Origin of the sequence: Stenotrophomonas sp. FR010 (assembly GCF_047520755.2) — a bacterium.
Taxonomy (GTDB): Bacteria; Pseudomonadota; Gammaproteobacteria; order Xanthomonadales; family Xanthomonadaceae; genus Stenotrophomonas; species Stenotrophomonas sepilia.
Genome location: NZ_JAXBQT020000001.1, coordinates 85567 through 197787, shown reverse-complemented (window position 1 = coordinate 197787; position 112221 = coordinate 85567). Strand labels below are relative to the sequence as shown.

The window sequence follows — 112221 nt, the reverse complement described above, 5'->3', positions numbered from 1 at the left end:
CGAACGTAGCGCTCTACCAGACTGAGCTACACCCCGAAGGAGCCGCCTAAGATACCGTGTGAAGGCCAGGGCGGCAAGGTTTTTTTACAGCTCAGCGACGATTTTCTTTCTCGATGCGGTTCTGCTCGCGGGCTTCGAACCACATGCCGTTGAGGATGGCCACCGTCGAGGCGAGGCCGGCACCGAGAATCCAGGCGAAGTACCACATGGTCAATCTCCTTTGTTCAAGAGTGTGCCGACCGTCGGCCGGCACACCGGCAATCAGTAGGCGTTCGGGTTGTTGCCCATCTCTTCGGTGGTGGTCTTGCCCTTCAGCACGCGGTACACCCAGGTGGTGTAGGCGAGGATGATCGGCAGGAACACCGCCGTGGCCAGCAGCATGATCCACAGGGTCAGGTGGCTGGACGAGGCATCCCACACGGTCAGGCTGGAGGTGGGCTGGCTCGAGGACGGCAGCAGGAACGGGAAGATGGCGAAGCCGACGGTCAGGATGATGCCGGCGATGGCCGCACCGGAGGCGATGAAGGCCAGGCCACCACGACGGGCACGCAGCAGCACCGCACTGGCCAGCAGACCCGCCAGGCCGAGCAGCGGGGCCAGGATCGTGGCCGGCATCGCGCTGTAGTTGCGCATCCAGCCACCGGCGGCGCCGAGTTCGGCGGTCTTCAGCAGCGGATTGGTGGCGCCATCGGTAACCACCTGCGAGGTGATCTGGTAACCCGGCAGGCCGAAGGCCACCCAGGCGCCACCCACTGCGAACAGCACGAAGGCGATGATTGCCGCGATGCTGCCGAAGCGGGCCGCACGCTCGGCCACCGGGCCGTCGGTCTTGATCACCAGCATGGCCGCACCGTGGGCGACCAGCATCGAGACGCTGAGCAGGCCGGCCAGCAGCGCGAAGGGCATCAGCAGGCCGAAGAACGAGCCGGTGTAGAAGATGCGCATGCTGTCATCGAAATGGAACGGAACGCCCAACAGCACGTTGCCCACGGCCACGCCCATGATCAGTGCAGGAATGAAGCCACCGATGAACAGCGCCCAGTCCCAGGTGTTGCGCCAGCGTTCGCTGGGCATCTTGCTGCGGAACTTGAAGCCGACCGGACGCAGGATCAGGGCGAACAGGATCACGAACATCGCCAGGTAGAACCCGGAGAAGCTGACCGCATACAGCGGCGGCCAGGCGGCGAAGATCGCGCCGCCACCCAGGATCAGCCACACCTGGTTGCCTTCCCAGACCGGGCCGATGGTGTTGATCACCCGGCGGCGCTCGGCATCAGTGCGGGCGACGAAGGGCAGCAGGGTGCCCACGCCCAGGTCGAAACCATCCATCACGGCGAAGCCGATCAGCAGGATGCCGAGCAGCAGCCACCAGATCACGCGCAGCGTGGTGTAGTCCAGAAGAATGAAATCCATCTTGGTTCTCCTGCCTCAGGCCTGGCCGGCGGCCGGCGCCGCGGCATTGTGGGAAGCATGCGGCTTGGGCGACTGCAGCGACGGCAGCAGTTCGTCCGGCCCCTTGCGGATCGCCTTGAGCATCAGCTTGATCTCGACCACGATCAGCGCGGTGTAGATCGCGGTGAAGCCGGCCAGGGTCAGCACGATTTCATGCAGGGCCAGGCCCGACGCTGCATAGAAGGTCGGCAGCACGCCATCGACCGCCCACGGCTGGCGACCATACTCGGCCACGAACCAGCCGCACTCGATCGCGATCCACGGTGCCGGCAGCGTCCACAGGGCCAGCTTGAGGAACCAGCGCTTGTCCTGGAAGTTGTTGCGGCACGAGTAGTAGAAGGCCAGCGCGAAGAAGGCGATCAGGTAGAAGCCCAGGCCGGCCATCACGCGGAAGGTCCAGAACAGCGGCATCACGCGCGGCACCGTGTCCATCGCCGCCTGCGAGATTTCCTGCGGGGTGGCGTTGAGGATGTCATCGCGATAGCGCTTGAGCAGCAGGCCGTGTCCCAGGTCCTGCCAGTGGCGGTCGAACATCTCGCGCGCTTCCACGTCGTTCTTGTTCGCACGCAGGCGTTCCAGCGCGCCGTAGGCGAGCTGGCCACCGCGCACGCGGTGTTCGGCGCGCTCGACCAGTTCCAGGATGCCCGGAATCGGCTGGTTCAACGAACGGGTGGCGATCAGGCCCATCAGGTACGGGATCTTCACCGCGTAGTCGTTCTGGTGGGTGTCCTGGTTCGGGATGCCGAAGGCGGTGAAGTCGGCCGGCGCACGCTCGGTCTCCCACATCGCTTCGATCGCGGCCAGCTTCATCTTCTGGTGTTCACTGGCGGCGTAACCGCTCTCGTCACCCAGCACCACCACCGACAGCGAGGACAGCAGGCCGAACGCTGCGGCCACCGCGAACGAACGACGGGCCAGGTCCTTGTGCTTGTTGCGCAGCAGGAACAGGGCGCTGATCGCCATCACGAACACCGCACCGGTCACATAACCGGCGCTGACGGTGTGCACGAACTTGGCCTGCGCCACCGGGTTGAACACCACCGCCATGAAGTCGACCACTTCCATGCGCATGGTTTCCGGGTTGAACACCGCACCGGTCGGGTTCTGCATCCAGCCGTTGGCGACCAGGATCCAGATCGCCGACAGGTTGGTACCCAGCGCCATCAGCCAGGTCACCATCAGGTGCTTGACCTTGGTCAGGCGGTTCCAGCCGAAGAAGAACAGGCCGACGAAGGTGGCTTCCAGGAAGAAGGCCATCAGGCCTTCGATGGCCAGCGGCGCACCGAAGATGTCACCGACGTAGTGGCTGTAGTAGGACCAGTTCATGCCGAACTGGAATTCCATGACGATGCCGGTGGCGACGCCCATGGCGAAGTTGATGCCGAACAGGACGCCCCAGAACAGGGTCATCCTGCGCCAGATCTCCTTGCCGGTCATCACGTACACGCTCTCCATGATGGCCACCATGAAGGACAGGCCGAGGGTGAGCGGTACGAATAGGAAGTGGTACATCGCGGTCAGCGCGAATTGCAGCCGCGACAGTTCTACGACTGTCTGATCAATCATGGCCTGGCTACCTCGTTGGATAGTGCCGTTGCAGGTGGCGGGAAGGGTGGTCTACGACGTGAATGATGTGACCGACTACTTCAAACAGCCTTGATCCAGATCAATGTATGAACAGGTGCCCCGGTTGATCGTATGCCAACCTGATGAAGACTGCGACTGCTGGCCGCAGAGGCCGGCCATTGCCTGCGCCTACAATGCCGTGTCTCCCCCGTTGCCCGTGAAGACCCCTTGAGCGCTGCCGAAACCTCCTCCGTCGCCCTGTCCCAGGACGCCGAAACGACCCGCCAGCGGCGCGCCCGCAGCGCGTGGCTGGCCGATCTGGCGCGGCCTGCTCGAGGCCGCCAGCAGCTGGCGGCACTGTGCATCAGCCTGTCCGGTGCCCTGTTGATCGGCCAGGCGGCCGCCATCGCCTGGCTGGTGCAGCAGGTGCTGGTGGAGCGCGCGCCGCTGGCCTCGGGGTTGCCGGTGCTGGGCGGTCTGGCGGCGATCCTGGTGGCGCGCACGCTGCTGGGCAGCGCCACCCAGGCCGCCGCCGGTGATGTGGCCGATGCCGCGCGGTTGGCCCTGCGTGAACGCGTGTTCGGACGCCTGCTTGGCCATGGGCCGCTGTGGCTGCGCCAGCGCCGCACCGGCGAACTGGGCGAACTGATGCTGCATCACGCTGATGCGATCGAGAGCTATTACAGCGGTTTCCTGCCGGTACGCACCGAAGTAGTGGTGGTGCCGCTGCTGATCCTGGCCGCCGTAGCCTGGGTCGACTGGGTGGTGGCGCTGATCCTGCTGTTCACTGCACCGTTGGTACCGTTCTTCATGATGCTGGTGGGCTGGGGGGCCGAAGCGGCCGGCCGCGCGCAGCTGGGTGAGCTGGCGCGGATGAGCGGCCATTTCGCCGACCGCATCAAGGGCCTGGGCCTGCTGCGCCTGTATGGCCGCGGTGAGGCTGAGCTGGAGGGGATCGAGGCGGCTGCCGAAGGCGTGCGCGTGCGCACCCTGAAGGTTCTGCGCATCGCTTTCCTGTCGTCCACGGTGCTGGAGTTCTTCGCCTCGGTCAGCGTGGCGATGGTCGCCCTGTACCTCGGGCTGAGCTATCTGGGCATGATGTCGCTGCATGCAACGGTACCGACGCTGGGGGCGGGCCTGTTCTGCCTGCTGCTGGCGCCGGAATTCTATGCGCCGCTGCGACGGCTGGCCGCGCACTACCACGACCGTGCCAATGCGCTGGCTGCCGCTGCCGAGGTGGAGCGCCTGCTGCAGTCGCTGCCCGATGAGCAGCTCCTGATCGAGAACGAAGCTGCGCCGCTGGCGGTGGAGCCGGCCGAGGCCGCGCTGCCGCCGCTGCGGGCACAGGGTCTGGTGCTGCGTCCGCTGGGCGCGCCGCACGATGTGCTGCAGGATCTGGACGTGCTGCTGGAACCGGGCCAGCGCCTGGCCCTGGTCGGTCCCAGCGGGTCCGGCAAGAGTACGTTGCTGGAGGCGCTGGCCGGTTGGCTGCCGCCGCGTGCCGGCAAGCTGCAGGTGCGTCCCGGCGTGCAGGTGGCCTATGCCAGCCAGCGTCCGTACCTGTTCCACGGCAGCATCGCCGACAACCTGCGCCTGGCCGATCCCGGCGCCAGCGATGCGCGCCTGCGCGCGGTGGCCGAGGCTTCGCAGGTACTGCAGTTTGCGCAGCGCCTGCCGCAGGGGCTGGATACGGTGATCGGCGAACGTGGCTTCGGCCTGTCCGGTGGTGAGGCGCGTCGCATCGGCCTGGCCCGCCTCCTGCTGCGTGATCCGCAGGTGCTGCTGCTGGACGAACCCACCGCGTTCCTGGATGCCGATACCGAAGCGGCATTGCTGCGCAGCCTGGCCGCATATGCACGTGGCCGCAGCGTGGTGGTCGCCACCCACAGCCCGGCGGTGATCGCCTGGGCCGATCGTTGCCTGCTGCTGCCGGAAGGCCGCCTGGTGGAACCGGCACAGGCGGTGCGCGCATGAGCCCTTCGCCTGATTCGCTGCGCGCGGTGTTCCTGCGTCATCGTCCGCGCTTGTTGCTGACGATCCTGTTGTTGTGGACCACGATGCTGGCCGGCACTGCATTGCTGGGCCTGTCCGGTGGTTTCCTCACCGCGGCCGCGCTGGCCGGTGCCGCAGGCCTGGGGCAGGGATTCAATTTCTTCTCGCCGTCTGCGGGTATCCGTGGCTTGACCATGGCGCGCATCGTGTCGCGCTACTTCGAAAAGCTGGTGGGCCACGATGCCACCCTGCGCATCGCCCGCGATCTGCGCGTCTGGTTCTTCCGCCGCGCGCTGCCACTGGCGCCGGCACGGCTGGGGGCTACGCGTACCGGCGAGTTGCTGGCGCGACTGCTGGGCGACATCGGCGAAGTGGATGGCCTGCTGGTACGGGCGATCGGGCCGCTGGTGGCGCTGGGTGCGCTGTCGGTGGTGGCGGTTGCATCGGCGGCGCTGATCCTGCCGTCGGCGGCAGTCCTGCTGGCGGTGCTGGCGCTGCTGATCGCCTTCGGTGTGCCGTGGCTGGGCGTGCGTGGCCACGATGATGAAGAAGCCGACCGCGCCGCACATCGCGCCGCATTGCGCACCGCGGCCTTTGAGGGGTTGGAGGGGGCGGGAGATCTGGCCGCGCTGCATGCCGATGCCGCGTGGCAGCTGAAGGTGCGCGTGGCAGCCAAGCAGTTGGCCTCGCGTGACCGCCGCCGTCGCTGGCGCCTGATCGCGGCCTCGACCCTGCACGGCCTGGTGGCCGGGCTGGGCCTGGTGGCGATGCTGGCGTTGGCCCTGCACGCCGCCGAACAGCAGCGCATCGCGCCGGAGATGGCGGCGGGCCTCGTGTTCCTGACCGTGGCGTTGATCGAACTGTGGGCCGGCATGGGCCTGGCCTGGCAGTCGCTGCAGTCCGGGCGCATTGCCGCAGATCGCCTGCAGGCGATCGTCGAGCAACCGCCGACGGTGGACGATCCGCAAGTGCCACAGCCGGTGCCGCAAGCCGCGCGCGTGCATTGGGACGATGTGCATTTCCAGTGGCCGGGCGCGGCGCGGCCGGTGCTGTCCGGCCTCCAGCTGACCCTGGCGCCAGGCGAACGCATCGCCATCCGCGGCGACAGCGGCAGTGGCAAGACCACGCTGTCCAGCCTGCTGCTGCGGCTGTGGGATCCGCAGCAGGGGCGAATCACCTATGGTGGCCGCGATCTGCGCGACGTCGCCCAGGCTGAGTGGCACCAGCAACTGGCGTGGCTGCCACAGAACGCACCGGTGTTTGCCGGCAGCGTGGCAGAAAACCTGCGGCTGGGCGATCCCGATGCCAGCGACGCCGCCTTGTGGGCGGTCCTCCGTCGCGTGCGCCTGGGCGACTGGGCCGAGCGCAACGGTGGCCTGCAGGCCTGGGTGGGCGAGAACGGCGCGACGATGTCGGCCGGCCAGGCGCGACGGCTGGCGCTGGCGCGGGCGCTGCTGCGCAACGCGCCGATCCTGCTGCTGGACGAACCAACCGAAGGGTTGGACGTGGATACCGCACGTGCGCTGCTGCAGGATCTCTCCGGGTTGCTGGACGGGCGCAGCCTGTTGATGATCACCCACGACGACCTGCCCGAAGGCGTGGTCGATGCGCAGTACCGGTTGCGTGATGGGGTGTTGATCCGCGAATCGTGACGATGGTCCGGTAGTGCCGGCCGCTGGCCGGCAATTGAAGCGTCTGGCGTGGCTGCCACAGAACGCACCGGTGTTTGCCGGCAGCGTGGCAGAAAACCTGCGGCTGGGCGATCCCGATGCCAGCGACGCCGCCTTGTGGGCGGTCCTCCGTCGCGTGCGCCTGGGCGACTGGGCCGAGCGCAACGGTGGCCTGCAGGCCTGGGTGGGCGAGAACGGCGCGACGATGTCGGCCGGCCAGGCGCGACGGCTGGCGCTGGCGCGGGCGCTGCTGCGCAACGCGCCGATCCTGCTGCTGGACGAACCAACCGAAGGGTTGGACGTGGATACCGCACGTGCGCTGCTGCAGGATCTCTCCGGGTTGCTGGACGGGCGCAGCCTGTTGATGATCACCCACGACGACCTGCCCGAAGGCGTGGTCGATGCGCAGTACCGGTTGCGTGATGGGGTGTTGATCCGCGAATCGTGACGATGGTCCGGTAGTGCCGGCCGCTGGCCGGCAATTGAAGCGTCTGAGGTTGCCGGCCAGCGGCCGGCACTACCGATGGCGAGGGTTATCGCGAAAATTCGCGCAGCAGTACCGCGATCGAGGCCACGTTGGCCAGCACGCACAGCCAGAACACCCATTGGAACGCGGCCTTGCGGTGCTTGTGGCGGAACATCGCCTGGCCCAGCAGCGCGCCGGGCCAACCACCGGCAAAGGCCAGCAGCTGCAGGGTGCGCTCGGGAATCCGCCACTGCTTTCGCTGCGCCGCGCGCTTGTCATGGCCATAGAGGCCGAACGACACCGCGCTGGCCAGCACGCACCAGCCGCCCAGCCACAGCGGCAGCACACTGCTGATCATCAATGCAGCCAACGCGCCGAAGGCAGCCAGCGCGAGATTACGCCGCCACGCCACTTACAGCGCGTCGAGGAAGCCGCGCACGGCCGGGCCGAAACGCTCGAAATCGACGAGGAAGGCGTCGTGGCCCTGCGGCGATTCCAGGCCGATGAAGTGCGCATCGGCACCGCCGGCTCGCAGGCCATCGGCAACCTGTTGCTGCTGCTGCACGGGGAACAGGATATCGGTGTTGGCGCCGATCGCCAGCGCCTTCTCCACGCGGATCTTCGCGAGCCCGGCCAGCACGTCGCCGTCGGCATACTCGGCCAGGTCGAACCAGTCCATCGAGCGGCTCAGGTACAGGTAGCAGTTGGGATCGAAGAAACGCACGAAGCGCCGTGCGTGGCCTTCCAGGTAACTTTCCACCTGGAATTCGAGGCCGAACGGATCGTCGTCGGTCTGGTCCGAATCCAGCCGCACGCGGCCAAAGCGGCCATCCCATTCCAGTGCCGAACGGTAGGTGATCACGCCCAGCTTGCGGGCCATGCGCATGCCGGACTCGGGGTACTCGGCATCGTCGTAGTGGCCGCCATTCCAGCGCGGGTCAAGGCGGATCGCCTCGCGCTGCAGCGAGCGGATCGCAATCGAGAACGGCAGTGCCTGCGCGCTGCCGGAGATGTTGATGTGACTGCGTGCGATGCCCGGGTGCAGCATCAGTACGGCCAGCGCGGTCATGCCGCCCATCGAATTGCCAATCACGCAGGCCAGCTGGGTGATGCCCAGCGCATGCACGACCTCGACCGCAGCACGGGCACCGTCTTCGATTGACAGTTCGGGGAAATCAAGGCGGTAGGGCTCACCGTTGGCCGGGTTGAGCGAAGCGGGGCCGGTCGAGCCCTTGCAGCTGCCCAGCGAATTCACGCATACCACGAACCAGCGGTTGGTATCGATCGGCTTGCCGGGGCCAACCATCGCTTCCCACCAGCCCGGTGCCGGGTTGGCCTCGTTGGCCGCTGCATGCGCGTCTGGGGACAGGCCGGTCACGATCAGGATCGCATTGCTGGCATCGGCCGCCAGTGTGCCCCAGGTCTCGTAGGCCACCCGTGCACCATGCAGGGCGCCACCGCGCTTGAACGGGAACGGCGAAGGCAGGGCGTGGAAGCGGGTGCCGGGCGGGATGAATTCGGTCATGCACGCATTCTAGCGGGGCGGCATGTGGAGCTGGCGACACGCTGGATTCCAGCAGCGGGTGGACGCGGACCGGACCGCCGTATCCACGCATGGCGTGGATCTGCTGTAGAGCCGAGCCGATGCTCGGCTGGCGGGCGCCGGCAACCCAATCGCAGCCGAGCGTGGGCTCGGCTCTACAAGTCAGGGAAACCGCAGCTCAACCACGCCGTCATGCGGCAGCGTCACCCGCACCACGTCGCTTTGCAGGTCGCCCTCGCTGCGATTGGCGCTGCCGGTGCGTGAGATGCGTGCCAGCACTTCCACTTCGCGATGGGCTGACAGCGGTGCGGTTGGCATCGGACTGTCACCGTCGCCCAGCCCGACCGTGTCCGGGAATCCGCTCAGCGGCAGCTTGCGAGCGGCCACCGGCATCGGCGGTCCATCCACGGCGCGCGCCAGTACGAACACCTGGGTGCTGGCTGGCCAGTCGGCGTTCTTCAGTGCCGGCAGCTGCACGCGCACCTGCAGCAGCGCCGCTGGCGCCGCAGCGCCAGCATCGGGCGCCTGGCCAGCGGCCTCGCGGGCAATCGCGATCTGCGCCTGCAGCGCCCGCGCGGCGCCCGGTTCCAGTCGCGGCAGCAGGCCGCTCCACACGTCCGCAGCCTCGGCGTTCTTTCCACGCTGCCGCAGGGCGATGCCCAGCAGCCAGCTGGCGCGCTCGGCGTCGGGGGCCCGAGTACGTGCCTGCTGCAACCAGGCCATCGCAGTGTCATCGAACTGCTTGCCGGCATCAGCCTGCGCGCGCGCCTGCGCGGCTTCCACCAGCACGCCCGGATCATCCGGTGCCAATTCGGCGGCCTTCGCGAAGGCGTCTGCCGCAGCTGAGGCATTGCCCAGTTCGGCCTGCGAACGCCCGAGCAATGCCCAGCCATCGGCACGCTGAGGGTCGCGCTTCAGTGCATCCTGCAGGGCCTGCACGCCATCGCGCAGGGTGGCTACCGACGGCGTCGGCTGCACCTGTGCTGCACGCGGATCACCGACCAGCAGGTACAGGCAGGCACCGGCCACGCCCAGTGCGAACACGCCGACCACGAAACCGCGACGACCTTGGTGGCGCAACGGCCACAGCACCAGTGCTGCCATCAGCGCAGCAACCAGGCCGGCCAGCACCGGCAGCCAATGGTTCACCATTCGTCTCCTTCATCGGCCTTGCCGGCCGGTGCCGCGCCGACGGTGCGTCCACGTCGGCGGACGATGCCCAGCACCACCAGTGCACCGGCGCCGAGCACCAGCAGGGGGCCACCCCACAGCAGCCAGGTGCCCGGCTGCAACGGTGGTTGATAGAGCACGAACTCACCGTAGCGGGCGACCAGGAACTGCTTGATCTGTGCGTCGTCGTGGCCCTGCTGCATCAGCTGCAGCACCTCGCGGCGCAGGTCCTGCGCGATCTGCGCATTGGAATCGGCCAGCGACTGGTTCTGGCACTGCACGCAGCGCAGCTGCGCGGCCAGGTCATGGAAGCGGCGTTCCTCGGCATCATCGCGGAACTGCAGCGGCTGCGGATCGTGCAGCGGCTGCTGGGCCAGCGCGGCCAGCGGCACCATCAGGAGCAGCAGCGCCAGCAGCCAGCGCATCGGCTCAGGGCGCCGTATGCAGGGTGTTGCCGGCACTGCCCTGGGCCTTCTCGATCTTCTCCAGTGCCGGGATCAGCTTCTCGTCGACCACGCGCTGGGTCATCGCGCCACTGTACTTCCAGCGCACGATGCCACTGCCATCGACCAGGAACGTCTCCGGTGCGGCGGTTACGCCCCAGTCGATCGCGGTGCGGCCCTCGACGTCACTGAGCACCACCATGAACGGGTTGCCCAGCTGTTCCAGCCAGTGCAGCGCGTCGGTCGGATCATCCTTCCAGTTGTAGCCGATCACGCGCACGCGCTTGCTCTCGGCAAAGCGGGTCAGCACCGGATGTTCTTCGCGGCAGGCCGCGCACCAGCTGCCCCAGACGTTCAGCAGATAGGGCGCACCGCGCAGCTCGTCGCTGTGTACGATCATTTCCGGGTCATGCAATACCGGCAGCGCGAACGCCGGCGCCGGCTTGTCGATCAGGGCCGACGGCAGCACGTCGCGCTGCGGGTCGCCCGATTTCATCACCCCGTAGATCATCAGCCCGAGCAGGCCGAAGAAGAACAGCACGCCGATCACGATGGCTACCGGCGGCAGCGGGCGGGAGGGGCGCGGGGCGGGGGACTCGGACATGGGAACTCCTACGGACGACGGAAACGGCGGTCGGCGGCGGTGATGAATCCGCCCAGGGCCATCAGCAGCGCGCCCAGCCAGATCCAGCGCACGAACGGCTTGATGTGCACCCGGACCGCCCATGCATTGTTGCCCAGCGGCTCGCCCAATGCCACGTAGACATCACCGTCGAAGCGTGCATCGATGCCGGCCTCGGTCATCACCTGGCCGCCACTGGCGTACTGGCGCTTCTCCGGATGCAGCAGGGCCAGCTCGCGGCCGTCGAGGAACACCCGCAGGTGGCCCCGATCAGCGATGAAATTCGGCCCTTCGCGATGGTCCACGCCTTCGAAGCGGACTTCGTAGCGACCGACCACCAGCTGCTGCCCCGGTGCCAGCGCCACTTCGCGTTGCACGTTCAGCGCTTCCACCAGCAGCGCGCCCGCCAGGAACACGGCGATGCCGGCGTGGGCGACGATCATGCCGAGCATTTCGGCGGTGAAGCGGCCATTGCCACGCAGGCGCTGCCAGACGAAGCGCCCGGTGCCGAGTGCGACCCAGGCCGCAGCGGCGACGCCGATGCCGGCCTTCCAGCCATTCTGCGGTGCCTGCCACCAGGCCAGCGCGCCCAGCAGCAGCGACAGGCCCAGCCAGGGTGCCAGCAGCGCGAAGGCGCGCGAGGGCTGGTCACGCTGCCATTTCACCAGCGGGCCGAACGGCAGCAACAGGATCATCGGTGCCATCAGCAGCAGGAACAGGCTGCCGAAGTAGGGCGGGCCGACCGAGATCTTGCCCAGCGACAGGGCATCGGCCAGCAGCGGGTACAGCGTGCCCAGCAGCACCATTGCGCAGGCGGTGGCCAGCAGCAGGTTGTTGGCCAGCAGCAGGGTCTCGCGCGAGGCCGCGGTGAAGCCACGGCGTGGATCATCGGCATCCACGCTCAGCTGGCTGGCCCGCAGCGCATACAGCAGCAGGCTGCCGCCGACCAGCACCGACAGGAACACCAGGATGAACAGGCCGCGCGAAGGATCGGCAGCGAACGAATGCACGCTGGTCAGCACGCCCGAGCGCACCAGGAAGGTGCCCAGCAGCGACAGCGCGAACGCAGCGATCGCCAGCAGCAGGGTCCAGCTGCCGAAGGTGCCCCGTTTTTCGGTGACGGCCTGTGAATGGATCAGTGCCGCACCGACCAGCCACGGCATGAAGCTGGCATTTTCCACCGGGTCCCAGAACCACCAGCCGCCCCAACCCAGCTCGTAGTAGGCCCACCAGCTGCCCAGTGCGATGCCCAGGGTCAAAAAGCCCCAGGCGACGTTGGTCCACGGCCGCGTCCAGCGCAGCCAGCGCGCATCCACGCGACCTTCCAGCAGCGCGGCCACTGCGAATGCGAAGGGCACCGCGAAGCCTACGTAGCCCAGGTACAGCATCGGCGGATGGATGATCAGCCCTGGGTCCTGCAGCAGCGGGTTGAGGTCGCGGCCTTCCAGCGGCGCCGGGTTCAGGCGCAGGAACGGATTGGAGGTGAAGATCAGGAAGGCGAGAAAGCCGACGCTGACCACGCCCATCACTGCCAGCACGCGCGCCTGCACCGGTGCCGGCAGGTGCCGCGAGAACAGCGCCACCGCGCCGGTCCACAATGCCAGCACCAGCGCCCACATCAGCAGCGAGCCCTCATGCGCGCCCCACACCGCCGAATAGCGGTAGATCAGCGGCAGCAGCGAATTGGAGTTCTCGGCCACGTAGCGCACCGAGAAATCCTGCTGCACGAACGCGGCGGTCAGCACCGCGAAGGCGCCGGCCAACAGCAGCAGCTGCGCGAAGGCGGCAGGCCGCGCCACTGCCATCCATGCCGCATTGTTGCGATGCGCACCGACCAGCGGCAGGCCGGCCTGCAGCAGCGAGGCCAGCAACGCACACAACAGCAGGATCTGACCCAGTTCGGGCAGCACTCAGCGCACCTCGGGGGCCGTCACCGGCACGTCGTGCTTGCGATGGGCATCGCCCATCTTGTCGGCCACTTCCTTCGGCACGTACTTCTCATCGTGCTTGGCCAGCACTTCGTCGGCGACGAAGACACCGTCCTGCAGGCGGCCACTGGCGACCACCGCGGTGCCTTCGGCGAACATGTCCGGCAGGATCCGCGAGGTGGTCACCGCCAGCTGTGCATCGCCGTCGGTCACCTCGAAGCGCGCCTCAAGCGAGCCCACCGGGCGGTTGAAGGAGCCCTTCACCACCATGCCGCCCAAGCGGAAACGCGACTGTGCATCGACATCGCCGCGCAGCACTTCCGAAGGGGTGTACAGGTAGGCGATGTTGCGCTCCAGCGCCATCGCCACCAGCGCGGTGGCCAGGCCGGAGGCGAGCAGGGCCAGCAGCACCCACATCAGGCGGCGACGCTGCACCGGGGTCATCGTTCCAGCTCCGTCGACAGCGTCGTCGCCGCGTCCTGCCTGCCAGCGCGGGTCTGCTGCCGCTGCTGGCGGGCCAGTGCCAGCCGGCGCGCCACGCGCAGGCGCAGCCACGAACCGAGGGCATCGGCGCTGAGTACCAGCACGAATACGGCGTAGGCGCCGATCACATAGGGCAGGTGGGTCATGGCTGGGCCTCCCGTGAGGCGCGCGCGGCATCGACACGGCCGCCGACCCAGGCCTTGCCGGCCTCGCGGTCGAGATTGTCGGCGCGGGCCTTGGCCAGCACCGAACCGGTGAACCAGAACTTGGTGCCGATCACCATCCACCACAGCGGCGCGATCATCGCGCTGCTGATCGCCGATTCACCGAACACGCTGATCGACTGGCGCTGGTGCAGGCCACCCCACCAGTCCACCGAATAGCGGATCACCGGCAGCAGGCTGACACCTACAATGGCCAGCAGGCCAGCGGCGCGCGCGGCGCTGCGGCGGTCTTCGATGGCGTGGTACAGGCCGATCACGCCCAGGTACAGGAACAGCAGTACCAGTTCGCTGGTCATGCGCGGGTCCCAGTCCCACCAGGTGCCCCAGGTGCCCTTGCCCCAGATGCTGCCGGTCAGCAGGGTGATGAGGGTGAAGCCGGCGCCCATCGGCGCGCAGGCCATGGCCAGGATCTCGCAGACCTTGATCCGCCAGATCAGCGCGATCGCGGCGTACAGCGCCATCAGCGCGAACACGAACAGGCTCATCCAGGCACTGGGCACGTGGATGTAGAGGATGCGGAAGCTGTCCAGCTGCTTGGCTTCCGGCGGCACCACCAGCAGCGCCTGCCACATGCCGACCAGCAGCACCGGCACTGCGGCGAGGTAGAACACCCGCGACCAGCGGGCAGCGAAACGGTCGAACGTGGGAGGCGAACCGAGTTGGTGGAACCAGCGGACAATCGGATTCATGCGTGGCGGCTATCCAGCAGGGGTGGATTGGCTCTCAGCTCGGTCAACTCAGAGAAATACGTATTGCAGCGGCGGTGGCCAGCGGCGCCAGCACCAGCGCGACCAGCAGGCCGGCGCCCAGCATCAGCAGCGCACCGACCGGATCCTGCCCGCGCCCGGCTGCCGCCAGGCTGCCTGCGCCGAACACCAGCACCGGCACGTACAGCGGCAACGACAGCAGCGCCACGAGAATACCAGAGCGCCGGATGCCAACGGTCAGTGCGGCGACCACGCCACCGATCAGGCTCAGCAAGGGCGTGCCCAGCAGCAACGATGCCAGCAACATCGGCAGCTGGTCATGCGGCAGATGCAGCATTTCGGCCAGCAGCGGGCTGACCACGATCAGCGGCAGTGCCGTGGTGGCCCAGTGCAGCAGCACGCGCACCAGTACCAGCCAGGCCAGCGGCACCGGCGCCAGCAGCCATTGTTCCAGCGAGCCGTCCTCGGCGTCGGAACGGAACAGCGAATCCAGCGACAGCTGTCCCGCCAGCAGCACGGCCAGCCACAGCACTGCACCGGCGGTGGCGGCCAGCAGCTGTGGTTCGCGGCCCTGGGCCAGCGCGAACAGCACCACCACCAGCACCGCGAACAGCAGCGGTTGCAGCGCGTCGCCGCGGCGGCGCCAGAGCAGGCGCAGGTCGCGCTTGAGCAGGGCGCCTGCGGTCTGCCACAGGCCTGGTTCGGTACCCGGCGCGATCATGCGGCACCGCCGAGGTCGAGCTGGCGGGTACGTACCGGCGGTGCGGCATAGGCGCCATGGGTGGTGACCAGCGCAGCGCCGCCGGCGCGCAGGTGCGCCGAAATCATCCGGTTGACCAGGGTGATGCCCTCCAGGTCGAGGTTGGCGTAGGGTTCGTCGAGCAGCCACAGTGGCGCCGGCGACAGCCAGATGCGCGCCAGTGCCAGCCGCCGCTTCTGCCCGGCCGACAGGTGGCGTACCAGAGTGTCCTCGTAACCGGCCAGGCCGACGATGGCCAGCGCGTTGCCGGGCATCTGCCGCGCACGGCGGCCGTGCAGGCCGCACAGGAAGTGCAGGTTTTCCAGCGTGCCGAGGTCCGGCTTCAGGGCCGGCAGATGGCTGAGATAGGCGACATAGCGCGCACGCTCTGCGTTGCTGGAGGGCTTGCCGTCGATCCGCACCTGGCCGGCGCCGGGCCGGGCCAGGCCGGCCAGAACGCGCAGCAGGGTGGTCTTGCCGGCGCCGTTGCCACCCTGCACCAGCAGGGCTTCGCCGGCGTCCACATGGAAGTCCAGCGGGCCGAACACCGGCTCGTCATTGCGGGAGAAGCTCAGGCCGCTGGCGGCCAGCAATGCAGGGGTGTTCAAGGGGCAAAGGTCTTCATGCCGGAGTGCGGCGGCAATTGTAGCGGTGAATGCTGTCCCGGTAGCGCCGGGCCATGCCCGGCGGCCGCAAGGCATATGCAAAGAGCCGCCGGGCATGACCCGGCGCTACCGGCTGAACCCACAGTCGCAGCGTGGATTTCGTACACTTCTGGGCCTCGTTCCCCCAGACTCCAGGCCGATGCAACCCACCACCAAGCTGCCCAAGGTCGGTACCACGATCTTCACCGTGATGTCCCAGCTCGCCGCCGAACACGGCGCGGTCAACCTGGGCCAGGGTTTCCCGGACTTTTCCGCGCCGCAGCGCCTGATCGATGAGACTGCCAAGGCGATGGCCGCCGGGCTGAACCAGTACCCGCCGATGACCGGCGTGGCCCCGCTGCGCCAGGCCATCGCCCAGAAGGCGCTGGACTGCTACGGCGCGCAGGTGGATGCGGACAGCGAGATCACCGTCACCAGCGGCGGCACCGAGGCGATCTTCAACGCCATCCACGCCGTGGTGCGTGCGGGCGAGGAAGTGATCGTGCTCGACCCGGCCTACGATTGCTACGAGCCGGCGATCGACCTGGCCGGCGCCAAGGCGGTGCATGTGTCGCTCGATCCGCAGACCTTCGCCGTCGATTGGGATCGCGTGCGTGCAGCGATCTCCCCGCGCACCCGCATGTTGATCGTCAACACCCCGCACAATCCGTCCGGCGCGATGCTGTCGGCGCAGGACATGCAGGCGCTGGCCGAACTGCTGCGCGGCACGCAGATCTACCTGATTTCCGATGAAGTGTATGAGCACATCATCTACGACGGCCGTCGCCATGAGTCGGCGCTGCGCTACCCGGAGCTGCGCGAGCGCGCATTCGTGATCTCCAGCTTCGGCAAGACCTACCACTGCACCGGCTGGAAGATCGGCTATGCGATCGCGCCGCCAGCGCTGACCGCCGAGTTCCGCAAGGTGCACCAGTACAACACCTTCACCAGCTTCGGCCCGGCGCAGTACGGTTTCGCCGCGATGATCCGCGATGAGCCGGAACACCACCTGGAACTGGGCGCGTTCTACCAGGCCAAGCGCGACCGCTTCCGCGAGCAGCTGGCCAGCACCCGCCTGAAGGCGCTGCCGGTACCGGGCGGCTACTTCCAGCTGGTCGACTACTCGGCCATCAGCGACCTGCCGGATCATGAGTTCGTGAAGTGGCTGACCATCGAGAAGGGCGTGACCGCCATCCCGCTGTCGCCGTTCTACGAGACTCCTCCGGCCGGCCAGCGCCTGGTGCGCCTGTGCTTCGCCAAGAACGAAGCGACCATGGACGCGGCGATCGAACGCCTGCGCCTGCTGTGAGCGGAGCCGTAGACATGCAGGACCTGCGCATTTCCCTCGTCCAGGGCGACACCCGCTGGCACGACCCGGCCGGCAACCGTGCCTACTATGCCGCGCTGCTGGCGCCGCTGGCCGGCACCACCGACCTGGTGATCCTGCCGGAGACCTTCACCAGTGGTTTCTCCAACGAGGCCATTGCCCAGGCCGAAGGCATGGACGGCCCGACCGTGGCCTGGGTACGCGAGCAGGCCAAGGCCTTGAATGCCGCGGTGATCGGCAGCGTGCAGCTGCGCGACGGCGAGGGCGTCTACAACCGCCTGCTGTTCGCCATGCCCGATGGCGACCTGCAGTACTACGACAAGCGCCACCTGTTCCGCTACGGCGGCGAGCACGAGCGTTATGCCGCCGGCCGTGAGCGCCTGAGCGTGGAATGGAAGGGCTGGCGGATCAATCCGCAGGTCTGCTACGACCTGCGCTTCCCGGTGTTCTGCCGCAACCGCTACAACGTCGAGCGTCCGCAGCAGCTGGACTTCGATCTGCAGATCTTCGTGGCCAACTGGCCGTCGGCGCGCGCCTATGCATGGAAGACCTTGCTGCGCGCGCGCGCGATCGAGAACCTGTGCTTCGTGGCGGCGGTAAACCGCGTCGGCGTGGACGGCAACCAGCTGCACTACGCCGGCGACAGCGCGGTGATCGACTTCCTCGGCCAGCCGCAGGTGGAGATCCGCGAACGCGAACAGGTGGTGACCACCACCATCTCGGCCGATGCCTTGGCCGCGCATCGCGCGCGTTTCCCGGCGATGCTCGATGCCGATGCCTTCCACCTGGACGAACAGGCCTGAGCCGCGGCCTGAACAGCGCCGCACCAGCGCGCGCGCCTGCATCCAACGTGCACGCGCGCGCTGCTAGATTCGCCGGCAGTCCGACCGAACTGGAAGTCCTGCCATGAACAAGCCCTTCGCCCTGCTGCTGGCCCTGTCTACTGCGACGCTGGCCCCGGCCGCGCACGCCGCCGGCAATCTCGATTGCCAGCTGCGCTACAACCTGTCCGGCTGGTCGCTGATCTACAAGACCGCCTCCGGCAACGGCACCGTCGCCTGCAGCAATGGCGCCAGCATGCCGGTACGTATCGAAGTGAAGGGCGGCGGCCTGACCGTGGGCAAGTCGAAGATCACCAATGGCCGTGGCAGCTTCACTGGCGCCGTCAGCGTCAACGAACTGCTGGGCACCTACGCCTCGGTGGGTGCGCATGCGGGTGCCGTGAAGTCCAGCAACGCGCAGGTGATGACCAAGGGTGACATCTCGCTGGCCCTGTCCGGTACCGGCAAGGGCTGGGATCTGGGCGTGGACGGCGCCGCCTTCACCATCAGCCGGCGCTGATCCCAAAAAAAGGGGACGGAGGGGATTAAGTCGCTTTCGCCCCTTTGAGGCAAAAACGACTTAATCCCCTCCGTCCCCTTTTTGTATCAGATGCCGTCGGTGTTGGTGCGCACGATCAGCTTCCAGCGGATGTCGCCCTCGTGGGGCGCGTGCTGGTGATGGGATTGGGGCGGGAATGGATCGTTCTTGTTGCACGTCACTTCGCGCTTGCAGCCCTTGCACCGATAGATGCCTGACGCCTGGACCTTCTCGGCCGGGCCATGCGTGTCAGTCCATACCTGTGTGACCTTCTCTGCCTGCAGGTGCGCCGCTTCGGTGTACCACGCCATCGTCAATGCCTCATGTTGCGGGTGAGGGTTCACGATAGGCGTTCATCGCGTTGCTCGCGTCGACCTATGGCACTAATTGCACGTTTTCAAAGAATTCCTAGCTCACGCTTTTCATCCGCGCATGGCGTGGATCTGCCAACGGATCGACCCACCAGACAAAGAAAAACCCCGGCCTGCGCCGGGGTTTTTCATTTCAACGTGGCTGCCGATCAGCCGCCGCGCGGGCCGCTACGGCGCGGGCCGCCGGGACCGCGGTTGCCACCGGGGCCACGGTTGCCCCCCGGACCGCCGGGACCACGGTTACCGCCCGGGCCACGGTTGCCACCACCACCCGGACCACGACCGCCCGGACGGGCGCCCTGTGCCGGCTTCGGGCTGCCATACGGGTTGAAACCCGGGGTTGCATGGTCGGACGGGAAGCTCGGGGCGTTGCCCGGATGACCGTACGGGTGCTTGTTGCCCTGGCCCTGCGAGCGGTTGCCGGCACCGGCCGGACGACCCTGGCCGCCTGCGCCGCCACGGCCTTCACCACCGAAACCGCCACGGCCCTGGCCGCCGGCGGCGCCCGGGCCCTTCGGCTTGCCGTACGGACGGCCCTGGCCGCCCGCGCCCGGTCCACGGGCACCCGGGCCACGTGCGCCCGGGCCGGCATTGCGGTGCCCGCTCGGGCCAGTGCTCACGCCATCGGGCACGTACCAGGTGCGGAACGCGGCCGGATTGCCTTCCGGCAGCGAACGGTCATTCTTCGGCGCGCGCTGCTTGAACGGCTTCTGCGACTGCTTGGCCGCTGCTTCACCGCTGACCGTCAGGCCGCCCTTGAAGCCGCCACCCTTGCCGCCGCGACCACGGCCGCGGTCTTCGCGGACGTTGTCGAAACGGCGCAGCTCGCGACCTTCGTCAGCGGTGTTGTGGCCATTGACATAGGCATTGCCGCGGCCACCTTCGCGCACGCGCACAGTGGTCTTTGCGGCGCGGCGCTGGCCGATCACCGGCTGCAGCGTCAATGCCGACGGAGCGCCTTCTTCCAGCTTCAGCTGCGCGCGCAGCGCTTCCACCTGAGCGGTGCCCAGTTCCACCGAATGGCCACGGGCCAGTTCGCGCGGCAGGCTCACCTTGCCATAGCGGGTGCGCTTCAGGCGGCTGACCTGGCAGCCCTGCGATTCCCACAGGCGGCGCACTTCGCGGTTGCGGCCTTCCTTCACCACGACGCGGAACCAGTCGTGAGAATCGGTGCCGCCGATGCGTTCGATCTCATCGAACTTGGCCGGACCGTCTTCCAGTGCGACGCCACGGCTGAGGCGGTCGACGATGGCGTCGGAGACCTTTTCCTCGCCTTCCGGTGCACGCACGCGCACCACGTACTCGCGCTCGACCTCGAACGACGGGTGCATCATGGCGTTGGCCAGCTCACCGTCGGTGGTGGCCAGCAGCAGGCCGGTGGTGTTGATGTCCAGGCGGCCGATGGCGATCCAGCGCGCGCCCTTCAGCGGCGGCAGCGACTCGAACACGGTCGGGCGGCCTTCGGGATCTTCGCGGGTGGTCACCTGGCCTTCCGGCTTGTTGTAGACCAGCACGCGCGACGGCTCGGCCAGGGCAGTGGCGACGAAGCCACGGCCATCCAGTTCGATCCTGTCGCCGCTCTTGACCGACATGCCGGTCTGCGCGACTTCACCGTTGACCTTGACCAGGCCTTCGGCGATGCGCTGTTCCAGCGCGCGGCGCGAGCCGAGGCCGGCCTGGGCCAGCACCTTGTGCAGGCGCTCTTCCAGCTTGAACTGTTCGGAGGTGGCTTCGCGCTTCAGCGAGAGCTTGTTACGGGGGGTGTCACTCATCAGTTTTGCTCCGGCCGACGGTTTCGAGGTCGGCCTCTGGTTCGGAATCGGCTTGGTCAACAGCCACGGTCGTCATCGCGACGGCGTTGTCTTCGCGTTCGTTCACTGGCACCGCGCGCTCGCCCGGCGCGGAATCGGGGTGCCCATCATCGAGGGGCGAAGGTGCTTGCTCATCGGAGGCCGATGCAGGGGCTGCATTGGCGGAATCGGGGGTGTCACTGCCGGCCAGGCCGGCGTCATCGTTCGCGGCAACGCCATCGGCGCTGGCCGAGATGTCCGGACCCTCGGCACCGGCCACGGCCGGTGCATCACGGTCCAGGGCCAGCTGCGGTTCCAGCTCGCCCAGGTCCTTCAGTTCCGACAGCGGCGGCAGTTCGTCCAGTCGCTTCAGCCCGAAGTAGTCCAGGAAGCCCTTGGTGGTGCCGAACAGCGCCGGCTTGCCGGGCACGTCGCGGTGGCCGACCACGCGGATCCATTCGCGTTCTTCCAGCGCCTGGATGATGTTGCTGCTGACCGCCACGCCGCGCACCTGCTCGATCTCGCCGCGGGTGATCGGCTGCCGGTAGGCGATCAGCGCCAGGGTTTCCAGGGTGGCGCGGGTGTAGCGGGTCTTGCGTTCGGTCCACAGCCGGCTGATCCAGCCATGTACTTCGCTGGTGACTTGGTAGCGGAAGCCGGAGGCGACCTCGACCAGTTCCACGCCACGACCTTCGCAGGCCTCGCGCAGGCGCTCCAGCGCACGTTCGATGCTGCCCGGCGGTGCCGGTTCCTCTTCCGGAAACAGGTCCTTCAGCTGGGCCAGGGTGAGTGGCTGGCTGGAGGCCAGCAGGGCACCCTCGACAATGCGGTCGATCAGCGATTGATCCATCGGCAGTCAGCGCTCACTCGTTGGCATTGGCGGCGTCGTTGTCGTCAAACTCGCTGCTGAACTGCAGCGGCGCGTTGGTGTTTCCAGCGGCCAGCGACTTCACGTAGATCGGCGCCAGCGGTTCTTCCTGAACGATGTCCAGCAACTGTTCCTTGGCCAGTTCCAGCACCGCCAGGAACGTGACCAGCACGCCCAGCTTGCCTTCTTCGGCGGTGAACAGCCCTTCAAAACGATAGAACTTGCCGTCTTCCAGGCGTCCCAGTACTTCGCCCATGCGTTGCCGCACGCTCAGTGCTTCGCGCTTGATGGCGTGGCCGCTGAACAGCTCGGCGCGCTTGAGCACGTCGTGCAGGGCCAGCAGCATTTCCTTCAGGTCCACCGGCGGCGGCAGCTTCACCGTGGCGCGCTCGGGCATGAAGGCATGCGCCACCGTGGTGTCGCGGTCCTGGCGGGGCAGGGCGTCGATGTCCTCGGCGGCCTGCTTGAAACGTTCGTACTCCTGCAGCCGGCGCACCAGCTCGGCGCGCGGGTCGGCCTCATCGCCTTCCTCGCTGACCGGGCGCGGCAGCAGCATCCGCGACTTCACCTCGGCCAGGATCGCGGCCATCACCAGGTACTCGGCCGCCAGCTCGAAGCGCAGCTCGCGCATCACGGTGATGTATTCCACGTACTGCCGGGTGATTTCGGCCACGGGAATGTCCAGCACATCCAGGTTCTGGCGGCGGATCAGGTACAGCAGCAGGTCCAGCGGGCCTTCGAAAGCGTCCAGGATGACTTCCAGCGCGTCCGGCGGGATGTACAGGTCCTGCGGGATCTGCAGGACCGGTTGCCCATGCACCACGGCCAGCGGCATTTCCTGCTGCTGGGGGGCGGGCGGCCGGGTTGGCGGGTTCGCGTCGAGCGCGAGTTCGGAAGTCATCTAATGGACATCAGGATTGCAACGGACCAGTCGCGGCACCGGGTTCGCCGGGCCAACGCCACGGAGCCCCAGGGCACCAGACACGCCGGGATCGGCGCGATTCCACACATATCAAACAGCAGGACGCGCCGCAGTAAACGGCAGCGACAGAACTACGGGGAGGTCGTCTACGTGGCCCGGCCAGGTGGTCCGGTTTGAAGCAGCGGATCTGTCGTCGGGGGCTGCGTGGCCGCAGAATCCGACGGGCTGCTGCATCCAGCCACGTGCAATGGAGTCTAGGGTAAGCCTTTGCTGCGCCAGTGTCCAGCCGGACCGGGGCAGGGGCTGCATTGGCTAGAATCGGCGGACCCGACAACGCGAGCGAGGAAATGCCGGTGTGGTATGTGATCGAAGGGTATGACGGCCAGGATGTGCTGGCGCAGCGGCTGCAGGCGCGGCCGGAGCATCTGGCGCGGCTGCATGCGCTGCGCGACGCGGGACGCCTGCTGCTGGCCGGGCCGTGCCCGGCGGTGGACAGTGAAGACCCGGGCCCGGCCGGTTTCAGCGGTTCGGTGGTGATCGCGCAGTTCGAGTCGCTGCCGCAGGCCCAGGCCTGGGCCGATGCCGACCCGTACGTGGCTGCAGGCGTCTACACCCGCGTGCAGGTCCGCCCGTTCCGCAAGGTGCTGCCGTGAACGCGGAACGGATCGAGCGGATCCGTGATGCGCTGCAGCAGGCGCTGGCGCCGAGCGTGCTGGTGATCGAGGACGACAGCCATCGTCACGCCGGCCATGCCGGTGCGCGCGACGGGCGCGGCCATTTCAACGTGCATGTGGTCAGTGAGCGCTTCGCCGGGCTGGGGCCGCTTGCCCGGCACCGCGCGGTCTATGCCGCGCTGGGGTCGATGATGGAGACCGATATCCACGCGTTGTCCATCCGCGCGCAGACCCCGTCAGAACAGGGCTGAGCCCTTGTCCCACGCTGTCCTGGCGGGTCCTTCATGGCCTCGCCACGGACAGGTTTTCATGTCCATTTCGGGACATTCGCCTAACGGACTGTTTACAAGCCTGGATGGAAACGCTTACATTCCGCGCCAATGCTGGTAGGTCCAAGCCGTGGAGGGCGGCTTCGTGAACAAGGCAGCTATCACAATCAAAGACGTCGCACGCGAAGCCCGGGTCTCCGTGGCCACGGTTTCCCGCGCGCTCAACGGGCATGAAAATGTCGCCGAACCGGTCCGCCAGCTTGTGCTGGAGGTGGCCGCACGGCTGCGTTACACCCCGCACGCCGCCGCCCGCAGCCTGAGCAGCCGCCGCACCAATACGGTGGGCGTGGTGCTGCCTGACCTGTACGGCGAATTCTTCTCCGAGCTGATGCGCGGCATTGACGGCGTGGCCCGCAACCGCCGCCAGCACCTGCTGGTGTCCAGCTACCACGGTGACCAGGAACAGCAGGGCGCCGCCCTGCGTGCCATGCGCGGCCGCGTCGACGGCCTGCTGGTGCTTTCGCCCTATGCCGAGAGCCCGGGCTTCCTGACCGACAACCTGCCGCAGTCGTTGCCGACGGTGTTGATCAACACCTATCTGCCCGGCCAGGACCACCCGGTGCTGAGCATCGACGACCACGCCGGCGCAATGGCGATGACCCGCCACCTGCTGGATGCCGGCCACCGCCGCATTGCCTTCATTTCTGGTCCGGACCTCAACTTCGACGCGCGCGAGCGCCTGCGCGGCTTCCGTGACGCGCTGGCGGCTTCTGGCGGTGGCGCCGAAGGCATCGAGTTGCCCGGTGATTTCGACGAAGCTTCCGGCCATCGTGCCGGTCAGGAGTTGCTGGCAGCCGGAGCGCTGCCCGATGCCGTATTCGCCGCCAACGACATGATGGCCCTGGGCTGCCTGTATGCGTTCACGCAGGCAGGGGTCCGTGTGCCGGCCGATGTGGCCCTGGCGGGTTTCGATGACATTCCACTGGCGCGTTTCGTCCACCCGTCGCTGACCACCATGCAGGTCAGCATCGCCGAGCTCGGCGACCGGGCCATGACGCGTCTGATGCAGTTGATGGACGGCACCTCCACGGATGGGGCAGGGGACAAGCAGACCCTGGTTCCCCGCTTGATTGTTCGCGATTCCACCACTCCGCCATCCGGCCGTTGAAGCCAGAGGCGTTTCTTCTTTTTTTTGACTGATCGCAGGGACCGCGCAAGCGGTTACCGCCACCCGGAGATTGAGTTGATGATGCATACCACCTTCCGCATGCCGGCGCGCCGGCTGCTGAGCACCGCTCTGGTCAGCTGCCTGATGCTGGCTGCCGCCCCGAACGTCATGGCGCAGTCGGCCAACGCCAGCCTGCGCGGCCAGGTTGCCGGTGCCCAGGCCGGCACCGAAGTGACCGCCACCAACGTGGCCACCGGTACCGTCCGCCGTGGCACCATCCGCGCCGACGGCAGCTACTCGCTGATGGGCCTGGATCCGGGCACGTACAACGTGGTCGCCAACGGCCAGACCCAGAAGGTCACCGTCACCGTGGCTTCGACCGCGACGCTGAACTTCGCTGGCGCAGCCAGCAGCACCCCGGGCTCGACCGCGGCCACCAACCTGGACACCGTCAACGTTGTTGCGCCGACCCTGCTGCAGGAAGTGCGCACCTCCGAAGTTGGCAAGACCGTCAGCCTGCAGCAGATCCAGACCACCCCGCAGGTGTCGCGCAACTTCCTGGAGTTCGCCGACGCGGTGCCGGGCCTGATCTTCACCCGCGATGCCAAGGGCAACACCTCGCTGCGCGGCGGCGCAACCAATGCAGATGGCACCAACGTCTACATCGACGGCGTCGGCCAGAAGAGCTACGTCAAGGGCGGCGGCGTGGCCGGCCAGTCCGGCAGCGCCGGTAACCCGTTCCCGCAGCTGGCCATCGGCGAATACAAGGTCATCAGCGGCAACTACAAGGCCGAGTATGGCCAGGTGTCGAGCGCCGCCGTGACGGCTGCGACCAAGTCCGGCACCAATGAGTTCAAGGGTGAGGCGTTCTACCGCTACACCGATGAAGACATGCGTGCCAAGACCCCGGCCGAGCGCCAGGGTGGCAAGGAGAAGATGGTCTCGGCCGAGAAGGAATACGGCTTCGCCCTGGGCGGCCCGATCATCCAGGACAAGGCGCACTTCTTCGTGACCTACGAAGCCAAGCGCTTCGACCTGCCGGTCACCATCGCGCCGGATGGCGCGGTCACCGGCGCTGCCGGCCTGCTGCCGCCGGCCGGCGCCGCCGGCCTTGGCCCGGCCAGCCAGCCGTTCCAGCAGGACCTGATCTTCGGCAAGATCGACTTCGAGCCGACCGACAACGATCGCATCGAGCTGACCTTCCAGGACCGCGACGAAACCCAGTCGCAGTTCAGTGGCCAGACCTCGCCGGAAGCCGGCCGTGAAGTGGTCAACACCGACCGTCGTTACGCCCTGCGCTGGAACCACAGCGGTGAGCGCTACTACAACGAGTTGATGGTCACCCACGAGGATTCGTTCAACAACCCGACGCCGCTGACGCTGGCCAACGGCATCACCTACACCGCACCGGACGGCCCCGAAGACCGCACCATCGTGAAGATCGGTGGCGCCTCGGCACTGGATTCGCAGGTGAAGGGCCAGAAGGGCTGGTCGATCGAAGACAACCTGACCCTGGATGGCATCCAGTGGGCCGGTGACCACACCATCAAGATGGGCGTGAAGTACAAGCAGATCGACCTGTACGCATCCGATGCGGCGCAGATCAATCCGACCTTCACCTACTCGCTGGGCGATCCGGACTTCCCCGATTCCATTCCGTACAAGGCGCAGTTCGTCAAGCCGGTGACCGGCGTGACCGGCGTGTCCGGCGAAGTGCGTTCGAAGTCCAAGCAGTACGGCGTGTTCATCCAGGACGACTGGCAGGTCAACGATCACCTGCAGCTGAACATCGGCCTGCGCTGGGACTACGAAAAGACCCCGTCCTACCTGGACTTCGTGACCCCGCAGCAGGTGGTCGACGCCATCTATTCGCAGGATCCGCGCGCTCCCGCCGGCCAGACCTATGCCGATTCGCTGGCACTGGGCGGCCTGGACATCAGCGACTACATCAGCAACGGTCACAACCGCAAGGCATTCAAGGATGCCTGGCAGCCGCGCCTGGGCTTCTCGTATGACATCAATGCCGACGAGCAGCACGTGATCCATGGTGGTGCTGGTCGTTCCTACGACCGCGACCTGTTCGACAACCTGCAGCTGGAAACCACCAAGCTGGCCCTGCCGCAGCCGACCATCTACTTCCGCAACCCGGCCACCGGCGCCTGCATCAACGGCCAGGCTGCCTGCTATGACTGGAACCCGAACCTGCTCAACGGCATCGGCAACCTGCAGGCACTGGTCGGCGCGACCAGCAATGCCGGCCTGGAAGTGGACCTGCTGAACAACAAGCTGAAGGCGCCGTACTCGGACCAGTTCAGCCTGGGCATGAGCAACCAGATCGGCGACTGGCTGACCGACGCCACCATCGCACGTACCCTGAGCTACGACGGCTTCGCCTTCACCTTGGGCAACCGTTATCCGACCGGCCAGTTCTTCGATGATCCGCGCCTGTGCGGTGGCACCTCCCCGGGCCTGAGCCAGGCCTGGAGCTGCAACGTACCGGGCTTCGGCAGCCTGATCATCGGCCAGCAGGGCATCAAGACCCGTGCCACCCAGGTCCTGCTGTCGGCGCAGAAGCCGTTCACCAAGGAAAGCGGCTGGGGCACCTCGATCGCCTATACCTGGACCACCGCGCGCCACAACCGCGACATCAACGAGAAGTACGCCTTTGATCGCGGTCTGATCGGTGACTACCCGACCATCCGCTCCAACGGCGCACCGCGCCACCGCCTGGTGGTGACCGGTTCGTACGCGGGCTTCTGGGGCATCACCTTCGGCGGCAAGATCACCCTGGCCACCCCGACCGCCGTCAACGACTGGTACCCGGTGATGCAGGCCAGCGGCTACACCCTGCCGACCCCGCAGGCGGCCGTGCCCAACGCAACCGGCAAGTTCCTGGTGGGTGGCAAGATCTTCGGCTACCGTTCGGTCGACCTGCAGGCGACGAAGACGTTCAAGCTGGCGGGCAACACCGAGCTGTACGCCCGCCTGGACATCATCAACGTGTTCAACTTCGACAACTTCTCCACCTACAACTACGTCAAGACCAACGGCAAGCTGCAGGCCAGCTACAACGAGACCGGCGACATCATCGGCACTCCGCGCCAGGTCAAGGCCGAAGTGGGCTTCCGCTTCTAAGCGGCGCCGCCTGTTGCTGTATCCGATGCCGCCGGTCCGCCGGCGGCATCGATTGTGTGAGAACGGCAATGGCCGGCCCCGTGCCGGTCCATTGCCCACGCCGCTGCCGGGCAGGGGGCAGCGGCGTGGGCAATGATCGCGGTGTCAAACCACGTTTTTCGTGGTTTTTTAAGAGCGCATCTTGTAAACGATTTCAGATCATTGGACGGTATGCTTTCCCATCGATCAGACCACCGGAGGAACCGCGCCATGCAGGCACGCCATCTGTTGTCCGCGGCAGCGTTGAGCCTGGCCGTCGCCGCCTGCCAGCCGGCCCAGCAGGAGCCTGCCAAGCCGCGTCCGCCGGTGATCCTGATCGAGGCCGATGCACCGCCGCGGCCGATGAAGCCGGAGCTGCCGCCGCTGTTCGATGACATCGAGCGCCGCACCTTCCAGTTCTTCTGGGACACCACCAACGAGATCAATGGCCTGACCCCGGACCGTTATCCGTCGCGGCCGTTCGCCAGCATCGCGTCGGTGGGTTTCGCGCTGACCGCCTATCCCATCGGTATCGAGAACGGCTGGGTCAGCCGCAACCAGGCGATCGACCGGACCCTGACCACCCTGAAATTCTTCCGCGACGTGCCGATGGGCCCGCAGCGCACCGGCAAGGCGGGCTACAAGGGTTTCTACTATCACTTCCTGGACATGCAGGAAGGCCGTCGCTACGACAGCTGGGTCGAACTGTCCTCGGTGGATACCGCACTGCTGATGATGGGCGTGCTGTTCGCGCAGTCGTACTACGACGGTGACGATCCGCGCGAGAAGGAAATCCGCCAGATTGCCGATACCTTGTACAAGAAGGTCGACTGGCCGTGGCTGCAGCAGCGTGCACCGCTGATCTCGATGGGCTGGTTCCCCGAGAGCGGCTTCATCGACCACGACTGGATGGGCTACAACGAGGCGATGATGGTCTACATCCTCGCCCTGGGCTCGCCCACGCACCCGGTCAGCCCGGACGCGTGGACGGTGTGGACGCGCACCTATGACAACGACTGGGGTGTCTACCAGGGCCAGGAATACCTGTCCTTCGGCCCGCTGTTCGGCCACCAGTACAGCCACGTCTGGATCGATTTCCGCGATATCCAGGACGCGTACATGCGCGAGCGCGGCAGCACCTATTTCCTCAACAGCCGCTCGGCCGCGCTGGCCCAGCGCGAGTACGCCATCGCCAACCCGATGCAGTGGAAGGACTATGGCGAGAACGTGTGGGGCCTGACCGCCAGCGATGGCCCGCAGAACACCACGCAGGAGTACCGCGGCGAACAGCGCCAGTTCCGCCACTACTCCTCGCGCGGCGCCGGCCTGCGCGAGAACTTCGATGACGGCACCATTGCCCCGACTGCGGCAATCGCCTCGGTGGTGTTCGCGCCCGAGCAGGTGATCCCGGCCACGCTGGAAATGCACAAGCGTTACGGGGACTACATCTATTCCAGCTACGGCTTCCTGGATTCGTTCAATCCCAGCTTCAACTATGACATCCCGATCAAGACCGGTCGCCTGGTCCCGGATCGCGGCTGGGTCGCCAGCGACTACATCGCCATCGACCAGGGGCCGATCCTGACCATGATCGCCAACTACCGCAACGACTTCGTCTGGGAAGTGATGAAGAAGAATCCGTACATCCGCAAGGGCCTGGAGCGGGCCGGATTCAGCGGCGGCTGGCTGGCGCCGGAAGGGTCGTTCCAGCCGCTGGAACTGCAGAAGGACGAAAAGGCCGCGGCAGCACGCGCGGTGGGTATCGCCGAATCACGCGCGGCTGCCGCGCAGGAACAGAAGAACAATGCCAACCGCACCACAGGCCAGGGCAAGTAACCCGATGCCGAACTGGATCGACCGCCTGCGCCGCTGGGCGCTGCCTGCCCTGGCCGCCCTGGCCGTGGCCGGCTGCGCCCGCACCGAACCGGGCACCACCACCGTGCGCTTCTGGGCGATGGGCCGCGAAGCCGAGGTGGTCAGCGAGCTGATCCACGAGTTCGAGGCCGAAAATCCCGGCATCAGGGTGGATGTGCAGAACATCCCGTGGACCGCCGCGCACGAAAAGCTGCTGACCGCGTTCGCCGCCGATGGCCTGCCGGACGTGTGCCAGCTCGGCAACACTTGGGTGCCGGAGTTCGCCGAACTCGATGCATTGACCCCGCTGCAGCCGTTCGTGCAGCGCTCCACTGTGGTCGATCCGAAAGATTACTTCCAGGGCATCTGGGATACCAACGTGATCCACGGCGAGCTGGTCGGCGTGCCGTGGTACGTCGATACGCGCCTGATCTACTACCGCAAGGACCTGCTGGCCAAGGCCGGCTACGACCACCCGCCGCGTACCTGGGCCGAGTGGGACGAGCAGATGGCGGCGATCAAGCGCATGCAGGGCCCGAACCGCTACGCGGTGCTGATGCCGATCAATGAGTTCGAGCAGCAGCTGTCGCTGGCCCTGCAGCAGCCCGATCCGCTGCTGCGCGACGACGATACCCGCGGCAATTTCGCCAGCCCGGGGTTCCGCCGCACGCTGTCCTTCTACGCCAACATGTTCGAGCAGGGCTGGGCGCCGAAGATGTCCGAGACACAGATCTCTAACGTCTGGGATGAATTCTTCCGCGGCTTCAACGTGTTCTACATCTCCGGTCCCTGGAACATCCGCGAGTTCAAGAAACTGCAGCCGAAGGAACTGGAAGGACAGTGGGGCACCGCTGCGCTGCCGGGGCCGGACGGTCCGGGCGCGGGCATCGCCGGTGGCACCAGCCTGGTGATCTTCCGCAAATCGCAGCAGAAGGAGGCGTCCTGGAAGCTGATCGAATTCCTGTCGCGCCCGGAAATCCAGGCACGCTTCCATTCGATCATCGGCGATCTGCCGCCGCGCCGCAGTGCCTGGAACGCGCCGTCGCTGGCCAGCGATCCACTGGCCGCCGCGTTCCGTGATCAGCTGGAGCGGGTCAAGCCGACGCCGAAGGTGCTCGAATGGGAGCGCATCGTGCAGGAAATGCGCATTGTCACCGAGAAGGTCGTGCGCGGTGGCCTGCCGCAGGACAAGGCCGTGGCCGAACTGGACCAGCGCGTGGACAAGGTGCTGGCCAAGCGCCGCTGGATGCATGAACAACAACGCCTGCAGCAGCGCGCGCCGTCGCCGCGCTCGAGCAGCGCAGTGGCCGCCGGGAGCGCGCAATGAAACGTACTTCGCTGGCCGGCTGGATCTTCGCCGGCCCCTCGCTGATCGTGCTGGGCGTGTTCTTCGGCCTGCCGGTCGCCTCGGCGCTGGCGCTGAGCGTGACTGACTTCGACCTCTATGCACTGGCCGACAGCAGTAACCTGCGCTTCGTCGGCCTGGGGAACTACATCGACCTGCTGCAGACGCCGATGTTCTGGAAGTCGCTGTGGAACACCACCTACTTCGTGTTGATCGGCGTACCGTTGTCGATCGGCGTGTCGCTGGGCGCGGCCATGCTGCTCAACGCACCGGCCGCGCGCTTCAAGGCGCTGTTCCGTACGGCACTGTTCGCGCCGGTGGTGACCACGCTGGTGGCGGTGGCGGTGATCTGGCGCTACCTGTTCCATACCAGCTATGGCCTGGTGAACTACGGGCTGGGCCACCTGGGCATCAGTCCGATCGACTGGCTGGGTGATCCCAACTGGGCCATGCCGACCATCATGCTGTTCGCGGTGTGGAAGAACTTCGGTTACAACATGGTGATCTTCCTCGCCGGCCTGCAGGCGATCCCGCATGACCTGTACGAAGCCGCGCGCATCGACGGTGCTTCGCGCTGGAAGCAGTTCCTGCACATCACCCTGCCGATGCTCGGCCCGGTACTGCTGGTGGTCGGGGTGATCACCGTGTCCGGCTACTTCCAGCTGTTCGCCGAGCCGTACGTCATGACCCGCGGCGATCCACTGCAGAGCACCGTCAGCGTGCTGTATTTCATGTTCGAGGAAGGCTTCAAGTGGTGGAACCTGGGACGCGCATCGGCTGTAGCGTTCCTGCTGTTCCTGATCATCCTGGCGGTGACCACCGTGATGCTGCGTTTCGGCCGCAAGAGGCAGTTGGTATGAGTCGTGAAATCGGCCAGTCGCGCTGGTATCCGTGGATGATCAATGGTGCGCTGCTGGTGCTGGCCCTGGTCAGCCTTGCACCGCTGCTGTGGATGCTCTCGGTCTCGTTCATGCCGCAGGGTGAGGCCAGTCATTTCCCGCCGCCACTGCTGCCTTCGAGCATCACCACGCACAACTACCACGAGCTGTTCGCGCGCACCGGCATGGGCGGCAACTTCGCCAACAGCCTGCTGGTGTCGCTGGCTATCACGCTGGGTTCGCTGCTGCTCAACACCATGGCCGGCTACGCCTTCGCCAAGCTCAACTTCGTTGGCCGCGAACGCCTGTTCCAGGTGCTGATGGCAGCACTGGTGATTCCGGCGCAGGTGGCGATGCTGCCGCTGTTCCTGCTGATGAAGCAGCTGGGCCTGGTCAACAGCTTTGGCGGGGTGATCGTGCCGGCGCTGGCCAGCGTGTTCGGCATCTTCCTGGTGCGCCAGTACGCGCGTTCGATCCCGGACGAGCTGCTTGAAGCGGCGCGCATCGACGGCGCGGGGGAGTTGCGCATCTTCTTCCAGATCGTGCTGCCGATGCTCAAGCCGGTACTGGTGACCCTGGCGATCTTCACCTTCATGGGTGCATGGAACGATTTCATGTGGCCGCTGATCGTGTTGACCGACCAGGAGCACTACACTTTGCCGGTGGCGCTGGCCACCCTCTCGCGCGAGCACATCATGGACGTGGAAATGATGATGGCTGGCGCGGTCGTCACCGTGGTTCCGGTGCTGGCACTGTTCCTGGTGCTGCAGCGTTACTACATCCAAGGTCTGTTGCTGGGGAGCGTCAAGGGATGAAGCGAGCGATCGCCGTTGGACTGGGCCTGTTGTGGACTTCCCTGGCGATCGCCGCACCACCGGCACTGCCGGCGCCGAAGGTACTGGACGATTTCGACGACATCGGCGCCTGGAAGCTGGTGCTGTCCGACCAGGTCAGCGGTTCGCTGCGGCCGGTGAGCGGTGCCGGTGGCGGCCGCGCGCTGTGCCTGGACTACGATTTCCACAAGGTGTCGGGCTACGTCGGCATCCGCCGCGCGCTGGGCATCGAGTACCCGGCCAACTACCGCTTCGGCTTCCAGCTGCGGGGAGATTCGCCGGGCAACGACCTGCAGTTCAAGCTGATCGATGCCAGCGGCGATAATGTCTGGTGGGTCAATCACCCGGGCTACAGCTTCCCCAAGGCGTGGACGCCGGTCGAATACCGCCGTCGCCAGATCGACAAGGCGTGGGGGCCGTCGCCGGAGAAGGAGATGGCGCGCAGCGCTGCGGTCGAGTTCACGATCTACAGCAAGGTCGGCGGCCGCGGCACGGTGTGCTTCGACAAGCTGACCCTGCAGGGCCTGCCGCCGCAGGATGATTCGGCGCTGGTGCCATCGGTGATCGCCGACACCGCCACCGCGCTGCAGGACCGGATGATTGACGGAAAGAGTGATACGTTCTGGATCAGTGGCGGGGTCAAGCAGCAGACCATCAGCCTGGACCTGCACAAGAGCCGCGAGATCGGCGGTGCGGTGATTGACTGGCTGCCGAACCTGGAAGCCAATCGCTACACCGTGCGTACGTCCGAGGATGGCCGGGACTGGCGCACCGTGCGCGAGGTGGCCGGCGGTGCGGGCGGCCGCGACTGGCTGGCGCTGCCGGATACCGACGCGCGCTACGTGCGCTTCGATCTGCACGATGGCCCGAACTGGCGCTATGGCATCCGTGACATCACGCTCAAGCCGCTGGCGTTCGCGGCCACGCCGAACGCATTCCTGTCCTCGGTGGCGGCCGACCTGCCGCGCGGCTCGCTGCCGCGCGCATATGTGGGCGAACAGCCGTACTGGACCCTGCTCGGCCTCGATGGCGGCCAGGAGCAGGCACTGATCAGCGAGGACGGTGCGCTGGAACCGGCCAAGGGCAGTTTCAGCATCGAGCCGTTCATCCGCGTGGACGGCAAGTTGCTGGACTGGTCTAAGGTGGCCATCACCCAGTCGCTGCAGGATCGCTACCTGCCCATCGCCAATGTCGACTGGGTGCACGAGAAGGCCGGCTTGGCGGTAACCAGCTTCGTGCAGGGCACGCCGGAGCGCGCGCAGCTGATCGGTCGCTACCGGTTGAGCAATCCGGACAAGGTGGCGCACGAGTACACCCTGGCGCTCGCGATCCGGCCGTGGCAGGTGAACCCGCCGACCCAGTTCCTCAACACCGTCGGCGGCTTCAGCCGCATCGATGCGCTGGATGTGGGCGAACAGCTGGTGCGCATCAACGGTGAGCCGCGCATCTATCCGTTGCAGGTGCCGGATGCGCGCTTCGCCAGCACGTTCGATGGCAAGCTCGACGCGATGCATCTGGCCTCCGGGAAATACCCGGCCAGCACGGCGGTGAAGGACAGCACCGGCATGGCGTCCGGTGCGCTGCTGTATACGATCAGGCTGGAGCCTGGCCAGAGCCGAGAAGTGGCGGTGGTGTTGCCACAGACCGGAGGCTGGGCGCCGCAGGCGCTGGATGTGGCCAAGGCGCAGGCGCAGGTCGCAGAGCAGTGGCGGCAGAAGCTGGGGGTGGTCTCGTTGCAGGTACCGGCTGCGGGCCAGGCACTGGTCGATACCCTGCGCACCGCCGTGGCGCACATGCTGATCTCGCGGGTCGGCCCGCGACTGCAGCCGGGCACGCGCTCGTACGCGCGCAGTTGGATCCGCGATGGCGCGATGATTTCCGAGGGCCTTCTGCGCATGGGGCGCAGTGATGCGGTGCGTGATTACATCAACTGGTATGCGCCCTATCAGTTCGAGAATGGCAAGGTGCCGTGCTGTGTCGATGCACGTGGCAGCGATCCGGTGCCGGAGAACGACAGCCATGGCGAGCTGATCTACAGCATTGCCGAATATGGGCGCTATACCGGTGACAGCACCTTCGCCGAACTGATGTGGCCGCATGTGCAGGGCGCCTATAACTACATGGAGCAACTGCGCGCCAGCGAGCGCACGGACGAGAATCGGGCGCGCAATCCGGCGTTCTACGGGATGATGCCGGCCTCTATCAGCCATGAAGGCTATTCGGCCAAGCCGATGCATTCGTACTGGGACAATTTCTGGGCGTTGCGCGGCTACAAGGATGCGGCATCGCTGGCGGCCCAGCTGGGCAAGGTCGAAGCCATGCAGATTGCCGAATCGCGTGACCAGTTCCGTGATGACCTGCAGGCCTCACTGCTGTCGGCGATGCAGCAGCACAACATCGATTACCTGCCGGGCTCGGCCGAGTTGGGCGATTTCGATGCGACCTCGACCACCATCGCGCTGGCTCCGGGCGGTGAACAGGGGCGCCTTCCGCAGCAGGCGCTCGATGCCACCTTCGAGCGCTACTGGAAGGAGTTCGTGGCCCGTCGCGATGGCAAGCGCGAGTGGAAGGACTACACGCCCTACGAGTGGCGCAACGTGGCCGCCTTCGTCCGCCTCGGCTGGCGCGATCGCGCCTGGCAGGCGACTGAGTTCTTCTTCAAGGACCGTACGCCGCAGGCCTGGAACCAGTGGGCCGAAGTGGTCTCGCGCACGCCACGCAAGCCGTTCTTCGTCGGTGACCTGCCGCATGCCTGGGTGGCCTCGGACTTCGTGCGCTCGGCCCTGGACATGTTCGCCTACAGCCGTGACATGGACGATGCGCTGGTATTGGCCGCCGGCATTCCGACCGCCTGGCTGCAGGGCGAGGGCATCGCCGTGCAGGGCCTGCGCACGCCGCAGGGCCAGCTCAACTACCACCTGCAGCGCAGCGACAAGCAGCTGGTGCTGGAGGTGCAGCCGGGCCTGGTGCCACCGGTCGGTGGCGTGGTCTTGCCGTGGCCGTACGCCGGTGATCCGGGCGAGGCGACCATCAACGGCGAAGCGGCCGAATGGACCAATAGGGAACTGCACGTGCACCAGCTGCCGGCGCGGGTCGAGATCGATGTACCGGGCGCGGTGCGCCGCGCCGAGCGCAAGGGGCAGTAACGATGAAGCAGCAGGGGGCAAGGGTGCGCGCGGCCGTGCGTGCCCTGGGACTGGCCATTGCATTGGCATTGCCGGGTGCCGTGATGGCAGCCGTGCCAACCGCCGCGACGGCGGCTGACGTCGCCAGCGCGCCAGGCATGAGCATGGTGACCTTCAACCTGCATCACGACCGCGAGGACTGGCCGAGCCGCCGCCGCACCATCCTGGCCGAACTCAAGCGCCTGCAGCCGGATGCGGTTGCCCTGCAGGAGGTGATCCAACGCCGTAACGTGCGCAACCAGGCACAGTGGCTGGCCAGCCAGCTGGGCTACAGGTACATCTTCGTCTCCACCGATCCGGTGGGCGCGCCGAAACGTTACGGCAACGCGCTGCTGAGCCGGCGCCCGATCCTCGCCCAAGGTGAGCACCTGTTGCGGCCGCTGGACGATTATCGGACGGTCGCCCATCTGCGCATCGATGTGGACGGCAAGGCGGTCAACGTCTATGCCACCCACTTCAACGAGCGCAGCGACGAGAATGGCCAGCGCATCCGTCGCACCCAGGTCGAGGACCTGCTGCGCTTCATCGCCAGCACCTCGGCCGGCGCACCGGTGGTGATCGCGGGCGACTTCAACGCACTGGTCGATGCCAGTGACCTGAGCGAGCTGCGCAGCCATTACGGTGACAGCTACGGCAGCGTGCACGTCAACACCGACCTGGCCGGGGTCAGTACGCTGAACAGGCACTACTACCCGGTGGCCTCGCGGATCGACCACATCTTCTTCCAGCAGGACGCGATGGTTGCACGTGAGGCCAAGCTCCTGTTCGACCAGCCCGATGACAGCGGTCGCTGGGCCTCGGACCACTACGGCGTGTGGACCCGCCTGCAGTTCGCTCCGACGCGCTGATGTCCTGGTAGGTGCCACCCTGGGTTGGCACGGACGTGTCCGCGTTCGCTCCAACAACGGCGCCGACCAGGGTTGGCCTCCCAGAGCGCTGCACGCGCCCGGCGCACAAACAGAAGCGGCGGGGATCATCGATCCCCGCCGCTTTTTCACGCGATCAAAGCGCGATCAGTTCGCCGGCGGCGTGCGCTTGGCGCCTTCTTCGCCTTCTTCGTCTTCTTCGTCGGCCTTGGCTTCGGCCGCCTGGGCTGCCGCATCGGCGTGGCCATCGGCGACCGGATCGATCGACGGTGTCACCACTGCATCGGCAACCGGGGCCGCAGCTTCCACCGGTGCCGCTTCAACTGCCACCGGCGCGACCGGCTGTTCGGCGACCGGTGCGGTCTCGACGACCGGTTTGGCTTCAAACGCAGGAGCGGCTTCCGCCACCGGGGCAGCCTCAACGGCCAGCGGCTTGGCTTCGACCGCCGGAGCGGCTTCAGCGATCTCCGGCTTCGATTCCACGACCGCAGCAGCCTCGGCCTCGGCCACGGCCGACTTCACTTCGACCACCGCAGTGGCTTCAGCGACCGGGGCAGCCTCAACCACCACCGGCTTCGCTTCGACCGCCGGGGCTGCCGCTACCGCTGGCTGGGCCGGGGTTGCAGCGTCGATGGCATCAAGCATGCTGGTCTGCACCGGCGACGCCGCCGGTTCGGCCTTGGCGACGGCTTCGACCGGAGCCTGTACCTTCGCCACGACCGGTGCAGGAGCGTCGATCACGGCGCTGCTCACCACCGCGACCGGTGCGGCGACAGCAGCGGCGGCGGCGCGGACCGGCTTCTCGGCTTCGGCAGCGGTCGGTTCGGCTTCGTCATCGAATTCGAACTCCGGCTGCGAACGCGCCGGCTGTGCCGCGGCCACCGGAGTGGTCCCGGCAACGCTGTCGTTGCTCTGCCCGGCGACATCAGCGGCATCGGTGTCATCACCGTCGTCCGCGTCGTCCTGATCATCGCCCAGGCCATCGCTGCCGGCAGCGTTCTCGGCGCCACCACGACGGCGGCGACGGCCACCACGACGGCCACGGCGGCGGCGGGTTGCGCCTTCACCGGCCTGCTCGCCGTTGGCGTCGAGGGCAGCCTCTTCACCGGTCACGGCAATCGCCTCGGCCTCATTGGCGGCGTTGGCAGTGCTGTCGGCCGGTGCAGTGACTGCCGCCGGAGCGGAGGCAGCCGGTGCAACCGGCGCCACCGGCGCAGTGGCTTCCTGCGCGGTCACGACGTTGGCAGCGACGGCCGTAGCGGCTACGGCTGCCGCCACGGCCTCGGCCGGCAGCTCGGCGGCGCTGCGCTGCGGCTTTTCGGCCGGCTTGTCACCGTCCTGCTGCTGGCGCGGCTGCTTGGGCTGCTTCAGCTTCGGCTGGTTCTGGTTCTGGCCCTGCTGCTCGTTGCGCGGCTTGTTCTGCTGCTGCGGCTGCTGCTGGCCATCCTTCTGCTGCGGCTCTTTCTGCCTGCCCTGCTGCGGCTGCTGCTGGGCATTGCCGTTGTTGCCGTTGTTGCCGTTGCGGCCGTCCTTGTTGCGCTGCTCAGCACGGTCCTTGCGGTTGCCGCCATCCTTCTGCTGCTGCGCGTTGCCGTTGCCACCGTTGCCACGGTTTTCGTCGCGACGGTCCTTGCGATCCTTGTTGCGATCCTTGTTGCGGTCCTTGCGACCACCGTCCTGCTGCTGGCGCGGAGCCGGGGCGGCCGGAGCCGGCGCCGGTGCCGGCTCGCCACCGAACACGCGCTTGAGCCAACCGATCACGCCGCCGCTCGAAGCCGGCGCCACTGGCGCTGCCACGACCGGAGCCGGAGCGGCTGCAGCCGGAGCCGCTTCCTCGCGCACCGGGGCGGGAGAGGTGTGCTTGACCTGGGTCACGGCCGGCGGCGGGATGTTCAGCTGGCCCTTGGTCAGGGCGTGCACCGGCAGCTTGCGCGGGGTGCCGCGCTGGTAGCTGGGCTTGCTGCTCTCTTCACCCAGCTCGTTCTCACGCAGGCGGGTGACGGCATAGTGCGGGGTGTGCAGCTGCTCGTCGGCGACGATCACGATCGGCGCTTCGTGGCGCTGCTCGATCTCGCGCAGGGCGCTGCGCTTCTCGTTCAACAGGTAGTTGGCGATCTCCACCGGCGCCTGGACCAGCACCTGCCCGGTGTTCTCCTTCATCGCGTGCTCTTCGGCGACGCGGATGATCGACAGCGACAGCGACTCGACGCTGCGCATGCGGCCGTGGCCGTCGCAACGCGGGCAGACGATCTGGCTGGATTCGCCCAGGCTCGGGCGCAGGCGCTGGCGGCTCATTTCCAGCAGGCCGAAGCGCGAGATGCGGCCGACCTGCACGCGGGCACGGTCGTACTTCAGCGCGTTGGCCAGGCGGTTCTCGACCTCGCGCTGGTGCTTGTTGGAGGCCATGTCGATGAAGTCGATCACCACCAGGCCGCCCAGGTCGCGCAGGCGCAGTTGGCGAGCCACTTCCTCGGCCGCTTCCAGGTTGGTCTGGAACGCGGTGTCCTCGATGTCGCTGCCCTTGGTGGCGCGCGAGGAGTTCACGTCGACTGCGGTCAGTGCTTCGGTCTGGTCGACCACGATCGAGCCACCCGACGGCAGGCGCACGTTGCGCTCGTAGGCACCTTCGATCTGCGACTCGATCTGGAAGCGGTTGAACAGCGGGATGTCGTCCTTGTAGTGCTTGAGCTTGCGCAGGGTCTGCGGCATCACCTGCTGCATGAACTCGCGGGCGTGCTCGTACATCTCCTCGGTGTCCACCAGGATCTCGCCGATGTCGGCGCGCAGGTAGTCACGCAGGGCGCGCACGATCAGGCGCGATTCCTGGTAGATCAGGAACGGGGCCGGCTTGCTCAGTGCGGCTTCGGCGATGGCGCGCCAGACGTTGAGCAGGTAGTCCAGGTCCCACTGCAGCTCTTCCGCATCGCGACCGACGCCGGCGGTGCGGATGATCACCCCCATGTCGTCGGGAATGTTCAGCTTGTCCAGGGCCTCCTTCAGCGCGGCACGGTCTTCGCCCTCGATGCGGCGGGACACACCGCCGGCGCTGGGCGAGTTCGGCATCAGCACCATGTAGCGGCCGGCCAGCGAGATGAACGTGGTCAGGGCGGCGCCCTTGTTGCCACGCTCTTCCTTGTCGACCTGGACAACGATCTCCTGGCCTTCCTTCAGCAGCTCGCGGATACCGGCCTTGTTGTGGTCGACACCGGCCTGGAAGTAGTCGCGGGAAATCTCCTTCAGCGGCAGGAAGCCATGGCGGCCACCGCCATACTCGACGAAGGCGGCTTCCAGCGAGGGCTCGATGCGGAAGATCCGGCCCTTGTAGATGTTGGACTTCTTCTGTTCCTTCGACGGCTGTTCGATGTCGATGTCATACAACGACTGGCCATCCACGATGGCAACACGCAGCTCTTCAGCCTGCGTGGCGTTGATCAGCATTCGCTTCATTGTTGCGTTCCTCGCAAGCGGCTACCGCGCGGAACGCCATGGGGTTTCGCCTCTGGACACGGCTCGCCGCCCATTCGCGCAAGCGCGGGGAGGGCGGCTTGGGTTTCCAGCGCTACGACACCACGGCAGGCCGCGGGAGCGCTTCACTCTTATGGGTTTTTGGGTGTTGCAGGGCCGCAGGCAGCTGTCAGCCAGGCTGGAGCGCCACGCGGGACATGTTCAGCACGGTTGCGTGTCAGGCATCCGGCGATGGCCGGGAAGGCCGGTGAGCCGCTAACATGGCCGCCCCGCGGGCGGTGGTCGCGCACTGTGCCGGATTCGTCGGAAGCTGGGCTTCTGGCCCTGAGTAACTTCCAACGAAATCAATCCCTTATCTCGCCCCCCGAGTGTAACAGAATAAACAGCCTGATGACCGCCCAAGACCCGACCAAACCCGCTGGCGACAAGCCTTCCGTGCGCATGATCACCGTTCCCGCCGACCGCGCCGGCCAGCGCCTGGACAACTTCCTGCTCGGCCAGCTGAAGGGAGCTCCGCGCAGTCTGGTGTACAAGCTGGTGCGCAGTGGGCAGGTTCGGGTGAACGGCGGCCGCGCCAAGGCCGAGCGCAAGCTGGAGGCGGGCGATGAGGTGCGTGTGCCGCCGGTCCGTCTCAGCGAGGAGGGAGACAAGGCCGGCCCGCCAGAGGCGTTCATGCGCCGCCTGGAGCAGGCCATCGTCTTCGAGGACGCCCGGCTGCTGGCCCTGAACAAGCCCTCCGGCGTGGCCAGCCATGGCGGCAGCGGCATCAGCTTCGGTGCCATCGAGACCCTGCGCGCGTTGCGCCCGGGACAGACACTGGAGTTGGTCCATCGGCTGGATCGCGACACCTCGGGCCTGCTGATCGTGGCCAAGAAGCGTTCGGCGCTGAGCGAACTGCAGGCGCTGTTGCGTGAAGACCACGGCGCCGGCATCCGCAAGCGCTACCTGACCCTGCTGGCCGGCCGCATGCCGGACGGCGTGATGACCGTCGACGCGCCGCTGCACGTGGGCCTGCGCCAGGGGGGCGAGCGCCATGTACAGGTCAATGCCATCGGCAAGGAATCGATCAGTCACTTCCGGGTGCTGGAGCGCCGCGGCGGCCAGTCGTACTGCGAGGTGCGCATCGAAACCGGCCGCACCCATCAGATCCGCGTGCATGCCCAGCATCTGGGCCATCCGGTGGCCGGTGACGACAAATATGGCGATCCTGCGGTCAACAAGCGGCTTCGTGAGCAGATCGGGCTGAAGCGACTGTTTCTGCACGCAGCCTCGTTGGAGTTTGCACTGGACGACGGCAAGAGCCCGTATGTGCTGAACGCGCCGCTGGCGGATGAGCTGGTCGAGGCGCTGGACCGCCTGCGCTGACGGCGGTTCGGCGGCGCCGGGTGCTCGGTCGGCGCCGTCGCTTCCCTGCGGAGAGTGGGCTTGTCACTTTCTTTGCTCGTGCAAAGAAAGTAACCAAAGAAACACGCCGCCATCCGCGAGCCGGCGCCGCGCGCCGGTGCCCTGCGCTCCTCGGTCCGCCGAGGGACGGCGCGGAACTCGCTGCGCTCAGACACCCGCGCCTCTTCGCCCTCGCCGGACCTGCGGTGCTCGGCTCGCTACAAGGCGGACCCGGACATCCGCAGCGTAGGCCCATACCCGCCCGTAACCTCTCGATACTGTGGGACGTACCAGCCGCGAAGGGGCTCAGCCCGTCGGCCGCAAACCCCTCACCATTTGAACAGCACCAGGCTGATCGCCAGCGTGCCCATACCCGCCACCAGCCCGTACACGGTCTCGTGACCCTTGGCATAGCGCTTGGCGGCCGGCAGCAGCTCGTCCAGTGCCAGGAACACCATCACGCCGGCAATCAGCCCGAACACCCAGCCGAAGGTGGCGTGCGACAGCGACCCGGACAGCAACCAGTAGCCGAGCGCGGCGCCCACCGGCTCGGCCAGGCCCGACAGCAGGCTGGCGCTGAATGCATAGGCCTTGTTCTGGGTGGCGAAGTACACCGGCACCGCGATCGCGATGCCCTCGGGGATGTTGTGGATGGCAATCGCAAAGGCCAGTGGCATGCCCACCGACGGGCTTTCCAGCGTGGCGAAGAAGGTCGCCAGCCCTTCCGGGAAATTGTGCGCGGTGATCGCGACCGAGGTCAGCAGCGCGACCCGCTTCAGGTACTCGCGGCTGTTTTCGCGGAACGCGGGATCCTGCTTGTCCAGGCTGTCATGCGGGTTGGGAATGAAGTGGTCGATCAGCACGATCACGATCACGCCCAGCAGGAACGCCAGGGTGCCGTAAGTGAAGCCGGTGCGCTCGCCATGGGCCAGTGCGAACGAAGCAATGGATTTGTTGAGGATTTCCGACAGCGACACATAGACCATTGCGCCGCCGGCGAAGGCCAGGCCGAAGGCCAGCAGGCGCGGGTTGGGGCGGCGCGAGAACAGCACCAGCAGGCTGCCGATCGCAGTGGCGAGGCCGGCCGCGAGGGTGACCGCCAGCGCAATCCAGATGTTTTCGGGTGGAATCTGCAGCATCTACCGACGCAGTCCTGGTCAACAGACAACCGCCCCGGACAGGGCCGGGGCGGCGAGGGCGAGGCGGGCGCCGGCTGGCCTCGTCGGGTGCGTGCGATCAGCCGCCGCGGCGCAAGCGCTCTTCAATGGCGAAGCACTGGTCCGGCTTCGGCTGCGGCGGGTTGAAACTGACCGGCACCTGGATGGTGGCCGGCACCGGCTGGCCATTGCGTGTCGCGGCCTTGAACTGCCAGCCCTGCACGGCGGTTTTGGCCAGTTCGTCCAGCTGCGGGTTGCCCGCGCCAGTCAGCAGGGCGACCTCGCTCGGCTTACCGTCGGTGCCGATGGTCACCTTGAACGTACTGGTGCCGCCCACGCCCATGCAGGCCAGTTCAAGCGGGTACTGCGGCGGCGGCGTCTTCACTGCTGCGACTTCGGTCGGCGGTGGCGGCGGTGGTGCCGGCGGTTCGGACGAGCCGCAGCCGGCCAGGCCGGCCGCAGCGATCAGGGACAGGCTCAGCAAGCGTACGTTCATGGCAGTTGCTCCGTCAGGGCCGAAGTCTTGGCCGCGCAGATGAAGTCGTTCTCGCTCAGACCGCCCACGTCATGGGTGGAAAAGCGCACGACCGCGCGGTCGTAGTGCACGCCCAGGTCCGGGTGGTGGTCCTCGCGATGGGCAATCCAGGCCAGCGCGTTCACGAAGGCCATGGTGGCGTAGTAATCCTTGAAGCGGAAGGTGCGCGTCAGGGCCTGCCCGCCCTCGCTCAGCTCCCAGCCGGGAACCTGCGGCAGCAGTTCGGCCAGGCGGGCTTCGCCGAGCTTGTGGTCGCTGCCTTTGCGTGGCACGCAACGGGCCTGGGCCAGTGGAATCAGGTCGGCCATGGGAATCTCCACCTCGTGTTGACTGAACAATGCGCCGGACGGTGTATAAACCGAATGAGCGGCTGACGCTTACTTGGCTAGAATAGCCTGATGATCCAGATCTCCGACACTGCCCAGACCCATTTCCGCAAGCTGATCGAACGCGAGGGCGTGCCTGGCATGGGCGTGCGCCTGAGCGCGGTCGACCCCGGTACCCCGCGCGCCGACGCCCGGCTGGAATTCGCCGAACCCACCGACCTGCTGGGCGACGAGTGGGCGGTGGACTGCGATGGCTTCACCCTCTATGTCGATGCCGGCAGCGTTGGCTGGCTCGACGGTGCCGAGATCGACATCGTCGCCGGCGCTGCAGGTGCCCAGCAGCTGACCATCAAGGCGCCGCGCATCAAGGGTGAAGCGCCCGGTGATGCGGCTTCGCTGGTGGAGCGCGTGCACTGGGTGGTGGAGAACGAAGTCAATCCGCAGCTGGCCTCGCATGGCGGCAAGGTGGCCGTGCAGGAAGTCTCGTCCGACGGCGTGGTGCTGCTGCGCTTCGGCGGTGGTTGCCAGGGCTGCGGCATGGCCGACGTGACGCTCAAGCAGGGCATCGAAAAGACCCTGATGGGCCGTGTGCCGGGCGTGACCGCCGTGCGCGACGCGACCGACCACGACAGCGGCCACGCGCCGTACATCCCGCGCGACAACGTCGCCTGATCGCTGACGCGTGCCTCTGACCCGGGCCGAGCAACTCATCGATCTGCTGCTGGCCCGCCAGCAGCCCCGCGCCGTCCTTGAGAAGACCACGCGCCTGCCTTATGGCTGGGCGCTGTGGCTGCGCTCGCTGGGGCCGCTGCCGCGGCCGTTGCATGCCCGCGAAGTGATTGCGGTATTGCTGCCGCGTCCGCTGCCCGGCCGGCCAGGCCAATCGCCGCAGTTGTCACCGTGGCAGGCGTTGCGCCGTCTGTTCTGGCAGGACTGGGACGCTGCGCCGCGCGACCAGCGCTGGATGCGCTGGACCTCGGCGCTGATCAGCGCACTGCTGCACCTGCTGTTCTTCATGCTGCTGCTGTGGGTGGCGGTGATCCGCACCACTGCGCCAGACGAAGAGGGCGCCGAGGGCGAGCGCGTGCAGGTGGAGTTCGTCGGCCGCGCGACCCAGGAAGGCGGGGGCGATCAGCCCGGCGCCGAAGTCGCTGCGGCCGCTGCGGCAGGTCGGGTTGCGACGGGGCAGCAGGCGGACGCCGCCACAGCTCCTGCCCCGCGTCCGGCGGCTGCCGAAGCCGCCGCATCTTCCCCTGCATCCGCGCCGACCGCCAGTGTTCCTCCGCCGCCAGCCGAAGCCGAGCCGGCGCCGGTTGCCGCGCCGCCGCCTTCGCCGGTCCAGGCCACCGAGGTGGCGCAGGCCAGCACGGATTTCGTGGTGCCGCCGGTCAGCGTGCCGCGAACCGAAGTCAGCGTCGTGCCGCGGGACAGCACGCCCAGCGTACGCGAGCGCAGCGTGCAGCCGGTGCACGCGCCGCCGGCGCCTGCCCAGGTGCGCACCCCAGAGCTGGCCGTGCGCACACCTCAGGTGCGTGATATCCAGGTGCGCGAACGCGAAGTCAGCATCGTCGAAGCGCCCGTCGCGCCCAAACCGCTGCGCAGCCCAGAAATGCAGGTTCGCGTGCCACAGCAGGACGTGCAGGTGCTTGAACGTGAAGTGCAGGCCGTGGCCGATCCGCAGGTGCGGATGGCGGCGGTGGCCGGGCGTGAGCCCGCCGTACGCGCGCCCACCGGCCGTGATGTACAGGTGCGGGAGCGTGAAGTGGCCCCGGCACCGGCGGTGGCACCGGCATCCTCCAGTGGCAGTGCCACCGTGACGCCTGCGGCTGCGGCCCAAGGCCGCGCGGCGCAGACGAGCAGCAGCACGCGTCCGTCAGCCTCCAGCAGCACACCGGCAAACGCAGGAGCGCGCCCGGCCCCCGATCCCGGCAACTGGGCGACACCGGCCAAGGGCGATGACTGGGGATCTTCCAGCCGCAGCCGCGACGGCAGCAATGGCGGTGCCCGCCAGGCCAGTGCCGCCGGCAGGGGCAATGGCCTGTTCAATGCCGATGGCAGCGTACGCGTGCCGGGCCAGGACGGCGACGGCCACGCCGAGCGAGGTGCGCCCGGTGGCGCCAACGACGGCTGGAGCAAGGAGCGCATCGCGCAATCGGGCACATGGCTGAAACGTCCGCCGTACGACTACACGCCGACGTCGTTCGACAAGTACTGGGTGCCACAGGAATCGCTGCTGGCCGAATGGGTGCGCAAGGGCGTCAAGGCGATGGAGATTCCACTGCCGGGCACCAACACGAGGATTTCCTGCGTCATTTCGATCCTGCAGGCCGGCGGTGGCTGTGGCCTGACCAACCCCAACATGCAGGACCAGCCGGCCGTGGCACGGCCGCCGCCGGACATTCCGTTCAAGAAAGAACTGCAGGAAGACAACGGCAGCCGCTAGCGGCTGCCGTTGTCCACGCATGTTCCCTTATCCCCGCGCCGTTGGCGCGCCCCCTTGAACAACAAGGGGGCTTTTCGCTGGACCCACAGCGGGATGTGGCGGTCGTGCTGGCGTGCTTTGGTAGATGCCAACCTTGGTTGGCACAGAAGCGCCGACCAAGGTCGGCCTCTACCCAGGCACTGACCTTACGTGCTCTGCGACAGGAACACCCAGAACGGCACATCGCGACCCACCCAATCGCGGCTGGCTTCATCCATCACGTCCAGCAGGGTGTCGAAGTCCTTCTGTGCGCCGGCACGCAGCGCATCCACGTCGGCCAGGAACAGCGCGTAGCCGTTGGCTGGCAGCCATTGCAGATCACGCAGGTTGTCCGACAGTGCATCCCAGTTGCCGCCGAAACCGGCCGGGAAATCCAGTTGCGCGGCGAGCCGGGCGAGCAGGGTGCGCTTGTCCGTCACGCCCTCCAGATCGATGCGGATCACCTTCAGGCTGGCATCGCGCATTGCTGCGGCCAGCGCGCCGATGTCATCGCTGTCGATGGCATAGACGCCGGCATTGTTGATGTCATGCAGGCCGAGGCCGAAATCATCGTGGCTCATCACTGCGCTCCCTGGGCCGGTACGGTGAAGCTGCGGAACGATTCGTAGTGGTCGTCGGTGTAGTACCACGCCTCCGGCGGATCGCCGCCGGTGACGATGCGGCGCGTGCCACGCGTGCGTGCACCGGGGGTGTCGACGGTGTACTCGCGGTAGTAGCCACGCGGACGTTGCGGCAGCTGCTGCTCGCGGTTGCCGAAGGTGGTGCCGTCCTGGCGGTGCGGGAATGGACCGCCTCGCTGGATCAGGGCAATGGTCTGGCGTGCTTCGGTGGGCAGGAACGCGGGCAGGCCGTTGTCCCGTCCGGGCGTGGCCGTGGCAGGCGCCCGTGCGGTCGGTGTTCCCTGCAGGTCCGGTGCGAACTGTGGCGCCGGCGGCCGCTGCAGGAAATGGTTGGCGACCAGGCCGAGCAGCAGCAGGGCGATGGCGGTGATCAGCAGCCGGGGGTTGCGCATGGGCAGGGGCGGGCGAGGGTGGTACATGCACTGTAGCGCCTGCGCGCTGCATGGCGCATGAGGAGGGCGCCGCGTCACTGCTGCGTAACAATTGCCGTCGTGCTCACTGGCAGGACGCAATTTCCTTTACATCCCCCTTGGTAATCTGCGGGTCTGTCCCCATCATTCACGGCGCACCGCCCGACATCGTCGGGTGCCCTCGCAATCAGGAGATGCATCATGGCCTACACCCTGCCCAAGCTGTCCTACGCCTACGACGCGCTGGAGCCGCATATCGATGCGGCGACGATGGAAATCCATCACACCAAGCATCACCAGACCTACATCAACAACGTCAACGCGGCGCTGGAAGGCACCGAATACGCTGACCTGCCGGTCGAAGAGCTGGTGAAGAAGCTCAAGTCGTTGCCGGAGAACCTGCAGGGTCCGGTGCGCAACAACGGTGGTGGCCATGCCAACCACTCGCTGTTCTGGACCGTGATGGCCCCGAACGCAGGTGGCAACCCGGTGGGTGACGTGGCCAAGGCCATCGACAAGGACCTGGGCGGTTTCGACAAGTTCAAGGATGCCTTCACCAAGGCGGCGCTGACCCGTTTCGGCAGCGGCTGGGCGTGGCTGAGCGTGACCCCGGACAAGAAGGTGGTGGTCGAGAGCACCGGCAACCAGGACAGCCCGCTGATGGAAGGCAACACCCCCATCCTCGGCCTGGACGTGTGGGAACACGCGTACTACCTGAAGTACCAGAACCGCCGCCCGGAGTACATCGGCGCGTTCTTCAACGTCATCGACTGGAATGAAGTCGAGCGCCGTTACCAGGAAGCGATCGCCTGATCGCGGTGACGGGATGAGTGGAAAGGCCGGGGGAGACCCCGGCCTTTTCTGTTGCAGGATCCCGGCACGACCTATTCCGCCGTGGCCGTAGCGTCCTGCAGGCGCAGGGTTGCCAACACGCCCAGGCGCAGTCCGGGCAGGTCGCCGTCGGCGGGCAGCAGGATCGGCTGCTGGCGTATGCCGCCGAAGTGCTTGACCTGGAACAGCACGTCCAAGCCGTGGCCACTGGCGCCGCCACCACTGGCTGCAGGCGGCTCGGCGCGGCCGCCGGGATTGCGCCGTGCCGGCTGGAAGCCGGGCGTGCTCCGCACCAGCTCCACCGTGCTGGCCGAAAAGTCGCCCGCGATCAGGCTGGGCATGCCTTCGGCGGTGGCGCCGATCCAGGTCATCAGGTCGCTGGTCTGGTGTTGGCGGGCGGTGGCCTCGTCCGGGTCCGGGCGCAGCCGCGCCACATAGATGTTGACCAGCGCCTCGCCCAGCTTCAGCCGCATCATGCCGGCCGCACTGAAGGTGCCGGGAGGATGCAGCAGGGTCACGCCGTCCTCGCTCACCGGCAGCCGGGTCAGCATGGCGTTGCCATGCCGCAGTGGCTGGCTGGGTGGGTCGGCGGTGACGAAGTCGCAACTGTAGCGCAGCCGGCTGGCCAGCCAGCAGGCCGGGTTGCGGCCTTGCTGCTGCAGCACCTGCTGCACCGAGATCACGTCCGGCTGCAGGTCGGTCAGCAGTTGTGCGACCTGCTCGCGGCGTTGCTTCCATTGCGCGTCATCGCGGCTGGGCAACTCCAGCGCGGCCACGGTCAGCTGCCGGGGCGCGCTCTCACTGGCGGCGGCCGGCGCCTGCGGCCGCGCCTGTACCTGCAACGCCGGCAGCAGCACGAGACAGCTGAGCAGGAGGCGGGCGGGGGCGAGGGGGCGCATAACGATAAGTTTACGCTTTTGTCGTGCAGGTGCCGTGACTTCCGGCAGGGCCTGCACTGCCTGCCATGGATTGGCACCGTTGTCATGCAGCCCTGCAGCGTGCTTCGCAAGCCCCGGTTCCGGTAACCTTGCGCCTTTCGCTTTGCAGGAATGCCTTACAGGATGAGCCACGACGCAGTCGCCCCCATCGCCGGCCAAGGAAAGATGCCGCGCCAGATTCCGTACATCATCGGCAATGAGGCCTGCGAACGGTTCAGTTTCTACGGGATGCGCAACATCCTGGTGCAGTTCCTGATCACCTCGCTGCTGCTGCAGGAAATCACTGCGGAAGGCCGTGCCGGTGAAGCCAAGGACATCATGCACAGCTTCATGATCGGCGTGTATTTCTTCCCGCTGCTCGGTGGCTGGCTGGCCGACAGGTTCTTCGGCAAGTACCACACGATCCTCTGGTTCAGCCTGGTCTACTGCGCCGGCCACCTGTGCCTGGCGCTGTTCGAGAACAGCCGCGAGGGCTTCTTCCTCGGCCTGGGCCTGATCGCGCTGGGTGCCGGTGGCATCAAGCCGCTGGTGGCCTCGTTCATGGGCGACCAGTTCGACCAGAGCAACAAGCACCTGGCCAAGATCGTCTTCGACGCCTTCTACTGGATCATCAACTTCGGCTCGCTGTTCGCCTCGCTGCTGATCCCGCTGGTACTGAAGAACTGGGGGCCGCAGTGGGCGTTCGGTATCCCGGGCATCCTGATGTTCATTGCTACCTTCGTGTTCTGGCTGGGCCGCAAGCGCTACGTGCTGGTGCCGCTGCCGCCGAAGGATCCGCATTCGTTCGCCAACGTGGTGCGTACCGCGCTGACCACGCGCGTGGCCGGCCAGGGCCGTCCGGGCCTGGTGATCGCCGTGCTCGGCCTGGCGCTGGCGGCGGCCTCGTTCGGCCTGGTCGGCTCGCTGGGCATCGTGATCTGCCTGTGCCTGGCGCTGGTGGCCATCCTCGCCGGCATCGGTGGCGGTACCTGGTTGCAGCTGGACCGCGCCCGTGGCCAGCATCCGGCCGAAGCCGTGGAAGGCGTGCGCTCGGTGCTGCGCGTGCTGGTGATCTTCGCGCTGACCACGCCGTTCTTCTCGCTGTTCGACCAGAAGGCCTCGACCTGGGTCCTGCAGGGCCAGCAGATGCAGATGCCGAGCTGGTTCACCGCCTCGCAGATGCAGGCGCTGAACCCGCTGCTGGTGATGATCCTGATTCCGTTCAACAACCTGGTGCTGTACCCGGCCCTGCGCCGCTTCGGCTTTGAGCCGACCGCGCTGCGCCGCATGACCGCCGGCATCGCCTTCAGCGGCCTGGCCTGGATCGTGGTCGGCGGCATCCAGGTGGTGATGGACGGCGGCAACGCCATGTCGATCTTCTGGCAGATGCTGCCGTATGCGCTGCTGACCTTCGGTGAGGTGCTGGTCTCGGCCACCGGCCTGGAGTTCGCCTACAGCCAGGCGCCACAGGCGATGAAGGGTGTGGTGATGAGCTTCTGGAACCTGACCACCACCATCGGCAACCTGTGGGTGCTGCTGTCGAACGCTGCCGTGCGCAACGATGCCGTGACCCACAGGATTGCCAGTACGGGCCTGAGCGAAGCGGCGTTCCTGATGTTCTTCTTCGCCGGTTTCGCCTTCGTCGCGGCGTTGGCCTTCGGTTGGTACGCGAAACGCTATCGTATGGTCGACAACTACCGTAGCGCCTGAGCCTGACATGACCCCCGTCAATCTGCTGTTGATCGCCATCACCGCCATCCTGTCGTGGATGGCGTTCAACAACCGCAAGCTGGCCGATCGCCTGATCCTGTGGCCGCCGGCCGTCGACCGCCATCGCCAGTACGACCGGCTGGTGACCTATGGCTTCATCCACGCCGACTGGTCGCACCTGATCTTCAACATGATCACCCTGTTCTTCTTCGGGGGATTCATCGAGAGCGTGATGGTGCAGCTGACCGGCAGCTACCTGACCTACCCGGCGTTCTACATCGGCGCGCTGCTGGTCTCGATCCTGCCCAGCTACCTGAAGAACCAGAAGAACCCGAACTACCTCAGCCTGGGGGCATCCGGTGCGGTGTCGGCGGTCCTGTTCGCCTTCATCCTGATCAAGCCGTGGTCGATCATCCTGGTGTTCTTCATCCCGGCACCGGCGATCATCTATGCCGCGTTCTACGTCGGCTACAGCATCTGGATGGACAAGCGCGGCGGCGATCGCATCAACCACAGCGCGCACCTGGCAGGTGCGGCGTTCGGCGTGATCTTCATGCTGGCCATGCAGCCGAGCATCTTCAACCACTTCCTGCGCGAACTCTCCAACCCGACCTTCCGCCTGGGCGGCTGAAGCGTGCCAGGGTCGGATCCTGCGGATCCGACCCCGGCGTATCCGGTTTCAGGCCTGGGTCGTGTGGCCGTAGGTATCCAGCAGGCGGGCGAACACTTCCTCGCCGATGCGCTGGAAATCCTGATCCTCGGTCTGCCCTTCCACCGCCAGTTGCAGCAGGCCCTCCAGCAGGGCGCGGTCGGTATCGGAATGGGAATTGCTGGCGTGCATGGGAGCCTCCACGGTGGTGCGCATGGTCAACGGTCGCAAGGGTCGTGCCAGCCTGGCCGTACCCCTCCATAGGCGATAGCGGCCGGCCCGCCTCCAGCTTGAGGGCGAAAACTGACGTGAATGGACTGGACTTGCCCCTGTTCAGGCTTCACGCGATCATGGCGCCCGGCTGCGCACCATCCACGCAGTCGCCGCAGGAGACAGTTCCATGGCTTCGGTCACGCCCCCCGGTCTGGCCTACGAGGTCGAACACGACCTGGCCAACCACCGCTTCACCGCCCGTGTACGAGGACAGCTGGCGGTGCTGGACTACCAGATCAAGCGCAAGCGCATGGTGATCACCCACACCGAGGTGCCCGAGCCGATCGCCGGCCGTGGCATCGCCGGTGAGCTGACCCGCGTGGCACTGCGTTTCGCCCGCGAGCAGAAGTACAAGGTGGTGCCGGCATGTTCCTACGCCGAGGCTTTCCTGCAGCGGCACGAGGAGTACCACGACCTGCTCGTTGGCTGAGTGCCAGCGGGCCACGCTTCAGCCATGGCAGGCGATGATGTACAAACATGAACAGGGGATCCCGATGAAGATTGGAAACAACCGGCCACTGCACGGCAGCGTGCTGGCCGGCGTGGTGGGCGTGCTGTTGCTGGCCGGTTGCCAGCGTGAAAGCGAGCCGGCACCGGCGACCGACGCGGCGCCCGCCGCCGAAGCCACCGCCGCCGGCGAGACGCCGGCCACGGAAGCGCCGCTGGACCTGCGCGACGTGATCGAAAACAACGAGCGTGAGGTGGTGGGCATCAGCTACCCGGCGGGTATCGACCGCTACCCCGGCCTGGCGCGCGCGCTGCAGGACTATGCCACCAGCGCACGCAGCGACCTGCAGCAGGCGCTGGACGGGCTGGGCAACGACAAGCCGACCATGCCCTACGAGCTGTCGCTGAGCTTCGAGAAGCTGCTGGAAACGCCGCAGCTGGTGGTGGTCAGTGCTGATGGCAGCCGCTATACCGGTGGCGCCCATGGCGAACCACTGGTGGCGCGCTTCGTGTGGCTGCCGCAGCAGCAGCAGATGCTCAGCGCCGACAAGCTGGTGGCCGATGCCAAGGGCTGGAAGGTGATCAGTGAGTTCGTCGCCGACCAGCTGCGCGAACGCGTGGCCACGCGGCTCAGCGGCGAGGACATGGACCCGGCCCAACTGCAGGAATCGCTGCGCAACGCATCGCGCATGATCGCCGACGGTACTGGCCCGCAGGCCGACAATTTCAGCCAGTTCCAGCCACTGACCGACGACAAGGGGCAGATCACCGCGCTGCGCTTTGTTTTCCCTCCGTACCAGGTGGGTCCATACTCGGACGGCACCCAGACCGCCGATGTACCGGCGGCGGTGCTGTTGCCGCACGTGGCCAAGGACTACGTGGAGCTGTTCGCACGCGGTTGACCGCAGTCGAGGAGGTGACGTGGATACAGGGTTGCAGGAGCGGGTCGCCGGCCTGCTCCACGAAGCCGGGGTCCGCATCGGCGGTACCCAGCCACAGGACATCCAGGTGCATGACCCGCGCTTCTTCGCGCGGGTCATGGGCCAAGGCTCGCTCGGCCTGGGCGAGAGCTACATGGAAGGGTGGTGGGATGCGAACGTCCTGGATGAATTCCTCGCCCACCTGATGCAGGCGCACCTGGATGAACGGGTGCACGGCTGGCGCGAAGTGGCCGATGCGCTGAAGGCGCGCCTGTTCAACCTGCAGGCGGGGCAGGGCAGCTACGAGGTCGGGCGCCGTCATTACGACCTGGGCAACGATCTCTACCAGGCCATGCTCGGCCAGCGCCTGGTCTACAGCTGCGGCTATTGGCGCAACGCCGATGATCTCGACGCCGCACAGGAAGCCAAGCTCGACCTGGTCTGCCGAAAGCTGGGCCTGCGCCCGGGCCAGCGCGTGCTGGACATCGGCTGCGGTTGGGGCGAAGCGCTGAAGTTCGCCGCTGAGCGCTACGGTGTGAGTGGCGTCGGCGTGACGATTTCGCAGGAGCAGGCCGAGTTCGCGCGGAACCTGTGCGCGGGCCTGCCGATCGAGATCCGATTGCAGGACTACCGCGAGCTGGACGAACCGTTCGATGCGATTTTCTCGATCGGCATGTTCGAGCACGTCGGTGACAAGAACTACGCGGGCTTTTTCGAGGTGGCCAAGCGTTGCCTGTCGCCGCGCGGCCTGCTGCTGTTGCACACCATCGGCACCAACATCTCCCGGCATCGCACCGATCCGTGGATCGCGCGCTACATCTTTCCCAACTCGATGCTGCCGTCGGCGGCGCAGATCACCCGGGCGTTCGAAGGCCGTTTCGTGCTGGAAGACTGGCACAACTTCGGCACCGACTACGACCTGACCCTGCAGGCCTGGCGGCGCAACGTGGAAGCAGCGTGGCCGCGGCTGGATGCGCACTACGAAGAGCACTTCCGGCGAATGTGGCGCTTCTACCTGGCCGGGTCGATGGCCACCTTCCGCTGCCGGCATGCGCAGCTGTGGCAGCTGGTGCTATCGCCGGAAGGCGTGCCGGGCGGGTACGTGGCGCCACGATGAAGCCAGCGCGGGGTCGGAGACCCCGGGGTCAGATCCCTTTTCACAGAAAAGGGCTCTGACCCCAACCACAACAAAAAAACCGCCCGGTCTCCCGGGCGGTTTTCGTTTCACGCTAGCGCGCAGGCGATCAGTTGCCGGCGCCGGTCAGGCCACGTTTTTCCAGCAGCGGTTCGATCTGCGGCTCGTGGCCGGCGAAATCGCGGAACAGCTGCATCGCGTCGACGCTGCCGCCCTTGGACAGCAGGGTGGCACGGAAGTGGTCGCCGTTCTTGCGGCTCAGGCCGCCATTGTCCTTGAACCACTTCTGGGTGTTGGCATCAAGCACTTCCGACCAGATGTAAGCGTAGTAGCCGGCCGAATAGCCGCCCATGATGTGACTGAAGTACGGGGTCCTGTAACGCGGCGGAACCGGAGCGTAGTAGATGCCGTCCTTCTCCAGTGCGGCGCGCTCGAAGGCCATTACGTCCTTGGCCGCCGGCACCTGGTCCGGGCCGATCTGGTGCCAGCGCTGATCCAGCATGGCCGCACCCAGGTACTCGGTGGTGGCGAAGCCCTGATTGAACTTGGCCGCCGCCAGCACCTTGTCCAGCAGCGCCTGCGGCATCGCCGAACCGTTCTGGTAGTGCTTGGCGTAGTTCTTCAGGATGACCGGGTTGTCAGCCCACATCTCGTTGACCTGCGAGGGGAACTCGACGAAGTCACGCGGCACCGAGGTGCCCGAGAAGTACGGGTACTTCACGTTGGAGAACATGCCGTGCAGGGCGTGGCCGAACTCGTGGAAGGTGGTGTTCACCTCATCCCAGGTCAGCAGGGTCGGCTGGCCGGCCGGCGGCTTCGGGATGTTCAGGTGGTTGGCGACCACCGGCTTGAAGCCGGTCAGCTTGGACTGCGAGACGTAGGAGTTCATCCACGCACCGCCGCGCTTGGAGGCGCGTGCATACGGGTCGAAGATGAAGATCGCCAGCTGGCTGCCGTCGGCATCGAACACGTCGTAGACGGTGACGTCATCGTGATAGACCGGCAGGTCGGTGCGCTGCTTGAAGGTCAGGCCGAATTCCAGATTGGCGGCATGGAACACGCCGTTCTCCAGCACGTTCTTCATTTCGAAGTACGGCTTCAGCTGCGACTCGTCGAAGTTGTACTTGGCCTGGCGCACCTTCTCGCTGTAGAAGGCCCAGTCCCACGGTTCCAGCTTGAACGTCGGCTTGCCGGCCGCCTTCTGTTCCTGGTCGATCATCGCCTGCAGGTCGGCAGCTTCGCGCTTGGCGTTCGCCACGGCGGCCGGAGCCAGCTTGCCCAGCATCGCGTTGACCGCTTCGGGGGTCTTCGCGGTCTGGTTGGTCAGGTTGTAGGCCGCGAAGTTCGGGAAGCCCATCAGCTTGGCCTTGTCGGCACGCAGCTGCATGATGCGCGAGACCAGCGCGGTGTTGTCGAACTCACCGCCACGGCTGCCACGGCTGACCGACGCTTCGTAGATCTTCTGGCGCAGGGCGCGGCTGGCCAGGTTGGTCAGCGGCGGCTGGCCGGTGGTGTTGAGCAGGGTGATCACGTACTTGCCGTCCTGGCCGCGGGCCTTGGCAGCTTCGGCGGCGGCGGCGATCTGCTCCTTGGACAGGCCGTCCAGCTCCTTGACGTCGTCGACGGTGATCGCTGAAGCGTTCACTTCCGACTGCACGTTCTGGCTGAACTTGGTACCCAGGTTGGCCAGCTCGGCGTTCATCTCCTTCAGCTTGGCCTTGTCGGCTTCGGACAGCTTGGCACCGGCGCGCACGTAGTTGTCGTAGTACTTCTCGACCAGGCGTACGCCTTCGGCGTCCAGGCCCAGCTGGCCGCGGGTGTCGTACAGCGCCTGGATGCGGGCGAACAGCTTGCCGTTCAGCGCGATCGCATCGCTGTGCGCGGCGAACTTCGCCGAGTAGTCGGCCTGCAGCTTCTTGCGGGTGTCATTGGTATCGGCACCGACCAGGCTGAAGAACACGGTGGTCGCGCGGTCGAGGATGTCACCGCTCTTTTCCAGGGCGATGATGGTGTTGTCGAAGGTCGGCTTGGCCTTGTTGTTGGCGATCGCTTCCACTTCCTTCAGCTGCTGCGCCATGCCGGCGTCGAAGGCCGGGGCGAAGTCGCTGTCCTTGATCCTGTCGAACTGCGGATAATGCAGGGGCAGCGGGCTTTCGGCGAAGAACGGATTGGCCTGCTGGGCATGGGTGCTGGCAGCCGGGGTGGCGGCGCCGGCCGAGAAGGCGGGCAGGGCAAGGCCGAGGGACATGGCCACGGCAAGGGCAAGGCGGGTGGTCAAGGCAGGAACTCCGGTAAGGCAAACAAGGGCCCGAGGGTAACCCGGCCGGCGGCGCCCGCACTTGTGTCAAAAGGCATGTTGCCGGCTCCGGGCGCGGGTACCATGCATTCACCGCCCTCGGCCCGCCACCATGACCACCGCCTACGATTTCAGCTTCCGTGACCTCGACGGCCATCCACAGGCGCTGGCCCGTTATCAGGGCCACCCGTTGCTGCTGGTGAACGTCGCCAGCCGCTGTGGGTTCACCCCGCAGTACACCGGGCTGGAACAGCTGTGGCAGGACTACCGCGAACGCGGCCTGGTGGTGATCGGCTTCCCGTGCAACCAGTTCGGCGCGCAGGAGCCGGGGGACGCGGCGCAGATCCGGCAGTTCTGTTCGCTGGACTATCCGGTCAGCTTTCCGCTTTCAGAGAAGATCGAGGTCAACGGCGAGGGCGCTGATCCGTTGTGGGCCTGGATGACGCACGAAAAGCGTGGCCTGCTCGGCAGTGCCCGCATCAAGTGGAATTTCAGCAAGTTCCTGGTCGATCGCCAGGGGCAGGTGGTGTCGCGGCATGCGCCCACCACCCGGCCGGAGCAGTTGCGCAGCGCGATCGAAGCGCTGCTGTAGAGCCGAGCCCACGCTCGGCTGCTTTTCCGGCTGACTTCGAGGGCGCGCGCCGCGCGCAAGCCGAGCGCGGGCTCGGCTCTACAGATGCGACGGGTTATTTCTCGACGAACGCGCGTTCGAACACGTAGTGGCCCGGTTGGCCGATGCGCGGCGAAACCTGGAAACCCCGGGCATCGAGCACGGTGCGAAGATCGGCCAGCATCTGCGGGCTGCCGCAGATCATCGCGCGGTCGTTTTCCGGGCTCAGTTCCGGCAGGCCGAGGGTGCGCTGCATCTCGCCGCTCTCCATCAGCTGGGTCAGGCGGCCCTTGTTGGCGAACGGCTCGCGGGTGACGGCCGGGTAGTACAGCAGCTTGTCGCCGATCATCTCGCCGAGGAACTCGTGCTCACGCAGTTCCCTCTCGAAGTAATCGCGGTAGGCCAGGTCCTTTTCGTAGCGCACGCCGTGGCACAGGATCACCTTCTCGAAGCGCTCGTAGGTTTCCGGGTCCTTGATGACCGACAGCCACGGCGCCAGGCCGGTGCCGGTGCCCAGCAGGTACAGGTTCCTGCCGGGATGCAGGTCGCTGATCAGCAGGGTGCCGGTGGGCTTCTTGCCGACCAGTACCTTGTCGCCCGGCTTGATGTGCTGCAGGCGCGAGGTCAGCGGGCCGTCCTGCACCTTGATGCTGAAGAACTCCAGTTGTTCTTCCCAGTTGGCACTGGCAATGGAATAGGCGCGCAGCAGCGGTCGCGCCTCGGTTTCCAGGCCGATCATCACGAACTGGCCGTTCTCGAAGCGGAAACCGCTGTCGCGGGTGGTGGTGAAGCTGAAGTAGGCATCGGTCCAGTGACGGACCTCAAGCACCGTTTCGGCGCCGAAAGCGGAGGACATGGGCGTATCTATCGAAAGTCGTCGGGGGTGATTCTATCTCAAATGAGACAAGTTCTCATTGGGCGGAACGAGAGGCGTTCTCAGCGGTAACCCGCCGCCTGCAGCTCGAACAGCTCGGCATAGCGGCCGCCCTGCGCCATCAGCTGCGCATGGGTGCCGCTGGCCTCGATCCGGCCATCGGCCAGCACCAGGATGCGGTCGGCCATGCGTACCGAGGAAAAACGGTGGGAAATCAGTACTGCGGTGCGATTATCCGCCAGTTCCCTGAACCGCTGGAACACCTCGAACTCACTGCGGGCATCCAGCGCTGCTGTTGGCTCATCCAGGATCATCACCTGCGCATTGCGCATCCATGCGCGGGCAATGGCGATCTTCTGCCATTGGCCACCGGACAGGTCCACGCCCTGCTTGAAGCGGCGGCCGATCTGCTGGTCGTAGCCGCCGGGCAGGTCGTCGATGACTTCCTCGGCCATGCCGCGTCGCGCCGCGTCAGCGATGCGTGCCTGGTCGTCCATCGCCTCGACTTGGCCGACGCCGATGTTCTCGCCGGCGCTGAGGTTGTAGCGCACGAAGTCCTGGAAGATCACCCCGAGGTTGGCGCGCAGGTCATCCAGGTCGTAATCGCGCAGGTCGCGGCCGTCGAGCAGGATGCGGCCTTCGTCCGGCTCGTACAGCCGTGCCAGCAGTTTTACCAGGGTGGTCTTGCCGGCACCGTTCTCGCCGACCAGGGCCAGCACTTCGCCGGCGTGCAGCTGGAAATCCAGATGGCGCACCGCCCACTGTTCGGCATCGGGGTAGCAGAAGCCGACGTTCTCGAATACGAAGCCCTGGCGGATCGGTTGCGGCACGCGCAAGGCCCCATCGCGCGAATGGATTTCCGGCTGGATCTGGAAGAACGAGAACAGGTCATCCAGGTACAGCGCCTGGCTGGCCACCTGCGAGAAGCCGATCAGCAGGCCTTCCAGCAGCTGGCGCAGGCGCAGGAAGCTGCCGGCGAGGAAGGTCAGGTCGCCGATCGAGAAGTCCCCGCGCACCGTGCGCCATGCGATGTAGGCGTAGGCGGTGTAATACCCCAGCGTGCCCAGCGCAGCCAGCAGCGTGCCCCAGAACGCGCGGCGCCGTGCCAGGGCGCGGTTGGCCTGGAACAATGCCACCGACAGGCGCCGGTAGCGCTCCACCAGGAAGCGGTGCAGGTTGTAGATCTTCACTTCCTTGGCCGTTTCCACGCTGGCGCCCAGCTGGCGCAGGTAGTCGAGCTGGCGGCGCTCGGGCGTCCACTGGAAGTTGAGGCTGTAGCCGGCCGCGTTGAAGTGCGATTCGCCGATGAAGGCCGGCACCAGTGCCAGCGCCAGCAGCAGGATCAGCCACGGCGCGTAGACCAGCAGGCCGACGGCGAGGCTGGCCACGGTGATCGCGTCCTGCACCTGGCCGAACAGCTGGCTCATCAGGTTCATCCGGCCCATGGTCTGGCGCCGCGCACGGTCCAGCTTGTCCTGCAGGTCCGGGTCTTCGAAATCCTCCAGGTCCAGCGTCGCGGCGTGTTCCATCAGGCGGATGCTGGTGGCGTTGGCGAACAGTTCGGAAAGCAGAGCGTCGGCGTAGCTGACCAGCCGGCCGAGCAGGTCCGAGGCGATGGCCAGGCCGAATTCCAGTGCCAGCAGGCCCAGCAGTGGATTGAGCAGGCCGCTGGACAGCGCCTCGCCCAGCGGCGGGTAGCCGGCATCGTGCTGGCTCAGGTGCAGGGCGCTGTCGATGATCAGCTTGCCGACGTACAGCATCGCCACCGGCAGCAGGGCACGGATCAGGCGCAGCCCCAGGCTGGCCAGGGTGAGCGCGGGGCTGGTCTGCCACACCATGCGCAGGAACGGCGGCAGATTGCGCATCGCCCTGAAGCGCTGGCGCAGGCTGGGTTTCTTCGCGGCGGCAGCGCCAGCGGTGGGGGAAGCAGGCATGCGCGTATTGTGCGCGCCTGCTACGTGCAGAGGGGGTCAGTGCAGCCGTGTGGCCGGCACCGGGGTCAGCACCGGGGTCAGATCCCTTCGCCACGCGAAGGGCTCTGACCCGATCCAGGCTGGTGGGGTCAGAGCCCTTCGCGAAGCGAAGGGATCCGACCCTCCCGCATCCACGCGTGGCGTGGATCTACCGTGTCGACCGAGGTCGACACCTACCAGCAGCTCCAGTGAACTATCGAAGGCGGGGTGGGTGAGGTCGCAGCGGCGTGAGCCGCATGGATGCGGCGACCGAGCTTACCTGGACGTACTTGCAGCGTCCCCTGCGACCTGATCCACCCCGCCAACCCACAGTAGCGCCGGCTTTTGATGTTGCTCTGGTTGTTGCCTCTGCGGGTGCCGGGCGGCAGCCCGGCCAGCCCCCCGTTACGGCAGCGGCGGCAGCAACCCCGCACCGAGGCGGTTCCAGGCGTTGATCACCGCGATGCCCATGCTCAGGTCACTGATGCCCTTCTCATCGAAGTGCGGTGCCAGTGCATCGAACGCCGCCTGCGACGGCGCACCCTCGGTCAGCCGGGTCAGCGCCTCGGCCCAGCCCAGTGCCGCACGTTCGCGGACATCGAAGAAGCGGCTTTCGTGCCAGGCGGGCAGGGTGTCCAGCTTGCGCGGCTCGATGCCGCCCTTGCGCAGCGCCGTGCCGTGCATGTCCATGCAGTAGCCGCAGCCGTTGAGCTGCGACACGCGCAGGAACACCAGTTCCATCAGGGTCGGATCAATCGAGCTGTCATGCACCGCCTGGCTGGTGGCCAGCAGGCCCTTGAAGGCCTCGGCGGCCAGGCGGGTGTAGGGGACGCGGGGGGAGGTGTGATCGGACATCGTGGGCTCCACGGCGGCCACGATGGCCGCCTTCATCACAAGGACGCCGCAGCGTTGTGGTGCGTGACAACCTTCGGCAATTTTTCTGGATTCAGCACGCTGTACACGTTGGCGATGCGGCCATCGACCACCTCGATGGTGGTGATCGAGTGCAGGCGGTCGCCCTGGAAGCGCAGGATCGCCGGTTCGCCGTTGACGTAGCCCAGCTGGGCCGGATGCACCGCGCCGCGGCGCGCGATGGCCCAGAACAGGCGGCCGATGCGCTCGGCGCCCAGCAGCGGGCGGATCGCGGCGGTAACCACGCCGCCGCCGTCGGAGACCAGCAGCGCGTTGGCGTGCAGCAGGGCCTGGATCGCCTCGCTGTCGCCGCGCTGCGAGGCATCCATGAAGTGCGTCAGCAACTGCCGGTGCTGGATGGCATCGACGTTGAAGCGCGGCCGTCCGGCCTGCAGGCGCTGCCGGGCGCGATGCACCAGCTGCCGGCAGTTGGCTTCGCTGTGGCCGATCAGCTCGGCGATCTTACGGTAGTCGTGGTCGAAGGCCTCCTTCAGCAGGAACGCGGCGCGTTCCTCGGGGCCGAGCTGTTCGAGCAGGGTCAGGAAGGCGACCGAGACGTCGTTGGCCAGCGCATGCAGTTGGGCCGGTCCGGGTGCCGGGTCGGGCTCCAGGGTGACCGCCAGCGGTTCAGCCAGCCACGGGCCAACATAGTGCACGCGCTCGCGCCTGGCCGCGCGCAGCCGGTCCAGGCCGAGCCGGGTGGTGGTGGTGACCAGCCACGCCTCGGGGTCGCGGACGCTGGCCGGATCGGCGCCGGACCAGCGCAGCCAGGCGTCCTGGACCACGTCTTCGGCGTCGGCGCGGCTGCCGAGCAGGCGATAGGCCAGCGCCATCAGGCGCGGGCGGTGGGTCTGGAAAACGGTTTCGGCGTTCATGTGGGCAAGGACGCCGCAGTGGCGCGTGTCGTGACAGAGCGTCGAGGGAATCTTGCCGGCCAGCGACCAGCACGACCACCCCGGGGCCGGGGGAGGGGGTAAAATGGGCGGATTACCCCCGCCAGCCTCGAGCAAGCGAGCAAGCCGTGACATCGATCAAGCAGGAAGACCTCATCCAGTCCATCGCCGACGCGCTGCAGTACATCTCGTACTACCACCCGGTCGACTACATCAAGAACCTCGCCGCCGCGTACGAGCGCGAGGAGTCGCCGGCCGCGAAGGAAGCGATGGCCCAGATCCTGATCAATTCGCGGATGTGCGCCGAAGGCCACCGCCCGATCTGCCAGGACACCGGCATCGTCACCGTGTTCCTGGAAATCGGCATGGACGTGCGTTGGGATGACGCCACCATGGGCGTGGAAGACATGGCCAATGAGGGCGTTCGCCGCGCCTACATGCATCCGGACAACAAGCTGCGCGCCTCGGTGCTGGCTGATCCGGCCGGCAAGCGGATCAATACCAAGGACAACACCCCGGGCGTGGTCAACGTCAAGGTGGTGCCGGGCAACAAGGTCGACGTCATCGTTGCCGCCAAGGGCGGTGGTTCGGAAGCGAAGACCAAGTTCGCCATGCTCAACCCGTCCGACTCCATCGTCGACTGGGTGCTGAAGACCGTGCCGACCATGGGCGCCGGCTGGTGCCCGCCGGGCATGCTCGGCATCGGCATCGGTGGCACCGCCGAGAAGGCGATGCTGCTGGCCAAGGAGGCGCTGATGGAACCGATCGACATCACCGAGCTGCAGGCCCGTGGTGCCTCCAACCGCATCGAGGAGCTGCGCCTGGAGTTGTATGAGAAGGTCAATGCGCTGGGCATCGGCGCGCAGGGCCTGGGCGGCCTGACCACTGTGCTGGACATCAAGATCAACGACTATCCGACCCATGCGGCCAACCTGCCGGTGGCGATGATCCCGAACTGCGCCGCCACCCGCCATGCGCACTTCACCCTGGATGGCAGTGGCCCGGTGATGCTGGACCCGCCGTCGCTGGAAGACTGGCCGAAGCTGACCTATGACGCGTCCAAGGGCACCCGGGTGGACCTGGACACGATCACCCCGGAAGACGTGGCCAGCTGGAAGCCGGGCCAGACCCTGCTGCTCAACGGCAAGCTGCTGACCGGCCGCGATGCCGCGCACAAGCGCATGGTCGACATGCTCAACAAGGGCGAGGAACTGCCGGTCGACCTGAAGGGCCGCTTCATCTATTACGTCGGCCCGGTCGATCCGGTGCGCGACGAAGTGGTGGGCCCGGCCGGCCCGACCACGGCGACCCGCATGGACAAGTTCACCGAGCAGGTACTGGCACAGACCGGCCTGCTGGGCATGGTCGGCAAGGCCGAGCGCGGCCCGGCCGCCATCGAGGCGATCAGGAAGCACAAGTCGGCCTACCTGATGGCCGTTGGTGGTTCGGCCTACCTCGTGTCGAAGGCGATCAAGGCGGCCAAGGTCGTTGGCTTCGCCGACCTGGGCATGGAAGCGATCTACGAGTTCACCGTGCAAGACATGCCCGTGACCGTGGCGGTGGATTCCACCGGCGAATCGGTGCACAAGACCGGCCCGCGCGAATGGCAGGCCCGCATCGGCAAGATTCCGGTGGTGGTGGAGTAAGCCCTCCATCCCGGACCAGACAACGGCGCCCCTGTGGCGCCGTTGTTGTGTGGGCAAAAATATTGATGTTCCGGTAGCGGTTGATCTGCTACGGTCGGAACACCCTCGCACAGGACGTGTCCATGGCCCTGCATCGGTTCATCGTGGTAGGCGTGCTGCTGGCCCTGGCCGGTTGCAGCACCCCGGCGTCGTACGAAGGCGCGGATTTCCCCGCATCGGCGCAATGCCGCGTGCAGTGCCAGGCCGGCTATCGCAGCTGCATGGCGCAGAATGACTCCCTCGGCAGCCGCCAGAGCAACTGCGAGCAGCAGATGGTGCCGGCGCCGGACAAGCGCTGCAAGGACGTGGACAATCCGGACCTGCGCCGTGCCTGCGAACTGAAGACGCACGACTGCGCGATGCGCGCGCCGATGATGTCCTGTGGCGAGCGCCGGGATTCCTGCATGAGCAGCTGCGGCTGAGCAATGATCGCGCGCGTGGGCGCATAATCGGCTGATCCACCCGCACAGGATCTTCCGCATGAGCACCACGCTGTATGGTTCGACCAGTACCGCCGCGCTGGTCGTGCACTGGCTGCTGATCGAGCTCGGCATCGAGCATGAACTGGTGCTGCTGGATTTCGACGCGCGCGAGCACAAGGCGGCGCAGTACCTGGCGCTCAATCCGGCCGGTGTGGTGCCGACACTGTTGATCGATGGCCTGGTACTGACCGAAGCGGCGGCCATCGCCCTGTACCTGGCCGATCGCCACCCGGAGGCCGGCCTGCTCCCGGTGCCGGGCACGCCGCAGCGAGGCGATGCCTACCGCTGGATGTTCTGGTGTGCCAATACGCTGCAGCCGGCCTATCGGGCCTGGTTCTATCCGCATGAAATGGCCGGCCAGGCGAACGTCGAGGCCAGCCGCGAGAGGGCGCGTCAGCGGCTCGAAGCGGCCTGGCAGCACGTTGCCGCTCACCTGCAGGCGCACGGCCCGTACCTGCTGGGCGCCAGGCCCTGCGTGGTCGACTACATGCTGGTGATGCTGATGCGCTGGTCGCGCAACATGCCCAGACCTAGTGATACCTGGCCGGTGCTCAAGGCGCATGCCACCTCGATGAAGGCGCGCCCGGCGTTCGCCGAGGTCTACCGCCGCGAAGGCATCACCGACTGGCGGTAACCAAAAAAGGGGACGGAGGGAATTAAGTCGTTTGTGCACAAACGACTTAATTCCCTCTGCCCCCTTTTTCGGGTTACAGGATCTCCAGCACTGTTTCCGGTGGGCGGCACAGCCGCGTGCCCTTGGCCGTGCGCACCACGGGGCGATTGATCAAACGGGGGTGTTCGCTCATCGCCGCCAGCAGCGTGGCGTCGTCGGCGCCGTCCAGGCCCAGTTCGGCGAACAGCGCCTCCTTGCTGCGTACCAGTTCCTGTGCGTGCAGCCGGGATTCGGCCAGTACCTGGCGCAGCGTGGCTGCGTCCGGCGGGTTGCCCAGGTAGTCGATCACCACCGGCTCGAAGCCCGCATCGCGGATCAGCTTCAGTGCGCCGCGCGAGTTGCTGCAGGCCGGGTTGTGCCAGATCGTCACGTCCATCAGAACCACTCCAGCAGAGACACGCCCACACCCACATAGGTGGCCTTGTGGTTGTAGTCGATCAGGCTTTCGCCGTAGCCGTCGAAGACCTGCACATGGCCACGCAGCAGGTTGCTGATCGGGAAGCCGTAGTCCAGCTGCAGCGCACCGTGCGAACGGCTTCCGGTACGCAGTGAATGGCGCGCCATCAGCGAGACCTCATGCCCATTGCGGTTCCAGGTCAGGGTGGCGTCGCCGCGGCCCATGTAATCCTCGATGTCCGGATTGTTGTCTTCGCTGCGGCTTTCGGGAATGCGGTACCAGGGACGCAGCACCAGCGCCCAGTTCTCGCGGTCCAGGCCGATGTTGAGCATGACCCGGTTCCAGCTGCGTGACAGCGGGTCGGCGCGGCCATTGGACTGGTGGTTCAGCGCGATGCCGGTCATGCGCCCGCGCCAGCCACCGATCGAGTAGCCGTTGCGGAACACCATCATCACTTCCGGCTCGTAATTGGTTTCGCGGAACGGGCGCGAATCCTCGCTGTTGTAGGCCTGCCAGCGCGAACTCTGGGTGTAGCCAGCCCAGATGTCGCCGTTGTCGCCGAACAGGTTCTCGACGATCTTGGTCTTGAAGCTGATCTGGAACTTCAGCTCGGCACTGTCGAGTACCTGCGGGGTGGTTACGCTGTTGGCCGGGTTCGGCGAGTGCGGCATGGTGTTGCGATCGCTGGTCCAGAAGGCGGGCAGCAGGTACACCGGCTTGTAGGCGCGCAGTTGGAACGGCCCCAGCTTGGAGTCCTCGGCCAGTTCCCAGCGGCTGTCCAGCAGCGAACCGCGGCCGGCGTTGGCCAGCGCGCTGTCCGGCGTCGCCGGGCGGAACAGGTCGCTCACCCGCTCGCGCAGCTTTTCCTCGCCCTGGCTCACGCGCGCGGTCTGCCGTTCTTCGCGGCGGGCCTGTGCAGCCGCTTCGGCGGCAGCATCAGCGGCGGCGGTAGCCTCCGGGGTATGCCCGAACAGGCGGTCATAGCAGGCCAGCCGGGCCGCGTCGGTGGTAATTGCCGCGCAGGCGGCCGGTGAGGTATCGGCGGTAGGCGCGAACTCCTGCGCAGCCAGCGGTGCACTGGCCAGGGCAAGCGCCAGCGGCGCCAGACGGGGAGACAGCGTGGGGAGGGTCATTGCAGCAGGCCCTTCGATGAATTCGGGAATCACACAGTGTGGCGGCTGTGCCGGATCGCGGCCAGCCCCACGGTTTATGCACGGTCACAGCGTGCGCGTGGCGTGAAGGCCCGGTGGCTCAGAAGAACCAGGCGAACGCGAACAGGCCCAGCATCGCGATCACAACCGCCAGTTTCAGTGCCAGGCCAAGCAGGATGCCGAGCCAGGTGGCCAGACCGACCCTGGTCGAGCGGCCGAGTTCGCGGGTGTGCCAGTACTCGCCGAGCAGGGCACCGACCAGCGGTCCGGCGAACAGGCCGATGGGCATGAAGAACAGGCCGACGATGCTGCCGACGAAGGTTCCCCACAGCGCCTTGCGGCTGGCACCGACACGCTGCGCGCCGACCACCGTGGCCAGCACGTCCACCAGCAGCGAAAGCAGGGTCAGTACCCCAAGCGCGACCAGGGTAGGCCAGCCGACGTGGGCAAAGCCGTCGGCCCAGGCGGCCAGCAGCAGTCCGATGAACACCAGCGGGATGCCCGGGAGGGCCGGCAGGATGATGCCGGCGATGCCTATCAGGACAAAAATTACCGCTAGCAGATACAAGATGAATGAGAGTCCCATGCTGTCCCGTATGGAGTCCGTTTTGGGGTTGACAGTGAAAGATTTTGCCAGTTGCTTTTTCGTTTTGGCCGGGTTAAGTTGCAGTCGCTGAGCTTGGCAAGGTCACCGTGGATCGTGGCCTGATGAAGCAAGATCTTCCCGATCCGCTGCATCGATGCACCTCGCTTCCCCCTTGCTTGTCAGCCGCCCACCAGGCGTTTCCAACAACAAGAGAGAGTCAAAGGGAGTTAGTGAGATGGCTGATCGCGAGACCGGTACCGTAAAGTGGTTCAATGATGCGAAGGGCTTCGGCTTCATCAGCCGGCAGAATGGCGAGGACGTGTTCGTGCACTTCCGCGCCATCGAGACCCAGGGCTTCAAGAGCCTCAAGGAAGGCCAGAGTGTGAGCTTTGAAGTCGTGCAGGGCCAGAAGGGCCTGCAGGCTGACAAGGTCCAGCCGATGTAACACCTGCCGTCCGTCGGCATGAAAAAAGGCCCGCGCAAGCGGGCCTTTTTCTTTGCCTTTGGCCCGCTGCAGGTCAGCGCAGGATGACCTTGCCGTTGACCACGCGCACATAGGTGTTCTCACGGATGCCACCCAGGTCACGCTGGTTGACCACGATGGTGCGGCCATCATCCATGCGCACGCTGATGTCGTAGGTATCGCTGGTCACATTCTTCTGGATCTGGTTGCCGGCCAGGGCGCCACCGACTGCGCCTGCAGCGGCGGCAATGTTCTTGTTGCCACGGCTGCCACCGGTGTGGTCGGAGATTTCATGGCCGGCCACGGCGCCAACGATGCCGCCGAGGATCGCGCCGGTCGCGCTGGGCGCGGTGCGGCCCGAGGGCACGGTGTTGATGCGGGTGACGATGCCACAGTCCGCGCAGCGGCCCTGGTTGTAGCCGCCGTTGTTGCCGTAGCCGCCGTTGTTGTAGCCGTTGTTGTAACCACCGCCACTGTAACCGGGCGAGGTGGCACAACCGGCCAGCGCGAGGGTAGCGATGGCGCTGGCGGCGATGAGCTGGATCTTCATGGGGCGTCTCCTGGCCGTGAAGGCGGGTATGTTGGGTGGTGCTGCGTCATGCAGCAGGGTGGACGAATCCTCTCCCTTTGAACGTGAACAACGCGCCAACCACGCACCCGATGCCCGGCTGCAGGATGAACGCGCCTCAGCGGAAATCCTGGTGGCAGGCCCGGCAATCGGCCTGCAGCGTTTCCACGAGCTGGGCCAAGGCCCTGCAGTCGCCTGGCGGTGCAGCCAGCGCAGTGTTGAGGTTGCCGCGAAGTCGGCTGGCGTGCTGCTGGAACTGCGTGCTGTCCTTCAGCCCGGGGAACGCCAGGTCCAGGTCATTGGACAACAGGCGTAGTGCCTGCAGCCGCGGCACGCTGTCGGCCAGGCTGCAGCGGTTCTGCTGCTGAGCCTGCTGCAGCAGCTGCGACTGCCGCTGCATCACCTGCATCAGGCTGTCCGGGAACGGGTCGCGACGCGCCTGCAGGGCGCGGCCTACCATCACCGTGGCGACCAGGCCGATCAGCAGGCCCAGGCACAGTACGAACAGGTAGCGATGGGCAGGGGACAGGCGGCGGGGCGGGCTGGCGTTCATGCGGCCTCTCCGGGCGTGCAACGGTGGGTTCAACGCCGGCGTGCTTTGGGCGCTGGCAGCTGCACGTTAAAATAGCCCGATGAACGAACAGGTCAAACAACGCTTCGCCGGCATCGAACGGCTGTATGGCGTGGGTGCGCTCGAGCGCCTGCAGGGCAGCCGCGTGGCGGTGGTCGGCATGGGCGGCGTCGGCTCGTGGGTGGTGGAGGCGCTGGCCCGTTCGGCGGTCGGCCATCTGACCCTGATCGATGCCGACGACATCTGCGTGTCCAACACCAACCGGCAGCTGCCGGCGATGGAAGGCAATTACGGGCGCAACAAGGCCGAGGCGATGGCCGAGCGCTGCCGTGCGATCAACCCGGGGATCGACGTCGATGCCGTGCAGGCATTCCTGACGATGTCCAACATGGCTGAGCTGCTGGACCGCGGGTTCGACCTGGTGATCGACGCCTGCGACAGCTTCCGGGTCAAGGTCGAGACGATCGCCTGGTGTCGTCGCCGCAAGCTGCCGCTGCTGACCGTCGGCGCTGCCGGTGGCCGCACGGACCCGACCCTGGTACGTATCCGCGATGTCTCGCGCACCGAGCACGACGCCATGCTGGCGCTGATCCGCAAGAAGCTGCGCAGCGAGTTCAACTTCCCGAAGAACGCCAAGCGCTATTTCGGCGTGCCGGCGGTGTATTCGCTGGAGAATGTGAAGTACCCGCAGGCCGATGGCAGCGTCTGCGGCATTCGTCCGAACCTGGGTGCGGATGCTGCATTGAAACTGGACTGTGGCGCAGGCCTCGGTGCGGCAACCCACATCACCGGTGCCTTCGCCTTCGCGGCGGTCGGCAAGGCGCTGGAGATGCTGCTGGAGCCGAAGAAGGTGAAGGCCGAAGTGGTCGAGGATCACGCCGACGCGTGACGGTAGTGCCGGCCGCTGGCTGGCATCCGCGCTGATCGAATCATTCCGGAGTTGCCGGCCGGCGGCCGGCACTACCCTCAGTTCGCCGGCAGCGCGAACAGCCGCCGCGCATTCTCTGTCGTGGCCTGTGCCAGGGCCTCCAGCTCCATTCCGCGCAGCGCGGCCACGTGCCGGGCAATGGTTGCCAACCGTGCCGGTTCGTTGCGCTGGCCGCGGACCCCTGCGTCGGGCTGGTCGGGCGCGTCGGTTTCCAGCAGCAGCTGCTCCAGCGGCATTCCGCGTACCAGCCGTTGCAGGCGCTGCGCCCGCTCGTAGGTCAGCGGACCGCCAAGGCCCAGCAGGAAGCCGTGCCTGTGCAGTTGCGCGGCCTGTTGGGGGCTGCCGGAAAAACTGTGCACCACGCCGCGCAGGCCGCCGATGCGGCGGATCGCGGCGATCACCGCATCCACCGCGCGTCGCGCGTGCACGATCACCGGCAGCTCGAACTCACGGGCCAGTTCCAATTGGCCGATGAAATATGCCTGTTGAGCCTCGGCATCCAGTCCTTCGACGAAGAAGTCCAGCCCGCATTCGCCGATCGCGCAAGGGCGTTCGCGCTCGATCCACTGGCGCAGCAGTGGCAGGTGCCCAGGCTGGTGATCGGCCAGGAACATCGGGTGCAGGCCGAAGGCCGGGTACAGCCCGGGCGCCTGCTGGCAGACCTCGCGCAGTTTCGGCCAGCTGGCAGCGGTGACCGCTGGCACCACCTGTTGGCGTACACCCACGGCCTGCGCCCGCTCGATCACCGCGGCACGGTCAGGGTCGAACGCGCTCGCGTCGAGATGACAGTGGCTGTCGATCAGCACGCTCAACGCTGTTCCAGCGGCGGTGGCGTGGTGGCATTGCGGCTCTTCCAGTTGGCCAGCAGCAGCGTGCCGAAGCCCAGCACCAGCTCATCGATGAACGGGATCGGGTCCGGGATGAACAGCGTCAGCACGAACAGACCGGCGGTGAGCTTGAACAGGGTGGGGTAGCGCAGCCGGCGCGCCCACTGCAGTACTGGCAGCAGCATCGGGTTGGCCATGGCGGGGATCCTCGTGGGGAATATGCAAACGCTATCACGGGCCCTGCATTTCCCGATGCTGAATGGGTTACAGGAATGAGCAGGAAATGTGGAGATTCCGTTCAGGCAGCGCATGCTGCAATCTGTCCCGAGAACGTTGCGGATGGTCCGCAAGGAGCAGGTCATGAAAAGCACAACTACAACTGTCCTGGTCGCAGCGGGCGCGCTGCTGGTTGGTGGCATCGCCACCGCCGCCTTCATGAAGAGTGGCGACCGCTCGCCCGACTCCATCAGCGCCGCAACCCCCAATGGCGAGTCGCGCCTGGTCGATGGCAACGCCACAGACGATGGCGTACGTGGTGACAAGCTCGACCCGTCGGCGCCGCGCGGGCTGGAATATGCCGATGTGCTGAAGGTCGACCCGATCACCGAGAAGCAGAAGGCCTATGCCACCGTGATCGGCACCGATCCGGTGCGCGAGACCTCCACCACCCAGACCCCGCACGAGGTCTGCCAGGACGTGACGGTGCAGGAACGCCTGCCAGAGCGTGATGGCAACGTTGGCGGTACCGTGGTCGGCGCGGTGGTGGGTGGCCTGCTCGGCAACCAGGTCGGTGGCGGCAACGGCAAGAAGGCCGCGACCGCAGCCGGTGCGGTGGCCGGTGGCTTCATCGGCAACCAGATCGACAAGCGCCATGTGGGCGGTCGCGTGGTCAATCGTACCGAGCGCCAGTGCCACACCGAAACCGCAACGTCCGAGTCGAGCCGCGTCACCGGTTACAACGTGACCTATCGCAACGAGGACGGCACCACCGGCACCATGCGCATGGCCAGCAAGCCGGGCAGCCGCATCGCCATGGGTACCAATGATGTGGTGAAGGGCTACAACGTGACCTATCGCTATGATGGCGCCGAGAAGACCGTGCGCATGGACTACAAGCCGGCCAGCGATCGCCTGCCGGTGGTCGATGGCCAGCTGGTCACGCAGACCGCTGCTGCCGGCGCCACTGCGGCCACGCGCCAGTAATCCAGAACACCCTGCTGCACCCGACGGGCCGGCTCATGCCGGCCCGTTTCGTTGTGCGCACGGGCATTCATCCGTGGGCAAAGGGAATCGACCATGATGGACGCCCCCTTCGACAAGGAGTCGGCATGAGCATCTTCGACCTGCGCCTGGAAACCGAGCGGCTGATCCTGCGCCCGCTGCTGCGCGAGGACTACGAACCGTACCTGGCATTCTGTGCCGACGAGGAAACGATGCGCACCCTGGGGGGTGTTCAACCGCCCTCGGTGGCATGGCGCGGCTTCTGCAGCCTGGCCGGTGCCTGGCAGCTGTTCGGCTTCTCGATGTTCAGCGTGATCGAGAAATCCAGCGGTGACTGGATCGGCCGGATGGGACCGTGGCAGCCGCAGGACTGGCCTGGAACCGAGGTCGGCTGGGGTATTCGGCATGCGAGCTGGGGCCGGGGCTATGCACCGGAAGCGGCGGTTGCCGCCATCGACTGGGCATTCGACACGCTGGGCTGGGACGAGGTGATCCACACCATCGCCGAGAACAACGACAACTCGAGGGCGGTCGCGCGCAAGCTCGGCAGCACGCTGCTGCGCATGGGTGAATTGCCGCCGCCGTACAACGACAAGCCGATGCAGATCTGGGGCCAGTCGCGCGAACAATGGCGCCAGCGCCGTTCGCCGTTGTAGAGCCGAGCCCATGCTCGGCTGCATTTGGCGCACAGCAGCCGAGCATGGGCTCGGCTCTACAGATTGTCCGCATGCTGCATCCGCGCTTGGCATTCACCGGCGGGCTTGCCAGACTGCGTGCAGCTGGCCGCCGGCCGGATCCGAGGAATCAGGCAATGGTGGAAGAGCGCGTCCCGTTGACGGTGCATGGCATGTCGGTGTCCGGCAATTGCCACAAGGTCCGCCTGCTGCTGGAGCAGCTCGGCAGCCGCTACCGCTGGGTGGAAGTGGACAGTGCCCATGGCCAGACCCACACCGCCGAGTTCCTCGCGCTCAATCCCAACGCCAAGGTGCCGTTGATCGTCCGCGACGATGGTCGCGTGTTGACTGAATCCAATGCGATCCTGTTCTGGTTGGCCGAAGGGACGCCCTACCTGCCCACTGACGGTTGGGAACGTGCGCAGGCATTGAGCTGGATGTTCTTCGAGCAGTACACGCACGAGCCATGCGTGGCGGTAGCGCGCTTCATCCGCGGCTGGACACCGCCCGATTCACCGCGCCGTGCTGAACTGCCACGCCTGCACGAGCGTGCCGCCACCGCGCTGGCAGTGATGGAGCAGCACCTGCGCGAAGCGCAGTGGTTCACCGGCAGAGCATACGGTATCGCCGACATTGCGCTGTTCGCCTATACCGACGTGGCAGGCGAGGGCGGCATCAGCCTGGCGCCCTTCCCGGAAGTGCGCGCCTGGCTGCAGCGCGTGCGCGCGCAGCCGCGCTTCGTGGCGATGCCAGCGGTGACCGCCGAGGTGCGCGCGCGCTTCGAGGCTGCCTGATCCCACAGGGTAGCGCCCGGCGTTGCCGGGTGGAATGCAACAACGACACGGAGGGTGTTCGATGTTTGCTGTGGTTCCAGATCCGATTCCTGCGCGCATGCGCGTGCTCAACCGCGCCGAAGTATGCGACGCCAATTTCCTCGACGCGGTGCGTGGCTGGCGAGGCGCACCGCGCGCACGTCCTGCGCCGGACGCGCCGATCCTGCCGGGCAGCACGCTCAGCGCTGCGGCCTTCGGTGAGCTGTTCGATTCCCAGCTGGCCAGCCGCCAGCTGGACCTGATGGCGCGCGTATTGCGCGTGCAGAACAAGGTCTTCTATACCATCGGGTCGTCCGGCCATGAAGGCAACGCGCTGCTGGCGCGGGCCTGCCGACATACCGACCCCGCATTCCTGCACTATCGCTCCGGCGCCTTCATGGTCGAGCGCTCGCGCCAGGTGCCGGGCATCGACCCGTTGCGCGATGCGGCGCTTTCATTCGCGGCCAGCGCCGATGACCCGGCCAGTGGCGGCCGGCACAAGGTGTGGGGCAGCAAGCCATTGTGGGTATTGCCGCAGACCTCGACGATCGCTTCGCACCTGCCGAAAGCGCTGGGCACCGCGCTGGCCATCGAGAGTGGCAAGCGGCTGGGCCATGCGCTTCCCATTCCGGCCGACAGCATCGTGCTGTGCTCGTTCGGCGACGCCTCGGCCAACCATGCCACTGCGCAGACCGCATTCAACACCGCGATGTGGGCGGCCTACCAGAAACTGCCGGCGCCAATCCTGTTCGTCTGCGAGGACAACGGGCTGGGCATCTCGGTGAAGACGCCGGACGGCTGGATTGCCGAGCGCTTCAGCCACCAGCCAGGGCTGGACTACTTCTTTGCCGATGGCCTCGACCTGGCCACCGGGCACGCCCAGGTGCAGGCCGCAGCGGACCACTGCCGGCGGACGCGGCGACCGACCTTCCTGCATCTGCACACCACGCGCCTGATGGGCCACGCCGGCACCGACTTCGAGGTGGAATGGCGTGCATTGCCGGAATTGTGCGCGGCCGAGGCGCAGGATCCGCTGTTGCGCTCGGCGCAGATCGCGCTGGAATCGGGCTGGATGGATGCAGCCGCCATCGAAGTGGCCTACGAGACGATGCGCGCGCGCTGCATGGCCGCCGCTGCCGATGCCGAAGGCCGTGCGAAGCTGCAGTCGCTGCAGGAGGTCATGGCGCCATTGGCACCCTATACGCCCGCGGCGGTGCAGGCCGAAGCCCGGCGCGAGGTCGCCGACGAAGCGCGCGAGGCACTCTATGGCGGTGCCGAGGCCTTGCCGGAACGACAGGCGCCACGGCACCTTGCGATCCAGATCAACCACGGCCTGCTGGAACTGCTTGCGAAGTATCCGCAGAGCCTGCTGTTCGGCGAGGACGTGGCTCAGAAGGGCGGTGTGTACACCGTCACCAAGGATCTGCTGCGCCGCTTCGGCCCACGCCGGGTGTTCAACACGCTGCTGGATGAAACCATGATCCTGGGCATGGCGCAGGGCCTGGCCAACCTGGGCATGCTGCCGGTTCCGGAGATCCAGTACCTGGCCTACCTGCACAACGCCATCGACCAGCTGCGTGGTGAAGCCTGTTCGCTGCAGTTCTTCTCCAACGACCAGTACCGCAACCCGATGCTGGTACGGGTGGCCGGGCTGGGCTACCAGAAGGGTTTCGGCGGGCACTTCCACAACGACAACTCGATCACCGCGTTGCGCGACATCCCCGGGCTGGTGGTCGGCTGCCCCTCGCGCGGCGACGATGCGGTGATGATGCTGCGCACGCTGGCTGCACTGGCGCGGGTGGATGGGCGCGTGGCGGTGTTCCTGGAGCCGATCGCGCTGTACATGAGCAAGGACCTGCACGAAGCGGGGGATGGCCAGTGGCTGTTCGACTACCCGGCACAGGGCCAGGCGCTGGTGCCGGGCGAGGGCCGGGTCTATGCACCGGAGGCCGGAGACCTGGTGATCTACACCTATGGCAATGGCGTGCCGATGGCGTTGCGCGCGGCGCGGGCGATCGAGCAGCAGCTGGGCTGGCAGGTGCGGGTGGTCGACCTGCGCTGGCTGGTACCGTTGGACGCCGGCTTCATCGCGGCCCAGGCCGCGAGCGCGCGGCGGGTGCTGGTGCTGGACGAAGGCCGCCACAGCGGCGGAGTGGGTGAGGGCGTGGTCACGGCGCTGGTCGAGGCCGGCTTTGGTCACCTGCCGCTGCGCCGCGTCTGTGGCGCCGACACCTACACGCCACTGGCAGGGGCAGCAATGTTCGGGCTTCCAAGCGACAATGCGGTGATTGGCGCCGCCCTCGACCTGGCGCAGGAACCCTGATGCATGTGTGGATTGGCGGGAATGTTGTTGCCGGCGCCGCTGGCGTCGGCCGAGGCGCTGCAGGCGCAGGCGCTGGCCATGGGCCAGGCGCTGCACCATCGCGGGCCGGATGATGGCGGCAGCTGGGTCGATGCCGAGGCGGGCATCGCGCTGGCGCATCGGCGCCTGAGCATCCTTGACCTGTCCCCGCTGGGCCACCAGCCGATGGCCTCGGCGGACGGCCGCTACGTGATGGCCTACAACGGCGAGGTCTACAATTTCGCGGCCCTGCGTGAACAGCTGGAGCCGCTGGGGCACACCTTCCGCGGCCATTCCGACACCGAAGTACTGCTGGCGGCGATCCTGCAGTGGGGCGTGGAAGATACCCTGCAGCGCTGCAACGGCATGTTCGCCATCGCGCTGTGGGACCGCCAGGATCGTTGCCTGTGGCTGGCCCGCGACCGCGTCGGCAAGAAGCCGCTGTACTACGGCTGGGCCGGCGACACGCTGGTGTTCGGTTCGGAACTGAAGGCGCTCTGGCAACACCCGGCGTTCGACAACGACATCGACCGCGATGCGCTCACCTTGCTGCTGCGGCTGGATTACATCCCGGCGCCGCACAGCATCCACCAGCGCTGCTACAAGCTGATGCCGGGCCGGGTGCTGCGGCTGGATGCAGCGGCTGTGGCCGCAGGCGCCGCGGCACACCGCCCGGAGCAGGCGCAGCGCCCGTACTGGGATGCGCGCGCACGCATGCAGGCGGCGTTGGCTGCCCCGTTCCAGGGCCGCATCGAGGAGGCCGAGGAACAGCTGGACACGCTGCTGCGCGATGCGGTGGCGCTGCGCATGGTGGCCGACGTGCCGGTCGGCGTATTCCTGTCCGGCGGCACGGACTCGTCGCTGGTGGCGGCGCTGATGCAGGCGCAGAGCGGACAGCCGGTGCATAGTTTCAGTATCGGCTTCACCGACTCGGGACATGACGAAGCACCGCTGGCCAGGGAGCTGGCGGCTCACCTCGGCTGTGATCACACCGAGTTGTACGTCAGTGGCGCCGACGCGCTGGCGGTGGTGCCGCAGTTGCCGGCGATGTTCGATGAACCTTTTGCCGATGCGTCGCAGGTGCCGACCGCGCTGGTCGCACGGCTGGCGCGGCAGGGCGTGACCGTCGCGCTGTCCGGCGACGGTGGCGACGAGCTGTTCTTCGGCTACACCCGGTATGTACGCGCGCTGCGCAACTGGCAGATGCTCGGACGCGTGCCGGGGCCGCTGCGGCGGTGGATGGGCGCACGCTCGCAGCAGCAGGGCGAGGCCTCGCGGACCGGTGGCCTGGCCGCGCTGCTGGCCGAGACCGGCGCACGTGGCATCGGCGACGTCTACCGCAACCGCATCTCGCGCTGGCGCGACCCGGCCGCGGCGGTGCCCGGCGCGCAGGCCGCCGGCAGCTTCTACGACTTGGCCGATCCGCTGCATGGCGCGGGCACATCGGCCGACGCGATGATGCTGGCCGATTTCGTGACCTACCTGCCGGACGACCTGTTATGCAAGGTCGACCGGACCTCGATGGCGGTCAGCCTGGAGGCACGCGCGCCATTGCTGGACTGGCGCGTGGCCGAGTTCGCCTGGTCGCTGCCGCTGGGCTTCAAGCGCAGTGAGACGACCAGCAAGGTGCTGCTCAAGAGCGTGCTGGGCCGTTACGTGCCGCATTCAATGGTGCACCGTCCCAAGCGCGGTTTTGGCGCACCGGTCAGTGACTGGTTGAAGGGCGACCTGCGGCCCTGGGCCGAGGACCTGCTGCAGCCGGCGCGGCTGGAGCGTGAGGGCGTGCTGTCGGCGGCGGCGGTGCAGCCGCTGTGGCAGCAGTTCCTGGGGGGGCAGCGCAAGTGGCATACCCACCTGTGGAACGTGCTGATGTTCCAGGCTTGGCAGGCGCATTGGCGGCAGGCGCGGACCGGCGTGACCGGCGGCTGATCTTCACTGGATGGCACGGGCCTGGCGACTAGGCTGGGCCTCCCGCACCGTGAGGAGTATGTCCCGATGTCCGTCCCCACCATCGCCGTGTTCGTTGGCAGCCTGCGCAAGGATTCCTGCAACCGCAAGCTGGCTCATGCGCTGGAGAAGCTCGCCGGTGATCGCGCGCGCTTCCAGTACGTGCAGATCGGCGATCTACCGTTGTACGACCAGGATTTCGACGCCGATTATCCGCCGCAGGGCACCCGGCTGAAGGACCAGGTGCGCGCCGCCGACGCGGTGCTGTTCGTGACACCCGAGTACAACCGGTCGGTGCCTGGCGTGCTCAAGAACGCCATCGATATCGGATCGCGCCCGTACGGTGACAGTGCGTTTGCCGGCAAGCCGGCGGCGGTGATCGGCGCCTCCATCGGCCAGATCGGTACCGCCGTGGCCCAGCAGCACCTGCGCAACAGCCTGGCCTTCCTGGACATGCATGTGCTGGGCCAGCCCGAGGCATTCATCCACTTCAAGGACGGCCTGATCGATGCCGACGGCACGATCCACAACGAAGGCACGCAGAAGTTCCTGCAGGGCTACGTGGACCGGTTCCTGGCGTTGATCGCAGTGCACGTCAAGGGCGATTGACGCCTGCGGGGTCAGAGTCCCCTGCGTCGAAGGGGATCCGACCCCGGGGCGTTGATCTGCGATAATGTCCCGCTCGGGCGCCGCAACGGCGTCCGTCGCAGGCAGTGCGACGCTCTCACGCCAGTCTGGCCAGGTACCGGCGGATATCCCCCGTTTTCCCACGGCTTATCCACAGGTTTGTCCATGGCTGCCGGGGTCGGCACATGCCTACACTCGTCTGGCCCACTTTTGCAGGAAACACCGCAGCATGTCCGCTCGTCCCGGCTTCCGTTCCAACCGCAGAGAGCGCGGTGATGGCTTCGATCGCGATCGCGACGAGTCGCGCATCGACCAGTTGCGGGTACCGCCCCATTCGGTGGAAGCCGAGCAGGCGGTGCTGGGTGGCCTGATGCTGGCGCCCGAGGCGTATGACCGTGTCAACGACCAGCTGACCGAAAGCGACTTCTATCGTCGCGATCACCAGATGATCTATCGTGCGATCCGCGAGCTGTCCGAGCGCGAACGGCCGTTTGATGCGGTAACGCTGGGCGAGTGGTTTGAATCGCAGGGCAAGATGGAACTGGTGGGGGACGGCGCCTACCTGATCGAACTGGCCAGTACCACGCCGTCAGCTGCCAACATCGTGGCCTACGCCGAGATCGTGCGCGACAAGGCAGTGCTGCGGCAGCTGATCCAGGTCGGCACCGACATCGTCAACGACGGTTTCCAGCCGGAGGGGCGTGACAGCAGCGAGCTGCTGGCCTCGGCGGAAAAGAGCGTGTTTGCAATCGCCGAACAGGGTGCGCGTGGCCGTACCGATTTCGTGGCCATGCCCGGTGCACTGAAGGATGCCTTCGAGGAGCTGCGCAACCGCTTCGAGAACGGCGGCAACATCACCGGCCTGCCGACCGGTTACAACGAGTTCGATGCGATGACCGCCGGACTGCAGCCGACCGACCTGATCATTCTCGCGGCGCGCCCGGCAATGGGCAAGACCACCTTCGCGCTGAACATCGCCGAGTACGCGGCCATCAAGTCGAAGAAGGGCGTGGCGGTGTTCTCGATGGAAATGTCGGCATCGCAGCTGGCGATGCGCCTGATTTCCTCCAATGGACGCATCAACGCGCAGCGCCTGCGTACCGGCCAGCTGGAAGACGAGGACTGGAGCCGCGTCACCAGCGCGATCAAGATGCTGAAGGAGACCAAGATCTTCATCGACGACACGCCGGGCGTGTCGCCTGAAGTGCTGCGTTCCAAGTGCCGCCGCCTCAAGCGCGAGCATGACCTGGGCCTGGTGGTGATCGACTACCTGCAGCTGATGAGCGTGCCGGGCAACAGCGAGAACCGCGCGACCGAAATCTCGGAAATCTCGCGTTCGCTGAAGGGACTGGCCAAGGAACTGAACGTGCCGGTGATCGCGCTGTCGCAGCTCAACCGCTCGCTGGAAACGCGTACCGACAAGCGCCCGGTGATGGCCGACCTTCGTGAATCGGGCGCAATCGAGCAGGACGCGGACATGATCGTGTTCATCTACCGCGACGACTACTACAACAAGGAAAACTCGCCGGACAAGGGCCTGGCCGAAATCATCATCGGCAAGCACCGTGGTGGCCCGACTGGCTCGTGCAAGCTGAAGTTCTTCGGTGAGTACACCCGCTTCGACAACCTGGCCCACGATTCGGTCGGTTCGTTCGAGTAACGGTCATGCCGGCCGCTGGCCGGCAACCACCACCGGGCGCTGAGAGCCAAGGCACCGGCAGGAGCCGCTGTCAGCGCGGGTTCCATGCGGTCGCCTCGAAGCGCAGCCGGGCGTGGGCGTGGCGTTGCACTGCGCTGGATCGGTTTCATCGCCGCCAGCCCGGTTTCGTCGCAAACCGTTTGCCGGCGCCAGGGCAGGGCGCCAAGGTGTCCGCAGGCGGCAGGGTGCCGCCCCAAGGAGGCCGTGATGAAGACCCTGTTCGCGCTCGGTGTGTGGTGCCTGCTGTTCGTACTCTGCTGGCCGCTGGCGATCCTCGCCCTGATCGCCTGGCCGTTCGTGTGGCTGCTGAGCCTGCCGTTCCGACTGGTCGGCATCACCTTCTCGGCGCTGTTCGCCTTCCTGCGCGCGCTGTTCATGCTGCCGGCGCGCATGCTCGGTGGCCGGGCGGTGCCCGCATGAGGGCAGTGGCGCTGGTCGGTCTGGCCCTGTTGGCGGGCCCGGTACTGGCCGCACCTCCAGCACCGCCTTCGGTGTGGCTGGAGCGCCAGCAGGCAGCCGGTGCCGACGAAGCGAATGCTGCGGGGGCGAAGCCTCTGGTGGTACCCGAGGCCAGGGAGCGCTGCCGGGTCACCAAGGAATGGAAGGTCGGCGAGACGGTGGTGCAGCATCGGGTCTGTGAGGATCCACCGAAGAAGCCGGCTGGAAAGGTGTAACGCCGAACCCAATGCTCGGCGGCCTCTGCAGGGCAGCCGAGCGTGGGCTCGGCGCTACAGGGAAACGGGCAACAAAAAACCCCGCCGAGGCGGGGTTTTTCATATCCGGGTGATGCTGGCCAGCGGCCAGCACTACCGGACGATCAGTTCGCTTTGTGGATGGCGCGCTTGCTGACCGCCATCGCGGCGTCGTGGATCACTTCCGACAGCGACGGGTGGGCGTGGCAGATGCGGGCCAGGTCATCGGCCGAGCCGCTGAACTCCATGGTCAGCACGCCTTCGTGCACCAGTTCGGAGACGTTGGCGCCAACCAGGTGCATGCCGAGGATGCGATCGGTTTCGGCATGGGCCAGGATCTTCACGAAGCCGGCCGGCTCGATCATCGCCACGGCACGGCCGTTGGCGGCGAACGGGAAGCTGCCGGACTTGTACGGAATGCCTTCGGCCTTCAGCTGGGCTTCGGTCTTGCCGACCCACGCCAGTTCCGGCTCGGTGTAGATGACCCACGGGATGGTGTCGAAGTTGACGTGGCCCGGCAGGCCGGCGATCAGCTCAGCCACCGCGATGCCTTCCTCGAAGCCCTTGTGCGCCAGCATCGGGCCGCGCACGCAGTCGCCGACCGCCCACACGCCGTTGACGCCGGTGTGGCAGTGCGCGTCGACTTCGATCTGGCCGCGCTCGTTGACCTTGACGCCGGTGCCTTCGGCCAGCAGGCCCTTGGTGGCGGCGCGACGGCCGACGGCCACCAGCAGCTTGTCCACGGTCAGGGTCTTTTCGCCTTCCGCGTCGGTGTAGGTGACGATGACTTCCTTCTTCTTGCCCTTGCCGGTGATCTCGGTCTTGGAAACCTTGGCATTGAGCTTGATGTCCAGGCCCTGCTTCTTGAATTCCTTGGCAGCGGCCTTGGCCACTTCGGCGTCGGCAGCCGCCAGGAACTCCGGCATGGCCTCAAGGATGGTGACTTCAGCGCCCAGGCGCTTCCACACGCTGCCCAGTTCCAGGCCGATCACGCCGGCACCGATCACCGCCAGGCGGTTCGGCACTTCGGTGAAGTCCAGGCCGCCGACGTTGTCGACGATGGTTTCGCCGTCGAACTTGGCGAACGGCAGTTCGATCGAATCCGAACCGGCCGCGATGATGACGTTGGTGCCCTTCAGCTCGACTTCCGAACCGTCGTGCTGCTTCACCTTGACCACGTTGCCCGGCTGCAGCTGGCCGAAGCCGTAGTAGGCGGCGACCTTGTTGGCCTTGAACAGCATGCCGATGCCGCCGGTGAACTGCTTGACGATCTTGTCCTTGCGGCCAATCATCGCCTCGACGTCGATCTTGGCATCCTTGAAGCTGATGCCGTGGTCGCCAAAGATGTGGCCCATGTTCCAGAACTGGCGCGAGGAATCCAGCAGCGCCTTGGACGGGATGCAGCCCACGCGCAGGCAGGTGCCGCCGAGGGCCGGCTTGCCGTCCTTGCCCAGGGCTGCGTCGATGCAGGCGGTCTTCAGGCCCAGCTGGGCCGCGCGGATGGCAGCGTGGTAACCGGCCGGGCCGGCACCGATGACGACGACGTCGAATTGTTCAGCCATTGAATTATTCCTTGATGCATTACCAGAACCCCTCCGCGCAGGCGCGGAGGGGCGGGAGGTTTCTTACAGGCCGAACAGCATGCGGCCCGGGTTTTCCAGCTGGTTCTTGATGTCCACCAGGAACTGCACCGAGTCCTTGCCGTCGATGATGCGGTGGTCGTAGGACAGCGCCAGGTACATCATCGGCGCGATCACGACCTGGCCGTTCTGGGCGATCGGACGCTCCTTGATGGCGTGCATGCCCAGGATGGCGCTCTGCGGCGGGTTGATGATCGGGGTCGACAGCAGCGAACCGAAGGTGCCGCCGTTGGTCACGGTGAAGGTGCCGCCCTGCAGTTCTTCCAGGCCCAGCTTGCCGTCACGTGCCTTCTTGGCGTAGTCGGCGATGGTCTTCTCGATGTCGGCGAACGACATGCGCTCGACGTTGCGCAGGACCGGCGTGACCAGGCCCTTCTCGGTCGACACGGCGATCGAGATGTCCGAGTAGCCGTGGTAGATGATGTCGTCGCCGTCGATCGAGGCGTTGACCAGCGGGAAGCGCTGCAGCGCGTTGGCAGCGGCCTTCACGAAGAAGCTCATGAAGCCCAGCTTGATGCCGTGGGCCTTGACGAACTCGTCCTGCAGCTCCTTGCGCGCCGCCGACACCTTGGACAGGTCGACTTCGTTGAAGGTGGTCAGCATGGCGGTGGAGTTCTTCGACTCCATCAGGCGCTCGGCGATGCGCTTGCGGATGCGGGTCATCGGCACGCGTTCTTCCGGACGTGCGCCACCGGCCTTGCCGGCGCCGCCGTTGCGGGCGAAGTTGACGATGTCTTCCTTGGTCACTGCACCACGACGGCCGGTGCCGTCGACGTCGGCCGGGTTCACGCCTTCGGTGATGGCGGTGAAGCGGGCGCCCGGCGGCAGGGTGTCGGCGGCCGACTTGGCAGCCGGAGCCGGAGCGGCGGCAGCGGCCGGAGCAGCGGCGGCCGGTGCGGCTTCAGCTTTCTTCTCTTCAGCGGCCGGGGCCGGAGCCGCAGCCACGGCGCCTTCTTCGATGATCGCCACGACCTGGCTGGAGGTCACGGTATCGCCTTCCTTGAACTTGATTTCCTTCAGCACGCCGTCAACCGGCGACGGCACTTCCAGCACGACCTTGTCGGTCTCCAGGTCAAGCAGGTTTTCGTCGCGCTTGACGGCGTCGCCCACCTTCTTGTGCCAGGTGGCGATGGTGCCGTCGGCGACGGATTCGGGCAGTACCGGGGCTTTGACTTCGGTGGCCATTGCGGGAGCTTCCTGGTTTGTCTTCTAAATAGGGGGAGGATTATTCAGCGAACGTGTCGTTGAACGGGTTGACCAGTGCGTCGGCAATCAGCTGCTGCTGCTCGCGGACGTGGTCAGCCATGTGACCGGCAGCCGGCGACGCCGAACGTGCGCGACCGGCGTAGTGCAGGTTCTGGCCATCGGCCAGGCAGAACTGCAGGTGGTGGCGGATCTGGTACCACGCGCCCTGGTTCTGCGGTTCTTCCTGCGTCCACACCACGTCGGTGGCCTTGCCGTACTTCTTCAGCTCGGCAGCCAGCAGCGCACGCGGGAACGGATACAGCTGCTCCACGCGGATGATCGCCACGTCGTCCTGGCCACGCTTGGTCTGGTCTTCCAGCAGGTCGTAGTAGACCTTGCCCGAGCACAGCACCACGCGCTTGACCTTCTTGGCATCGGCATTGGCGTCGCCGATCAGGTGCTGGAACTCGCCATTGGCCAGTTCGTCCAGGGTCGACACGGCCAGCTTGTGGCGCAGCAGCGACTTCGGCGACATCACCACCAGCGGCTTGCGGGTGGTCATGTGCAGCTGGCGACGCAGCATGTGGAAGGCCTGCGCCGGGGTCGACGGCACCACAACCAGCATGTTCTCCAGGGCGCACAGCTGCAGGAAGCGCTCCAGGCGCGCCGAGCTGTGTTCCGGGCCTTGTCCTTCATAGCCATGCGGCAGCAGCAGGGTCAGGCCGGAAATGCGGCCCCACTTGGCTTCACCGGCGGCGATGAACTGGTCGATCACCACCTGGGCACCGTTGGCGAAGTCGCCGAACTGGCCTTCCCAGATGCACAGCGTGTTCGGATCGGTGGTGGAGAAACCGTACTCGTAGGCCATCACCGCTTCTTCGCTCAGCAGCGAGTCGATGACGGTGGCCTTCTCCGGCGAATCCACCAGCTGCCGCAGCGGCATGTAGTAGTTGTCGGTCTTCTGGTCGTGCAGGATCGCGTGGCGGTGCGTGAACGTACCGCGGCCGACGTCCTGGCCGACCAGGCGCAGTGCGTGGCCTTCGTCGAGCAGGGTGGCGTAGGCCAGGTTCTCGGCAAAGCCCCAGTCGCCCGGAATCTCGCCGGCGGCCATCTTGCGGCGGTCGTCGTAGACCTTGGCCACGCGCGAGTGCAGCTGCACTTCGTCCGGGATGGTGTTGATCAGCTTGGCCAGCTCGACCAGCTTGTTCTTCTCGACCTTGGTCGAGACCGGATCGGACAGCTTGCCTTCCAGCAGCTTCGGCCAATCGACGAACAGCGGGCTGCTCGGCGGGGTCTTCTCGACCTTGGCCAGCTCGGTGGTCACTTCACCCGCGTCCAGCTTCTCGCGGTAGGCATCGACCATGGCCTTGCCGGCACCGGCGGCGATCACGCCCGCCTTTTCCAGCTGCTCGGCATACATCTCGCGGGTGGTCGGGTGCTTGCGGATCACCTGGTACATCAGCGGCTGGGTGATCGCCGGCTCGTCGGCCTCGTTGTGGCCCCAACGACGGTAGCACATCAGGTCGATGACCACGTCCTTGGCGAACTTCTGGCGGAACTCGAAGGCCAGCTGCGCGGCGAACACGACGGCTTCCGGATCATCGCCGTTCACGTGCAGCACCGGGGCGGCGATCATCTTCGCCACGTCGGTGGCATAGCGCGTGGAGCGCGTATCCAGCGGGTTGGAAGTGGTGAAGCCGACCTGGTTGTTGACCACGATGTGCACGGTGCCGCCGACGGCGAAGCCGCGGGCCTGCGACATCTGGAACAGCTCCATGACCACGCCCTGGCCGGAGAAGGCCGCGTCGCCGTGGATCAGGATCGGCATGACCTGCTTGCGTGCGGTGTCCTTGCGGCGCTCCTGGCGCGAACGCACGGAACCGGCCACGACCGGGTCGGCGATTTCCAGGTGCGACGGGTTGAACGCCAGTGCCAGGTGCACCGGGCCACCGTCGGTGGCCACGTCGGCGGAGAAGCCCATGTGGTACTTCACGTCGCCGGCCGAAGCGTGCTCGTCGTGTTCGAACTTGCCTTCGAATTCGTCGAACAGCTTGCGGGGGTTCTTGCCCAGGGTGTTGACCAGCACGTTCAGGCGGCCGCGGTGGGCCATGCCGATCACCACGTCCTTGACGCCATCCTTGCCGGCGCTGCGGATGATGGTGTCCATCATCGGGATCAGCGAGTCGCCGCCTTCCAGCGAGAAGCGCTTCTGGCCGACGTACTTGGTGTGCAGGTAGCGCTCCAGGCCTTCGGCCGCGGTCAGGCGCTCCAGGGTGCGGCGCTGGGTGTCAGCGTCCAGCTGGTAGTTGCCACCGGCCGCTTCCAGCTTCTTGTAGATCCACTGGCGCTGCTCAACCTCGGAGATGTGCATGAACTCCGCGCCGATCGAGCCGGTGTAGGTCGCCTTCAGGCGTGCGAGCAGGTCGCGCAGCTTCATGCGCGGCTGGCCGCCGACGCCGCCGGTGCTGAACTCACTGTTGAGGTCGGCATCGGACAGGCTGTGGAACGGCAGGCCCAGGTCCGGGGTGTTGACCGGCGCGGCCAAGCCCAGCGGATCGAGGCGGGCGTCCAGGTGGCCGCGCGAGCGGTAGGCGGTGATCAGACGACCGACATTGCGCTCGCGCTCGTCGCCCGCACCGGTGCCGGTGCCAGCTTTCAGCGCATCCTTGGCCGCGTCCGCGATGTGGGAGATGACGGCCGAGTGCGGAATGTCACCTGCTTCCCGGCCCTTGAAGCCGTCGAAGTAGGTTTTCCATTTGGGATCGACACTATCCGGGGAGACCAGGTACTGCTCGTACAGGTCCTCGACATAGGAGGCGTTGCCGCCGGCGAGTTGCGAAGATTGCGCAAACTGCTTCAGTTGATTGTCCACGATGGAGGGTGTTGATTCGCTTTGTGGGGTATGGCTTCAGAAGGACCCGGCAGGAAGATGAATAGCCCTGCGCGGGCGCGTTCAAACAGCCAAATTGTACCCCCAACGGGACACGAAGGGGCACCACCACAGGTATCCCGCGTCCGCTGGTGCCGGTTCCAGACAGGTTGGGTCAGCGGTGCCGGCTCAGATGCCGAGCGCGCGCAGTTCGCTGCAATCGCGCGAACGGTCCCAGACCCGCTGCAATTGCTGCCCGAACGGCTGCGAACGTGCCGGCAGCGCGACGCCGGCCTCGCCGTCGAGGCGATGGCCGATCAGACGAAAGTAGAAGTCGCCCGCATCGTTGAGCAGGCAGGCCGAGACCAGCGCGCGGTCGACCGGATCGCTGACCTCGCGGAACTGGATCACGCTTGGCAGACGCTGGGCCAGCGCCAGCAGCGGTGCCCCGGCAGAGGCGATCGCAGCGGCATCGTGCACGATCACCCGCAGCTGCTTGTCGTGGCGGGCGGTGACGAAGCGGCGCAGGGCGGCCTGCACCGGCGCCGCGTCGAGCAGTCCCGGGTCCAGCTGGCGGCTGTGCAGCCACAGCTGGCGGCGGGCGCGGTGGACGATGGCCGTGGTGATGGCCACCGCCTCGGCGCGGCGGACGATCGCGCTGGTCGCGCCCAGCCGGCGGCGCATCTGCTGGTGGCCGATGCCGGCCTCCTCGAACACCTCGCCTTCAGGCAGGAAGCCCTGGCGGGCATAGAATTCGCGGGCGGGCAGTTGGGCGTGCAGGTGCAGCTCGGCCAGGCCGAGCCTGCGCCCGGCCTCGACCAGTGCCCCCAGCAGGGCCTCACCGACCCCGTGGCTGCGATGGCTGGCCAGCACGGCCATGCGGCCGATGCGGCCGTCCGGGGCCAGCCGACCGGTGCCGACCGGCTGGTTGTCACTGTCCAGTGCCAGCACATGGACGCTGACCGGGTCCAGCGCATCGCGTTCCAGTTCCGCGGCGATGCCCTGTTCCTGCACGAACACGCGTTGGCGCGCGTCGTGGATGGCAACGTGGGCGTCGGCGTGGCTGACCTGCTGGACCCGGACCATGGTGAGGGCTCAGGCCCGGCCCGTGCTGTCGTCTTCGTCGTCGTCCTCGAAGTTGACGATGACCTCGATACCGTCGTCGTGCACGGTCACGGAGTGGACATCGTCGGACACCGCGTCGGCGTCGATCGCGTCGACGCGGTCACGGCCTTCGACCACTTCGCCGAGGACCACGGCGTCTTCGCCGTCGTCCTCGTCTTCAGCGTCATACATTTCGCTGGGATCGATCAGCTGGAACACGCCGCCGACCAGCAGCTGCTGGAGCACGGCCCGGCCCTTGTCGGACAGGCCGCGATAGGCGGCGGCGTCGAGCTGCTCGGCGCCGGCCAGGCGCTGGGCGTCCTTCACCGGCAGCGCGAAGTCCTGGCCGCTGACGTACAGGCTGGCGCCGCGCTTGGCCCGGCGCCAGGCCAGGCGTGCCCACGGGTGGCGCTGCAGCAGCAGGCCGGAGGCCAGTGCCTGGACCACTTCCTCCGGAGCCGGCGCGGCCTGGTGGGCCATCACTTCGCCGGCGGCGCGGTAGGTGGTGATGAAGCGACCGAACCAGTCACCCAGCTTGTCCGGGTCGTTCATGCGGATGGCGTTGAGCGCGGTGATCACCCGCGCCATCGCCACCGTGTCGATTTCGTTCGGGTCGGCTGGCACCTTGAGGTCGGCATCCTGGTAACGGATGTTCTCGTCGGCATCGGCGATCAGGGTGTCGAGGTAGTCGCTGATCAGTTCGGCCGAGGACGGCGCGCGCATGCCGAAGGAGAACGTCAGGCAGGGATCCTCGGCGACGCCGTGGTGCGGCACGTTCGGCGGCAGGTACAGCATGTCGCCCGGCGCCAGCACCCAGTCGTGGGTCGGCTTGAATACCTTCAGCAGCTTCAGTTCCACGTCCGGGCGGAAGCCCAGCGGTGGCTGCTTGCCCTTGATCGATTCGCTGGCGTCGATCTGCCAGCGGCGGTGGCCGTGGGCCTGCAGCAGGAACACGTCGTACTGGTCGACATGGGCGCCGACCGAGCCGCCGGTGGCGGCGAAGCTGATCATCACGTCATCCATGCGCCAACGCGGCAGGAAGCTGAAGTGCTCGATCAGGGCGCGCACGTCCGGATCCCACTTGTCCACGTCCTGCACCAGCAGGGTCCAGTCGTGGTCGGGCAGGGCGGGGAACACGTCTTCCTGGAACGGGCCGGTGCGCACGCGCCAGCCGTCCCGGGTCTTGTCGTGCTCGATCAGGCGCGCCAGCACGCCTTCCTCGCAGGCCAGCCCGGCCAGGTCTTCCGGCTGCACCGGGGTCTGGAAGTTGGGGAAGGCGTTGCGGATCAGCAGCGGGCGTTTCTGCCAGAAGTCGCGCAGGAAGGTGGCCGGCGCCATGCCCAGCGGCTGGCCGGGGCGGGCGGTGACTTCGATGAGGGGGGCGGAGGACTTGCGGGCGGCCATGGGGGAATCCTTGCAGCGGAAAGCGGGAGGGGCGGCGTGGCGGGCCGCCATGGGTTGCATTGTCCGACGTTCGTGGGGATTGCGCACGTGCCGTGGTTTGTCGCGGGGTGTCCGGCCAACGGCGGAGCCCCTCGTGGCGACATCTTGGTAGGGTCGACTGTTAGTCGACCGGCTTCATGGGCTTGGCCGGGCGGGTGGGCCATGCAGGGGACGCTGCAAGTACGTCCCTGTAAGCTCGATGGCGCCATCCATGGCGCCAACGCCCCTGCACGGTCCACCCGCCCGGCCCCTGACAGTTTCCTGCGGGGCCCGCCACGGAATGGAAGAAGAAAATCAAAGGCAAGAGCGGGTCGCGCGCTGCGCTTGCTCATGCCCTTGTAGAGCCGAGCCCACGCTCGGCTTGCTTTTGCCCACGCGAAAATCAGCCGAGCATGGGCTCGGCTCTACAAAACCCCCACAAACAAGGAGGGACGCGGCGAAGCCGCGTCCCTCTCTCAAATTCCGTCCCGACAACCCAACGCTCTTCGATCCGTCACCGGACAACTGTCAGAGGTGGGGCGGGTTGGGTTCGCGGGGGTATCCGCGCCATGGATGGCGCGGCTAAGCCTCCACGGACGGATTCACGGCGTCCCCCGCGAACCCAACCTGCCCCGCCCAGCTAGCAGCAATCCAGAGCCGCTCTTGACGTTGATGTTGCCTGCCGCAGGCAGCGCACGCGGCCGCCGCCGCAAGCAAACCCTTAGATCTTCTTCGCCAGCGCCTCGGCCAGACCGGTGTAGCTGCCCGGGGTCATGTCCAGCAGACGCTGCTTCGCATCCGCCGGCAGCTCCAGCCCCTGCACGAACGCACGCATCGACTCGGCCGTGATGCCCTGGCCGCGGGTCAGCGCCTTCAGCTGCTCATACGGGTTCGGCAGGCCGTGGCGGCGCATCACCGTCTGCACGGCCTCGGCCAGCACTTCCCAGGCCGCGTCCAGATCGGCATCCAGGCGCTGCGGGTTCACTTCCAGCTTGCCCAGGCCCTTGGCCAGCGAATCCAGCGCCACCTGGCTGTGGCCGAACGCGGTGCCCAGTGCGCGCAGCACGGTGGAATCGGTCAGGTCACGCTGCCAGCGGCTGATCGGCAGCTTCGCGCTGAAGTGCTCGAACAGCGCGTTGGCGATACCGAAGTTGCCTTCCGCGTTCTCGAAATCGATCGGATTGACCTTGTGCGGCATCGTCGACGAGCCGACTTCGCCTTCCTTCAGGCGCTGCTTGAAGTAGCCCAGCGAGATGTAGCCCCAGATGTCGCGGGCCAGGTCGATCAGGATGATATTGACGCGACGCGCCGCATCGCCGATCTCGGCGATGTTGTCGTGCGGCTCGATCTGCGTGGTGTACGGGTTGAATACCAGGCCCAGGCCGGTCACGAAGCGCTCGGCGAAGGCCGGCCAGTCCACGTCCGGGTAGCTGGCGATGTGGGCGTTGTAGTTGCCGACCGCACCGTTGATCTTGCCGGTCAGTTCGACCGCGGCGATCTGCCGGCGCTGGCGCTCCAGGCGTGCGACCACGTTGGCCAGCTCCTTGCCCAGCGTGGTCGGCGAGGCGGTCTGGCCGTGGGTGCGCGACAGCATCGGCTGGCCGGCCTGGGCGTGGGCCAGGGTGCGCAGGGTGCTGGCGATGCCGTCCAGGGTCGGCAGCAGCACCTCGCGGCGGGCCTGTTCCAGCATCAGTCCGTAGCTGAGGTTGTTGATGTCTTCGCTGGTGCAGGCGAAATGCACGAATTCCAGCGCCGGAGCCAGCTCGGCGTCGTCCTTCAGCTGTTCCTTGATGAAGTACTCCACCGCCTTGACGTCATGGTTGGTGGTGCGCTCGATCTCCTTCACGCGCGCGGCCTGGGCCGGGCTGAAGCGGGCGGCCAGGTCGCGCAGGCGGGCGACGGCGGCGTCGGAGAACGGCGCCAGTTCGACGATGCCCGGTTCGGCGGCCAGGGCCAGCAGCCATTCCACCTCGACCGTGATGCGGGCCTTGATCAGGCCGTACTCGGAGAAGATCGGGCGCAGGGCGTCGACCTTGCCGGCATAGCGGCCATCGAGCGGGGACAGGGCGAGCAGGGCGGAATCGGACATGTCGGCAGGGCTGCGACGAGCGGCGGGGCCGATATTCTACGACGTGCCGGCGGGGCGTGCCCTGTAGAGCCGAGCCCACGCTCGGCTGCTTCGGAGAATCCGGCGCCCTGCGGGAAGCCGAGCATGGGCTCGGCTCTACAACACGGCCCTGCGGACGGAACGTTCTGGCCCGTCCTCGTCATCCCACGCTGCGGGCAAGGGAGTATCGTTGGCGCAGCCGCCAGCCCGGGAAGCGACACCCTGTCAGCCGCCGCTTCCCTTTCCCCAACTGAAGTAGTGCGGAGTTGATGCAATGAGCAAAGCTGCAAGCAAGGGTTTCAGAATCGAACACGACAGCATGGGCGAGCTGCAGGTGCCTGCCGACGCCCTGTGGGGCGCGCAGACCCAGCGTGCCGTGCAGAACTTCCCGGTGTCGGGCCAGCGCATGCCGCGCGGTTTCATCCGTGCCCTGGGCCTGGTCAAGGGCGCCGCCGCCGGCGTCAACGCCGAGCTGGGACATCTGCCGAAGTCTGTGGCCAAGGCCATCCAGGCCGCTGCTGCCGAAGTGGCCGCCGGCAACTGGGACGCGCACTTCCCGATCGACGTCTACCAGACCGGCTCGGGCACGTCGTCGAACATGAATGCCAATGAGGTCATCGCCACCCTGGCCAACCGTGCCGGCAAGGCGGGCAAGACCACCGTGCATCCCAATGACCACGTCAACCAGGGGCAGAGCTCCAACGACGTGATTCCGACTGCGCTGCGGGTGTCGGCGGTGCTGGCCACGCACGAACAGCTGCTGCCGGCGCTGGTGCACCTGCGCAAGACTCTCGACAAGAAGGGTCGCAGCCTGCGCAAGGTGGTCAAGACCGGCCGTACCCACCTGATGGACGCGATGCCACTGACCTTCGAGCAGGAGTTCGGCGCATGGTCGGCACAGCTGGCCTCGGCGCAGGAGCGCATCGAAGACAGTCTCAAGCGCGTGCGCCGCCTGCCGCTGGGTGGCACCGCCATCGGCACCGGCATCAACGCCGACCCGCGTTTTGGCGCGCAGGTGGCCAAGGCACTGAAGCAACAGACCGGTTTCAAGTTCGACAGCGCCGAGAACAAGTTCGAAGGCCTGGCCGCGCAGGATGATGCCGTGGAACTGTCGGGCCAGCTCAATGCACTGGCCGTGGCGCTGATCAAGATCGCCAATGATCTTCGCTGGATGAACGCCGGTCCGCTGGCCGGGCTGGGCGAGATCGAACTGCCGGCACTGCAGCCGGGCAGCTCGATCATGCCGGGCAAGGTCAACCCGGTGATTCCGGAAGCGACCGTGATGGCCTGTGCGCAGGTCATCGGCCACCACACCGCGATCACCGTGGCTGGCCAGACCGGTAACTTCCAGCTCAACGTCACGCTGCCGCTGATCGCGGTGAACCTGCTCGATGGCATCGGCCTGCTCGCCAACGTGTCGACCCTGTTGGCGGACAGCGCGATCGCCGGGCTGAAGGTGCGTGAGGATCGCGTGGCCGAGGCGCTGGCGCGTAATCCGATCCTGGTCACCGCACTGAATCCGATCATCGGCTACGAGAAGGCTGCGGCGATTGCCAAGCGTGCCTACAAGGAACAGCGCCCGGTGCTGGACGTGGCGCTGGAAGACAGCGGGCTGGAGGAGGCCGAATTGCGGCGCCTGCTGGATCCGACCGCACTGACTGCAGGTGGCATCCAGGCTGGCGGTGGTGGCGCCGGCGGTTGATCTGCTGGTTGTAGAGCCGAGCCCATGCTCGGCTCAGATTCCGGGCAGTAGCCGAGCATGGGCTCGGCTCTACAAAAGGAAACGCCGCCCTGGGGCGGCGTTTCTGCTTCAGCGACGGTCGGCGACGATGTTGCCGAACGTGTCGGTGTAATCCTTGAACTCGGGTATGTGCTGGACCAGGTCCGCCGGGATCACTTCCATGCCCTCCGGCGGCTGGATCTTCACCGGTTGCATGTTGGGATCGGCCGGGGCGGCGACCAGGGTGTTCTGGCGCAGCACCTGCAGCCTGCCGAACATCGTCTGCAGCATCTGCTTCTGCCCTTCGTCCAGCGGGATCTGGATCTCGTCCACCTTCATCGTGCCATCGCCGAGGATGATGATGTTCGGTGCCGGCGGGCGACGCACGGTCACCATGCCTTCGCTGACGGAAATCTTGGGCTTGCCGCGCTCGGCGCGGTGGTTGCGGTAATCCTTGTCACAGCCGACCAGGCCCAGGCAGAGCAGGGCGGCCAGCAGCAGGAACAACTTCTTCATGGCATTCGGTTCGGGGGCGTCCGGGGCCGCCATTGTAAGCCGGTCGGCACGCTACGGCCGGCAGCGGGGCGCCGCTGCCGGCCGGGTGCGCTGATCTGTCACAGGCCTAGCGCTGGACCACGGTGTCCTTGCCGCAGTCGTCGACGTCACTCTGGTCCATCGTTGCGTAGGGCTTGAACGCCGGCAGCTCACGCGCCAGTGCCTGCTGGCTGGCCAGCATCGCCGGCATGCGGTTGCAGATGCGCTTGGCTTGGGCCTCGATCTTCTCGGCCTCGGCGTTGATCCGCTTCTCGATGCCTTCGCTGTCGCCGCTGAAAATGCCCTTCAGCGCTTCGCCGGCAGCGCTGGCGCCGAGCTTGGCGCCAGCCAGGCCGACATCCATGCCGTCCATTGCAATGGCGACGACGTGGCCGCGATATTCCAGCAGCCGTTGGCGCTGGGTTTCGTTGGCCGGCACGTCCTTGCCGTCGATCAGCAGGTGGCCATCCGGGGTGATCTCGGCACGCGGCTGCTTGTCGGCCGAGATCTTGATGTTGCCCTGAGTGATGTCCTTGCGGGCATCGTCCATGGCCTCCTTGACAGTCTGGCCGACCCCGCTGGTCGCGTCGGCCACGCTTTTGCCGACGGTGGTATCAGGCGTGGAGGACGTGCCGCCGCAGGCGATCAGCGGCAGACACAGCAGGGTGGCAGGCAGCACGCGCAGCAGATTCATGGCAGTTTCCTCGATCGGTCAGGTAGCGGTTACTTTTTACGGGGCAGGGTGACGGTGCCGCTGACGTTGCGGTGGCCGACATCGCCGCTGCCGCTGTGGTCGACGGTCAGGCTGCCGCGCACGCCATCGACCTGGATGTCCCCCGAGCCGTGGCTGCGCACATGCACATTGCCGCCGATGTCGGACAGATCAACATCGCCCGAGCCGACCACACCGACCTCGACGTTGCCTTGCACGCGCTTGAACCCGATGTCGCCGGAACCGACCGTGTCCAGTCGTGCGTTGCCGCGGACATCGCTGATCTTCAGGTCACCCGAACCGACAGTGCCGGTGACCGCATCGCCACCGATGTTGCGCACCTTGACGTCGCCGGAACCCAGCGAAAGCAGGTTCAGCGAACTGCCGCCATCAATGTCCAGGTCGCCCGAACCCACCGCTGCGTGGATGCTGCCGCGGGTACCACGCACGATGGCATCACCGGAGCCGACGTCCACGCTCAGCGATTGTGCATTGTCCACGCTGGCATCGCCGGAGCCGACCTTGAACTGCAGCGGAAGGTTGTCCGGCACGCTGCCACGGATGTCGAGCCAGGCATAGCTGCTGCCCAGGCTGATGCCGCTGTCACGGCCCTCGCGGCGCAGACTCACCACCAGCTTGTCGCCCACCTTGCGCTGGTCCAGTACCAGCTGCTCCAGCCATTCCTGGCTGGACGCACAGGCACGGCCATCCAACTGGCCGCCGCCGGGGCTGGCGACCACCTTCAGGTCATGCTGGTTGACCTCGAACACCACCGCTTTGGCACCGGCCACGTCCAGCTTCAGCGCGCGGGCAGCGGTGAACTTGCAGTTCGGAGCATCGGCGGCCAGCGCCGACAGCGGCAACAGCAACAACGCAGAACAGGCGAGCAGGGAACGCATGGGTGGTGCCTCCGGGTGGATGGAATCAGATCTCGCCGGCGCGCTTGCGCAGACGGATGGCAAGGACGATGAACACGGCGCCGACGGCAGCACCGATCCACAGTTCCGGCATCGCCAGTGACTTCAGCTGCGAGGCCGGCGACATCAGGCTGACCACCGATTCGAGGTCGCGACGCGTGCCTTCCTCGGCGCTGAGGCGATACACCAGGTCCGTGCCCGGTACGCCGCCCAGCAGCAGCCGGCCAACGATGTTCTGCCAGAACCAGCCCGTGGTCAGGCCGATCAGCGGCATCACCTTGGTGGTGCTGACGATGACGCCGGCGAACAGCGGCAGCATCACCGCCCACAGGAACGGCTTGCTGCGGGCCCAGGCCGAGCACAGCAGCAACCAGCCGGCGGTGGGCAGGGCCCACAGGGCGTAGACCGGGATCCAGGCCAGGTGGCCGGCGGCCAGGGTCAGCGGGCTGGCCGGGCCCCAGATCAGGGTCATCGGGCTGCCGCCGTGCATCAGCGCGACGATGCTGATCACCAGCATGAAGCCGAACATGGTGATGATGCCGGCGATCACCGCGATCAGTGGGGCCACGATCAGTGCGCTGATCACCTTGGACAACACGGTCTGGGTATCCGACAGCGGCAGTGACTTCCAGAACAGGATGCTGCGGTCGCGGCGGTCGTCGTACAGGGCACCCAGGCAGTAGAAAAACACCACGAAGGCCAGTACCAGGAACGGCCAGGCCGAGCTGAGCACCAGGGTCAGGTCGAGGCCGTTGCCAAGGTCAGCCAGGTCCTTGGCACTGATGTCGCGGGTCAGCAGGGCCAGGTCCAGGCCGTTGATGTTCACGTCTTCGCCGTCGATGTGCAGGCCACCATCACGTGCGGCCCGGTGCAGGGCGAACAGGCCGAAGGCGATGCCGATGGTGCTCATCACCAGCGAGATCAGGCCGGCGATCAGCGGTGCATACAGGAAACCGCCACGGTTCTCCCAGTACTCGCGCTTGAGCAGCCAGCGCAGGGTGCCCATCGGGCTGACGGGGTGGTTGACGGCATTCATGCGTAGGTCCCCTTCATGATGGCGACGAACAGATCGGCCAGGCCCGGGCTGCGGGTCTCGCCAAGGGTGGAGAGCTGGGTGCGCGGCACGCCATCGAACAGCATCACGGTCTTGCCGAACGCCAGGCTGCGCTCGTCGATCGGCTTCAGCGCACGCGCGGTCTCCAGCTGGTCGGCGTTGACCAGCAGCTCGGTGTAGCGCTGGCCGACATCGTCCATGTCCGCGTCGAGCACGATGCGGCCATCACGGATGAACATGACGTCGCTGAGGATGTGCTCGATCTCTTCCACCTGATGGGTGGTGACGATGATGGTCTTCTGTTCGTCGAAATAGTCCTCCAGCAGGCGCTGGTAGAACTCCTTGCGATAGAGGATGTCCAGGCCGAGAGTGGGCTCGTCCAGGACCAGGATGCGGGCGTCGATGGCCATCACCAGCGCCAGGTGCAGCTGCACGATCATGCCCTTGGACAGTTCGCGCACGCGCTGCTTCGGTTGCAGCTTGGTATTGGCCAGGAAGCGCTCGCAGCGGGCGCGGTCGAAGCGCGGGTGGACGCCGGCGACGAAGTCGATCGCCTCGCGCACCTTCAGCCAGCGCGGCAGCACGGCGACGTCGGCGATGAAGCAGATGTCATTCATCAGCTCGTCGCGATGCAGTCGCGGATCGCGGCCGAGCACGCTCAGGTCGCCTTCCACCGAGGTGAGGCCGAGGATGGCCTTCAGTGCGGTGGTCTTGCCGGCGCCGTTGGGACCGATCAGGCCGACGATGCGCCCGCTCGGAATGCTGAAGCTGGCGTTGTCGAGGGCTACCGTGGTCCTGTAGGCCTTGCGCAGGCCTCGCGCGGTGATGACGGGTTCGCTTGCAGTGCTGTTCATCAGACGTTCCCCTGGGGCAGCAATTCGTCGAGGCTCAGGCCCAGGCGCTGGATGCGCTCCAGCACCGCGGGCCATTCTTCGTTGAGGAAGCGCTCGCGCTCGCTGCTGCGCAGCTGCGTGGCCGCCTGCTCGGTCATGAACATGCCCAGGCCGCGGCGCTTCTCGACCAGGCCTTCATCGGCCAGTTCCTGGTAGGCGCGCGAAACGGTGATGGGGTTGAGTTGATAGTCGGCGGCCACCTGGCGCACCGAAGGCAGGGCATCGCCCGGCTTCAGGATTCCGTCGAGCATCATGGCGATCACGCGCTCCTTCAATTGACGGTAGATGGGAGCGCCGTCGCTCCACTGGATGTCGCTCATATTCAGCTCCGTGGGGTCAGCGGCTGGGCGAACGAGAAATACGGCATGGACAGGGAGCTGTGCAGCCGACGCGGGGGAGAGGGGGAGGAAGCGGCGTTCCCGGCCGGTGCAGCGGTTGCATCCTGCGCACTATCGGGAGAGGCGGGGGTGGTGGGCGTGGCCAGCCAGGCCAGCACGATCAGGGTCGAAACAGCTGCGGCCGCGGGTGCGGTGAGGTTGCGACGGATGCGGGCGTTCATGGCTTCCCCCTGTCTCAGGTGACTGGTGTTGTATGCAACTATAACACCGGCACGCCTGGGTGCAAGCCCCTGCCGTCCCCAACTGATGGCAGGGGTGGTCAGATTGCTGAAATATCCGCTTATCCATTTGATTGGAAAGGGAAATAAAATTGACGTAGGGGTTTGTCCAGTTCGGCCTGCCATTCAGTGTTGTCCATGCTATGTCATCACTGCGCCGTCGCTGGTAAGGCCAGCGGAAAGACGCCACGCTGCGCAAAGCCGCAGGCGCTTGCCGCAACAAGGGGGGGGGGGGGCGGGGCGGTGCTATAGTTCGGCCGATTCCCGGCCGCTACCGGCCGGCCCTGTGAATGGCTACCGCGGACCGCTCTCGATGCACCTGCCGACCGTTATCCCGCGCCGCCTGCGCGGCCTGTCCCTGCTGACCCTGCTGGTGGCCGGCCTGGCCGGTTCCGCCCATGTGCTGGCGGCCGATCTGCTGGACCTGGAGTACCGCCCACTCGCGAGCAAGCAGCAGGTCAACCTGCAGCAGCGCTACCACGGGCAGGTACTGCTGGTGGTCAATACCGCAAGCAAGTGCGGCTATACCCCTCAGTACGAAGGCCTGGAGGCGCTGCAGAAGCGATATGCCGGCCGCGGCTTTGCCGTGCTCGGTTTCCCGTCCAACGATTTCAAGGGCCAGGAGCCCGGTGACGAAAAGCAGATCCAGGATTTCTGCACGCTCACCTATGGCGTCAGGTTCCCGATGTTCGAGAAGGTGCATGTCGTCGGTGCACAGGCGACGCCGCTGTACCAGAGGCTGACCGCGGCCACCGGCGTGGCGCCGGGCTGGAACTTCCACAAGTACCTGGTCGGCCGCGATGGCAAGGTCATTGCCCAGTTCGCCAGCAAGGTAACGCCGGACGATCCGCAGCTGACCGCCGCCATCGACAAGGCGCTGGCCGCAGCCGCCACGCATTGATATCCGGCACGGATGCCTCGACATCGACGGCATGCGTGCGACAATGTTTCTTTTCGCGCCGACGTCGGCGCCCAGACACTTCCAGGAATGCAGCGAATGAAGATGGGAATGCGCGGCGCCGCGGCGTCGGTTCTGATTCTGGCGATGGGCACTTCGGGTGTCGCTCTGTCGCAACAACCGGCTGCCCCCGCAGCCGCCAAGGAGACCGCAACCTTGAATTCCCCCAAGCAGAAGCTCGGCTACGCCATCGGCCTTGATGTCGCCAAGTCGTTCACCCCGATCGCCGATGAGATCGATGTGGCCGCGCTGCGCACTGCCGTGGAGCGTTCGTTCGAAGGCCTGCAGCCGCAGATCACCCAGGAACAGGCCAAGGCCACCGATGCCGCGTTGCGCCAGGTGGTGATGGCCCGCAGTGGCCAGCAGGTGCCGGGCATGGCGCCGGGTTCGCAGCCGCCGAAGGTCGATCGCGTCAAAGTGTCGCAGATGATCGGTTCGTACTCGGTCGGCCCGTCGCTGGCACAGCTGAAGGACGACATTGATGTCGCCTCGCTGTTTGACGCGATCAGCACAGGCCTGAGCAAGGGCCAGCCGAAGATGACGGAAGCTGACGCGACCGCCACCATCCAGGCCTTCATGGGCAGCAAGCAGGCCGAGATGCAGGCCAAGGCCGCCGCAGCCGCACAGACCAACCGCGAGGAAGGCAACGCGTTCCTGGCCAAGAACAAGACCCAGCCGGGCGTCGTCACCACCCCGTCTGGCCTGCAGTACCAGATCATCCGCCCGGGTAGCGGCGAGCGCCCGCTGCCGAGCAGCAAGGTGCGCGTGAACTACGAAGGCAAGCTGCTCAACGGCACCGTATTTGACAGCTCCTATGGTCGCCAGCCGGCCGAGTTCGGCCTGGACCAGGTGATCAAGGGCTGGACCGAAGGCGTCGCGCTGATGCCGGTCGGGTCGAAGTACCGCTTCTGGATCCCGGGTGAGCTGGCTTACGGTGAGAACGGCACCCCGGGTGGCCCGATCGGCCCGAACGCGACTCTGACCTTCGACGTCGAGCTGCTGGGCGTCCTGCCGTAAGCGACCACGGAGCCTGCACGGACATGCGCGTTGCGATTTTCGGTACCGGTTATGTAGGGCTGGTGACCGGTACCTGCCTGGCCGACGTCGGCCACCAGGTGGTCTGCGTCGATATCGACCAGGCCAAGGTCGATGGCCTCAACCAGGGCATCATCCCGATCTATGAGCCGGGCCTGGAGCCGATGGTGAAGGCCAACCACGCCGCGTCGCGGCTGGCGTTCACCACCGATGCCGCGGCCGCGATCGGTCACGGCCAGGTCGTGTTCATCGCCGTTGGCACGCCGCCGGACGAGGATGGCAGTGCCGATCTGCAGTACGTGCTGGCTGTGGCCCGCACCATCGGCCGGCACATGAGCGTGCCGACCGTGGTGGTCAACAAGTCGACGGTGCCGGTGGGCACCGCCGACAAGGTGCGTGCCGCCATTGCCGCAGAGTTGGCGGCACGTGGCGCGGACATCGCCTTCGATGTGGTGTCCAACCCGGAATTCCTGAAGGAAGGCGACGCTGTCGCCGACTGCATGCGCCCGGATCGCATCATCATCGGCGCGACGAGCGCCGAGTCGGTGGCGGTAATGCGGCGCCTGTACGCACCGTTCAACCGCAACCACGACCGCGTGGTGGAAATGGACGTACGTTCGGCGGAGCTGACCAAGTACGCCGCCAACGCGATGCTGGCGACCAAGATCTCGTTCATGAACGAAATCGCCAACATCGCCGAACGTGTCGGCGCCGATGTCGAGCAGGTCCGCCAGGGCATCGGCTCGGATCCGCGCATCGGCTGGCATTTCATCTACCCGGGCGCCGGTTACGGCGGCTCGTGCTTCCCCAAGGATGTGCAGGCGCTGGCCCGCACCGCGCAGCAGGCCGGCCTGGAGCCGAAGCTGCTGAACGCCGTGGAAGCGGTCAACGATGCGCAGAAGGGCCATCTGTTCGCCCTCATCCAGCGTCATTACGACAAGGGTGAAGACGAAGGTATGCGTGGCAAGACCTTTGCCGTGTGGGGCCTGGCGTTCAAGCCGAACACCGATGACATGCGCGAAGCTTCCAGCCGTCGCCTGCTGGCGCAGCTGTGGGAAGGCGGCGCGACGGTGCGTGCCTACGATCCGGAAGCGATGCACGAGTCGCAGCGCATCTTCGGCGAGCGCGATGATCTGGTGTTCTGCAGCAGTGCCGACGAGGCGCTGCAGGGGGCCGATGCACTGGTCGTGGTGACCGAGTGGAAGCAGTTCCGCAGCCCTGATTTCCAGACGCTGCGCGAGCAGTTGAAGGACGCGGTGGTGTTCGACGGCCGCAACCTGTACGAGCCGGCGGATGTGGAAGCGGCGGGCCTGGCGTACTACGGCATTGGCCGGGGGCGCTCGCTGCATGTCTGATCTGCTGCCAACCGAACGCGAGCAGGCGCTGGAAGCGCGCCTGGTCGAACTGGAAATGCGCGTGTCCTTCCAGGAACAGGCGCTGGCCGAACTGAGCGATGCGCTGGCCGATGCCCGCATGCAGGGCATGCGCAACGCCGACGTGCTGCGCGTGCTGCTGGAAGACCTGGGCAAGGTCCGCAACGCGCTGAATTCTTCCGATCCGGCGAGCGAACCGCCGCCGCCGCACTACTGATCCGAATCCTATGAGCGATACCCTCCGCGACCAGCTGATGGGCCTGGGCTTCAAGCCCGCGCCCAAGCCCGAGCGCAAGAATGATGGCCCCCGCCGTGACGGTCGCCCGCAGGGCAAGGGTGGCAACGGCAATGGAAAGCCGCAGGGCGCTGGCAAGGGCGAGCACAAGCCCGGCGAGCGTCGTGGGCATGGCCACGGTCGCCCGGGCAAGCCCGGCCAGTCGCGTGGCCCGGGCCAGCAGGGCCCGCGCACGCCGCGCAGCGCCGAAGAGATGGATCTGGCCAAGGCCTATGCCATCCGAGCGCAGAAGGAAAAGGAAGAGCGCATCGAGGCCGAGCGTCTGAAACAGGAAGAGGCGCGCGTACGCCGCGAGGCCAAGGCCAAGCTGGAAGAACTGCTGAAGGACAAGAGCCTGAACTCGGAAGCGGCCGACATCGCCCGCCACTTCCCGTATGGCGGCAAGATCAAGCGCATCTATGTGACCGCCGAACAGCTGACCGCGCTCAATGCCGGCGAGCTTGGAGTGGTCCAGCTCAACGGGCGCTACCTGCTGGTGACCGCTGAAGTGCTGGCACAGTCCGAGGCGGTGTTCGCCCCGTCGGTGGCGCTGAAGGTCGATCCGAATGCGCCGGCCGAGGAAGATCCGTACGCGGATCCGCAGTACCAGGTGCCGGACGATCTGGTCTGGTAACTGCATCTACCGCGTGATGAAAACGCCGGGCATTGCCCGGCGTTTTCGTTACCGGGTGCACGCAGTGCTGCGCCGCGCACGGATCAGCGGCAGGCTCAGCGCGAAGAAACAGAGCAGGGCGCCAATCAAGGCGAAGCCGCTGCCGGCCAGGAACGCGGTGCGGCCGTCGTCGATCTTCCACAGTTGGCCGGCAATGAGCGCGCCCAGCACACCGCCGACACCCGACGAGAATCCATAGAGCAGTCCCTGGCCGTGGCCATTGAGACGACCGGGGAAGTAGGTCGCCAGCATCTGCATCGCTGCAGCGAAGAACGCGGCAAAGCCCAGCGCGTGCGCGGTCTGCGCCAGCAGCATCACCGGCAGGTTCTCCGGGAACAGTGCGGTCACGGCCCAGCGCAGGCAGGAACTGGCCAGCGCGATCAGCAGCATCCAGCTGGCGTCGTAGCGACGGAAGAAGCGGCCGATGGTGAAGAACACGCCCACTTCGAAGACCACGCCGATGGTCCACAGCAGGCCGAGGGTGGTGGTGCGGTAACCGTGGTGGTCCATGTAGACCGAAAAGAACGTGTAGTACGGGCCGAACGACAGCTGTTCCATGAAGGCGGCCAGGAAGAACGCCAGCACTGGCGGTCGGCGCACGATCTGCCAGAAGCCGCTTGCGTCACCCGCCGTCCTGCCGATGTCGCGCGCGTAGTGATTGCTGAAGGCCGAGGCAACCAGCAGCACGAACAGGGGCAGCATCATCCACGGCAACAATCCGGCGTGGTTGCCGGCGCCATCGCCCTCGATCAGCCAGCCGAACAGGGTGACCACGGCGATGAAACCGAGCGAGCCCCAGACCCGGATCAACCCGTAGCGATGGCTGTCGTTGCCCAGGTGGGTGAGGGTGATCGACTCGAACTGCGGCATCACCGCGTTGTAGAAGAAGCAGAACACGATCATCGCCGGGTACATCCACGGCTGCGGCAGTGGCAGCAGAAAGGCAGCGAAGCTGAGCAGGGTCAGCACGCAGCCGACGCGCAGCAGGCGGATCGGTCGCGGTGATGCGGCCGCCAGCGAGGTCCAGGTACTGGGTGCGATCACGCGGGTGGCGTACCACAGGCCCATCATCACGCTGATCGCGGTCACGCTCATCCCGCGCGCGGTCAGGAACAGGCTCCAGTACGGCGTGAACGCGCCGAGCGCCGCGTAGTAGAACAGGTAGAAACTTGAGAGGCGGGCAACGGGAACGGTCATCGCCGAATGATGAAGCAAAAAAAGGGGACGGAGGGGATCAAGTCGCTAATGCACAAACGACTTAATCCCCTCCGTCCCCTTTTTGTGTCATTCGGGGTCGTAGTCGAGGTTGGAGGCCAGCCAGCGTTCGGCCTGGGCGCGGTCCACGCCCTTGCGCCGGGCATAGTCGGTGACCTGTTCGCGGCTGAGCCGCCCGACCACGAAGTACTGGCTCTGCGGATGGCTGAAGTAGTAGCCCGAGACAGCGGCCGTGGGCAGCATCGCGAAGCTCTCGGTCAATTCCATGCCCGCGTTCTTCTCAGCCTGCAGCAGGTCGAACAGGCGGCGCTTCTCGCTGTGCTCGGGGCAGGCCGGGTAGCCCGGGGCCGGACGGATGCCGCGGTACTGCTCGTCGATCAGGGCCTCGTTGTCCAGCGTCTCGGCGCGGTCGTAGCCCCAGAATTCGGTACGCACGCGCTGGTGCAGGCGCTCGGCCAGCGCCTCGGCGAAGCGGTCGGCCAGTGCTTTCAGCAGGATCGCGTTGTAATCGTCGTGCTCGGCCTCGAAGCGCGCGACGTGGGCGTCGATGCCGATGCCGGCGGTGACCGCGAACGCGCCGATCCAGTCCTGCTTTCCGCTGTCGGCCGGGGCAATGAAATCGGCCAGGCAGAAATCCGGACGTTCGGCTGGCTTGTCCACCTGCTGGCGCAGGAAGTGCAGGGTAGTTTCGCCCTGTGCGTGCTGCACGCGGACATCGTCGCCGATGCTGTTGGCTGGCCACAGGCCGAACACGGCCTTGGCCGTCAGCCACTTCTCGCCGACGATGCGCTCGAGCATCGCACGGGCATCCTTATACAGCTCGCTGGCCTGGGTACCGACGATCTCATCGGTGAGGATCGCCGGGAACTTGCCGGCCAGCTCCCAGGCCTGGAAGAACGGCGTCCAGTCGATGTAGTCGACCAGTTCGGCCAGCGGATAGTCGTCGAACACGTGCAGGCCGGGTTGATTCGGTGCCGGTGGCGTGTAACTGTCCCAGCCGCCCTGGAATTTCTGCCCGCGCGCATGTTCCAGCGTGACCAGGCGCTTGGCGTCGCCCCGGTTGCGGTGGCGCGCGCGGATTTCGGCATAGTCGGCTTCGTTGGCGGCAACGAAGGCCTCGCGCAGATCACGCGAGATCAGCGACTGCGCCACGCCAACTGCGCGCGATGCATCCTTCACCCACACCGTCGGCGCCTTGTAGTGCGGGTCGATCTTCAGCGCGGTATGCGCACGCGAAGTGGTCGCGCCCCCGATCAGCAGCGGCAGGTCGAAGCCCTGGCGCTCCATCTCGCGGGCGACGTGGCTCATCTCCTCCAGGGACGGGGTGATCAGCCCGGACAGGCCGATCAGGTCGGCGTTGTGCTCGCGGGCGGCATCGAGGATCATCTGCGCCGGCACCATCACGCCGAGGTCGACCACGTCGAAGTTGTTGCAGGCCAGTACGACGCCGACGATGTTCTTGCCGATGTCATGCACATCGCCCTTCACCGTGGCCATGATGATCTTGCCGTTGCTCTTGGCGGTGTCACCGCTGCGCGCTTTTTCCGCTTCGATGTAAGGCAGCAGGTAGGCCACGGCCTTCTTCATCACGCGCGCGGATTTCACCACCTGTGGCAGGAACATCTTGCCGGCGCCGAACAGGTCGCCGACGATGTTCATGCCGTCCATAAGCGGTCCTTCGATCACGTCCAGCGGGCGGCTGGAGGCCTGCCGGGCCAGTTCGGTGTCTTCCTCGACGAAGGCATCCAGGCCGTGTACCAGGGCATGCGCCAATCGCTGTGCCACCGGCTTTTCGCGCCAGGCCAGGTCTTCGGTCTTCGCCGCGCCCTTCCTGCCCTTGTAGCGCTCGGCGATCTCCAGCAGGCGCTCGGTGGCATCGCTTCGGCGGTTGAGGATCACGTCCTCGACACGCTCGCGCAGGTCCGGCTCCAGTTCGTCGTAGATCGGCATCGCGCCGGCGTTGACGATGCCCATGTCCATGCCGGCGGCGATCGCGTGGTACAGGAACACCGAATGGATGGCCTGGCGCACGGTTTCGTTGCCGCGGAACGAAAACGAGACGTTGGAGACGCCGCCGGAGACATGGCAGTGCGGCAGGGTCTGCTTGATGATACGGGTGGCTTCGATGAAGTCCACCGCGTAGTTGTCGTGCTCTTCGATGCCCGTAGCGACGGCGAAGATGTTCGGGTCGAAGATGATGTCCTGCGGCGGGAAGCCGATCTCGTCGACCAGGATGCGGTAGGCGCGTGTGCAGATCTCGACCTTGCGCGCACAGGTGTCTGCCTGCCCGGCCTCGTCGAACGCCATCACCACTGCCGCGGCGCCATAGCGCAGCACCTTGCGCGCGTGCTCGCGGAACAGCGCTTCGCCTTCCTTCAGCGAGATCGAGTTGACCACGCTCTTGCCCTGCAGGCATTTCAGGCCGGCCTCGATCACGCTCCACTTGGAGGAGTCGACCATCACCGGGATGCGCGCGATGTCCGGCTCGGACATGATCAGGTTGAGGTAGCGCGTCATCGCCGCTTCCGAATCGATCAGGCCCTCGTCCATGTTGACGTCGAGGATCTGGGCGCCGCTGGCCACCTGCTGGCGGGCCACTTCCACCGCCTCCTCGTAGCGGCCTTCCTTGATCAGCTTGCGGAACTGCGCGCTGCCGGTGACGTTGGTGCGTTCGCCGACATTGATGAACAGCAGGTCCGGGGTGATGACCAGAGGTTCCAGGCCGGACAGGCGGGTAGGGCGGACAGGCGTCATGGCAGGCGTCGGCTCAACAGCAGTAGGGCGGGAAGTGCGGGACGGTGGCGGCAACGTTCATGCGGCCTGCTCCCGGGTGCCGGGCAGTGCGCGCGGCGGCAGTCCGGCCACGGCATTGGCAATCGCACGGATATGCTCGGGGGTGGAGCCACAGCAGCCGCCGACCAGGTTCAACAGGCCATCCTCGGCGAAGCCGCGCAGCGTGGTGGCCATCTCTTCGGGAGTTTCGTCGTACTCGCCGAACGCGTTGGGCAGGCCGGCGTTGGGGTGGGCGCTGACATAGCAGTCGGCGACCTGCGAGAGGGTTTCCACATGCGGGCGCATCGCATCGGCGCCCAGCGCGCAGTTCAATCCGATCGACAACGGTCGGGCGTGGGCGAGCGATGCGTGGAAGGCCTCGGCGGTCTGCCCGGACAGGGTGCGACCGGAAGCGTCGGTAATGGTGCCGGAGATCATCACCGGCAGCCGCCCGCCGCGCGCATCGAACGCTTCCTCCAGCGCATACAGCGCGGCCTTGGCGTTGAGCGTGTCGAAGATGGTCTCGACCATCAGGGTATCGGCGCCGCCGTCGATCAGGCCCTCGATGGCTTCGCGGTAGGTGTCGCGCAGCTCGTCAAAGCTGGTATTGCGGAAGCCGGGATCGTTGACGTCGGGGCTGATCGAAGCGGTGCGGCTGGTCGGGCCAATCACCCCGATCACGAAGCGCGGCTTGCCCGGAGTGGTTGCGGCCACTGCATCACAGCACGTGCGCGCGACCGCAGCGCCGGCCTTGTTCAACTCGTACACCAGGTGCTCGAGGTGGTAGTCGGCCTGGCTGACCGAGGTTGCATTGAAGGTGTTGGTTTCGACCAGGTCCGCGCCTGCCTCCAGGTAGGCGGTATGGATGTCGGCGACGATCTGCGGCCGGGTCAGCAGCAGCAGATCGTTGTTGCCCTTCAGATCATGGCCTTCGGGTACGCCGTGGTCGCAGCCGGGTCCATGGGCATGGTCGTAACCACCGGCGAAGCGCTCGCCGCGATAGTCCTGCTCCTGCAGCCCGTGGCGCTGGATCATCGTGCCCATCGCACCATCGATGATCAGGATCCGCTCGCGCAGGGCGTCGAGCAGGGCGTTGGCACGATCAGGATGCAACCAGGGCAGGGCGGGCATGGCGGTCTCGGGCTCAGGGCTTGTTGGCGATCAGCGAAATCACTTCGAAGTGCGGCGGCCGTTTCTCGCGGGTGACCGTCTCCAGGCTGGACACCTGCAGGCCGGCCTTGTCGACGAACCTGCGCAGCTCCTTGTCGCTGAAGCCGAGGTTGACGTGGCCATAGGCCTCCACCGCTGCCTTGTGCTCGTGGCGGGCCAGGCTGCACAGCAGCAGGCGGCCGCCCGGGCGCAGTACGCGTGCAGCTTCGGTCACCGCCTGCGCCGGTTTGCTGGCGTAGGTGAGCGCATGCATCAGCACGACCAGGTCGAAGCTGGCATCCTCGAACGGCAGGGCATGCATGTCGCCCTCGCGCACTTCCACATTGGGCAGCCGCCGCAGGCGCTCGCTGGCGGCGGCGACCACGCGCGCGCTGGTATCGATGCAGATGTAGCGCTTGGAATGCGGGGCAACCAGTTCGGCCAGCACGCCATCACCAGAGGCGATATCCAGCACGTCGCCGGTCTCAAGCAGCGGCAGCGCGGTGCGGGCCAGCGCCTCCCAGGTACGGCCCGGCGAGTAGTGGCGTTCCATGTCGCCGGCCACGCTGTCGGCCCAGTTCTGGTCGGCGGCGCGGTGGGCCAGCACGGCGGCCACGCGTTCAGCGTCCTGGCGCAGCAGCGGGTCATCGCTTCCGTTGCTCAAGGCATGCCACAATGCACGCTGCGCCGGGTCCAGCTGGGCCTCGTCGAAGCGGTAGTAGGCCGACACGCCGGCACGGCGGTCGCGGACCAGGCCGGCTTCCTTCAGGCGTGCCAGGTGGGTGGACACGCGTGGCTGCGCCAGCCGGGTGATCGCCGACAGTTCGGCCACGGTCAGTTCCTCCTGCTCCAGCAGCGCCAGCAGGCGCACGCGAGTGGCATCGGCGAACACCTTCAGGCGGGTCGACCAGTCTTCCAGATCCATAAACATCTACCTATCGCGATATAGAGATATATTCGCTGAAGGGGCCTGGCGCGGTCAAGTCGCCAGCGTACGGAAACTGCCGGGCCCCGGTACAATCGCAGCACCTGGGCGCGCCGTATGCGGCCCATAACTTCATGTACCCGGGAGGGTGTTGTGGATTTCAGCTTTACCGAAGAGCAGTTGATGCTGCAGGACGTTGCGCGGCGCATCGCGCAGGAAAAGATCGGCCCCAGTGCGGAGCACCATGACCGCACCGGCGAGTTCCCGCTGGACAACATCCGCCTGCTGGGCGAGAACGGCCTGATGGGCATTGAAGTGCCGACCGAATACGGCGGTGCGGGCATGGACCCGGTTGCGTACGTGCTGGCGATGGTGGAGGTCGCCGCCGCCGACGCAGCCCATTCGACCATCATGTCGGTCAACAATTCGCTGTTCTGCAACGGCATCCTGACCCACGGTACCGAGCAGCAGAAGCAGACCTACGTACGTGCCATCGCCGAAGGCACGGCCATCGGCGCGTTCGCGCTGACCGAGCCGCAGTCCGGTTCCGATGCCACCGCCATGCGCTGCCGCGCGGTGAAGCAGGCCGACGGCACCTTCGTCATCAATGGCAAGAAGAGCTGGATCACCTCCGGTCCGGTGGCCAAGTACATCGTGCTGTTCGCGATGAGCGAGCCGGACAAGGGCGCGCGCGGCATCACCGCCTTCATCATCGATACCGACAAGGCCGGTTTCGGTCGTGGCAAGACCGAGCCCAAGCTGGGCATCCGCGCCTCGGCCACCTGCGAGATCGAGTTCAACGATTACGTGGCGCAGGCCGAAGACGTGCTGGGCCAGGAAGGTGAGGGCTTCAAGATCGCCATGAGCGTGCTCGATGCCGGTCGCATCGGCATCGCTTCGCAGGCCGTCGGCATCGCCCGAGCCGCCTATGAAGCGACGATTGAATACGTCAAGGAGCGCAAGGCATTCGGCGCGGCCATCGGTACCTTCCAGATGACCCAGGCCAAGATTGCCGACATGAAGTGCAAGCTGGACGCCGCGCTGCTGCTGACCCTGCGCGCGGCGTGGGTGAAGGGCCAGGGCAAGCGCTTCAGCAATGAGGCTGCCATCGCCAAGCTGACCGCCTCTGAGGCGGCGATGTGGATTACCCACCAGGCGGTGCAGATCCACGGCGGCATGGGGTATTCCAAGGAAATGCCGCTGGAGCGCTACTTCCGTGATGCCAAGATCACCGAGATCTACGAAGGTACTTCGGAGATCCAGCGCCTGGTGATCGCGCGCAACGAAACCGGGCTGCGCTGAGTCGCATGGCCGCGCCGCCGCAATGGCGGCGCGGCGGTAGGCCCACGCCACGCGTGGATGCGCTGTTCTCTGGCCGTCTGTAGAGCCGAGCCCATGCTCGGCTCCGGTACAAGCAGCCGAGCATGGGCTCGGCTCTACAGAGCGGCAACCTGCGCATCGCCATGCATTTCATTCTGCGGCGCCCTCCCAAAGCCCCGCTACAATGCAGGCCGTTTTTTTCATGGGTCTGCACGATGATCTATCGCGGTTGGGGAATCATGACGCTGGTGACGCCGATTGCAGCGATCCTGCTGCTGGCGTACTTCTTTCCGCATGACGGCCCCAGGGGCAGTATCCCGCTGTCACAGGTTCTGTTGGGCGCAGGCCTCGGCGCAGCGGTGAACGTGGTGCTGGGCCTGTGGCTCAACCGTGCGCCGCGGCAGAAGGGGGAGGCCGCGCCCCACCATTTCTTCTTCGTACCCATGCAGTGGGCCTCGCTGATTCTGGTGGCGGTGTGCGCGGTGGTTGCGCTGCTGCGCTGAGGCGTTGCCCGAACAGCGCCAACCCAGGTTGGCGGCTACCGGCAATGCCGTTGTTCCGGTAGATGCCAACCTGGATTGGCATGAATTCAATTGTGGCAATAAAAAGGCCCCGGATCGCTCCGGGGCCTTTTCGTTTTCAGCGCAGCACCGGATCAACGATCCGGACGATGTGCGGCATCCGCATCGCGCTGGCGTTCCATGAACTCCTTGGACGGTTCGTCCAGCTTGTCGCCCAGCATGCGGCGCACGACCACGAAGAACACCGGGATCATCAGCAGGCCGAGCAGGGTGGCGAACAGCATGCCGCCGATCACGCCGGTACCGATGGCGTGGCGGGAGTTGGCGCCGGCACCGGTGGAGATCGCCATCGGGATCACGCCCATGATGAACGCGAACGACGTCATCAGGATCGGGCGGAACCGCAGGCGCGCCGCTTCGATGGTGGCATCACGCAGGTTCTTGCCTGCTGCGCGCTGCTCCACCGCGAACTCCACGATCAGGATCGCGTTCTTCGCCGCCAGGCCGATCACGGTGATCAGGCCGATCTTGAAGAACAGATCGTTGGGCAGGCCGCGCAGCATCGACAGGCCGAGGGCACCCAGCACGCCCAGCGGCACCACCAGCAGCACCGCCACCGGGATCGACCAGCTTTCATACAGCGCGGCAAGGCACAGGAACACCACCACGATGGACAGCACCAGCAGCAGGGTCGCAGCGTTGCCGGCCAGGATTTCCTGGTAGGACATGCCCGACCAGTCGTAGCCGAAGCCGGCCGGCAGGTCGTCGTTGACGATGCCTTCCATGGTCTGCATCGCCTCACCCGAGCTGGTGCCCGGTGCCTGCGAACCGACGATGTTGATCGCCGAGTAGCCGTTGTAGCGGCTCAGCGACGGCGGCGCCGACACCCATTCGGACTTGACCACCGTGTTCAACGGGATCATCGCGTTGGTGCCATCGGCGTTCTGGGTCAGGCTGGACGGGCTGTAGAAGCTCTTCAGCGATTCCTGGCCAGTGCGGTACGGACCATCGGCCTGCATGGTCACGCGCTTGATGCGGCCTTCGTAGAAGAAGTCGTTGACGTACACCGGGGCCAGCATCAGCTGGATGGTGCTGTACACGTCCGACACCGACATGCCCATCGACTGCGCCTGCACGCGGTCCACGTGCAGCTGCAGCTGCGGCGCGTTTTCCAGGCCGTTGGGGCGCACGCCGACCAGGTGGTCCGGCTTCTGCGCGGCCTGGCCGAGCAGGATGTTGCGGGCCTGGGTCAACTGTTCGTAGCCGGCACCGCTACGGTCCTGCAGCCACATGTCAAAGCCACCGAACTGGCCGAGGCCCTGCACGGTGGGCAGGTTGACCACGAAGATCTGCGCTTCCTTGATGCCGTAGAACGCGCCGTTCATGTTCTGGATGAACTCGGGCGCGGTGAACTTGCGTTCCTCCCACGGCTTCAGGCGGATGAAGCCCATGCCCACGTTCTCGCCGGAACCGACGAAGCTGAAGCCGGCCACCTGCAGCATGCCTTCATAGCCATCCTGTTTTTCCAGGATGCCACGCATCTGCGCGAACACTTCGTTGGTCTGGCCCTTGGTCGAGCCCGGCGGCAGCTGCACGATCGCCAGCGCATAGCCCTGGTCTTCTTCCGGCAGGAAGCTGCCCGGCATGCGGGTGAACAGGAAGCCGCACAGCGCGGTCAGCACCACGAACAGGATCATCCAGCGCGGCGCATGGCGCACCGCAGAGGTGATGTGGCCCACATAGGTGTGGCTGATCTTGTCGTAGTACTTGTTGAAGGTGCGGTAGACGATGTTCGGGTTGTCGTTGTGCGTCGGCTTGAGGAAGGTCGCGCACAGCGCCGGGGTGAAGCCCAGGGCCAGGAACGCCGAGAATGCCATCGAGATGGCGATGGTCAGCGCGAACTGCTTGTAGATCTCACCGGCGGCACCGCCCTGCAGGGCGGAGGGGATGAACACCGCGGCCAGCACGACGGTGATCGCCACCACCGCACCGGTGATCTGGGTCATCGCCTTCTGCGTGGCCGGCTTCGGCGCCAGGCCCTCCTCGGTCATGATGCGTTCGACGTTCTCGATCACCACGATCGCGTCGTCGACCACGATGCCGATCGCCAGCACCATCGCGAACAGCGTCAGCTGGTTGATCGTGAAGCCGATCATCCACATGCCCAGGAAGGTACCGAGCAGGGCGACCGGGATCACCAGGGTCGGGATCAGGGTGGCACGGAAGTTCTGCAGGAAGATCAGCATCACCAGGAACACCAGCAAGACCGCTTCAAACAGGGTCTTGACCACTTCCTGGATCGAGATCTTGACGAAGGTGGTGCTGTCGTACGGCGAGAACCAGGTGACCCCGGCCGGGAAGCTGGGCTGCAGCTCGTCCATCTTGGCGCGCACCGCTTCGGCCACGTTCAGGGCGTTGGCGCCCGGCAGCAGCTGGATGGCGAAGGCACCGGTCGGCTTGCCGTTGTACTGGGTGTCGAAACCGTAGTTGTTGGCACCGAAGGCGACGCGGGCGATGTCCTTCAACAGCACGCGCGAGCCATCAGCGTTGGCGCGCAGGATGATGTTCTCGAATTCCTGCGGCGAGCTGAAGCGGCCTTCGGCCGAGACCGTGGCGGTGAAGTGCTGGCCTTCCGGCGACGGGTCCGAACCCAGCGCACCGGCGGCGAACTGCACGTTCTGCGCGCGCACCGCGGCCAGTACCTGGCTGGCCGACAGGCCATAGCCCTGCATCTTCTCCGGGTTCAGCCAGATGTTCATGGCGTACTCGGAACCGAACTGCTGGGTGCTGCCGACGCCGGGGATGCGCGAGACCTGGTCGAGCACGCGCGAACCGACGATGTCGTTCAGGGCGTCACGGTTGATGGTCGGGGTATCGGACTGCAGCGCCACCACCATCAGGAAGCCGGCGTTGGCCTTGGCCACCACCACGCCCTGCTGGGTCACTTCCGAAGGCAGGCGTGGCGTGGCCAGCGAGACCTTGTTCTGCACCTGCACCTGGGCGATGTCCGGATCGGTACCGGTCTCGAAGGTCAGGGTGATCTGCGCACGTCCGTTGGAGGCGGACGAGGAGCTGAAGTACAGCAGGTGATCGATGCCGGTCAGCTGCTGCTCGATCACCTGGGTGACCGACTTTTCCGTGGTATCGGCGCTGGCGCCCGGGTAGGTCGCCGAGACGGTGACCTGCGGCGGGGCGATGTTGGGATAGGACTCCACGCCCAGGTTGAGGATCGCGATCACGCCGCTGAGCGAGATCAGGATCGCAACCACCCAGGCGAAGACTGGATGTTCGATGAAAAATTTAGGCATGACGGAAGGTTCCCGTTACTGCTTGTTCGAATCGGTGGCGGCCGGCTTGGCCGCATCGGCCTGCTCGGGCTTGGCCGCGTCGGCCGGTGCCTTGCCTGCAGCCGGTGCAGCGCCCGCCGGGGCGGCGCCGCCTGCGGTCGGCTTGCCGTTGGCGTCCTGGCCCGGGGTCCACGGCTTGGCCACCGCCGGTGCACCTTCCTTGACCTTCTGCACGCCGGCCACGATCACCTTGTCACCGGCGGCGAGGCCGTCGCTGACCAGCCAGTTGCCGTT

The 112221-nt window shown here is 66.5% G+C and carries 104 protein-coding genes, 1 tRNA gene and 1 pseudogene (2 of these 106 cut by a window edge); 48 read left to right on the top strand and 58 right to left on the bottom strand.

Going from position 1 to position 112221, the window contains the following annotated elements; all coding sequences use genetic code 11:
* The 4 genes from ACM0PK_RS00905 to ACM0PK_RS00890 all read right to left on the bottom strand — a co-directional run.
* A tRNA-Pro gene (locus tag ACM0PK_RS00905) sits at positions 1 to 36 on the bottom strand (it extends 41 nt beyond the left edge of the window).
* A 55-nt stretch (positions 37 to 91) separates the two neighbouring features.
* Positions 92 to 208, bottom strand: coding sequence for a cytochrome bd-I oxidase subunit CydX (gene cydX / locus ACM0PK_RS00900; protein ID WP_005410354.1), 117 nt, complete (start codon positions 206 to 208; stop codon positions 92 to 94).
* Positions 209 to 261: 53 nt separating this feature from the next.
* Positions 262 to 1413, bottom strand: coding sequence for a cytochrome d ubiquinol oxidase subunit II (cydB, locus tag ACM0PK_RS00895; protein WP_053501030.1), 1152 nt, complete (start codon positions 1411 to 1413; stop codon positions 262 to 264).
* Positions 1414 to 1428: 15 nt separating this feature from the next.
* Positions 1429 to 3018, bottom strand: a complete 1590-nt coding sequence (locus tag ACM0PK_RS00890) for a cytochrome ubiquinol oxidase subunit I (protein ID WP_414608092.1) — start codon at positions 3016 to 3018, stop codon at positions 1429 to 1431.
* A 228-nt stretch (positions 3019 to 3246) separates the two neighbouring features.
* On the opposite strand from ACM0PK_RS00890, the gene cydD reads away from it, so the two are divergent.
* The 3 genes and pseudogenes from cydD to ACM0PK_RS00875 form a co-directional block, all read left to right on the top strand.
* Positions 3247 to 4992: a thiol reductant ABC exporter subunit CydD gene (gene cydD / locus ACM0PK_RS00885; protein WP_111176229.1), complete on the top strand. Its 1746-nt coding sequence runs from the start codon at positions 3247 to 3249 to the stop codon at positions 4990 to 4992.
* Positions 4989 to 6662: a thiol reductant ABC exporter subunit CydC gene (cydC, locus tag ACM0PK_RS00880; RefSeq protein ID WP_414608091.1), complete on the top strand. Its 1674-nt coding sequence runs from the start codon at positions 4989 to 4991 to the stop codon at positions 6660 to 6662. Before cydD ends, cydC begins: the two co-directional genes overlap by 4 nt.
* 37 nt (positions 6663 to 6699) lie before the next feature.
* Positions 6700 to 7128: pseudogene (locus ACM0PK_RS00875) on the top strand (ATP-binding cassette domain-containing protein); the annotation flags it as partial.
* A gap of 85 nt (positions 7129 to 7213) precedes the next feature.
* On the opposite strand, the gene ACM0PK_RS00870 reads toward ACM0PK_RS00875, so the two are convergent.
* The 11 genes from ACM0PK_RS00870 to ccmA all read right to left on the bottom strand — a co-directional run bounded on the left by ACM0PK_RS00870 (position 7214) and on the right by ccmA (position 15706).
* Positions 7214 to 7558 (bottom strand): DUF1294 domain-containing protein, encoded by a 345-nt coding sequence (locus ACM0PK_RS00870; protein WP_069139778.1) that lies wholly within the window; start codon positions 7556 to 7558, stop codon positions 7214 to 7216.
* The gene (metX, locus tag ACM0PK_RS00865) at positions 7559 to 8671 is read right to left on the bottom strand and encodes a homoserine O-acetyltransferase MetX (protein WP_111200737.1); all 1113 of its coding nucleotides are present in this window, start codon (positions 8669 to 8671) and stop codon (positions 7559 to 7561) included.
* A 180-nt stretch (positions 8672 to 8851) separates the two neighbouring features.
* Complete coding sequence (locus ACM0PK_RS00860; protein ID WP_414608023.1) at positions 8852 to 9841, bottom strand: tetratricopeptide repeat protein; 990 nt, start codon at positions 9839 to 9841, stop codon at positions 8852 to 8854.
* Positions 9835 to 10284: a cytochrome c-type biogenesis protein gene (locus tag ACM0PK_RS00855; protein WP_065178270.1), complete on the bottom strand. Its 450-nt coding sequence runs from the start codon at positions 10282 to 10284 to the stop codon at positions 9835 to 9837. The genes ACM0PK_RS00860 and ACM0PK_RS00855 overlap by 7 nt, the downstream gene beginning before the upstream one ends.
* Before the next feature lie 4 nt (positions 10285 to 10288).
* Positions 10289 to 10906: a DsbE family thiol:disulfide interchange protein gene (locus ACM0PK_RS00850; protein WP_134969229.1), complete on the bottom strand. Its 618-nt coding sequence runs from the start codon at positions 10904 to 10906 to the stop codon at positions 10289 to 10291.
* Between the two features lie 8 nt (positions 10907 to 10914).
* Positions 10915 to 12834 (bottom strand): heme lyase CcmF/NrfE family subunit, encoded by a 1920-nt coding sequence (locus ACM0PK_RS00845; protein WP_414608022.1) that lies wholly within the window; start codon positions 12832 to 12834, stop codon positions 10915 to 10917.
* Positions 12835 to 13296 carry a cytochrome c maturation protein CcmE gene (gene ccmE / locus ACM0PK_RS00840; protein ID WP_414608021.1) on the bottom strand — a complete coding sequence of 154 codons (462 nt, stop codon included), beginning with the start codon at positions 13294 to 13296 and terminating at the stop codon, positions 12835 to 12837.
* Complete coding sequence (locus ACM0PK_RS00835; RefSeq protein WP_005417652.1) at positions 13293 to 13481, bottom strand: heme exporter protein CcmD; 189 nt, start codon at positions 13479 to 13481, stop codon at positions 13293 to 13295. The genes ccmE and ACM0PK_RS00835 overlap by 4 nt, the downstream gene beginning before the upstream one ends.
* A complete protein-coding gene (gene ccmC, locus ACM0PK_RS00830; protein WP_414608020.1) occupies positions 13478 to 14248 on the bottom strand; it encodes a heme ABC transporter permease CcmC in 771 nt (256 codons plus the stop codon). Before ccmC ends, ACM0PK_RS00835 begins: the two co-directional genes overlap by 4 nt.
* Positions 14249 to 14291: 43 nt before the next feature.
* Complete coding sequence (gene ccmB, locus ACM0PK_RS00825; protein ID WP_006456616.1) at positions 14292 to 14987, bottom strand: heme exporter protein CcmB; 696 nt, start codon at positions 14985 to 14987, stop codon at positions 14292 to 14294.
* Positions 14984 to 15706: a heme ABC exporter ATP-binding protein CcmA gene (gene ccmA / locus ACM0PK_RS00820; RefSeq protein ID WP_414608019.1), complete on the bottom strand. Its 723-nt coding sequence runs from the start codon at positions 15704 to 15706 to the stop codon at positions 14984 to 14986. The genes ccmB and ccmA overlap by 4 nt, the downstream gene beginning before the upstream one ends.
* 103 nt (positions 15707 to 15809) lie before the next feature.
* On the opposite strand from ccmA, the gene ACM0PK_RS00815 reads away from it, so the two are divergent.
* The 3 genes from ACM0PK_RS00815 (at position 15810) to ACM0PK_RS00805 (ending at position 18317) form a co-directional block, all read left to right on the top strand.
* Entirely contained in the window at positions 15810 to 16958 is a 1149-nt protein-coding gene (locus ACM0PK_RS00815; protein WP_065186054.1) for a pyridoxal phosphate-dependent aminotransferase, read from the top strand.
* A 14-nt stretch (positions 16959 to 16972) separates the two neighbouring features.
* Positions 16973 to 17779: an amidohydrolase gene (locus ACM0PK_RS00810; protein ID WP_414608018.1), complete on the top strand. Its 807-nt coding sequence runs from the start codon at positions 16973 to 16975 to the stop codon at positions 17777 to 17779.
* A gap of 103 nt (positions 17780 to 17882) precedes the next feature.
* Entirely contained in the window at positions 17883 to 18317 is a 435-nt protein-coding gene (locus tag ACM0PK_RS00805) for a hypothetical protein (protein WP_414608017.1), read from the top strand.
* 86 nt (positions 18318 to 18403) lie between these two features.
* Here ACM0PK_RS00805 and ACM0PK_RS00800 read toward each other — a convergent pair whose 3' ends face one another.
* From ACM0PK_RS00800 to ACM0PK_RS00785, 4 genes are all read right to left on the bottom strand, one after another.
* Complete coding sequence (locus tag ACM0PK_RS00800) at positions 18404 to 18646, bottom strand: hypothetical protein (protein ID WP_005417638.1); 243 nt, start codon at positions 18644 to 18646, stop codon at positions 18404 to 18406.
* A 209-nt stretch (positions 18647 to 18855) separates the two neighbouring features.
* Positions 18856 to 20478 (bottom strand): pseudouridine synthase, encoded by a 1623-nt coding sequence (locus ACM0PK_RS00795; protein WP_414608016.1) that lies wholly within the window; start codon positions 20476 to 20478, stop codon positions 18856 to 18858.
* Positions 20471 to 21346 carry an SMC-Scp complex subunit ScpB gene (gene scpB / locus ACM0PK_RS00790; protein ID WP_053497859.1) on the bottom strand — a complete coding sequence of 292 codons (876 nt, stop codon included), beginning with the start codon at positions 21344 to 21346 and terminating at the stop codon, positions 20471 to 20473. The genes ACM0PK_RS00795 and scpB overlap by 8 nt, the downstream gene beginning before the upstream one ends.
* A 13-nt stretch (positions 21347 to 21359) precedes the next feature.
* Positions 21360 to 22265, bottom strand: a complete 906-nt coding sequence (locus tag ACM0PK_RS00785; protein ID WP_005417635.1) for a segregation and condensation protein A — start codon at positions 22263 to 22265, stop codon at positions 21360 to 21362.
* Positions 22266 to 22639: 374 nt separating this feature from the next.
* Here ACM0PK_RS00785 and ACM0PK_RS00780 point away from each other — a divergent pair, with 374 nt between their 5' ends.
* From ACM0PK_RS00780 to ACM0PK_RS00735, 10 genes are all read left to right on the top strand, one after another.
* Entirely contained in the window at positions 22640 to 22939 is a 300-nt protein-coding gene (locus ACM0PK_RS00780; RefSeq protein WP_005417634.1) for a YciI family protein, read from the top strand.
* Positions 22936 to 23211, top strand: a complete 276-nt coding sequence (locus ACM0PK_RS00775) for a BolA family protein (protein WP_111200744.1) — start codon at positions 22936 to 22938, stop codon at positions 23209 to 23211. The genes ACM0PK_RS00780 and ACM0PK_RS00775 overlap by 4 nt, the downstream gene beginning before the upstream one ends.
* 148 nt (positions 23212 to 23359) lie before the next feature.
* Entirely contained in the window at positions 23360 to 24397 is a 1038-nt protein-coding gene (locus tag ACM0PK_RS00770; protein WP_005417630.1) for a LacI family DNA-binding transcriptional regulator, read from the top strand.
* A gap of 78 nt (positions 24398 to 24475) precedes the next feature.
* The gene (locus ACM0PK_RS00765) at positions 24476 to 27532 is read left to right on the top strand and encodes a TonB-dependent receptor (RefSeq protein ID WP_049414530.1); all 3057 of its coding nucleotides are present in this window, start codon (positions 24476 to 24478) and stop codon (positions 27530 to 27532) included.
* A gap of 249 nt (positions 27533 to 27781) precedes the next feature.
* Positions 27782 to 29386 (top strand): glucoamylase family protein, encoded by a 1605-nt coding sequence (locus tag ACM0PK_RS00760; RefSeq protein ID WP_005417626.1) that lies wholly within the window; start codon positions 27782 to 27784, stop codon positions 29384 to 29386.
* A 4-nt stretch (positions 29387 to 29390) separates the two neighbouring features.
* On the top strand, positions 29391 to 30731 hold the full coding sequence (locus ACM0PK_RS00755; protein WP_414607819.1) for a sugar ABC transporter substrate-binding protein: 1341 nt from the start codon (positions 29391 to 29393) through the stop codon (positions 30729 to 30731).
* The gene (locus ACM0PK_RS00750; RefSeq protein WP_005410323.1) at positions 30728 to 31609 is read left to right on the top strand and encodes a carbohydrate ABC transporter permease; all 882 of its coding nucleotides are present in this window, start codon (positions 30728 to 30730) and stop codon (positions 31607 to 31609) included. The genes ACM0PK_RS00755 and ACM0PK_RS00750 overlap by 4 nt, the downstream gene beginning before the upstream one ends.
* A complete protein-coding gene (locus tag ACM0PK_RS00745) occupies positions 31606 to 32442 on the top strand; it encodes a carbohydrate ABC transporter permease (protein WP_005417620.1) in 837 nt (278 codons plus the stop codon). The genes ACM0PK_RS00750 and ACM0PK_RS00745 overlap by 4 nt, the downstream gene beginning before the upstream one ends.
* Entirely contained in the window at positions 32439 to 35606 is a 3168-nt protein-coding gene (locus tag ACM0PK_RS00740) for a discoidin domain-containing protein (RefSeq protein WP_065178281.1), read from the top strand. The genes ACM0PK_RS00745 and ACM0PK_RS00740 overlap by 4 nt, the downstream gene beginning before the upstream one ends.
* 2 nt (positions 35607 to 35608) lie before the next feature.
* Positions 35609 to 36493, top strand: a complete 885-nt coding sequence (locus ACM0PK_RS00735; RefSeq protein ID WP_065178282.1) for an endonuclease/exonuclease/phosphatase family protein — start codon at positions 35609 to 35611, stop codon at positions 36491 to 36493.
* Between the two features lie 165 nt (positions 36494 to 36658).
* Here the strand turns inward: ACM0PK_RS00735 and rne are convergent, their stop codons facing one another.
* Positions 36659 to 39958 carry a ribonuclease E gene (gene rne / locus ACM0PK_RS00730; RefSeq protein WP_414607818.1) on the bottom strand — a complete coding sequence of 1100 codons (3300 nt, stop codon included), beginning with the start codon at positions 39956 to 39958 and terminating at the stop codon, positions 36659 to 36661.
* 408 nt (positions 39959 to 40366) lie between these two features.
* Between rne and ACM0PK_RS00725 the strand changes: the two genes are divergently transcribed.
* Positions 40367 to 41341 (top strand): RluA family pseudouridine synthase, encoded by a 975-nt coding sequence (locus ACM0PK_RS00725; RefSeq protein ID WP_049397926.1) that lies wholly within the window; start codon positions 40367 to 40369, stop codon positions 41339 to 41341.
* Positions 41342 to 41688: 347 nt separating this feature from the next.
* Here the strand turns inward: ACM0PK_RS00725 and zupT are convergent, their stop codons facing one another.
* The 3 genes from zupT to ACM0PK_RS00710 form a co-directional block, all read right to left on the bottom strand.
* Positions 41689 to 42498: a zinc transporter ZupT gene (gene zupT / locus ACM0PK_RS00720; RefSeq protein ID WP_005417614.1), complete on the bottom strand. Its 810-nt coding sequence runs from the start codon at positions 42496 to 42498 to the stop codon at positions 41689 to 41691.
* 97 nt (positions 42499 to 42595) lie between these two features.
* Positions 42596 to 43012 (bottom strand): energy transducer TonB, encoded by a 417-nt coding sequence (locus ACM0PK_RS00715; protein WP_180883846.1) that lies wholly within the window; start codon positions 43010 to 43012, stop codon positions 42596 to 42598.
* Positions 43009 to 43359, bottom strand: a complete 351-nt coding sequence (locus tag ACM0PK_RS00710; protein WP_021203009.1) for a 4a-hydroxytetrahydrobiopterin dehydratase — start codon at positions 43357 to 43359, stop codon at positions 43009 to 43011. Before ACM0PK_RS00710 ends, ACM0PK_RS00715 begins: the two co-directional genes overlap by 4 nt.
* Positions 43360 to 43449: 90 nt before the next feature.
* On the opposite strand from ACM0PK_RS00710, the gene ACM0PK_RS00705 reads away from it, so the two are divergent.
* Both ACM0PK_RS00705 and ACM0PK_RS00700 read left to right on the top strand, forming a co-directional pair.
* Positions 43450 to 44049 (top strand): NfuA family Fe-S biogenesis protein, encoded by a 600-nt coding sequence (locus ACM0PK_RS00705; RefSeq protein WP_005417610.1) that lies wholly within the window; start codon positions 43450 to 43452, stop codon positions 44047 to 44049.
* A 10-nt stretch (positions 44050 to 44059) separates the two neighbouring features.
* Positions 44060 to 45820: a hypothetical protein gene (locus ACM0PK_RS00700; protein WP_414607817.1), complete on the top strand. Its 1761-nt coding sequence runs from the start codon at positions 44060 to 44062 to the stop codon at positions 45818 to 45820.
* 185 nt (positions 45821 to 46005) lie between these two features.
* On the opposite strand, the gene ACM0PK_RS00695 is transcribed toward ACM0PK_RS00700, so the two are convergent.
* Both ACM0PK_RS00695 and ACM0PK_RS00690 read right to left on the bottom strand, forming a co-directional pair.
* A complete protein-coding gene (locus tag ACM0PK_RS00695; RefSeq protein WP_065196636.1) occupies positions 46006 to 46419 on the bottom strand; it encodes a barstar family protein in 414 nt (137 codons plus the stop codon).
* A complete protein-coding gene (locus tag ACM0PK_RS00690; protein WP_061478000.1) occupies positions 46419 to 46871 on the bottom strand; it encodes a guanyl-specific ribonuclease in 453 nt (150 codons plus the stop codon). Before ACM0PK_RS00690 ends, ACM0PK_RS00695 begins: the two co-directional genes overlap by 1 nt.
* 219 nt (positions 46872 to 47090) lie before the next feature.
* Between ACM0PK_RS00690 and ACM0PK_RS00685 the strand changes: the two genes are divergently transcribed.
* Positions 47091 to 47702 (top strand): superoxide dismutase, encoded by a 612-nt coding sequence (locus ACM0PK_RS00685; RefSeq protein ID WP_005410310.1) that lies wholly within the window; start codon positions 47091 to 47093, stop codon positions 47700 to 47702.
* A 71-nt stretch (positions 47703 to 47773) separates the two neighbouring features.
* On the opposite strand, the gene ACM0PK_RS00680 is transcribed toward ACM0PK_RS00685, so the two are convergent.
* On the bottom strand, positions 47774 to 48619 hold the full coding sequence (locus tag ACM0PK_RS00680) for an endonuclease/exonuclease/phosphatase family protein (protein WP_065196637.1): 846 nt from the start codon (positions 48617 to 48619) through the stop codon (positions 47774 to 47776).
* Between the two features lie 162 nt (positions 48620 to 48781).
* On the opposite strand from ACM0PK_RS00680, the gene ACM0PK_RS00675 reads away from it, so the two are divergent.
* A complete protein-coding gene (locus ACM0PK_RS00675) occupies positions 48782 to 50347 on the top strand; it encodes a POT-type proton-dependent oligopeptide transporter (RefSeq protein WP_235648463.1) in 1566 nt (521 codons plus the stop codon).
* A 7-nt stretch (positions 50348 to 50354) separates the two neighbouring features.
* Positions 50355 to 50978, top strand: coding sequence for a rhomboid family intramembrane serine protease (locus ACM0PK_RS00670; protein ID WP_005417591.1), 624 nt, complete (start codon positions 50355 to 50357; stop codon positions 50976 to 50978).
* A gap of 48 nt (positions 50979 to 51026) precedes the next feature.
* Here the strand turns inward: ACM0PK_RS00670 and ACM0PK_RS00665 are convergent, their stop codons facing one another.
* Positions 51027 to 51188: a hypothetical protein gene (locus tag ACM0PK_RS00665; protein WP_180883853.1), complete on the bottom strand. Its 162-nt coding sequence runs from the start codon at positions 51186 to 51188 to the stop codon at positions 51027 to 51029.
* Between the two features lie 208 nt (positions 51189 to 51396).
* Here ACM0PK_RS00665 and ACM0PK_RS00660 point away from each other — a divergent pair, with 208 nt between their 5' ends.
* From ACM0PK_RS00660 to cfa, 3 genes are read left to right on the top strand one after another with little or no spacing between them, the layout of a single operon-like run.
* On the top strand, positions 51397 to 51699 hold the full coding sequence (locus ACM0PK_RS00660; protein ID WP_005417588.1) for a GNAT family N-acetyltransferase: 303 nt from the start codon (positions 51397 to 51399) through the stop codon (positions 51697 to 51699).
* A gap of 37 nt (positions 51700 to 51736) precedes the next feature.
* The gene (locus tag ACM0PK_RS00655) at positions 51737 to 52618 is read left to right on the top strand and encodes a DUF3298 and DUF4163 domain-containing protein (RefSeq protein ID WP_134972247.1); all 882 of its coding nucleotides are present in this window, start codon (positions 51737 to 51739) and stop codon (positions 52616 to 52618) included.
* A 19-nt stretch (positions 52619 to 52637) separates the two neighbouring features.
* Entirely contained in the window at positions 52638 to 53753 is a 1116-nt protein-coding gene (gene cfa, locus ACM0PK_RS00650; RefSeq protein ID WP_134972243.1) for a cyclopropane fatty acyl phospholipid synthase, read from the top strand.
* A 127-nt stretch (positions 53754 to 53880) separates the two neighbouring features.
* On the opposite strand, the gene ACM0PK_RS00645 is transcribed toward cfa, so the two are convergent.
* Positions 53881 to 56049 (bottom strand): M3 family metallopeptidase, encoded by a 2169-nt coding sequence (locus tag ACM0PK_RS00645; RefSeq protein ID WP_414607816.1) that lies wholly within the window; start codon positions 56047 to 56049, stop codon positions 53881 to 53883.
* A gap of 130 nt (positions 56050 to 56179) precedes the next feature.
* Between ACM0PK_RS00645 and ACM0PK_RS00640 the strand changes: the two genes are divergently transcribed.
* Complete coding sequence (locus ACM0PK_RS00640) at positions 56180 to 56659, top strand: glutathione peroxidase (RefSeq protein ID WP_252745093.1); 480 nt, start codon at positions 56180 to 56182, stop codon at positions 56657 to 56659.
* A gap of 94 nt (positions 56660 to 56753) precedes the next feature.
* On the opposite strand, the gene ACM0PK_RS00635 is transcribed toward ACM0PK_RS00640, so the two are convergent.
* The 4 genes from ACM0PK_RS00635 to ACM0PK_RS00620 all read right to left on the bottom strand — a co-directional run bounded on the left by ACM0PK_RS00635 (position 56754) and on the right by ACM0PK_RS00620 (position 61290).
* The gene (locus tag ACM0PK_RS00635) at positions 56754 to 57533 is read right to left on the bottom strand and encodes a ferredoxin--NADP reductase (protein ID WP_414607815.1); all 780 of its coding nucleotides are present in this window, start codon (positions 57531 to 57533) and stop codon (positions 56754 to 56756) included.
* 80 nt (positions 57534 to 57613) lie between these two features.
* Positions 57614 to 59485 (bottom strand): ABC transporter ATP-binding protein, encoded by a 1872-nt coding sequence (locus ACM0PK_RS00630; protein WP_414607814.1) that lies wholly within the window; start codon positions 59483 to 59485, stop codon positions 57614 to 57616.
* Positions 59486 to 59908: 423 nt separating this feature from the next.
* The gene (locus ACM0PK_RS00625; RefSeq protein ID WP_414607813.1) at positions 59909 to 60358 is read right to left on the bottom strand and encodes a carboxymuconolactone decarboxylase family protein; all 450 of its coding nucleotides are present in this window, start codon (positions 60356 to 60358) and stop codon (positions 59909 to 59911) included.
* 35 nt (positions 60359 to 60393) lie between these two features.
* The gene (locus tag ACM0PK_RS00620; RefSeq protein ID WP_414607812.1) at positions 60394 to 61290 is read right to left on the bottom strand and encodes an RNA polymerase sigma-70 factor; all 897 of its coding nucleotides are present in this window, start codon (positions 61288 to 61290) and stop codon (positions 60394 to 60396) included.
* 146 nt (positions 61291 to 61436) lie between these two features.
* Between ACM0PK_RS00620 and ACM0PK_RS00615 the strand changes: the two genes are divergently transcribed.
* The 3 genes from ACM0PK_RS00615 (at position 61437) to ACM0PK_RS00605 (ending at position 64109) form a co-directional block, all read left to right on the top strand.
* Positions 61437 to 62954, top strand: coding sequence for a fumarate hydratase (locus ACM0PK_RS00615; RefSeq protein WP_005417564.1), 1518 nt, complete (start codon positions 61437 to 61439; stop codon positions 62952 to 62954).
* A 122-nt stretch (positions 62955 to 63076) separates the two neighbouring features.
* Entirely contained in the window at positions 63077 to 63415 is a 339-nt protein-coding gene (locus ACM0PK_RS00610; protein WP_414607811.1) for a hypothetical protein, read from the top strand.
* A gap of 58 nt (positions 63416 to 63473) precedes the next feature.
* On the top strand, positions 63474 to 64109 hold the full coding sequence (locus ACM0PK_RS00605) for a glutathione S-transferase family protein (protein ID WP_414607810.1): 636 nt from the start codon (positions 63474 to 63476) through the stop codon (positions 64107 to 64109).
* A gap of 73 nt (positions 64110 to 64182) precedes the next feature.
* On the opposite strand, the gene arsC is transcribed toward ACM0PK_RS00605, so the two are convergent.
* From arsC to ACM0PK_RS00590, 3 genes are all read right to left on the bottom strand, one after another.
* Positions 64183 to 64524 (bottom strand): arsenate reductase (glutaredoxin), encoded by a 342-nt coding sequence (arsC, locus tag ACM0PK_RS00600; protein ID WP_061477988.1) that lies wholly within the window; start codon positions 64522 to 64524, stop codon positions 64183 to 64185.
* Positions 64524 to 65678: a phospholipase A gene (locus tag ACM0PK_RS00595; RefSeq protein WP_005417552.1), complete on the bottom strand. Its 1155-nt coding sequence runs from the start codon at positions 65676 to 65678 to the stop codon at positions 64524 to 64526. Before ACM0PK_RS00595 ends, arsC begins: the two co-directional genes overlap by 1 nt.
* Before the next feature lie 118 nt (positions 65679 to 65796).
* Positions 65797 to 66282 (bottom strand): DUF456 domain-containing protein, encoded by a 486-nt coding sequence (locus ACM0PK_RS00590; protein ID WP_005417547.1) that lies wholly within the window; start codon positions 66280 to 66282, stop codon positions 65797 to 65799.
* 235 nt (positions 66283 to 66517) lie between these two features.
* Between ACM0PK_RS00590 and ACM0PK_RS00585 the strand changes: the two genes are divergently transcribed.
* Positions 66518 to 66727: a cold-shock protein gene (locus ACM0PK_RS00585; RefSeq protein WP_005417546.1), complete on the top strand. Its 210-nt coding sequence runs from the start codon at positions 66518 to 66520 to the stop codon at positions 66725 to 66727.
* 73 nt (positions 66728 to 66800) lie between these two features.
* Here ACM0PK_RS00585 and ACM0PK_RS00580 read toward each other — a convergent pair whose 3' ends face one another.
* Entirely contained in the window at positions 66801 to 67295 is a 495-nt protein-coding gene (locus ACM0PK_RS00580; RefSeq protein ID WP_005417545.1) for a glycine zipper 2TM domain-containing protein, read from the bottom strand.
* A gap of 136 nt (positions 67296 to 67431) precedes the next feature.
* Complete coding sequence (locus tag ACM0PK_RS00575) at positions 67432 to 67866, bottom strand: cytochrome c (protein ID WP_061477985.1); 435 nt, start codon at positions 67864 to 67866, stop codon at positions 67432 to 67434.
* Positions 67867 to 67945: 79 nt separating this feature from the next.
* On the opposite strand from ACM0PK_RS00575, the gene ACM0PK_RS00570 reads away from it, so the two are divergent.
* Complete coding sequence (locus tag ACM0PK_RS00570) at positions 67946 to 68773, top strand: tRNA threonylcarbamoyladenosine dehydratase (protein ID WP_414607809.1); 828 nt, start codon at positions 67946 to 67948, stop codon at positions 68771 to 68773.
* Between the two features lie 77 nt (positions 68774 to 68850).
* Here ACM0PK_RS00570 and ACM0PK_RS00565 read toward each other — a convergent pair whose 3' ends face one another.
* Entirely contained in the window at positions 68851 to 69624 is a 774-nt protein-coding gene (locus tag ACM0PK_RS00565; RefSeq protein WP_414607808.1) for a TatD family hydrolase, read from the bottom strand.
* A complete protein-coding gene (locus tag ACM0PK_RS00560) occupies positions 69621 to 69836 on the bottom strand; it encodes a DUF6116 family protein (RefSeq protein ID WP_005417541.1) in 216 nt (71 codons plus the stop codon). Before ACM0PK_RS00560 ends, ACM0PK_RS00565 begins: the two co-directional genes overlap by 4 nt.
* A gap of 163 nt (positions 69837 to 69999) precedes the next feature.
* Between ACM0PK_RS00560 and ACM0PK_RS00555 the strand changes: the two genes are divergently transcribed.
* The 9 genes from ACM0PK_RS00555 (at position 70000) to ACM0PK_RS00515 (ending at position 79634) form a co-directional block, all read left to right on the top strand.
* Positions 70000 to 70842, top strand: a complete 843-nt coding sequence (locus tag ACM0PK_RS00555; RefSeq protein WP_414607807.1) for a glycine zipper 2TM domain-containing protein — start codon at positions 70000 to 70002, stop codon at positions 70840 to 70842.
* 125 nt (positions 70843 to 70967) lie between these two features.
* A complete protein-coding gene (locus tag ACM0PK_RS00550; RefSeq protein WP_061477983.1) occupies positions 70968 to 71516 on the top strand; it encodes a GNAT family N-acetyltransferase in 549 nt (182 codons plus the stop codon).
* 155 nt (positions 71517 to 71671) lie between these two features.
* A complete protein-coding gene (locus tag ACM0PK_RS00545; protein ID WP_414607313.1) occupies positions 71672 to 72328 on the top strand; it encodes a glutathione S-transferase family protein in 657 nt (218 codons plus the stop codon).
* Positions 72329 to 72389: 61 nt separating this feature from the next.
* A complete protein-coding gene (locus ACM0PK_RS00540) occupies positions 72390 to 74669 on the top strand; it encodes a transketolase C-terminal domain-containing protein (protein ID WP_414607312.1) in 2280 nt (759 codons plus the stop codon).
* 3 nt (positions 74670 to 74672) lie between these two features.
* Positions 74673 to 76616: an asparagine synthase (glutamine-hydrolyzing) gene (asnB, locus tag ACM0PK_RS00535; RefSeq protein ID WP_414607311.1), complete on the top strand. Its 1944-nt coding sequence runs from the start codon at positions 74673 to 74675 to the stop codon at positions 76614 to 76616.
* Positions 76617 to 76682: 66 nt separating this feature from the next.
* Positions 76683 to 77243, top strand: a complete 561-nt coding sequence (locus ACM0PK_RS00530; protein WP_049410520.1) for an NADPH-dependent FMN reductase — start codon at positions 76683 to 76685, stop codon at positions 77241 to 77243.
* Positions 77244 to 77490: 247 nt separating this feature from the next.
* Positions 77491 to 78921 (top strand): replicative DNA helicase, encoded by a 1431-nt coding sequence (locus ACM0PK_RS00525; protein WP_049410515.1) that lies wholly within the window; start codon positions 77491 to 77493, stop codon positions 78919 to 78921.
* Positions 78922 to 79167: 246 nt separating this feature from the next.
* Positions 79168 to 79380 (top strand): hypothetical protein, encoded by a 213-nt coding sequence (locus ACM0PK_RS00520; RefSeq protein WP_005417525.1) that lies wholly within the window; start codon positions 79168 to 79170, stop codon positions 79378 to 79380.
* A complete protein-coding gene (locus tag ACM0PK_RS00515) occupies positions 79377 to 79634 on the top strand; it encodes a hypothetical protein (protein ID WP_414607310.1) in 258 nt (85 codons plus the stop codon). The genes ACM0PK_RS00520 and ACM0PK_RS00515 overlap by 4 nt, the downstream gene beginning before the upstream one ends.
* Positions 79635 to 79777: 143 nt before the next feature.
* Here ACM0PK_RS00515 and lpdA read toward each other — a convergent pair whose 3' ends face one another.
* The 6 genes from lpdA to purB all read right to left on the bottom strand — a co-directional run bounded on the left by lpdA (position 79778) and on the right by purB (position 89961).
* Positions 79778 to 81214 carry a dihydrolipoyl dehydrogenase gene (lpdA, locus tag ACM0PK_RS00510; RefSeq protein ID WP_414607309.1) on the bottom strand — a complete coding sequence of 479 codons (1437 nt, stop codon included), beginning with the start codon at positions 81212 to 81214 and terminating at the stop codon, positions 79778 to 79780.
* Positions 81215 to 81277: 63 nt separating this feature from the next.
* A complete protein-coding gene (gene sucB / locus ACM0PK_RS00505) occupies positions 81278 to 82477 on the bottom strand; it encodes a dihydrolipoyllysine-residue succinyltransferase (RefSeq protein WP_053499860.1) in 1200 nt (399 codons plus the stop codon).
* Positions 82478 to 82517: 40 nt separating this feature from the next.
* Positions 82518 to 85349 carry a 2-oxoglutarate dehydrogenase E1 component gene (locus ACM0PK_RS00500; protein WP_005417518.1) on the bottom strand — a complete coding sequence of 944 codons (2832 nt, stop codon included), beginning with the start codon at positions 85347 to 85349 and terminating at the stop codon, positions 82518 to 82520.
* A gap of 186 nt (positions 85350 to 85535) precedes the next feature.
* Positions 85536 to 86432, bottom strand: a complete 897-nt coding sequence (locus tag ACM0PK_RS00495) for a GNAT family N-acetyltransferase (protein WP_414607308.1) — start codon at positions 86430 to 86432, stop codon at positions 85536 to 85538.
* Positions 86433 to 86441: 9 nt separating this feature from the next.
* Positions 86442 to 87854 (bottom strand): ribosomal protein uL16 3-hydroxylase, encoded by a 1413-nt coding sequence (locus ACM0PK_RS00490; RefSeq protein ID WP_072168348.1) that lies wholly within the window; start codon positions 87852 to 87854, stop codon positions 86442 to 86444.
* Positions 87855 to 88593: 739 nt separating this feature from the next.
* A complete protein-coding gene (gene purB / locus ACM0PK_RS00485) occupies positions 88594 to 89961 on the bottom strand; it encodes an adenylosuccinate lyase (protein ID WP_414607307.1) in 1368 nt (455 codons plus the stop codon).
* Between the two features lie 292 nt (positions 89962 to 90253).
* On the opposite strand from purB, the gene ACM0PK_RS00480 reads away from it, so the two are divergent.
* The gene (locus tag ACM0PK_RS00480; protein ID WP_414607306.1) at positions 90254 to 91681 is read left to right on the top strand and encodes a class II fumarate hydratase; all 1428 of its coding nucleotides are present in this window, start codon (positions 90254 to 90256) and stop codon (positions 91679 to 91681) included.
* Positions 91682 to 91789: 108 nt separating this feature from the next.
* On the opposite strand, the gene ACM0PK_RS00475 is transcribed toward ACM0PK_RS00480, so the two are convergent.
* The 7 genes from ACM0PK_RS00475 to ACM0PK_RS00445 all read right to left on the bottom strand — a co-directional run bounded on the left by ACM0PK_RS00475 (position 91790) and on the right by ACM0PK_RS00445 (position 96368).
* A complete protein-coding gene (locus ACM0PK_RS00475) occupies positions 91790 to 92215 on the bottom strand; it encodes a hypothetical protein (protein WP_414607305.1) in 426 nt (141 codons plus the stop codon).
* 106 nt (positions 92216 to 92321) lie between these two features.
* Positions 92322 to 92927, bottom strand: a complete 606-nt coding sequence (locus ACM0PK_RS00470; RefSeq protein ID WP_061480100.1) for a YggN family protein — start codon at positions 92925 to 92927, stop codon at positions 92322 to 92324.
* A 29-nt stretch (positions 92928 to 92956) separates the two neighbouring features.
* A complete protein-coding gene (locus ACM0PK_RS00465; protein WP_072168170.1) occupies positions 92957 to 93844 on the bottom strand; it encodes a GIN domain-containing protein in 888 nt (295 codons plus the stop codon).
* A gap of 25 nt (positions 93845 to 93869) precedes the next feature.
* The gene (locus ACM0PK_RS00460; protein WP_065178601.1) at positions 93870 to 94898 is read right to left on the bottom strand and encodes an ABC-2 transporter permease; all 1029 of its coding nucleotides are present in this window, start codon (positions 94896 to 94898) and stop codon (positions 93870 to 93872) included.
* Positions 94895 to 95770 carry an ABC transporter ATP-binding protein gene (locus ACM0PK_RS00455; RefSeq protein WP_005417484.1) on the bottom strand — a complete coding sequence of 292 codons (876 nt, stop codon included), beginning with the start codon at positions 95768 to 95770 and terminating at the stop codon, positions 94895 to 94897. The genes ACM0PK_RS00460 and ACM0PK_RS00455 overlap by 4 nt, the downstream gene beginning before the upstream one ends.
* Entirely contained in the window at positions 95770 to 96129 is a 360-nt protein-coding gene (locus ACM0PK_RS00450) for a GntR family transcriptional regulator (protein WP_005417481.1), read from the bottom strand. Before ACM0PK_RS00450 ends, ACM0PK_RS00455 begins: the two co-directional genes overlap by 1 nt.
* A gap of 2 nt (positions 96130 to 96131) precedes the next feature.
* On the bottom strand, positions 96132 to 96368 hold the full coding sequence (locus ACM0PK_RS00445) for a hypothetical protein (protein ID WP_154351094.1): 237 nt from the start codon (positions 96366 to 96368) through the stop codon (positions 96132 to 96134).
* A gap of 370 nt (positions 96369 to 96738) precedes the next feature.
* Between ACM0PK_RS00445 and ACM0PK_RS00440 the strand changes: the two genes are divergently transcribed.
* From ACM0PK_RS00440 to ACM0PK_RS00420, 5 genes are all read left to right on the top strand, one after another.
* Positions 96739 to 97326 (top strand): glutathione peroxidase, encoded by a 588-nt coding sequence (locus tag ACM0PK_RS00440; RefSeq protein ID WP_072168168.1) that lies wholly within the window; start codon positions 96739 to 96741, stop codon positions 97324 to 97326.
* 96 nt (positions 97327 to 97422) lie between these two features.
* Positions 97423 to 98400, top strand: coding sequence for an FKBP-type peptidyl-prolyl cis-trans isomerase (locus ACM0PK_RS00435; RefSeq protein ID WP_014037761.1), 978 nt, complete (start codon positions 97423 to 97425; stop codon positions 98398 to 98400).
* 23 nt (positions 98401 to 98423) lie between these two features.
* Positions 98424 to 99773: a UDP-glucose dehydrogenase family protein gene (locus tag ACM0PK_RS00430; RefSeq protein WP_414607304.1), complete on the top strand. Its 1350-nt coding sequence runs from the start codon at positions 98424 to 98426 to the stop codon at positions 99771 to 99773.
* On the top strand, positions 99766 to 100008 hold the full coding sequence (locus ACM0PK_RS00425; protein WP_005410256.1) for a SlyX family protein: 243 nt from the start codon (positions 99766 to 99768) through the stop codon (positions 100006 to 100008). Before ACM0PK_RS00430 ends, ACM0PK_RS00425 begins: the two co-directional genes overlap by 8 nt.
* A gap of 10 nt (positions 100009 to 100018) precedes the next feature.
* Complete coding sequence (locus ACM0PK_RS00420; RefSeq protein WP_088496861.1) at positions 100019 to 100699, top strand: DUF2058 domain-containing protein; 681 nt, start codon at positions 100019 to 100021, stop codon at positions 100697 to 100699.
* A 48-nt stretch (positions 100700 to 100747) separates the two neighbouring features.
* Here ACM0PK_RS00420 and ACM0PK_RS00415 read toward each other — a convergent pair whose 3' ends face one another.
* From ACM0PK_RS00415 to ACM0PK_RS00400, 4 genes are all read right to left on the bottom strand, one after another.
* Positions 100748 to 101935, bottom strand: a complete 1188-nt coding sequence (locus ACM0PK_RS00415; protein WP_414607303.1) for an MFS transporter — start codon at positions 101933 to 101935, stop codon at positions 100748 to 100750.
* 87 nt (positions 101936 to 102022) lie between these two features.
* Positions 102023 to 104707 carry a methionine synthase gene (gene metH, locus ACM0PK_RS00410; protein WP_414607302.1) on the bottom strand — a complete coding sequence of 895 codons (2685 nt, stop codon included), beginning with the start codon at positions 104705 to 104707 and terminating at the stop codon, positions 102023 to 102025.
* A gap of 57 nt (positions 104708 to 104764) precedes the next feature.
* Positions 104765 to 105856 carry a homocysteine S-methyltransferase family protein gene (locus ACM0PK_RS00405; RefSeq protein ID WP_164213988.1) on the bottom strand — a complete coding sequence of 364 codons (1092 nt, stop codon included), beginning with the start codon at positions 105854 to 105856 and terminating at the stop codon, positions 104765 to 104767.
* 13 nt (positions 105857 to 105869) lie between these two features.
* Complete coding sequence (locus tag ACM0PK_RS00400; RefSeq protein ID WP_072168161.1) at positions 105870 to 106799, bottom strand: ArsR/SmtB family transcription factor; 930 nt, start codon at positions 106797 to 106799, stop codon at positions 105870 to 105872.
* A gap of 153 nt (positions 106800 to 106952) precedes the next feature.
* On the opposite strand from ACM0PK_RS00400, the gene ACM0PK_RS00395 reads away from it, so the two are divergent.
* On the top strand, positions 106953 to 108101 hold the full coding sequence (locus ACM0PK_RS00395) for an acyl-CoA dehydrogenase family protein (protein ID WP_111201568.1): 1149 nt from the start codon (positions 106953 to 106955) through the stop codon (positions 108099 to 108101).
* Positions 108102 to 108334: 233 nt separating this feature from the next.
* On the top strand, positions 108335 to 108622 hold the full coding sequence (locus tag ACM0PK_RS00390; protein WP_138951979.1) for a hypothetical protein: 288 nt from the start codon (positions 108335 to 108337) through the stop codon (positions 108620 to 108622).
* A gap of 152 nt (positions 108623 to 108774) precedes the next feature.
* Here the strand turns inward: ACM0PK_RS00390 and ACM0PK_RS00385 are convergent, their stop codons facing one another.
* Positions 108775 to 111948, bottom strand: coding sequence for a multidrug efflux RND transporter permease subunit (locus tag ACM0PK_RS00385; protein ID WP_005417430.1), 3174 nt, complete (start codon positions 111946 to 111948; stop codon positions 108775 to 108777).
* Positions 111949 to 111963: 15 nt separating this feature from the next.
* Positions 111964 to 112221 carry the final stretch of an efflux RND transporter periplasmic adaptor subunit gene (locus ACM0PK_RS00380; protein ID WP_414607301.1) on the bottom strand. It continues 1011 nt past the right edge of the window, so the window shows 258 of its 1269 coding nt (coding positions 1012-1269); its start codon lies beyond the right edge, outside the window; it ends in the stop codon at positions 111964 to 111966.

Coding starts and splice junctions, on each gene's coding strand:
- ACM0PK_RS00640 (WP_252745093.1), top strand. CDS start 56,180: ATGACCACCGCCTACGATTTCAGCTTCCGTGACCTCGACGGCCATCCA.
- ACM0PK_RS00860 (WP_414608023.1), bottom strand. CDS start 9,841: ATGGTGAACCATTGGCTGCCGGTGCTGGCCGGCCTGGTTGCTGCGCTG.
- lpdA (WP_414607309.1), bottom strand. CDS start 81,214: ATGGCTGAACAATTCGACGTCGTCGTCATCGGTGCCGGCCCGGCCGGT.
- ACM0PK_RS00660 (WP_005417588.1), top strand. CDS start 51,397: ATGGCTTCGGTCACGCCCCCCGGTCTGGCCTACGAGGTCGAACACGAC.
- ACM0PK_RS00445 (WP_154351094.1), bottom strand. CDS start 96,368: ATGAACGCCCGCATCCGTCGCAACCTCACCGCACCCGCGGCCGCAGCT.
- ACM0PK_RS00695 (WP_065196636.1), bottom strand. CDS start 46,419: ATGAGCCACGATGATTTCGGCCTCGGCCTGCATGACATCAACAATGCC.
- ACM0PK_RS00520 (WP_005417525.1), top strand. CDS start 79,168: ATGAAGACCCTGTTCGCGCTCGGTGTGTGGTGCCTGCTGTTCGTACTC.
- ACM0PK_RS00515 (WP_414607310.1), top strand. CDS start 79,377: ATGAGGGCAGTGGCGCTGGTCGGTCTGGCCCTGTTGGCGGGCCCGGTA.
- ACM0PK_RS00390 (WP_138951979.1), top strand. CDS start 108,335: ATGATCTATCGCGGTTGGGGAATCATGACGCTGGTGACGCCGATTGCA.
- ACM0PK_RS00655 (WP_134972247.1), top strand. CDS start 51,737: ATGTACAAACATGAACAGGGGATCCCGATGAAGATTGGAAACAACCGG.
- ACM0PK_RS00385 (WP_005417430.1), bottom strand. CDS start 111,948: ATGCCTAAATTTTTCATCGAACATCCAGTCTTCGCCTGGGTGGTTGCG.
- ACM0PK_RS00560 (WP_005417541.1), bottom strand. CDS start 69,836: ATGGCCAACCCGATGCTGCTGCCAGTACTGCAGTGGGCGCGCCGGCTG.
- ACM0PK_RS00795 (WP_414608016.1), bottom strand. CDS start 20,478: ATGAGTGACACCCCCCGTAACAAGCTCTCGCTGAAGCGCGAAGCCACC.
- ACM0PK_RS00415 (WP_414607303.1), bottom strand. CDS start 101,935: ATGACCGTTCCCGTTGCCCGCCTCTCAAGTTTCTACCTGTTCTACTAC.
- ACM0PK_RS00440 (WP_072168168.1), top strand. CDS start 96,739: ATGCACCTGCCGACCGTTATCCCGCGCCGCCTGCGCGGCCTGTCCCTG.
- ccmC (WP_414608020.1), bottom strand. CDS start 14,248: ATGAATCCGATTGTCCGCTGGTTCCACCAACTCGGTTCGCCTCCCACG.
- ACM0PK_RS00725 (WP_049397926.1), top strand. CDS start 40,367: ATGACCGCCCAAGACCCGACCAAACCCGCTGGCGACAAGCCTTCCGTG.
- ACM0PK_RS00800 (WP_005417638.1), bottom strand. CDS start 18,646: ATGGCGTGGTACACCGAAGCGGCGCACCTGCAGGCAGAGAAGGTCACA.
- ACM0PK_RS00595 (WP_005417552.1), bottom strand. CDS start 65,678: ATGACCCTCCCCACGCTGTCTCCCCGTCTGGCGCCGCTGGCGCTTGCC.
- ACM0PK_RS00755 (WP_414607819.1), top strand. CDS start 29,391: ATGCCGAACTGGATCGACCGCCTGCGCCGCTGGGCGCTGCCTGCCCTG.
- ACM0PK_RS00490 (WP_072168348.1), bottom strand. CDS start 87,854: ATGGCCGCCCGCAAGTCCTCCGCCCCCCTCATCGAAGTCACCGCCCGC.
- ccmE (WP_414608021.1), bottom strand. CDS start 13,296: ATGACCCCGGTGCAGCGTCGCCGCCTGATGTGGGTGCTGCTGGCCCTG.
- ACM0PK_RS00580 (WP_005417545.1), bottom strand. CDS start 67,295: ATGAAGATCCAGCTCATCGCCGCCAGCGCCATCGCTACCCTCGCGCTG.
- ACM0PK_RS00620 (WP_414607812.1), bottom strand. CDS start 61,290: ATGAACGCCGAAACCGTTTTCCAGACCCACCGCCCGCGCCTGATGGCG.
- ACM0PK_RS00745 (WP_005417620.1), top strand. CDS start 31,606: ATGAGTCGTGAAATCGGCCAGTCGCGCTGGTATCCGTGGATGATCAAT.
- ACM0PK_RS00550 (WP_061477983.1), top strand. CDS start 70,968: ATGAGCATCTTCGACCTGCGCCTGGAAACCGAGCGGCTGATCCTGCGC.
- ccmA (WP_414608019.1), bottom strand. CDS start 15,706: ATGCCTTGCGGCCGCCGGGCATGGCCCGGCGCTACCGGGACAGCATTC.
- zupT (WP_005417614.1), bottom strand. CDS start 42,498: ATGCTGCAGATTCCACCCGAAAACATCTGGATTGCGCTGGCGGTCACC.
- ACM0PK_RS00605 (WP_414607810.1), top strand. CDS start 63,474: ATGAGCACCACGCTGTATGGTTCGACCAGTACCGCCGCGCTGGTCGTG.
- ACM0PK_RS00670 (WP_005417591.1), top strand. CDS start 50,355: ATGACCCCCGTCAATCTGCTGTTGATCGCCATCACCGCCATCCTGTCG.
- ACM0PK_RS00630 (WP_414607814.1), bottom strand. CDS start 59,485: ATGCCTGCTTCCCCCACCGCTGGCGCTGCCGCCGCGAAGAAACCCAGC.
- ACM0PK_RS00690 (WP_061478000.1), bottom strand. CDS start 46,871: ATGCGCAACCCCCGGCTGCTGATCACCGCCATCGCCCTGCTGCTGCTC.
- ACM0PK_RS00750 (WP_005410323.1), top strand. CDS start 30,728: ATGAAACGTACTTCGCTGGCCGGCTGGATCTTCGCCGGCCCCTCGCTG.
- ACM0PK_RS00570 (WP_414607809.1), top strand. CDS start 67,946: ATGAACGAACAGGTCAAACAACGCTTCGCCGGCATCGAACGGCTGTAT.
- ACM0PK_RS00480 (WP_414607306.1), top strand. CDS start 90,254: ATGAGCAAAGCTGCAAGCAAGGGTTTCAGAATCGAACACGACAGCATG.
- purB (WP_414607307.1), bottom strand. CDS start 89,961: ATGTCCGATTCCGCCCTGCTCGCCCTGTCCCCGCTCGATGGCCGCTAT.
- metX (WP_111200737.1), bottom strand. CDS start 8,671: ATGACCGAATTCATCCCGCCCGGCACCCGCTTCCACGCCCTGCCTTCG.
- cydC (WP_414608091.1), top strand. CDS start 4,989: ATGAGCCCTTCGCCTGATTCGCTGCGCGCGGTGTTCCTGCGTCATCGT.
- asnB (WP_414607311.1), top strand. CDS start 74,673: ATGTGTGGATTGGCGGGAATGTTGTTGCCGGCGCCGCTGGCGTCGGCC.
- ACM0PK_RS00425 (WP_005410256.1), top strand. CDS start 99,766: ATGTCTGATCTGCTGCCAACCGAACGCGAGCAGGCGCTGGAAGCGCGC.
- ACM0PK_RS00465 (WP_072168170.1), bottom strand. CDS start 93,844: ATGCGTTCCCTGCTCGCCTGTTCTGCGTTGTTGCTGTTGCCGCTGTCG.
- ACM0PK_RS00735 (WP_065178282.1), top strand. CDS start 35,609: ATGAAGCAGCAGGGGGCAAGGGTGCGCGCGGCCGTGCGTGCCCTGGGA.
- ccmB (WP_006456616.1), bottom strand. CDS start 14,987: ATGATCGCGCCGGGTACCGAACCAGGCCTGTGGCAGACCGCAGGCGCC.
- ACM0PK_RS00855 (WP_065178270.1), bottom strand. CDS start 10,284: ATGCGCTGGCTGCTGGCGCTGCTGCTCCTGATGGTGCCGCTGGCCGCG.
- ACM0PK_RS00585 (WP_005417546.1), top strand. CDS start 66,518: ATGGCTGATCGCGAGACCGGTACCGTAAAGTGGTTCAATGATGCGAAG.
- ACM0PK_RS00665 (WP_180883853.1), bottom strand. CDS start 51,188: ATGCACGCCAGCAATTCCCATTCCGATACCGACCGCGCCCTGCTGGAG.
- ACM0PK_RS00710 (WP_021203009.1), bottom strand. CDS start 43,359: ATGGCCGACCTGATTCCACTGGCCCAGGCCCGTTGCGTGCCACGCAAA.
- ACM0PK_RS00610 (WP_414607811.1), top strand. CDS start 63,077: ATGGCCCTGCATCGGTTCATCGTGGTAGGCGTGCTGCTGGCCCTGGCC.
- ACM0PK_RS00450 (WP_005417481.1), bottom strand. CDS start 96,129: ATGAGCGACATCCAGTGGAGCGACGGCGCTCCCATCTACCGTCAATTG.
- ACM0PK_RS00470 (WP_061480100.1), bottom strand. CDS start 92,927: ATGAATCTGCTGCGCGTGCTGCCTGCCACCCTGCTGTGTCTGCCGCTG.
- arsC (WP_061477988.1), bottom strand. CDS start 64,524: ATGGACGTGACGATCTGGCACAACCCGGCCTGCAGCAACTCGCGCGGC.
- ACM0PK_RS00545 (WP_414607313.1), top strand. CDS start 71,672: ATGGTGGAAGAGCGCGTCCCGTTGACGGTGCATGGCATGTCGGTGTCC.
- ACM0PK_RS00400 (WP_072168161.1), bottom strand. CDS start 106,799: ATGGATCTGGAAGACTGGTCGACCCGCCTGAAGGTGTTCGCCGATGCC.
- ACM0PK_RS00815 (WP_065186054.1), top strand. CDS start 15,810: ATGCAACCCACCACCAAGCTGCCCAAGGTCGGTACCACGATCTTCACC.
- ACM0PK_RS00420 (WP_088496861.1), top strand. CDS start 100,019: ATGAGCGATACCCTCCGCGACCAGCTGATGGGCCTGGGCTTCAAGCCC.
- ACM0PK_RS00835 (WP_005417652.1), bottom strand. CDS start 13,481: ATGACCCACCTGCCCTATGTGATCGGCGCCTACGCCGTATTCGTGCTG.
- ACM0PK_RS00810 (WP_414608018.1), top strand. CDS start 16,973: ATGCAGGACCTGCGCATTTCCCTCGTCCAGGGCGACACCCGCTGGCAC.
- ACM0PK_RS00475 (WP_414607305.1), bottom strand. CDS start 92,215: ATGAAGAAGTTGTTCCTGCTGCTGGCCGCCCTGCTCTGCCTGGGCCTG.
- ACM0PK_RS00685 (WP_005410310.1), top strand. CDS start 47,091: ATGGCCTACACCCTGCCCAAGCTGTCCTACGCCTACGACGCGCTGGAG.
- metH (WP_414607302.1), bottom strand. CDS start 104,707: ATGACGCCTGTCCGCCCTACCCGCCTGTCCGGCCTGGAACCTCTGGTC.
- sucB (WP_053499860.1), bottom strand. CDS start 82,477: ATGGCCACCGAAGTCAAAGCCCCGGTACTGCCCGAATCCGTCGCCGAC.
- ACM0PK_RS00525 (WP_049410515.1), top strand. CDS start 77,491: ATGTCCGCTCGTCCCGGCTTCCGTTCCAACCGCAGAGAGCGCGGTGAT.
- ACM0PK_RS00765 (WP_049414530.1), top strand. CDS start 24,476: ATGATGCATACCACCTTCCGCATGCCGGCGCGCCGGCTGCTGAGCACC.
- ACM0PK_RS00740 (WP_065178281.1), top strand. CDS start 32,439: ATGAAGCGAGCGATCGCCGTTGGACTGGGCCTGTTGTGGACTTCCCTG.
- ACM0PK_RS00540 (WP_414607312.1), top strand. CDS start 72,390: ATGTTTGCTGTGGTTCCAGATCCGATTCCTGCGCGCATGCGCGTGCTC.
- ACM0PK_RS00435 (WP_014037761.1), top strand. CDS start 97,423: ATGAAGATGGGAATGCGCGGCGCCGCGGCGTCGGTTCTGATTCTGGCG.
- ACM0PK_RS00625 (WP_414607813.1), bottom strand. CDS start 60,358: ATGTCCGATCACACCTCCCCCCGCGTCCCCTACACCCGCCTGGCCGCC.
- ACM0PK_RS00530 (WP_049410520.1), top strand. CDS start 76,683: ATGTCCGTCCCCACCATCGCCGTGTTCGTTGGCAGCCTGCGCAAGGAT.
- cydX (WP_005410354.1), bottom strand. CDS start 208: ATGTGGTACTTCGCCTGGATTCTCGGTGCCGGCCTCGCCTCGACGGTG.
- ACM0PK_RS00680 (WP_065196637.1), bottom strand. CDS start 48,619: ATGCGCCCCCTCGCCCCCGCCCGCCTCCTGCTCAGCTGTCTCGTGCTG.
- ACM0PK_RS00430 (WP_414607304.1), top strand. CDS start 98,424: ATGCGCGTTGCGATTTTCGGTACCGGTTATGTAGGGCTGGTGACCGGT.
- ACM0PK_RS00715 (WP_180883846.1), bottom strand. CDS start 43,012: ATGAACGTACGCTTGCTGAGCCTGTCCCTGATCGCTGCGGCCGGCCTG.
- rne (WP_414607818.1), bottom strand. CDS start 39,958: ATGAAGCGAATGCTGATCAACGCCACGCAGGCTGAAGAGCTGCGTGTT.
- ACM0PK_RS00785 (WP_005417635.1), bottom strand. CDS start 22,265: ATGACTTCCGAACTCGCGCTCGACGCGAACCCGCCAACCCGGCCGCCC.
- ACM0PK_RS00405 (WP_164213988.1), bottom strand. CDS start 105,856: ATGCCCGCCCTGCCCTGGTTGCATCCTGATCGTGCCAACGCCCTGCTC.
- ACM0PK_RS00705 (WP_005417610.1), top strand. CDS start 43,450: ATGATCCAGATCTCCGACACTGCCCAGACCCATTTCCGCAAGCTGATC.
- scpB (WP_053497859.1), bottom strand. CDS start 21,346: ATGGATCAATCGCTGATCGACCGCATTGTCGAGGGTGCCCTGCTGGCC.
- ACM0PK_RS00495 (WP_414607308.1), bottom strand. CDS start 86,432: ATGGTCCGGGTCCAGCAGGTCAGCCACGCCGACGCCCACGTTGCCATC.
- ACM0PK_RS00575 (WP_061477985.1), bottom strand. CDS start 67,866: ATGAACGCCAGCCCGCCCCGCCGCCTGTCCCCTGCCCATCGCTACCTG.
- ACM0PK_RS00675 (WP_235648463.1), top strand. CDS start 48,782: ATGAGCCACGACGCAGTCGCCCCCATCGCCGGCCAAGGAAAGATGCCG.
- ACM0PK_RS00590 (WP_005417547.1), bottom strand. CDS start 66,282: ATGGGACTCTCATTCATCTTGTATCTGCTAGCGGTAATTTTTGTCCTG.
- ACM0PK_RS00455 (WP_005417484.1), bottom strand. CDS start 95,770: ATGAACAGCACTGCAAGCGAACCCGTCATCACCGCGCGAGGCCTGCGC.
- ACM0PK_RS00850 (WP_134969229.1), bottom strand. CDS start 10,906: ATGTCCGAGTCCCCCGCCCCGCGCCCCTCCCGCCCGCTGCCGCCGGTA.
- ACM0PK_RS00555 (WP_414607807.1), top strand. CDS start 70,000: ATGAAAAGCACAACTACAACTGTCCTGGTCGCAGCGGGCGCGCTGCTG.
- ACM0PK_RS00460 (WP_065178601.1), bottom strand. CDS start 94,898: ATGAATGCCGTCAACCACCCCGTCAGCCCGATGGGCACCCTGCGCTGG.
- ACM0PK_RS00635 (WP_414607815.1), bottom strand. CDS start 57,533: ATGTCCTCCGCTTTCGGCGCCGAAACGGTGCTTGAGGTCCGTCACTGG.
- ACM0PK_RS00805 (WP_414608017.1), top strand. CDS start 17,883: ATGAACAAGCCCTTCGCCCTGCTGCTGGCCCTGTCTACTGCGACGCTG.
- ACM0PK_RS00760 (WP_005417626.1), top strand. CDS start 27,782: ATGCAGGCACGCCATCTGTTGTCCGCGGCAGCGTTGAGCCTGGCCGTC.
- cydB (WP_053501030.1), bottom strand. CDS start 1,413: ATGGATTTCATTCTTCTGGACTACACCACGCTGCGCGTGATCTGGTGG.
- ACM0PK_RS00890 (WP_414608092.1), bottom strand. CDS start 3,018: ATGATTGATCAGACAGTCGTAGAACTGTCGCGGCTGCAATTCGCGCTG.